Raw genomic sequence first — 112,934 nt, forward strand, 5'->3', positions numbered from 1 at the left:
CCAGGCGGTGAAGGCGGCGGCACGGGCTGGGTCAGCCCAGCTCACAGGCTGGGTCGGAGCGGGGGCGGGGGAGGAAGTCACAGGCTGGGTCATGGATAATCGAATTCTACAAACCCGGCCGCGCGCTGCGCGGGTCGGACTGCCCCCTTGAGCGCCTGCCCACCCCCCAATTGCCTGCGATGGATGTCCCGAACGATGCGTGAACCGAGACCTGTAGCCCGGCGGCCTTTCGTTCGGACCCCCCTGGCCGTGCTGGCCGCCCTGCTGTGCCAGACCACCTGGGCCCAGAGCGCCACAGACGACGAGGCCTCGCCACGCCTCAAAAGCGCCAGCCAGTTGCAAGAAAAAATCTCGCCGCTGTCGCGCCCGGAGCGACCGACCTTTGTCACTGGCGACCAGATCACGGGCCAGAACGAACTGCAGACCGTGGTCGAAGGCAACGGCGAACTGCGCCGCGCTGACACCGTGATCCGCGCCGACCGGCTCGAGTACTTCCAGCCCACCGACACCGCCAAGGCGCGTGGCAATGTGTTCATCAACCGCGCCGGCAACACCTACAGCGGCAACGAGCTGGAGCTGAAGGTCGACGCCTTTGAGGGCTTTTTCACCCAGCCGCACTACGAGTTTCTGTCCACCAAGGCCTACGGCGACGCCGCGCGCATCGATTTCGTGGGTGAGAACAACATGGTGGTGCGCAACGGCACCTACAGCACCTGCCGCCCCACCGGCGGCCCGGACTGGATGCCGGCCTGGCTGCTGCGCGCCGATGCGGTCAAGCTCGACCAGGAAAACAGCATTGGCGTGGCGCAAAACGGGGTGTTGGAGTTTTATGGCAAACCGGTGCTGAGCGCGTCCTCGCTGAGCTTTCCGCTCAGCGACGCGCGCAAGTCCGGCTGGCTGCCGCCGTCGGTGGGCGTGTCCTCGCGGGACGGCTTCGAGTACACCCAGCCTTACTACTGGAACATCGCCCCCAACCGCGACGCCACCTTCTACCCCACGGTGCTGTCCAAACGCGGGCTCGACCTGGCGGGGGACTTCCGCTACCTCGAGAACAACTACCGCGGCCAGATGTGGGGCAACTACATGCTCAGCGACAAGCTGCGCAACAGCTCGCGCTGGGGCTATGCGGTGAACCACAACGGGGCCATCGACACCGGCTTCAGCTCGATCGGGTCGCTGGGGGTGGGGCTCAACCTGAACCGCGTCAGCGACAACAACTATTGGCGCGACTTCAACCGCAGCATCCCCACGCTGACCCAGCGCCTGCTGCCCACCGACGTCAACATCACCTGGGGACGCGACGAGTACTTTGCCCAGCTGCGCCGCCTCAAGTGGCAGACGCTGCAGGACGTGACCTCGCCGATCACCCCGCCCTACGACCGCGCGCCGCAACTGTTGGGGCGCTACACGCGCAACAACCTGTCGGGCTTTGACGTGGTGCTGGAAGCCGATCACACCCAATTCCAGGCCGACCCCGTCCTGACCAAGCAACCCAACGCCCAGCGCCGTTACGCGCAAGCCGTGGTGAGTCGCCCCTGGCTGACGCCAGGCTGGTTCATCACGCCCAAACTGCAGCTCTACCGCAGCGACTACAGCTTCAGTGCGCCCTTGACCAACGGCATGAACCAGGCCTCCTTGTCGGTGCCCACTGTCAGCTTGGACGGCGGGCTGTTCTTCGAGCGCGATGCCAGCTACTTTGGCCGCGCCTACCGGCAGACGCTGGAGCCGCGCGCCATGTACGTCAACACGCCGTACCGCAACCAGAGTGCGATCCCGGTATACGACACGGCGCTCAACGACTTCAACTTCGCCACCATCTACACCGAAAACGCCTTCGGTGGGCGCGACCGGATTTCCGATGCCAACCGGCTAACGCTGGGCGTGACCAGCCGACTGCTGGCCCCTGAGACCGGGGGCGAAATCGCCCGTTTCGGCATCGCCCAGCGCTTGCTGTTCCGCGACCAGTTGGTGACGATGCCTGGTGGCACCCCGGTGACCAACCGCGCCAGCGACCTGCTGCTGGGGGCGGCGGTCAACTGGACCCCCAGCTGGATGATGGACACCACGGTGTCGGTCAACCCCGAGACCAAGGTCACCAACACCTCGTCCATCAGTGCGCGCTTCAGCCCCAGCAACTACCGCGTGATCAACGCGGCCTACCGCTTCCAGCGCGACAACAGCGAGCAGATCGACATCGGCTGGCAGTGGCCCCTGAACGACCTGTGGGGCGACAAGGGCGTGGACAAGGGCCCGGGGCGCGGCCTGGGGCCTGGCCGCTGGTACGGCGTCGGCCGGCTCAACTACGACATGATGAACAAGCGCATGGTCGACGCCATCGTCGGCTTTGAGTACGATGCCGACTGCTGGATTGGCCGCGTCGTGCTGGACCGCCTGAACACCACCCTGGTGACCGCCAACACGCGCATCCTGTTCCAAATTGAATTCGTGGGCTTCTCCCGCATTGGGGCCAGCCCGCTGCAGACCTTGCGGCAAAGCATCCCGCGCTACCAATACCTGCGTGAGCAGGTCACGGCGCCGAGCCGCTTCAGCAACTACGACTAAGGCCACGGCCAGAGCTTCTTTCCATGACGATCAAATGTGTTTCTGCGCTGGCGCTGGCGTGCCTGACCCTGCTGTCCACCCCCAGCCAGGCCCAGGGCATCCGGCTGAAAAATGGCGCCCAGGCGCCCTCCGCTGGCCGGCCGATGGGGTCGCCCAGCGCCGCCACTCAGGCCAGTGGTCCGCAGGCTGCGGATTACATCGTGGCGGTGGTGAACTCCGAACCCATCACCAACAACGAAGTGCGCGTGCGCACGCTGCGTGCCCTGCAGCAATTTGCCCAGCAAGGTGTGACGCCACCGCCCGAAGCCGAACTGGTGAGCCAGGTGCTGGAGCGCATGATCAGCGAGAAGGCCCAGCAACAACTGGCCATCGAGCAGGGCATGAAGGTCGAGGACAGCGCGGTGGACCAGGCGTTCCAGAACATCGCGCGACAGAACCAAATGAGCCCTGCCGAGCTGCAGCGCCGCATGGAAGCCGACAACATCAGCGTCAAACAGATGCGCGATGACCTGCGCAACCAGATCCTGCTGTCGCGCCTGCGCGAGCGCGAGGTGGAACCCCGGGTCAAAGTGACCGAGTTGGAAATCGACCAACTGCTGCTGGAACAAACCGCCCGCCAGTCGCTGGCCCAGCAGGAAATCAACCTGGCCCAGGTGCTGATCGCCGTGCCCGATGAGACCTCGGCCGATACCGTGTCCAACCTCAAGGCCCTGGCTGAACGCGTGGCGGCCCAAGCCCGGGCCGGGATCGACTTTGCCACCCTGGCGCGCGACTACTCCAACGGCACCGACCGCGCACGGGGTGGCGAGATGGGCTTGCGCGCAGCAGAGCTCTACCCCGAGCTGTTTGTCCTGGCCGTGCAAGGTGTGCCGGTCAACGGCATCGCCGGCCCCATCCGTTCGGGGGCGGGCTTCCACGTGCTCAAGGTGATTGACCGCCAAAGTGCCAAGCCGGCAGCCATGATGGTGCCGCAAAGCCGCGCCCGCCACATCCTGCTGCGCACCGGCCCCAAGCTCAGCGAGGCCGCCGCGATCAAGCTGATCCAGGGCTACCGCCAGCGCATCGTGTCGGGTGGCGCCTTGTTCGCCGACCTGGCGCGCGACCACTCGCAGGACGGCAGTGCCAAGCAAGGCGGCGACCTGGGCTGGGTCAACCCGGGCCAGTTCGTGCCCGAGTTCGAAGAAGTCATGAACAGCCTGGAACCGGGGCAGATCAGCGAGCCCGTGGTGTCGCGCTTTGGCGTGCACCTGATCCAGTTGATGGAACGCCGCGAGGTGCCGATGTCGCAGCGCGACCAGCGCGAACTGGCGCGCAACGCCCTGCGCGAAAAGAAGATGGAAGAAGCCTACGTGAACTGGTCCAAGGAAGTGCGCGACCGCGCCTATGTGGAGATGCGGGAAGCCCCCCTGTGATGAAGCACATTCCCCGCAAACGCTTTGGCCAGCATTTCCTGTCCGACCGTCTGATCATTGACGGCATCGTCGACGCCATCGCACCGGCGCCGGGCCAGCCCATGGTCGAGATCGGCCCCGGCCTGGCCGCGCTGACCCAGCCCCTGGTGGAGCGGGTGGGCCAGTTGACGGTGATCGAGCTCGACCGCGACCTGGCGCGCCGCCTGCGCGAGCACCCGCAGCTCAAGGTGATCGAGTCCGACGTGCTGAAGGTGGATTTCACCGCGGTGGCGCGCGATCTGCAGGTGCCCAAGCTGCGGGTGGTCGGCAACCTGCCCTACAACATCTCCACGCCGATCCTGTTCCATCTGTTGACGCATGTGGACGTGGTGCAGGACCAGCACTTCATGCTGCAAAAAGAGGTCATCGACCGCATGGTGGCCTCGCCCTCCACAGGCGACTACGGGCGCCTGAGCGTGATGCTGCAATGGCGTTACGCGATGGAGAACGTGCTGTTCGTCCCGCCAGAGAGCTTTGACCCGCCACCGCGCGTGGACAGCGCCGTGGTGCGCATGGTGCCGCACGAGACCCCGGCCGCCTTGCAGCCCCAGCTGCTCGAAGAGCTGGTGCAAGTGGCCTTCAGCCAGCGCCGCAAGCTGCTGCGCCACACCCTGGGCCGCTGGCTCGAAGCGCGCGCCTTCGGCGGGCAGTTCGACACCCAACGCCGGGCCGAAGAGGTGCCGGTGGCCGAGTACATCGCGCTGGCCCAGGCGCTGGGCTGAGCCCTCAGCCCCTCACCCTCGCCGTCGCACTCACCTTCGCACTCACCGTCCTACTCGCCGTCCTACTCGCCGTCCTACTCGCCGTCGCCGGCCTGAGGCATCGCCCGCGTTCGCTGACGCGGGCCTGGGCACGCCAGCGCCCCTGGACAGGCCGACCGGCCAGCCTGCCTGCGCGGTGATGGCACCGCCGCGGCGGCCGGACCGGCACCGCGCGGGCGCAGCCCCCCAGCAGGCGCCGGCCTCGCCGGCGCTGCGGGTGGCCTGGTCAGTGCTTAAAAAGTCTCCCAGTCGTCCTCGCGCCCCGCGGCGGCGGCCGGGGCGGGCGCTGACCGGGCCGGGGCTTGCAAGGACGCAGCCGGGGCCGGCTTGGGCGCGGCGCTCAGCGCAGAGGGGCGCGCCGCCGAAGTAGCGGCCGCCACACGTTGCGGCGCCGGGACTGGGCGGGCCGACGGTGCGCTGCGGGCCGCGCTGGCCTGCGCCACATCGGCGGCGCTGAGGCGGAAGCGCCGCACCAGCTGTTCCAGCTGCTCGGCCTGGCTTTGCAGCGACTGGGCCGCGGCGGCCGACTCTTCGACCAGCGCGGCGTTCTGCTGCGTCACCTGGTCCAGCTGCGCCACGGCCTGGTTGACCTCGCTGATGCCACTGCTTTGGTCGCTGGCGGCGTCGGTGATGTCGGCCACGATCTGCGCCACGCGCTGCACCGACACCACCACCTCGTTCATGGTGGCACCGGCCTGCTGCACCAGGGTGGCCCCGGACTCGACCTGCGACTCCGAGGCGCCGATCAGGGACTTGATTTCGCGCGCCGCCTGCGCCGCGCGCTGGGCCAGCGAGCGCACCTCACCGGCCACCACGGCAAAGCCCCGGCCCTGTTCACCGGCACGGGCGGCTTCCACCGCCGCGTTCAGCGCCAGGATGTTGGTCTGGAAGGCGATGCCGTCGATGACGCCGGTGATGTCGCCAATCTTGCGCGAGGCCCCACGGATGTCCTCCATCGTGCTGACCACACGCGACACCACCTGACCGCCCTGCTCGGCGACGGCCGAGGCGGAACTGGCCAAGCTGCTGGCCTGGCGCGAGGACTCGGCCGACTGCTGCACGTTGTGGGTCAGCGACTCCATCGAGGACGAGGTCTTTTGCAGGTTGGCCGCGGTCTGCTCGGTGCGGTGGGACAGGTCGTTGTTGCCGCTGGCGATCTCGGTGCTGGCGGTGGCGATGCTCTCGGTGGCCTGCAGCACCTGCTTGACCAGGTCACGCAACGACTGCTGCATCTGGCCCATGGCACTGACCAACTGGCCCAGCTCGTCGGTGGACTGGCTGGACACCTCGTTGGACAAATCGCCTTGGGCAATGCGCTCGGCCAGGTCACGCGCCTGGGTGATGGCGCCCGCCAGGCCGCGCACGCTGAACACGGTCAGCGGGATCAACACCACCAGGGCCACCACCAGCAGCACCACCATCAAGGCGATCTGGCGGGTGATGTCCTGCTGCATCGACGTCTGCGCGCTCTGCATGGCCTCCCGGGCCTGCTGCACCAGGGTCGAGAGCCCTTGGTCGGCGGCTTCGATGTGCTTCTTCTGGCGGTCCGCGTAGGCGCCGGCGGCGGCGCCGTCGATCTGGGCGCGCTCCACCTGCTCCAGGATGGGCGTCAAACCCGCCTGGTATTCCTTGAGAGCGGCCTGCACCTGCTTGAGCGCGTCCACCAGGGCCGGCTCCTCGGGGTGCTGCGAGGCCAGGGTCTGGGCCCCGGCCTGCAAGCCGTTGAGCTGTTTGGTCCAGCTCTCGCGCAGGTTGGCCACCTCGACCGAGTTGTTGAAGCTGATGATGATGTCTTTTTCGCTGCGCCGGACCTCGGCGGCCTGCAAGCGCAGTTCATCGAGGGTGGTGAGGGCATGCACCTTCTGCTCGAGCAGCACTTTGAGCGTGCGGTCGGTGCTGTGCAAGGCCCAGAAACCGGTCAGGCCAATCACCGTGAGCAGCAGGAGGGAGAAACCGGTCCCAAAGTAAAGGCGGTTTCGGATGGATAGTCGATTGAGCAAGTTCATGGCTGGCGCCTCAAAGGTGTCTGCAAGCTAAGGCAAGACTCGAGCCATGCCGCAGACTGAAGCCCCATGTTGAGCCGCAAAAGGGCCCCTCACATCCTTGAGAACCCTGATTTCAACGAAATTCATGGCCCCGCAAGCCGATGAATGGGCGGCAAGCCATGAAAAAGCCCGCGAGAAGCGGGCTGATGGGGGCAGGGCGCGGGGGGCGCCCTGGCGGGTCGGGGCTCAGGCCGCCGACAGCCAGTAGCCCGAATTGAAGGGACTGCTCATGCGCAGGGCCTGCGCGGACACGTCCACCAATTTGTCGGTCGGCATCTTCTCGCCGGCGTCGTTGTTGACGGCAAACCCCTTCAGGGAACTGCCGATGTCAGCCTCTGTCGCCCGTTCTGCTTGGCCAGCTTGTGCAGAACGGGCTACAGAAAAGAATAGAAGCAGCGGAAAGAGATCTTGCGGTCGGCCCAGTAGTCGGCAGCGTCGCGGAAGATGTCGAGCAGTTGCTCGCGGGCTTCCTTGTCGAACTTGGCGTGCGCAGGGATCTGCTCCAGCACCACCACAAAACCAGGCTGCGGGCCCGATTTATGCAAGGGGTCTGTCATGCAGTCGTACAGCGCGTCAAAGTTCTTCCCGAAATGGGAGGGGAAGGTGAACTGGGCCGCGATCATGTCCAACACGTCTTGCTTGGACTGCGCGTTGGCCAGATTGGCATACAAAAAATGCTGACCCAGGTGCCGGGCGGCATCTTGAAGGTCCTGTACCCGAAAGGCCCGAATCGACTGAACGATGTTGGTTCGAACGGTACGAAGTGGCGTATCCATCTCCGCGTCTCTTTCTCTAAGGTCAAAAAAATAGGCCAACCGCCGCCCAGGACACGAGGACCTGCAGCGACCGCTGACTGGAAACCGGTGGCTTCGGGGGTCATTCGACAAGGCGGCGAAAGCTCGCGTAATGGTCACTGGTGTAGTAACAGGCTTCCGGTGCCGTGGGCTGCAAACCGCCGCAGACCAGGCGCCGGGCACCCCGGTCACGCGACCCGGGTGTCCGAACGGTGTACTCACGGTAATACCCCCGCTTGTAGGGCGGCAAAATGCGCTCGCGGTTACCAAAGACCACGCCGTCCTTCTCGTAAGGGAAGGGCCCTCCTTGGAGGATCAGGCGGTAGGTGTCGCGACCCTGGGCAGGCAACTCCGCCAGGGTGACCGTGGGCAAGCCATCGGTTGCGGGCGTCTCTCGGGAATGCACCAAAGCAGTGCCGAAGAGGGCCGCTGCCATCATCAGACAAGCCACTGAAAACCGGCTTGTTCTGGCGGCAACGTTTTGCAGCATGAAATTACACCTTTCAGAAACCTCGGGTAAACCCCAAAATTTCAAGGCGTGAGTTTGACGTATTTACCCTTGAAATGCAAGCGGCTGCTCAAAATTTGAGCAGCCGCGAGGGCGTTTAACGGACCAAAAAGTTAGCGCTCGCTCTGAGCAAAGCGCTTACCGGCCCACGTTGGCGTCGGCCACCGTCAGCGCCGTCATGTTCACGATGCGGCGCACCGTGGTGCTGGCCGTCAGGATGTGCACCGGCTGCGCTGCACCCAGCAGCACCGGGCCAATCGCGATGTTGCCGCCCGCCGCCGTCTTCAGCAGGTTGTACGAGATGTTGGCTGCATCGATGTTGGGCATCACCAGCAGGTTCGCGCTCCCCGACAAGGTGCTGTGCGGCATCAGCGCATCGCGCGCTGCACCATCCAGTGCCACGTCGCCGTGCATCTCGCCATCCACCTCCAGCCACGGCGCCTGTACCCGCAGCAGCTCCAGCGTCTGGCGCATCTTCACCGCGCTGGGCTGGTTGCTGCTGCCGAAGTTGGAGTGCGACAGCAGCGCCGCCTTGGGCTTGATGCCAAAGCGCATCATCTCCTCGGCCGCCATGATGGTGATCTCGGCTAGTTGCTCGGCGGTCGGGTCGTAGTTGACGTGGGTGTCGACCACGAACACCTGGCGGTCGGGCAGCAGCAGGCCGTTCATGCACGCGTAAGTGCTCACGCCCGGGCGCTTGCCGATCACCTGGTCCAGGTAGTTCAGGTGCAGCGCGGTGTGGCCCCAGGTGCCCGCGATCAGGCCGTCCACCTCGCCCTTGTGCAGCAGCATGGCGCCGATCAGCGACAGGCGACGGCGCATCTCGATCTTGGCGATCGGCACGGTCACGCCCTTGCGCTCGGTCATGCGGTGGTAGGTCTGCCAGAAGTCGCGGTAGCGGTGGTCGTTCTCGACGTTGACCACGTCGTAGTCGCGACCTTCCTTCAGGCGCAGGCCGAACTTCTCGACGCGCTCGGCAATCACCAGCGGGCGGCCGATCAGGGTCGGGCGGGCCAGGCCCTCGTCGACCACGATCTGGGCGGCGCGCAGCACGCGCTCTTCTTCACCTTCGGCATACGCCACGCGCTTCTTGGCGGCGATCTTGGCGGCCGTGAAGATGGGCTTCATGGTGGTGCCGGAGGCGTAGACAAAGCTTTGCAGCTTCTCGCGGTAGGCGTCCAGGTCCTTGACGGGGCGCTGGGCCACGCCGCTGTCGGCAGCGGCCTGGGCCACGGCCGGCGCGATCTTCATCATCAGGCGCGGGTCGAAGGGCTTGGGAATCAGGTACTCGGGGCCGAAGGCCAGCGGCTGGCCCACGTAGGCAGCGGCCACCACCTCGCTTTGCTCGGCCTGGGCCAGCTCGGCGATCGCGTGCACCGCGGCGATCTCCATCTCGACCGTGATGGTCGAGGCGCCCGCGTCCAGCGCGCCACGGAAGATGTACGGGAAGCACAGGACGTTGTTGACCTGGTTCGGGTAGTCGGTGCGCCCGGTGGCCATGATGGCGTCGTCGCGCACCGCCTTGACTTCCTCGGGCAGGATTTCGGGGGTGGGGTTGGCCAGCGCAAAGATCAGCGGCTTGGCGGCCATCTTGGCCACCATGTCGGGCTTGAGCACACCACCGGCCGACAGGCCCAGGAACACGTCGGCGCCTTCGATGATCTGGCTCAGCGTGCGGGCCTCGGTCTTCTGGGCGAACTGGATCTTGTCCTCGTCCATCAGCTCGGTGCGGCCTTCGTAGACCACGCCCGCCAAGTCGGTGACGAAGATGTTCTCGCGCGGCAGGCCCAGCTTGAGCAGCAGGCTCAGGCAGGCCAGGGCGGCGGCGCCCGCGCCAGAGGTGACGAGCTTGACGTCCTTGATGTCCTTGCCCACGACCTTCAGGCCGTTGAGCAGGGCCGCCCCCACCACGATGGCGGTGCCGTGCTGGTCGTCGTGGAAGACGGGGATCTTCATGCGCTCGCGCAGCTTGCGCTCAACGTAGAAGCAGTCCGGGGCCTTGATGTCTTCGAGGTTGATGCCGCCGAAGGTGGGCTCGAGCGCGGCAATGATGTCGACCAGCTTGTCGAGGTCTTGCTGCTCGTCGATTTCGATGTCGAACACATCGATGCCGGCGAACTTCTTGAACAGCACGCCCTTGCCCTCCATGACGGGCTTGGCGGCCAGCGGGCCGATGTTGCCCAGGCCGAGCACGGCGGTGCCGTTGGTGATCACGGCGACCAGGTTGCCGCGGCTGGTGTACTTGAAGGCCGCGTTGGGGTCCTTGACGATTTCTTCGCAAGGGGCCGCCACGCCGGGCGAGTAGGCCAGGGCCAGGTCGTGTTGGTTGACCAGCTGCTTGGTGGCCGCGATGGCCACTTTGCCGGGGGTCGGGAACTCGTGGTACTCCAGTGCCGCGCGTCGCAATTCAGCGCGCTTTTCTTCTTTGTTGACCTGGGTGTTGTCGGGCATCAAATGTCTCCTACTGGCTTGCAAGGGCGCGTTCCGCACACCAGCGGCGGTCTGTCCGTACTCGCAAGGGTTGGCGATTGTAGACTCAGCCACGGGAAAACCCTAGTAGGTGAATCTGCGTAATTAGGTGTTTCGGTTTTGACTTTTTCACAAAAGACCCAAGGGGATTCTGCGCCCGTCTGATGTCCCTTCCGAGCAAAAGCCCGCCAAAGCCCCTCCCAACGCGGGCCCTGGCTGGACACCGGGTCGGGCTGTCGAGTGGCGGGCCCGGTGATTTGCCCCTGACAGCACTGGGGCCATTGAAGCGCGGAGCCCGCCCTCAGCGCCCGCAGCGCCCCCCGGTGACCGCCCCCGACCCGCGCACCCGATCCCCCGGATGCCGGCGCTGGTGCGTCACCCGCGGTTGGCCAAACCGGGGGCAACGCCGATAATGGGGGCCCAACTCCCCCACACAGTCCCGAGGCCCTCCCATGTCCAGCATCAGCGCCATCGCCCAGTCGGGCATGCAGGCCGCCTTGCAGCGGCAGAGTTCGTCGGCGAACAACATCGCCAACCAGAACACCGAGGGCTTTCGGCGCGAGCTGGTCAGCCAGCAGGAACAAAGCGGTGGCGGCACCCAGACCAGTGTGACGCGGGCCAGCCAGGCGGGCAGCCAGCTGCCCGAGGACATGGTGGCGCAGATGGCCTCCAGCTACAGCTTCCAGGCCAGCCTCAAGACCCTCAAGACGCAGGACCAGATGATGGGCGCCCTGCTCGACGTGCGCGCCTGAGGCGGCGCGCGCAGCGCCTCCGGCTTCGGCGGCGCCCCCCTCCGACAGCGCCCCGCGGCGAGCCCCTGTGACGGCACAGGGCACGGGTATCATCTGGACCACCTAGATTCCGACACCGCGCAGGAGAACGCCATGGGACTGATGGACTTCATCAAGAAACAGTTCATTGATGTCATTCAATGGACCGAGGACCAGGATGGCACCCTGGCCTGGCGCTACCCCATGGCCGACCAGGAAATCCAGAACGGCGCGGTGCTGGTGGTGCGCGAATCGCAGATCGCGGTGTTCGTCAACGAAGGCCAGCTGGCCGATGTGTTCGGCCCGGGCACGCACCGCCTCAGCACCCAGACCCTGCCGGTGCTGACCAACCTCAAGAACTGGGACAAGCTGTTCGACTCGCCGTTCAAGAGCGACGTCTATTTCTTCAGCACGCGCCAGCAGATCGATCAGAAATGGGGCACGCCCCAGCCGGTGACGGTGCGCGACGCCGACTTTGGCGCCGTTCGCCTGCGCGCCTTTGGCAACTACAGCTTCAGCCTGGTCGACCCGCGGCGCTTTCACACCGCGCTGTCGGGCACGCGCGAGCGCTACGGCGTGGCCGAGCTCGACGGCCAGCTGCGCGGCCTGGTGCTGCAAAGCATCAGCCAGGCGATCGCCGCCAGCGGTGTGCCTTTCCTCGACCTGGCGGCCCAGCAACAGCGCTTTGCCCAGGCCTTGCAGCAGCAACTGGCCCCCGAGTTCCAGCAACTGGGCCTGCAACTCGACGCCCTGACGGTGCAGAGCATCTCGCTGCCCGAGGACCTGCAAAAGGTGCTCGACCAAAAAATCGGCATGGGCATGGTGGGCCAGAACATGGGCCAGTTCATGCAGTACCAGACCGCCCAGGCGATCCCCAAGTTCGCCGAAGGGGCAGGCCAGGGCGGCGGTGTGGCGGGCGATGCGATGGGCCTGGGCGCCGGGGTGGCGCTGGGCCAGGTGCTGGCGCAAAACCTCCAGGCCGGGCTGCAAGCGGCCCCGGCGGGCGCAGCCGCCGCTGCCGTGGGCATGAAGCCCGACGAGGTCATGGCCACGCTGGAGAAGCTGGCCGACCTGAAGACCAAAGGCATCCTGACTCAGGAAGAATTCGACGCCAAGAAGGCCGAACTCCTGAAGAAGCTCGTCTGACCGCGATCTGACCGATCGTGGCAGAGCGTTTTTACCGCGCGCCCTGTCCTGGGTGTGGCGCGCCCGTTGAGTTCCGCAGTGCCCAGTCGACGCACGCGGTGTGTGCCTATTGCCAAAGCACGGTGGTGCGGCAGGGCGAGGTGCTGTCGCGCCTGGGCCGCATGGCCGAACTGTTTGACGACCACAGCCCGCTGCAACTGCACGCCAGCGGCCGCTACCAGGGCCAGGCCTTCATCCTGATCGGGCGGCTGCAATACCAGTCGCCCACCGGCGTGTGGACCGAGTGGGTGGCCTGGTTTGACGACGGCAGCCAGGCTTTTCTGAGCGAGGACAACGGCGCCTATGTCATGGCCCGCCCGCGCGAGCTGCAACGCGACATGCCCGCCGCGTCGGCGTTCCGGGTCGGCGCCACCACCGCGGTGGAGGGCCAGCCCTACACCGTGGCCTTCAACGGCCAGGTGAGCCTGATCTCGGCCCAGGGCGAGCTGCCCAAGATGCCCCCGCTGGGCTTCGGCTTTGGCATGGTCGAGCTGCGCAGCGACCAGGGCGAGGTGCTGAGCCTGGACTACAGCCGCACCCCACCCGCGTTCAGCCAGGGCCGCTCGGTGGCGCTGGAGGACCTGCAGCTCAGCGGCCTGAAAAGCGAATCGGCCAAAGAGGAAAGCGCACGCCAGTTCAACTGCCCGCACTGCGGGGCGGCCGTCGAGATCACCCTGGCCAACACCAAGACGCTGAGCTGCGGCAGCTGCCACAGCCTGATCGATGTGTCGCAAGGCGTGGCGGGCGAGCTGCGCCACGCGCTGCAAGACGAACCCGTCGCGCCACAGATCGCGCTGGGCAGCCAGGGCACGCTGCAAGGCACCGCCTGGCAGGTGGTGGGCTTTCAGCACCGCATGGGCCGCAGCCCCGGCGATGATGAGTCCTTTGGCTGGAGCGAGTACCTGCTCTACAACCGGCAGCGCGGTTTCAGCTTCCTGGTCGACACCGAAGAAGGCTGGAGCCTGGTGCGTCCGATCACGGGCGCGCCCTCGCTGGGGGCGGGCGCACGCAGCGCCACGTACCTGGGCAACCGCTACGATCTGCAGTACCAGTACGACGCCGAAACCACCTACGCGCTGGGCGAGTTTTACTGGCCGGTGGCGCGCGGCCAGCGCAGCAGCCACCGCGACTACAGCAGCGCCAAGGGCCTGTTGTCGCTGGAGCAAACCCCGGGCGAGCAGACCTGGTCCAGCGGCAGCCGCCTGGACGCCGCCCTGGTGGCCAAAGCCTTTGGTCTGGCCAACAAGGCCGCTGATTTTCAACGCGGCGACGCCGGCCCCACGGGCGCCTTGCGCGGCCTGGGCTGTGGCACGCTGATCCTGATCGCGGTGGTGCTGATCGTGCTGGTGTTGCTGCTGAGCCGGTGCTCGCGTTGCGACCCGGCGGTCGAGAACTGCAACAACGGCGGCAGCTACCGCAGCACCGGGGGCGCCTATGGCGGCTACTCGGGCGGTGGGGGCAGCCACAAATGAACCCCCAATCCCCCGCGGACCCCCGTGGGCTCAGCAACTCAGGAGATTTCCATGGAACTTGAATGGCTTCGTCCCGGTGCCCTGATCGGCTCCATCGTGTTCGCCCTGCTGGGCGTGGGCATGTTCTGGCTGAGCTTTGTCATCATCGACAAGCTCACCCCCTACGACCTGTGGCAGGAGATCGTGGAAAAGCAGAACCTCGCCCTCGGCGTGGTGGTGGCCGCGATGGCCCTGGGCATCTGCCTGATTGTGGCGGCCGCCATCCACGGCTGAGCCGTGCCTGGCGCCTGCGTGTTTTAAAGACTGTGGACTGTTTTGAGCCTCCGACCTGAACTCCCCGCCCCCGTGTCCGACGTGGCCTGGCGCCCCCTGGGGCGGCGCCAGCCCAAGCTGAAGCCGCGCGAGCCCGACGGCCAAGACCCCGCGCGGGGCCCGCGGCCCCGACCGGTTGAACTGGCCCTGTTGACCAGCGTGTTCGTGGTGGCCGCCTGCGGCCTGCTGTACGAGCTGGCCGCAGGCACCCTGGCGTCCTACCTGCTGGGCGATTCGGTGCTGCAGTTCTCGACCATCATTGGCACCTACCTGTTCGCCATGGGCCTGGGCTCCTGGGCCTCGCGCTACCTGGAGCGGCAACTGAGCGCGCATTTCCTGCGCATCGAACTGCTGGTGGCCTTGCTGGGCGGCACCTTGCCGGCGGTGCTGTTCCTGACCAGCGCCTACCTGCCGGGGGCCTTCCGGTTTGTGCTCTACGGGCTGGTGGGGGGCGTGGGCACCCTGGTCGGGCTGGAGATCCCGCTGGTGATGCGCCTGCTCAAGCGCGATGTGCAGCTCAAGGAACTCGTGGCCCAGGTGCTGACCTTTGACTACCTGGGGGCGCTGGTGGTGTCACTGGCCTTCCCGCTGGTGCTGGTGCCCTACCTGGGCCTGGTGCGCACCGGCCTGCTGTTTGGGCTGATGAACGCCGCGGTGGCGTGCTGGGCCTTGTGGCTGTTCCGCCATGAGCTGCGGCGCCTGCGCGCCCACGCGCTGGCCTGTGCCGGCGTGCTGATCGTGCTGCTGGGCGGCATGGCGGGCGCCTCGCAGATCACCAGCCTGGCCGAAGACCGCTTCTACCAGGACCGTGTGGTGTACACCGCCTCGTCGCCCTACCAGCGCATCGTGGTCACCAGCGGGGCGCAGGGGCACCGGCTGTTCCTGAACGGCAATCTGCAGTTTGCCGAGCGCGACGAGTACCGCTACCACGAGGCCCTGGTGCACCCCGTGATGGCGGCCCAGGGCCGGCCGCAGCGCGTGGCCATCCTGGGCGGGGGCGACGGCATGGCGCTGCGCGAAGTGCTCAAGTACGCGAGCGTGCAGCAGGTCACCCTGGTCGACCTGGACCCGTCCATCACCGAACTGTTCAGCACCCAGCCGGCCCTGCTCAAGCTCAATGGCCAATCGCTCAAGGACCCGCGTGTGCGCGTGGTCAACGAGGACGCGTTCCAGTGGCTGCAAAAAACCGCCGACAGCTTTGACGTGATCGTGGTGGACTTTCCCGACCCCACCAACTTTGCCCTGGGCAAGCTCTACACCCAGTCGTTCTACGGCTTGCTGGACCAGCGCCTGTCGGCCAGCGGCTACGCCGTGGTGCAGACCACCTCACCGCTGGTGGCGCGCCGCAGCTTCTGGACCGTGGTGCGCACCCTGGAGGCGGCCGGCCTGACCGCCACGCCCTACCACGCCAACGTGCCCAGCTTCGGCGAATGGGGCTTTGTGGTGGCCAGCCGCCGACCCTGGCGCCAGCCCACCGAGTTGCCCCCAGGCCTGCGCTTCTTGAACACCGCCACGCTGCCGCTGCTGTTTGACTTTCCCCAGGACATGGGGCCGGTCCCGGCCAGCGTGAACCGGCTGTCCAACCAGATCCTGGTGCACACCTACGAGCAGGAATGGGGCAAGGTGAACCATTGAACCGCGACTGTGCTGCCCTGATGGGCCTCGGCCCCCGCGCTGGCCGGACGCCGCCTGGTGCGGTCACCCCATGAAGCGCCGCGACTGGTTGAGCGCCTCCACCGCCGGCGCCCTGAGCCTGGGCCTGGCCGGCTGCCTGCGCCCGGCCGCGCCACTGGACGGCGGCTTTGAAGGCGCCAGCTTCGAGCGCGGCCACCTGCTGCGCGAAAAGCCCCAGCGCTGGCCCGCGCCGGCCGTGTCGCGCCGCGTGAGTGCGCTGGTGCTCGGGGGCGGCATTGCCGGCCTGGCCGCGGCGCGGGCCTTGCGCCAGGGCGGCGTGGACGACCTGGCCGTGCTGGAGATGGCCGACCAGCCCGGCGGCAACAGCCGCGGCCGCGAACTCGGTGGCCTGGCCTGCCCGACCGGTGCCCATTACCTGCCCGTGCCCGGCGACGACGCGCGCGAGGTGCAGGACCTGCTCGAAGAACTGGGCCTGCGCCGACGCGAGGCCGGTCGCTGGGTCTACGACGAGCAGGCGCTGTGCCACAGCCCCCAGGAGCGCCTGTACCAACACGGTGAATGGCACGAAGGCCTGCTGCCCAGCCAGGACCTGAGCCCGGCCGCGCTGGCCCAGTACCAACGGTTTGCCAGCCTGGTGGCGCAAGAGCAAAAGCAGCAGCGCTACACCCTGCCGCTGTCACGGCAAACCCTCAGCCCCGGGCAACTGGCGCTGGACACCCAGACCTTTGCCCACTGGCTGAACCAGCAGGGCCTGAACGATGCAGGCCTGCGCTGGTACCTCGACTACTGCTGCCGCGACGACTACGGGGCCGGGGCCGAGCAGGTATCCGCCTGGGCCGGTCTGCACTACTTTGCCAGCCGCCATGGCTTTCAGGCGCCCGGCAGCGACGCGGCCGCGCAAGCCGCCGAGTCCAGCGTGCTGACCTGGCCCGAGGGCAACGGCTGGCTGGTCGACCGCCTGGCCGCGCCGCTGCAAGGCAGCCACCGCGGTGGCCCGCTCTACACCGGTCGGCTGGTGCTGCGCATCGAGGACCAACGCCACGCAGTGGCGGTGGATGTCTGGGACGTGGCGCAACAGCGGGTCGAACGCTGGCTGGCCGCGCACTGCGTGGTGGCCTTGCCGGTGCCGGTGGCGGCGCGCGTGCAAACCGCCGCGCCCGACTGGCTGCAGGCCACCACCCTGCGCTGGCAGCACGCGGCGTGGGTGGTCGGCAACCTGCAACTGGCGGCGCCCCTGGCCGACCGCCCTGGTGCCGCCCCGGCCTGGGACAACGTGGCCTATGGCAGTGCTGGGCTGGGCTATGTGAACGCCGCCCACCAGCGGCTGGACCCCCGCCCCGGCCCCACGGTGCTGACTTTCTACAGCGCGCTGGGCACCGCTGCGGCAGCCCGCCGTGACCTGCTGACCCAGCCCTGGACGCACTGGCGCGACCTGCTGCTCAAGGACTACCTGGTGCCGCACCCGGACCTGTTCGACACCGCCCAGCGCTTTTCGGTCACCCGCCATGGCCACGCCATGGCCGTGCCCGTGCCCGGCACGCTGGCGCACCTGAGCCGCCTGCCGGGCGGCGGGGCCCACCGCGGCCGTGCCCCCAGCGTCCCGGCCGTGCTGGCCGAGGGCCGACTCAGCTGGGCCCACAGCGACTGGTCTGGCTACTCGGTGTTCGAGGAAGCCTTCACCCGCGGCCACGACGCAGGCCGCGCCGTGGCCCAGCAACTGCGTGGACGCCTGCCCGCATGAGCCCCGCCCAGCCCCCAGCCCACCCGACCGCCTGGACCGTGCGCCCGCTGCGCGCCACCGACCTGCCGGCGCTGATGCGCGTGCAGGTGGCCGCCTACGGCGAGGGCTTGGTGGAGCCCGCGGCGGTGCAAGCGCAGCGCCTGCGGGAGGCCCCTGACACGGTGTGGGGCGCGTTCCGGGACAGGCAACTCGGCGCCTACCTGATGGCCTACCGCACCCGGTCCGACGCGATCGGGGCCCTGCACCAGGGCTTTGCCCCCGACCCGCAGGGCAACACCCTGTACCTGCATGACCTCGCGGTACACCCCGAGGCGGCGGGGCAAGGCCTGGGCTCGCAACTGGTGGCGCATGCGCTGGCCCACGCACAGGCCCTGGGGCTGCAGCAACTGAACCTGGTCGCGGTGCAAGGTTCCCAGGGGTTTTGGCAAGCGCACGGCTGGGCCGTGCTGGCCGCGCCGCCCGCCCAGGCCGTGCAAGCATTGGCCAGCTATGGCCCCGGGGCGCAGGTGCTGACGCGGCCCGCCTGAGCGCAGCCGCACCGGACCGCGATCCCGCTCCGCCGAGGCCGCCGCACGGTGCCCCCCACGCGATGGGTCGCGGCCCGCTGGGCTCAGCGCAGCGGGCTGCCCGAGGCCTGCTTGCGGGCCGCCACCAGCTTGGCCTCGTGTGCGCTGCGCCAGTGCTCAAAGGCTTGGCCCATCAGGGGGCGGGCGAACAGGTAGCCCTGGCCGATGTCGCACTCCAGGGCCATCAGGGCCGAGGCTGTGGCGTCGTCCTCCACCCCTTCGGCGACGGTGCGCAGGCCCAGCTTGCGGCCCAGCGCGATGGTCGATTCGGCGACGTGGCGGTCGCGCGGGCTGCGCAGCAGCGCGCTGACAAAACTGCGGTCGATCTTGATGCTGGTGAACGGGAACTGGCTCACATAGGACAGGCTGGAGAAGCCGGTGCCAAAGTCATCCAGTGCCAGCGACAGGCCGGCAGCGCGCAGGTCTTGCAGGCGCCGCAGCACGATCTCGGGGTTGGCGGCCAGGGCCGACTCGGTGACCTCCAGCTCCAGCAACTCGGCGGGCACGTTTTTGCGGTGCAGCAGGTCCTTGACGTGGTCGGTGAAGTCCGGGTCTTGCAGGTTGTTGGCGCTGATGTTGACGGCCACCTTGAGCGGCTGCCCCTGGGCCTGCCACAGCGCCATCTGGTCGAGCGCGGCACTGACCACCCAGCGGGTCAGCGGGTAAATCAACTCGGTCGATTCGGCCAGCGGAATGAACTCCGACGGCGGCACCCAGCCCAGGCGCGGGTGGTGCCAGCGCAGCAGCGCTTCGACGCCTTCGATCTCGCGGCTCTCCAGCCACAGCTTGGGCTGCCAGGCCAGTTGCAACTGGCCGTCGCGGATCGCGGCGGACAGCTCGGAGCGCATCTTCAGATCATGGCCCGGCGCGTTCTCGAAGCTCTTGCTGTAGCGCACCTGCGACCCCACCACGGTGCGCGCGCGGGTGGCCGCCATGTCGGCACAGCGCAGCAACTGACCCGCGTCCAGCGCGTCGCCGGGGTAGTCGGCGCTGCCCAGCTTGAGGTGCAGCTCGACCGAGGTTTCGCCCATCACGATGGGCTCGCGCACCACCCGCACCATCAGCTCGCAAATGGCTTCGGTGGGCAAGGCGGGACCGGTGTAGCCGGGCAGCGGCGGGGCGGCGGCGAAGTCGGTGCCCCCGGCCCGCGCCAGCGTCCAGCCATGGGCACTGAGCTGGCGCTCCAGGCGGCGGGCACTGATTTCCAGCACCATGTCGGCGGCGCGGTGGCCGAAGGCCTCGTTGACCTCCTTGAAACGCGCCAGGTTGACGAACACCAACTCAAACGCCTGACCTGGCGCCTGTTCGATGCGCTCATCGAGGCGGCGCAACAGGCTGTGCCGGTTGGGCAGACCGGTCAGCGGGTCGTGGTTGGCGAGGTACTCCTGCTGGCGGCTGTGGCGGCGCTCTTCGCTGAGGTCGCGCAGCAGGCACAGCACCTGCGGTTCGCCCTCGAGCGTGAAGGTGGACAGGCGCACATCGCAGTCAAAGTGCTGCTGGGTCAGCGGGGCGTCAAAGCTGTATTCAAAGCGCAGGTGCTCGCCCGCCAGGGCACGTTCGATGCGGGTCTGGGGCAGGGTGCTGGGGCGGCCGGTGGCCGGGTCCACCGGGTGCGGAAAAAACTCGGCCATCGAGCGGCCCACCACCTCGTCGGCCTCGTGCAAACCCGTCAGGCGCAGCGCCGCCGCGTTGAGGTTGAGGATGCGCCCGCTCGGGCTGTGCACGATGACCCCATCGGCCACGTCCTCGAACAGGCGCCGGTACACCGACTCGCTGGTGGCCAAAGCGCGCAGCATGCGGGTCAGCGCTCGCACCCCCAGGCCCAGGGCGGTCAGCGACAGCAACAACAGCACCCCCTTGGTCACGCTGCGCTGCAGCCACGGGTCCAGCACCTCGGCATCGGACTGCATGCTGGCCACCAGCAGCGGGTAGCGGTCCGAGCGGCGGAAGGTGCCCGACAGGCCCTGGCCCTGGGCGTCCTGGGCCTCGAACGCACCGGTGGGTGCGCTGCTGGCCAGCTGGGCCAACTGGGCCGACTCGCCCGACATGCGCCCCACCAGGCGCTCGCGCCCCAGGGTGTGCATGAGCACCAGGCCCGAGGGCAGGTAGGCGGCCTGGTCCAGCGGTGCCTGGGCCGAGGTGTTGAGGCTGGGCGGGCGCAGCGATTGCAGGGGAATCAGCGCCCCCAGCAGCCACTCGCCCGGCGACGCGCCGCCGGACAAACGCAACAAGGCGGGCAGCACATAAGTCTGCCCGCCGTCGAGGCTGATCGGGGGGTGGAGCGCCAATTGCCCCGCCACCTCGGGCGGCTTGAGCCGGCTCAATTCGGAACGCACCTCGGACAAGCGCTGGCGGTGGTCCACGGCGACCAGTTGCTCGCCACGCCGCACAAACAGCACCTGGCTGCTGGTGTCGTAGCGCATGGCGGTGGTCAGCAGGGATTCCCAGGCGGCCGGGCCGGCGTGGCTGTGGCTGTCTGCGCTCAGCAGGGCCTCGGCCAGACCTGCGAGGCTGTAGGACGCCTGCTCCAGCACCGAATCCGTGAGCTGGCGCAGGTTCTCGGTGATCTGGTAGCTGGTGTCCTGGGCGATGCGCCGGGTGTTGTGGCGGTCCTGGGCGATCGACAGCGCGGTCAAACCGACAAAGCACAGGGCCATCATGGCAGCCGCCCACACCAGCAGGCGGCCAAAACGGCGGCCCAACAGGTAGCTTTCAGAGGCAGAGAGAATTTGCATGACGGCGTCCTGACCGGCATCGGCAGAAGCGCTACCGGGTGTAACCATCGTAACCAACAATTTCAACCTGTCACGCTCCAGACCGGGCAAGCGCGGGAAATCCCTGTCATGAAGGGGTCACAGCCGGGCGCCAAAGTGCTGGTTTTTCGTTCACGCCTTGAGTGCCTGTTTGATGTCCCGCGCGACCCCCTCGACTTCCGCCGCCGTCCTGGCGCGCACCGCCCAGGCCTGGTGCCTGCCTTTGGTGGCTCCCTGGGCCCGCCCCACCCCCAGCGGCCAACGGCCCCACCCCGGCGTCCGTCCCCAAACCGCCTGAGCCCGGCGTGGGGCTGTCCCACGCGGTGCCCCCTTAGGGTGGGCACGGGCGCTATCATCGCGCCCGCCATGACTTGCCCTGCTGCCGCTGCCGACACCCTGCCTGTGCTGTATTCGTTTCGGCGCTGCCCCTATGCCATGCGGGCCCGCCTGGCGCTGCGGGCCTGCGGCCTGCCGGTGCGTTTGCGCGAGGTGGTGCTGCGCCAAAAGCCGGCGGCGTTGCTGGCGCTGAACCCTGCCGGCACCGTGCCGGTGCTGCACGGGCCCCAGGGGCTGTTGCTGCTGCACAGCCTGGAGATCATGCGCTGGGCCTTTGCCAAGCAGGCCCCCGCCGGCTGGTGGCAGCCCCGCAGCCCCGCCGAGGTCGCCCTTGAAGCCCAATGGCTGCACGCCAACGATGGCGACTTCAAACGGGCCCTGGACGGTTACAAATACCCCGAACGCCACCCCAGCCAAAGCGCTCAGGACTGGCGTGAGCAGGCGGTGGCGGGCCAGCTACGCCCCCTGGAAGCCCAGCTGCAAAGCCATGGGCAGGCGCATGTCTGGGGCGCCGAGCCCGGTCTGCTGGACCTGGCGCTGTGGCCTTTTGTGCGCCAGTTTGCCCAGGTCGATGCGGCCTGGTGGGACCGCGCCAGTGGGCTGGACGCCGTGCGGGCCTGGCTGCGTCGCGGCCTGAGCGGGCCACTGTTTGAGTCGGTGATGGACAAGTACCCGGCCTGGCAACCCGGCGATGCCGACGTCTTGTTCTGAGCGCTGACGCGCCCCGCGCGCCCCTCAACGCCCCAGTTCAAAGCGCGGGCTCCGGCCAGGCGCCGTGGCTCAAAGATCGCCGTATTGCGTGGTACTGAGCGACTGCGGACGCGAATCGTCGGCATCTTCGGGCATTTCGGTGTCTTCAAAGCCCGTCAAACGGCCCGCCAGGCGGGGCCCACTCTGCACACTTTGCGCCAATGCAGGCGCCTGGGCCCCCATCTCGGCCAAGGCGCGGTGGAAGGCCGCCACCTCCTCGGCCTGGATCGGCTCAAAGCGCGGCGCGGCGGCGTGGCCCTGGGCCGCGGGGGCCCGCGGTGCGGCCGGCACGGCCGAAGGAAAGGACGGCGCCGCGGGCTCGGTCGCCGAACCCACCGCCGACAGGGCGCCCGCACCGCGTGGCGGCAACACCCCCGTCGAGACCTGGTTGTTGGCACGCCAATACACCGACGTGACCAGGATCTGGTGCCGGGCCTTGGCCGTCTGGGCCAGCAGCACCTCGATCTCGCTGAGCCGCACGCTGTCGGCGGCCACTTCGGGGGCCACGTCCATCATCACCATGAACTGGCGCCCATGCGAGTCCAGCGACAGCACCTTGAACTTGTAACGCGAGGACAGCACGCCCACACGGACCATGGTGTCGCGCACCACGGTGTAGAGCAGCTCGCGCTGCTGCAGGCGCTCGGCCTTGTGGTCGGCCTTGTGTTTGACGGTGCTCGGGGCCGGGGCCGGGCCCACATCGACCCAGGCTTTCTGACTGCGCTTGCCCGCACCCGGGCGGCTTTTGTCCGTGCTCGGCGCCGCCGACACCGCGGCAGGGCGACGCGGGGTCTTGCGGCCAAACAACCAGGCGAACAGGGACATCTTTGTTGATCCTTTTTTGAACTGACACACCGGGCCGACCGGCCCTCCCTCGCGGCCCAAGCCGCCCCTCAGGTGCTGGCCACGCGGCGCCGACGCTGACTGAAACGGCGCGCCATCAGCGCACCCAAACCCAGGCTGAGGCTCAGTGCAATCGCCGGTTGGCGGTTGCCCAACTCGGTGAAGCGCAGGGCCGTCAGCACCCACAAACGACTGTCGGCCCCCGCCTGCACCGTGGCCGAACGCGGCAGGTGGGAGAAAAACGCCCCCTCGCCCACCACCGACCCCGCGCCCACCAAGGCCAGGCGAATGCGGCCTTGGTCGTCCTCGAGGTGCACGCTCAGGGAGCCCGCCTCGACAAAGTACAGCGATCGGTCCTGCGCACCCCGTGCGAACAGCAGCTGCCCGCTGCCGAGGCTTTGGGGCACCAGGTAACTGTGCAAGACCTCCCACTGGGCAGGACTCAAGGCCAAGTCCAGGCGTTCGTCCTGGGGGGCATGCGCCACCGCTTGCACCAGACCCTGGATACCCGCCGGAGAAGGAGAAAAATGCGCCGTCTGCATGGCACCCGAACTTAACCTCGTTACATATCGCGCACAAGCCAAGCCAGGCCAAAACCCGGGCTTGGACACATTTGTTTCAACTATTTGCCGATGCAGAACTTCGAGAAGATGACCCCAAGCAGGTCATCCGAGCTGAATTCTCCGGTGATTTCATTGAGGGCCTGCTGCGCCAGGCGCAGCTCTTCGGCCAGCAGGTCGAGCGACTGGGCCTGGGCGGCCAGGCAGCGGGCCGCCATGTCGAGGTGACCCGCCACCTGTTGCAGGGCTTGCACATGGCGCTCGCGCGCGATGTAAAGGCCTTCCGGGGCCGACTGCCAGCCTGCCAGTTGCAACAGTTGTTGCCGCACCGCATCCAGGCCCTGGCCGGTGCGGGCCGACAGGTGCACGCCCTGGTAGGCCGCTGCGTGGTCGGGGCTGACCTGGTCGAGCTTGTTCCAGACCTGCAGCACCGGCACCCGGGCTGCCAGGGTTTGGTTCAGGGTGGCCTCGATGGCTTGGTCGGCGGCCTGGTAGTCGGGCTGGGCGGCGCGTGTGAGGTCGTGCAGGAACAGCACCGCGTCGGCGCCAGCGATCTCGCTCCAGGCGCGCTCGATGCCGATGCGCTCCACCTCGTCCTGGCTGTCGCGCAGGCCTGCGGTGTCGATGACGTGGATCGGCACCCCTTCGATCTGGATGGTCTGCTCCACCTTGTCGCGCGTGGTGCCGGCGATGGGGGTCACGATGGCCAGTTCGGCACCGGCCAGCGCGTTGAGCAGGGACGACTTGCCCGCGTTGGGTTGGCCCGCGATCACCACCTTGACGCCTTCACGCAGCAAGGCGCCCTGGCGGGTGCGCTGCTGCACACGGCCCAACTGGGCCTGAAGGCGGTCGAGCTGGCCCTGGGCGTCGGCCTTTTGCAGGAAGTCGATCTCTTCTTCCGGAAAGTCCAGCGTGGCCTCGACCAACATGCGCAGGTGGATCAGCGCCTCGCGCAGCTGAGCGATCTCCTGGGAGAACGCCCCCGACAGCGAGCGCCCGGCGCTGCGGGCGGCGGCTTCGGTGCTGGCGTCGATCAGGTCGGCAATCGCCTCGGCCTGGGCCAGGTCGATCTTGTCGTTGAGGAAGGCGCGCTGGGTGAACTCCCCCGGTTGGGCGACCCGCAAACCGGGCAGGCGAGCGCGCCCCGTGGTGGGGTCGATCTCGCTGGCGGCCTGCAGACAGCGCGCCAGCAGCAGTTGCAACACCACCGTGCCGCCATGGGCCTGCAACTCCAACACGTCCTCGCCGGTGTAGGAGTGGGGGGCCGGAAAGTGCAGGGCCAGCCCTTGGTCAATGGCCTGACCCTGGGCGTCGCGCAGCGGCAGGTAGGTGGCCTCGCGTGGGCGCAGGGCGCGGCCACACAGGGCGGTGACCAGGGACTTCACGTCGGGGCCACTGACGCGCACGATGCCCACCGCACCCCGGCCCGGGGCGGTGGCAATGGCGACGATTGGATCAGAGTTGCGGGCCAGCATGGGCGAAGGCTTTCATCAAAAAAGGCCGCCCAACTTGCGCTGGACGGCCTGGGGGTTCACGGCAACCGAGGGGCTCAGTTGACGCCGAGTCGTCGGTTGATCACCCACTGCTGGGCGATGGACAGGATGTTGTTGGTGATCCAGTACAGCACCAGACCGGCCGGGAACTGGAAGAACATGACGCTGAACACCAGGGGCATGATCCACATCATCTTGGCCTGCATCGGGTCCGGCGGCGTCGGGTTGAGCCAGGTTTGCAGCAGGGTGGTGCCGGTCATGACCAGGGGCAGGATGTAGTAGGGGTCCTTGACCGAGAGGTCGGTGATCCAGCCGATCCAGGGCGCGTTGCTCATCTCAACGCTGGACGACAGCACCGAGTACAGCGCAATGAAAACCGGGATCTGGATCAGGATGGGCAGGCAGCCGCCCATCGGGTTGACCTTCTCTTCGCGGTAGATGCGCATCATCTCCTGCTGCATCTGCTGCGGCTTGTCCTTCAGGCGCTCACGCATTTCGGTGATCTTCGGGTTGATGGCCTTCATGCGGGCCATGCTCGAATACGCCTTGGCATTGAGCCAATAGAAGGCCGCCTTGAGCAGCACCACCAGGGCCACGATCGACCAGCCCCAGTTGCCGATGTAGCTGTGCAGCTGGTCCAGCAGCCAGTACAGCGGCTTGGCCAGGATGGTCAGCCAGCCGTAGTCCTTGACCAGTTCCAGGCCAGGGGTCAGGGCTTCGAGCTTCTTCTCTTCTTCAGGGCCGGCATAGAGGCGGGCGTCGATGGTTTGACGCTCACCCGGGGCCAGGGTGTTGAGCGGGGTGATCATGCCGACCGAGTACAGGTTCTCGGACACCTTGCGCATGAACAGCTCGCGCTGGATGCCGTCGCCCAGCAACCAGGCGCTGGCGAAATAGTGCTGCACCATCGCGACGAAGCCGTTGCTGGCTTGCTTCTCGATGTCGACCTTGCCCTTGTCGATGTCCTTGAACTCGGCCTTCTGGTACTTCTGGGCGTCGGTGTAGACGGCCGGGCCCGTGAAGGTGGACGAGAACGGCACATCGCCGTCTTGCTTGTTGCCGTCACGCACCAGCTGCAGGTACAGCTGCGGCGACACCGGGGCGGTGCCGGTGTTGACCACTTCGTGGCGCACGCCGATGTCGTAGGCGCCGCGGCGCAGGGTGAAGGACTTGATCAGCTTGACGCCACCGAGGTCACCCGATTCGAAACGGACCACCAGTTCGTTGTCGCCGTCCTTGAGCTCGCGCGGGCCGGGCATCAGGGTCATGGCGGTCTTGTGGGTGGGGAAGCTGCCGCCCAGCAGGCCCGTCTGCGCCACATAGACTTGCTCGGGGGTTTCGGCCATCAGCGTGAAGTGACGGCTCTTGTCCTTGAGGTCCACATACTTGAGCAGGTCGACGCCCACCAGCGAGGCCCCTTCGGTGTCGAAGGTCAGCTGGAACACATCCGACAGGATCTTGACGCGCTCACGCGGGGCCGCAGGCGCAGCGGCGCCTGGCACCGCGGCCACACCGCTGGATGCGGCCGGCAGCGCTGCCGTGGCCGCTGCGGCGGGGGTCGCCGGCTTGGTCTCGGCCGGCGCGGTGGCGGCGGGGCCGGGGAAGAACGTGGCCTTGTTGCCGGTGTGGATCTGCCACTTGTCCCACAAGAGGACCATGGAGAACCCGAAGATCACCCACAAGATGGTGCGGCGAATGTCGTTCATGAAGACTTCTTTTGCGAAGAATGTTGGGAAGAGGGGGTGCACAGGGTGCGGAACAGGCGGGGCCGCTCCGTGGGCACCGGATCGGCGCCGCCCGCACACCAGGGGTGGCAGCGTAACAGACGGTGGGCCGTCAGGTAACTCCCGGCCGCCGCGCCGTGCTGGTCCAAAGCCTGCAGGGCATAGGCCGAACAGGTGGGCTCAAAGCGGCAGGCCGAGCCCAGCCAGGGGCTGAGCAGCAAGCGGTAGCCTTTCACCAGGCCGATCAGCAGGGCCTTGATCATGCGTTACCCGTGGAAGTCGTGGGGGCATGGGCCGCCGCAGGCTGTGGCGCGGCAGCGACCGCCGGAGGGGCGGCGGGCTTGACCACCGGCTTGCCCGGCTGGACGCAGGCCTTGCGCAGCAGCTGGGTCAGCTCGGTGCGCACCGCCTGCTTGAGCACCTCGGAGGTGGCACTGATGAACTGCTTGCGGTCAAAACCAGCACGCAGCCGCACCACATGGGCGGCGGGCATCAGGCGGGGCTCGAACTCTCGGGCCAACTGGTAGATCTGGCGCTTGATGGTGTTGCGGGTCACCGCCCGCTTGGCCCAGCGCTTGGGCACCATGGCCCCCAGCCAGACCGTGGGTTGGCCACCGGAAACGACAAAAAGAGCCTGACTCTCTCGCTCAGGCGAGACGTCAGGCCCTTCAGGGGGCAGATCGGCGGCTGCCGGGGCAGCGGCCGTCAAAGCCAGGCGGTGCAAGGCGAAATGCGGCGTGCGAGACACCGTACCGCCCGCCATCGCGGCTTGGAACTGCGGGCGGGTTTTGAGCCTTAGCACGCGAGCAGCCCGGAGTTCACCAGGCCAGGGCTGAACTTAGACAGCCAGACGCTTGCGGCCCTTGGCGCGGCGTGCGTTGATCACAGCACGGCCACCACGGGTCTTCATGCGGACCAGGAAACCGTGGGTACGGGCGCGGCGGATTTTGGAAGGTTGGTAAGTGCGTTTCATGATGAATTCCTTGAGTGTTCAGTTCTGGCCATTCGTTCATGCACTGCCAGCGCGGCCGGTCCGAAATCGCCTTGCGACGCTCTTGAAACCACCTCACCAACGGCGCCCAAACCCGGGGCCTTGATCAAATCGCCCTGAACGCTTTCAGGGAAACCAATGATTATCGCAACATTTGCGGTCATCCACAAGCCCAATCACAAACCAAGGGTTTTGACCAGCCCCGGCCCAGGAGCCCCCAGCGCGCGGGGTCATCGGCCGCTCAGGTTGTGGATAACTCTTTGACAAACTAGAATCACGCCCGCTGTCCGCAATTGACTATCCACAGAAATACAGACCAAGAATGACCGAGGGAAACCTGAACGGCGCCACTGAGAGCGACCTCCCGAACGCAGGACACAGCCTCTGGCAAGCATGCGTAGAACAACTGGCCCAAGAGCTGCCAGAACAACAATTCAACACCTGGATCAAGCCCCTGGTGGCCCAGGCCCCGGACGACCTGTCCAAGATCACCCTCTTCGTCGCCAACCGCTTCAAGCTCGACTGGATCCGGGCGCAGTACGCCAGCAAGATCAGCCAGATGCTGGAACGCCTGTACGGCCAGGCCGTGCCCGTTGAGTTAGCGCTCACTCAGCGCGAACAGCCCGCCAGGTCTTTCACGCCCCCCAGCGCCCCCGAAGCCGGCCAAGCCCCCGAACCCGTGGCGGCCGCCGAGGACGCCGGGGCCGGTGGCTTCAAGAACCGGCTCAACGCGGGCCTGACGTTCGACACCCTGGTGGAGGGCACGGCCAACCGCATGGCGCGCGCTGCCGCCATGCACGTGGCGGGCATGCCCGGCCACCTGTACAACCCCCTGTTCATCTACGGGGGCGTGGGCCTGGGCAAGACCCACTTGATGCACGCAGTGGGCAACCGCCTGCTGGCCGACAAGCCGGACTCCAAAGTTCTCTACATCCATGCCGAACAGTTCGTGTCGGATGTGGTTAAGGCGTACCAGCGCAAGGCCTTTGACGAGTTCAAGGAGCGCTACCACTCGCTGGACCTGCTGCTCATCGACGACGTGCAGTTCTTTGCCAACAAGGACCGCACCCAGGAAGAGTTCTTCAACGCCTTTGAAGCGCTGCTGGCCAAAAAGTCGCACATCGTGATGACCAGCGACACTTACCCCAAGGGCCTGGCCGACATCCATGAGCGGCTGGTGTCGCGCTTCGACTCGGGCCTGACCGTGGCCATCGAGCCGCCCGAGCTCGAGATGCGGGTCGCGATTCTGATCAACAAAGCGCGCGCCGAAGCCACCGAAATGCCCGAAGAAGTGGCGTTTTTCGTGGCCAAGAACGTGCGCTCGAACGTGCGCGAACTCGAAGGGGCGCTGCGCAAGATCCTGGCTTACTCGCGCTTCAACCAGAAGGAAATCTCGATCCAGCTGGCCCGCGAGGCCCTGCGCGACCTGCTGTCCATCCAGAACCGCCAGATCAGCGTCGAGAACATCCAGAAGACGGTGGCCGACTACTACAAGATCAAAGTCGCCGACATGTACAGCAAGAAGCGCCCGGCCAGCATCGCGCGGCCGCGCCAGATTGCCATGTACCTGGCCAAGGAGCTGACGCAGAAGAGCCTGCCTGAGATCGGCGAGCTGTTTGGCGGGCGCGACCACACCACGGTGCTCCACGCGGTGCGCAAGATCGCCGGTGAACGCCAGCAGCTGACCGAGCTGAATCAGCAGCTGCACGTGCTGGAGCAAACCCTCAAGGGCTGAACCCCGCACAGGCCCCCTGGCTGTGACGCCCGACACACAAGTGCAGCGTCTGCATCAAAAGGCCTTGAAAAACAGAGAAAATGGCGTGTTTGCAGGGAGGTTGCAGGTCGGTACCGCCGCACCGGCCCAGCACCCGAACGTCGTCTGATGACACAGCAAAGAACTTGAACAAGAGGTTGACATGATCGTCCTGAAGGCAACACAAGACAAAGTCCTGTCGGTTCTGCAATCGGTGGCCGGCATCGTGGAGCGGCGCCACACCCTGCCCATACTGGCCAACGTGCTGATCCGCAAGACCGGTGGGTCCTTGCAACTGACCACCAGCGATCTGGAAATCCAGATCCGCACCACCGCGGAGCTGGACGGCGATGCCGGCAACTTCACCACCACCGTGGGCGCCCGCAAGCTGATCGACATCCTGCGCACCATGCCGGGCGACCAGACCGTGAGCCTGGAGTCGAGCCAAAGCAAGCTGATCCTGAAGGGCGGCAAGAGCCGCTTCACGCTGCAAACCCTGCCGGCCGAAGACTTTCCGCTGGTGCAAGAGGCCGCCAACTTCGGCCCCGTGTTCAGCGTGCCGCAGAAAACCCTCAAGAGCCTGCTGGGTCAAGTGTCGTTCGCGATGGCTGTGCACGACATTCGCTACTACCTGAACGGCATCCTGTTCGTGGCCGAGGGCAAGACCCTGAGCCTGGTCGCCACCGACGGCCACCGCCTGGCCTTTGCCTCGGCGACGCTGGACGTCGAAGTGCCCAAGCAAGAAGTCATCCTGCCGCGCAAGACCGTGCTGGAACTGCAGCGCCTGCTGTCCGATGCCGAAGGCGGCATCGAGATGCAGTTCGCCAACAACCAGGCCAAGTTCAGCTTTGACGGCATGGAGTTCGTCACCAAGCTGGTCGAAGGCAAGTTCCCCGACTACAACCGCGTGATCCCCAAGGGCCACCGCAACAGCCTGACGCTGGGCCGCACCACCCTGCTGGCCAGCCTGCAGCGCACCGCCATCCTGACCAGCGACAAGTTCAAGGGCGTGCGCCTGAACCTCGAGCCCGGCACGCTGCGCATCGCGTCGAGCAACGCCGAGCAGGAAGAGGCCGTGGACGAACTCGACATCGACTACGGTGGCGACACCATCGAGATCGGCTTCAACGTCACCTACCTGATCGACGCCCTGGGCAACATGGACCAGGACATGGTGAAGGTGGAGCTGTCGGACTCCAACAGCTCGGCCTTGATGACCATCCCCGACAACGAGAGCTTCAAGTACGTGGTCATGCCGATGCGCATCTGAGCCTTTGGAACCCCTGGCCTTGCGCACCACGCCACACCCTTGAACCTGACCCGCGTTGAACCCCGTTGTTCACCGCGGGTTTGGTTCATCAAGAGATTGAGAAAAACCGACCATGACCGAAGAAAACAAGCCGCTGTCCGACGCTGAACCCAGCGCCAACGAAGCCTTCAACGACCTGCCGCAAACCAAGATTGACACCAACCAGGCAGGCGCATCCGAAGGCTATGGCGAAGGTGCGATCCAGATCCTGGAAGGCCTGGAAGCGGTGCGCAAGCGCCCCGGCATGTACATCGGCGACACCAGCGACGGCACCGGTCTGCACCACCTGGTGTTCGAGGTGGTGGACAACTCCATCGACGAGGCCCTGGCCGGCCACTGCGACGACATCGTCGTCACCATCCACACCGACAACTCGATCAGCGTGACCGACAACGGCCGCGGCATCCCGACCGGCGTGAAGATGGACGACAAGCACGAGCCCAAGCGCAGCGCCGCCGAGATCGCCCTGACCGAGCTGCACGCCGGTGGCAAGTTCAACCAGAACAGCTACAAGGTGTCGGGCGGTCTGCACGGCGTGGGCGTGAGCTGCGTGAACGCGCTGTCCAAATGGCTGCGCCTGACCGTGCGCCGCGAAGGCAAGGTGCACCAGATCGAGTTCGCCAAAGGCTTTGTGCAAAACCGCCTGCTCGAAACCGTGGACGGTTTCGAGGTCTCGCCGATGCGGGTCACCGGCGCCACCGAAAAGCGCGGCACCGAGGTGCACTTCCTGCCCGACACCGAGATCTTCCAGCAGAACAACGACTTCCACTACGAGATCCTGTCCAAGCGCCTGCGCGAGCTGAGCTTCCTGAACAACGGTGTGCGCATCCGCCTGAAGGACGAGCGCAGCGGCAAAGAGGACGACTTCTCCGGCGCCGGTGGCGTGCGCGGCTTTGTTGAATTCATCAACAAGGGCAAGCAGGTGCTGCACCCCAATGTGTTCTACGCCCACGGCGAGCGCCCGGCCGAGACCTACGGCGGCATTGCCGGCACCCACATCGGCGTCGAAGTGGCCATGCAGTGGAACAGCGGCTACAACGAAAGCGTGCTGTGCTTTACCAACAACATCCCGCAGCGCGACGGCGGCACCCACCTGACCGGCCTGCGCGCGGCCATGACCCGCGTCATCAACAAGTACATCGAAGAACAGGAACTGGCCAAAAAGGCCAAGGTCGAGGTCAGCGGTGACGACATGCGCGAAGGCCTGTGCTGCGTGCTGTCGGTCAAGGTGCCCGAACCCAAGTTCAGCAGCCAGACCAAGGACAAGCTGGTCTCCAGCGAAGTGCGCGCGCCGGTCGAAGACATCGTCAGCAAGCTGCTGACCGACTACCTGCAAGAGCGCCCCAACGACGCCAAGATCATCTGCGGCAAGATCATCGAAGCCGCCCGGGCCCGCGAAGCCGCGCGCAAGGCGCGCGAAATGACGCGCCGCAAGGGCGTGCTCGACGGCATGGGCCTGCCCGGCAAGCTGGCCGACTGCCAGGAAAAAGACCCCGCGATGTGCGAAATCTACATCGTCGAGGGTGACTCCGCCGGCGGCTCGGCCAAGCAGGGGCGCGACCGCAAATTCCAGGCCATCCTGCCGCTACGCGGCAAGATCCTGAACGTCGAAAAAGCCCGCTACGAAAAGCTGCTGACCAGCAACGAAATCCTGACCCTGATCACCGCGCTGGGCACCGGCATCGGCAAGGCGGGTGGCAACAGCGGTGGCGACGACTTCAACGTCGCCAAGCTGCGCTACCACCGCATCATCATCATGACCGACGCCGACGTTGACGGCGCCCACATCCGCACCCTGCTGCTGACCTTCTTCTACCGCCAGATGCCTGAGCTGGTCGAGCGGGGCCACATCTACATCGCCCAGCCGCCGCTCTACAAGGTCAAGGCCGGCAAGGAAGAGCTGTACCTGAAAGACGGCCCCGCGCTCGACGGCTTCTTGCTGCGCATCGCGCTCAAGGACGCCAGCATCACCACTGGCGGCCCGAGCTCGCAAACCCTGCAAGGCGAGACACTGGCCGAGCTGGCGCGCAAGCACCAGATCGCCGAGAACGTGATCGCCCGCCTGAGCAACTTCATGGACGCCGAGGCCCTGCGTGCCATCGCCGACGGCGTGGCCCTGAACCTGGACAGCGTGGCCGAAGCCGAAGCCAGCGCCGTGCGCCTGCAAGCCAAGCTGCGCGAACTGACCACCACCGGCGTGCCCGCCGAAGTGGCCGGCGAGTTTGACGTGCGCACCGACAAGCCGGTGCTGCGCATCAGCCGCCGCCACCACGGCAACGTCAAGAGCAGCGTGCTGACGCAAGACTTTGTGCACGGCGCCGACTACGCCGCGCTGGCCGAGGCGGCCGAGACCTTCAAGGGCCTGCTCAACGAAGGCGCCAAGGCCGTGCGCGGCGAGGGCGAACGCCAGAAGGAAGAGAAGGTCGGCGACTTCCGCCAGGCCATGAAGTGGCTGATCTCCGAAGCCGAACGCACCACCAGCCGCCAGCGTTACAAGGGCCTGGGCGAGATGAACCCCGAGCAGCTGTGGGAAACCACCATGGACCCCAACGTGCGCCGCCTGCTGCGCGTGCAGATCGACGACGCGATTGAGGCCGACCGCGTGTTCACCATGCTGATGGGCGACGAGGTGGAACCCCGCCGTGACTTCATTGAGACCAACGCGCTGAGGGCGGGGAATATTGATGTGTGATGGGGATGGGCGGCTGACAAGCCGCCCCCGACGTTGATCAAAACGCCCGGTTCCCCGGGCGTTTGACTTGGGGCCGATGACATCGGACACCGTGCCCTGCGAATGCCGCTGCCCTGCTCAGCCAGTCAGTCAACAAGCCTGCTGAATGCCGTGGGCTGAACGCGTCCCTGTGGGCGTGGGCGGTTTCCTATACTCGCACTTCGAGCTGGCCGTGGCTGGCCAAGCCAAACCAAGCCTTGCGGTGCGGTCCGCCGCGTCCGTTGGCTCTGCCTGGCCCGAAAAGTTCAGCGGATCAGGCGGCCGACACCCCGCCATCGCGGCCGCCCAATCGACGACGCCCACACCCATGAAGATTGCACCCTTCACAGAACGATGGAACGACGGTGAGCGTGACTGGCGCTACGTCAAAGACGCCCGGCAAGACATCGAACGGTGGGAAGGCGAAACCGGCCTGCGTCTGCCCGCGGGGTACCGCGACTTCATGCTGCGGTTCAATGGCGGGCGCGTCTACCCCCGCATGTTTCACGGCCCGCAGGCCCCATGGCCGCCCGGTTCAGCCCGGGCGCCCCGCCCAACAGTCGCAAGCTACGTCGATTTGATCTTCGACTGGGCCTGTGTGGAATCCCATTGGCGGGGCGAGACCTATGGCGAAGGCGTGCCGCCGCAGCACCTGGTTTTTGCCGACACCCCTGGCCCGGTTCAATTGCTGATGGCCCTCGATGCACAGCACCACGGCCAGATCGTGACTTGGCATCACAGCGCAAACGCCTGGGGCACGGATGGCAACGACACCGTTCATTTTCAAGCCAGCGACTTTGGTTCTTTTCTGAAATCGCTGGTGGATGAAGACGGCAGCGACCATGACGCGTGGCACTTGCCGATCTATGACCGCCTGGCAAGGGAATTTGAGGTCTGACCGCACAAGTGCGCGTCCGCTCACGCCAAGCCACAGGTCAACCACCGTGCATGTCACGGGCCGGGTGCCGGCTCCGCAGCTGCAGGCCCGCGTACAACGCCCATCAACGTCTACCACCCCCCATCAACGCGAATCAACGCCCCCTTCACCCGCCCCAACAAGCGCCGGCGGATCAGCCCACTCGCCGGCCGGATCAACCACCAGTACAGCTGAAACCGGCGCTGGCTCGCGGCGTCACCACAGCAGACCCGGGTGCGCGTGGTCAGGCGGGTGCCGGTGCCTTCGGGCTCGGCGCTGAAGTTCATCACCAGCTTGGCCCGCCCTTGCAGGTCCAAGGCCGCAAAGGCCTCAGCGTCAGCCAAATCGACCAGACCAAAGTCCGACTGCCAAAAGCGCCCCGCCAGACCAAACGCGATCTCGCGGTCACCGTCGCGGCCCAGGGGCGTGAAATTGGCCAGACCAAAGGCCGGGCGGTGCTGCAGGGACGAAGGCAGCCCCAGGCGCCCGGCCAGCCGGTTGGGCCACTCGCGCAGCGCGATCAGGCCGCGCGCCACCGGGTCGTCCACCACCTCGGGGCGGCTCACCGCGTCCAGCACCTGGGCCGGACGGGCGGGGATGTGCAGGCTGTGTTCCTCCGCAAACTGGTAGCGGGGCAGGTAGTGGTTCATCAAGTTCATCGGTGACCTGGGCTTGGCCTGGCCTTGGCCTGGTGTGGCCGCCACAGCCGCCAACAGCGGCGCCCTGGCGAGCAGGATCCAACAGGACGGGGTCTGTGGCCCGGCCTGCAGGGCCCCATCGTGCCACGTTATCCAGAGGCATCACCACCACACCACGGCAACCCCATGCCAGCCCGGTCAAGGCCCCAAGCCTGGCCCCCTGGACGGCCCCAAGCCCCCCGCATAAGCAAGCCTCAATTCCGCATAAGTCACCCGGCCGTTCGGTGGTTCAATCACAGCGGGCCCAACGCCCCTCGTGGGGGCCCGAGCCGGGGCACCGGCTGGCGTCATCCCCCCCCTGTCAGACCTCGAAGAAGTCGATTCAAAACCAAAGGAGCCCTGTCACCATGTCCGCCGCAGCAAACTGGAAGTTCGAAACCCTGTCCGTCCACGCAGGCTACTCGCCCGACCCGACCACCAAGGCGGTGGCGGTGCCCATCTACCAGACGGCGGCCTACGCTTTTGACAGCGCCCAGCACGGCGCCGACCTGTTTGACCTGAAGGTGGCGGGCAACATCTACACGCGCATCATGAACCCGACCACCGACGTGCTCGAAAAGCGCGTCGCGGCGCTGGAGGGCGGCATTGGCGCGCTGGCCGTGGCCTCGGGCCAGGCGGCGGTGACCTATGCCATCCAGACCATTGCCGAGGCCGGTGACAACATCGTGGCCTCGACCGCGCTGTATGGCGGCACCTACAACCTGTTCGCCCACACGCTGCCGCAGTACGGCATCACCACGCGCTTTGCCGACCACCGTGACCCGAACAGCTTCGACGCCCTGATCGACGCCAACACCAAGGCCGTGTTTGTCGAGTCGCTGGGCAACCCGCAGGGCAATGTGACCGACATCGCCCGCATCGCCGAAATCGCCCACCGCCACGGTGTGCCGCTGATCGTGGACAACACCGTCGCTACGCCCTACCTGCTGCGCCCGTTCGAGCATGGCGCCGACATCGTGGTGCACTCGCTGACCAAGTACCTGGGCGGCCACGGCACCAGCATCGGTGGCGCCATCGTCGACTCGGGCAAGTTCCCCTGGGCCCAGCACAAGGAGCGCTTCAAGCGCCTCAACGAGCCCGACGTCAGCTACCACGGCGTGGTCTACACCGAGGCCCTGGGCGCCGCCGCCTACATTGGCCGTGCCCGCGTGGTGCCGCTGCGCAACATGGGCGCGGCGCTGTCGCCGTTCAATGCCTTCCTGATCCTGCAAGGCATCGAGACCCTGGCCCTGCGCATGGACCGCATCAACGACAACACGCTGAAGGTGGCGCAGTTCCTCGAGAAGCACCCCAAGGTGGGCTGGGTCAACTACGCCGGCCTGCCCGACAATGCCGACCATGCGCTGGCGCAGAAGTACCTGGGCGGCAAGGCCTCGGGTCTGCTGACCTTTGGCGTCAAGGCCAGCAGCGGCAGTGGCCGCGAAGCCGGCGCGCGCTTCCTCGATGCGCTGCAGCTGTTCACCCGCCTGGTCAACATCGGTGATGCCAAGTCGCTGGCCACGCACCCGGCCTCGACCACCCACCGCCAGCTGTCGCCTGAAGAATTGAAGAAGTCGGGCGTGGGTGAAGACACGGTGCGCCTGTGCGTGGGCATCGAACACGCCGACGACCTGTTGGCCGACCTGGCCCAGGCGCTGGACCAGGTGTGATCCAGGTGTGATGGGGAGGGCCTGGCCGCGGCATGTAGGCCTGCTGGCCCCCGCGTCAGGCTCGCATCAACCCCGCGCGCCCCTCGCCTGCGGGGCCGTCAAACCGGCCCCGGGCTGACGGGTCGCGTGGCGCTTTCCAGCACCCACAGCGCAGCGCGGGCGCGCGTCATGGCGACATAGAGGCGGTTGCGTTCCAGGTAGGCTTCCTGGTGCGATGACGGGCCCGGAAAACGCCCGCGCTCCACAAAGGGCACCGCCACAAACGTGAACTCACGCCCCTTGCAGGCGTTGATGCTCAGCAGGCGCAGGCTGACCGCTTCGCGCGCCTGGTGCAGCGCGATGCTTTGCGTCGCGATCAAGGTCAGGCGCCCCAAAAACTCGGCCACCGGGATGTGGCGGGCCAGGCGCGCCAGGCTGTCCAGGCTGTCCTGGGCCACACGGCGTTCCTGCGCGGTGATGGGGGCTTCGTCCACTAGGCGCCGCAGCAGGGGGTGGCGGCACAGCGCACCGGCGTCGTCCAGCACCTGCGGCGGCAAGGCCAGCATCTGGGCCCACACGGCGCTGGGATGGGCCGCGTTGGGGTCCAGGCTGCCTTGCGCCAGGTAGCGGCGCACGCGCTCTACATCGCCATGCAGGCTGCTGGCCAGGGACTGGCTTTCGCGCGCCCCGGGCAGGTCGGTCCAACCGGCCTCATCGAACTGGCCCTGGGCCAGCACATCGGGGTCGGCGGCCTCGGCGCGGGCGCTGCTGCGGCTCAGGTGCAGCCGGCCTTCCACCGCCGCGGCCACCATGCCCGGGGTCAGCAGCGGGGCGGCCTGGGCCTCGGGCGGCAGCAGCACCCACATCCAGACCAACGCCAGCGCCAGCTCCTTGCGCAGGTAAAACGGGCTCAGGTCCTGGCAGCTGTAGTGCACGCCTTCATGGCCAAACACCCACTCCAGCAAGATGCTGTCCTGCGGGTTGCGCAGCACCACGTTGAGCGCGCTGTGCTGACCCTTTTGACCCTGCACGTCGCGCCAGCCTTGCACGATCTGGCGGTGCAGCTCGACCAGCTGCTGGGCACAGTGCTCGTCGCTGTCGTAGGGCAGGCGCACAAAGGCGTCCGAGCGATCGGCCGTGTGGCCAAAGTTCAGGCCGAACAGCGGGTTGAGCGCAGCGCAGATCTCGGCACCAAAGCGGCGTGTGGTGTTGATCTGCAGCACCTCGGTGTCCTCGGGCAGGCAGCTCTTGATGCGTGCCAGCGACTCGCCAAACACCGAAAACGCGCCCGCGTGGATGTGCTGGTTGAAGTCGCCCGCGCCGACAAACACGCCGTTGTCGCTTTGCACCAGCTTGCGCAGCACCAGCAGCGCGGCCTCGTCGAGGTCGTGCAGCTCGTCGAACAGCACCGCGGCATAGCGGCCCTGCAGCCATTCAAAGGGTTGGTCCCAGTCCAGCAGGCTGAGCTGTCGGCACAGCTCGAAGCTGCAGTCGCCGTCGGCATAGAACTGGGGTTCGTGGTTCATGCCGACGCGCATGCGCTCGTAGCGGCGGTACAGGCGGTACAGCTCGGGGTCCAGGTCCTGGTCTTCGCAAAACCCGACCAGGCCCTGGCCCGAGTCTTCGAACTGCTGGTCCAGCAAGCGCTTCTTGGCCAGGGCTTCAAAAGCCAGGAAAGCGTCGATGTCCACCTCGCGGCCCAGCCAGGCGCTGTACTGGCCGTCGGCCCCGGGCTGGCGTTCCTGGCGCAGCGCCTGTTGGGCCTGCAGGATCAAAAAGCGGCGACGCAAGGGGTCGTTGAGGCGGTGCACCGGGTCGCCCTGGTCCTTGAGCACCTGCTCGCTGAGCTGCTCCACCGTCAACACGTCCAGCTGCTGCGGCGACAGCCCCGCTTGCAGCTGGCTCATGCGGTCGCGGATGGCCGTCACGCCAGCGCGCGAATAGGCCAGCATCAGCACGCGCGCGTCCGGCCCCAGGCGCTTGAGCAGGCTGCAGGCCTTCATGCACAGCGTGGTGGTCTTGCCCGTGCCCGCCAGGGCCTGAACCAGCTTGGCCCGGGCCGGCGAGTTGAGCACCTGCCATTGCTCCCCGGTGGGGTGGATGGACGTGGCCGACCAGGGCAGGGCAGGGGAGAAAGAAGCAGTCATGGGGCGCAGGCCAATCGGGGAAGCAAGGCCTCCATTGTCGCCAGCTTGGGCCCGGTGCGCGGGCCGGCACCCGACCAGCGCGCAGCCCCAGGCTGGCGAGGTGAAAATCAAGCCATGCACCCCTCTCCAGATTCCGCCCACCCGACCCCACCGCCCCCACTTCAGCGCCTGGCCTGGAGCACCCTGCTGTGCGCCGCCCTGGCCGCCTGCGGCAGCGCCCCCACCGCGACCGACAACCGCAGCGCCCAAGCGGCCCCCCCGCTGGCGGCCCCCGCCACCACGCCCGCGCCCACCGCCAACACGGCAGTGACGGCAGCCGGCGCGGCGACCAGCGGCACCACCAATGGCGACAGCGAGGCCGCCCAACAGCAGGCCCTGCTGCGCTGGGTGGAGGCCTTCAAGCCCCGCGCCCGGGCCGCCGGCATCAGCGAGGCCACGCTGCAGCAGGCCCTGGACGGCGTGCGCTACCGCCCCGAGGTGGTCGACGCGGACCGCGCCCAGCCCGAGTTCAACCGCACCGTGTGGGACTACCTGGACCGCGCCGTGTCGCCGCTGCGCATCCAGCAGGGCCGTGCCAAACTGCGCCAGTTGCAGACCGAGGCCCAGGCCACCGAGGCCCGCTACGGCGTGCCCGCCACCACCTTGTTCGCGATCTGGGGCATGGAGAGCAATTACGGCAGCCACTACGGCAACCTGCCCACCATCGACGCCCTGGCCACCCTGGGCCTGGAAGGGCGGCGCGAGGCCTGGGCGCGTGAGCAATTGATCGCGGCGCTGAAGATCCTGCAAAACGGCGACATCCCGCGCGACCGCATGATCGGCTCCTGGGCGGGCGCCATGGGGCAGACGCAGTTCCTGCCTTCGGTGTTCCTGGCCCATGCTGTGGACGCCGATGGCGACGGCCACCGCGACATCTGGGGCAGCATGCCCGATGTGCTGGCCTCGACCGCCAACTTTGTGGCGCACTCGGGCTGGAAGCCGGGCCAGGCCTGGGGCGCCGAAGTGCGCCTGCCCGCGGGCTTTGACCCGGGGCAGCGCGAGTCCGACTTCCGCCAGAGCAGCGCCCAGTGGGCAGCTGAGGGCGTGCAAAGCATAGACAGCCAGGGCCTGCCCGACCTGGGCGATGGCGCGGCTTTGTTCCTGCCCGCGGGCCTGCGCGGCCCGGCCTTTCTGGTGGGCCCCAACTTCCGCACCCTCCTGCGCTACAACAACTCCACCCACTACGCCCTGGCGGTCAGCCTGTTGGCGCAGCGCCTGGCGCAAGGCCCGGGGGTGCTGGCACCGTGGCCACGTGACCTGGTGGCCTTGTCGCGCAGCCAGATGCGCGAACTGCAAACCCGGCTCAACGCACTGGGCTTTGCCAGCGGCCAGCCCGATGGCCTGATGGGCCCGGCCACGCGCGAAGGCATCCGCCGCTACCAGCGCAGCCTGGGCCTGCCCGCCGACGGTTACCCCGAACTGGGCTTGCTGGAGCGCCTGCAAGCCCGCTGAGCAACCCTCAGCGCCGCCAGCACGCCACCACAGGCCGGGGGAGGGCCCGGCCGGGCCCCCGAGGGCGCCTGTCGTGGGCTGGACAAGGCCGGGGGCCTCGTCGTATAAACTGTATTTATTTACAGTCCATCATGCTTGCCCCCTCTCCCGTCCCCGCCGGCCTTTTCAGCGACGAGCACGGCGCCTGGCGCTGCCTCTGGTGCCGCGCCACGCCCGAGTACCAGCGCTACCACGACGAAGAGTGGGGCCGCCCGGTGCACGGCGACCAGCGCCTGTTTGAAAAAATCTGCCTCGAGGGCTTCCAGGCCGGCCTGAGCTGGCTCACCATCCTCAACAAGCGCGAAGCCTTCCGCGAAGCCTTTGCACAGTTCGACATCGACGCCGTGGCGCGTTTCGACGAGGCCGATGTGCAGCGCCTGCTGCTCAACGCCGGCATCGTGCGGCACCGCGGCAAGATCGTCTCGACCCTCAACAACGCGCGCCGGGCGCAGGCCCTGCGCGACGAGTTCGGTTCGCTGGCGGCCTACTTCTGGCGCTTTGAGCCCGCCGCCCACCAGCGCCCCCCCGAGATCACCCACGCCAGCCTGCAAGGCCTGACCACCTCGCCCGAATCGGTGGCCCTGTCCAAGGACCTGCGCCGCCGCGGCTGGACCTTCGTCGGCCCCACCACCATGTACGCGTTCATGCAGGCCATGGGCCTGGTCAACGACCACCTCGAGGGCTGCCATGTGCGCGAACCCGCGCTGGCCCAGCGCGCCAGCCAACCAGGTGCGGCATGAGCGCTGCGCTGCACATTGGCATCGTCGGCTGCTCGGCCGAAGGGGCGGCGCTGTGCTACCGCACGGTGTGCGAAGAGGGCGCCCGCTGGCTGGGGCCCCACGGCCACCCCGAGGTGAGCCTGCACACCCCTTCGCTGCGGCACTATGTGGACTGCCTGGACCGCGGCGACCTGCCCGGCGTGGCGGCGCTGATGCTCGAGTCGGCGCGCAAGCTGGCCGCCGCGGGCGCTGACATCCTGATCTGCCCGGACAACACCATCCACCAGGCTTTTGAATGGGTGCGCCCGCACTCGCCACGGCCGTGGCTGCACATCGCCGAGGTGGTGGCCGAGGCCGCGCGCGAACGCGGTTTTCAGTGCCTGGGCCTGACCGGCACACGCTGGCTGCTGGACAGCGAGGTCTACCCCCAAGCCCTGGCCGCGCAAGGCCTGCGCTGGGTGCGCCCCGCGCCCGAGGTGCGGGCGGCCATGGGCCAGCTGATCATGGACGAGCTGGTGCGCGGCGTGCAGCAAGCCAGCACCGTGCAGCGCTTTCAAGGCTGGGTGCAGGACCTGCAACAGCAGGGCTGCGACGCCGTGGTGCTGGGCTGCACCGAGATCCCGCTGATCCTCAACGACAGCAACTCGGCCCTGCCCACGCTGGACTCGACCCGCTTGCTGGCCCGCGCGGCCCTGCGCCGTGCGCTGGGGCCCGAACCCCGCGCTTGAGGCCCGGCCCATGGCGTTCAAACTCAGCCGCGTTCACCGCACCCGCTTGATGGGCGTCTGGCGTTCCGCCGGTTGGCCCTGCAAGGACGGGCTCGAGATCGACCTGCTGGCCGCCGGCTTGATTCAACTGCACACCAGCGCCGAAGGGCATGAGACGCTCAAGCTCACCGACGCCGGCATCCAGGCCCTGGCCGAAGCGCGCCAGCGCAGCCAACGCGCGCTCAGCGCCCACGACCGGCTGGCCCAGCGCTTTGCCGAACACCTGCTGGGCAGTGGTCGCATCGTGTGGCGTGAGCTGGCGCTGCGCGCTGCCCTCGAAGCCCCCAGCCACGCCCCCAGCGCCCCACTGACTAGCCCCACCATTAGCCCCACAGCAAGCCCCGCTGAGGGCACCGCGCCCAGCCCGGCCGACACCGCCGTGGCCGCACCGCCCCAGGCCGCCGAAGGCCCAGCCGAACCCGCATCTTCACCCGCGGCCCGCCTGTGGAGCGACAGCGAGCTGCCCATGGCCCCTGCGCCAGCACCGCACACCTGGCGCATGGCGCGGCCCGACCTGTTTTCGGTGCGCAACACCTCGGTGGCGCGCTACCTGCAGCCCATGGTGCACGAGATCAAGTTCAGCCGCGCCGACCTGCTGTCCGACCTGCGCCACGCCGCCAAACGCGAGGCTTACGAATGGCTGTGCGAGGCCTGCTACTACGTCTTCCCCGCCGGGGTGGCCAAGGCCAACGAGATCCCCGAACACCTGGGCATCTGGCTGCTGCACGGCCCGGTGGAAAGCGGCCAGTTTGAGCTGCTGCGCCCGGCCCGCCACCAACCCTGCACGCTGCCGTTTGCAGTGTGGATGGCCTTGTCCAAGGCCAGCCCGGTGCGCAGCGAAGCCGAGCGCAGCCAGGCCCGCCTCGGCGAGGGCGGCGAGGACGACCCCGAAGCCGACCCCCTCCAAGCCCCCGAGGGCCTTTTGTGAGCGCCCCCGCGCCAGCCCCTGGGGCGGCGCCCGAGCCGGCCCTCTACACCGTGGCGGTGCGTGAACTGTGCGAGTTCACGGCCAAACAGGGCGACCTGGACCTGCGCTTCACCCCGGCCCCCACCGCACAAGAAGGCGTGGCCGGGCACGGCACCGTGGTGGCACGGCGCGGCGCCGGCTACCAGGCCGAGGTCAGCCTCAGCGGGCTCTACCAAGGCCGCTTGCGGGTGCGCGGCCGCGCCGACGGGCTGGACCCCAGCGGCCCGCGGCTGGAAGAAATCAAAACCCACAAGGGCCCACTCGAGCGACAGAACCCCGGCCAACGTGCCCTGCACTGGGCCCAGGCCCTGGTGTACGGCTGGCTCTACTGCCAACAAGAAGGGCTCAGCGAGCTGACCCTGGCCCTGGTGTACTTTGAGGTCGGTTCGCAGCAGGAAACCGTGTTCACGCGGCAGCTCAGCGCCACCGAGTTGCAAGCGCATTTCGAGGCCCAATGCGCGCGCTTCTTGAGCTGGGCCGAACAGCAACTGGCCCACCGCCAGGCGCGCGACGCCGCGCTGCAGGCGCTGCGCTTTCCGTTCGCCGATTTCCGCACCGGTCAGCGGCCCCTGGCCGAGGCGGTGTACCGCGGCGCCAGCGCCGGCCTGTGCGTGCTGGCCCAAGCCCCCACCGGCATTGGCAAGACCCTGGGCACGCTGTTCCCGCTGCTCAAGGCCGCGCCCGCGCAGGGTCTGGACAAGGTGTTTTTCTTGGCCGCCAAGACCTCAGGCCGGCAACTGGCGCTGCACGCGCTGGAACAACTCGCCCCGCAGCAAACCCTGCCGCTGCGCGTGCTGGAACTGGTGGCACGCGACAAGGCCTGTGAACACCCCGACCGCGCCTGCCACGGTGAGTCCTGCCCGTTGGCCCAGGGCTTTTACGACCGCCTGCCTGCGGCGCGCCAAGACGCCTTGAGCGGCCCCGCCCCCCAGGCCCAGGGCCCGTGGCGGCTGGACCAGGCCCAGGTGCGCGCGGTCGCCCTGCGCCACCAGGTGTGCCCCTACTACCTGAGCCAGGAGCTGGCCCGCTGGGTCGACCTGGTGGTGGGCGACTACAACTACTACTTCGACGCCAGCGCCCTGCTGTGGGGCCTGAGCCAGGCCAACAGCTGGCGCGTCGCCTTGCTGGTGGACGAGGCGCACAACCTGGTGGATCGCGCACGCCAGATGTACAGCGCCGAGTTGCGGCCCGAGGCGCTGGCACTGGCGCGCCGGGGCGACACCGCGCAGCGTTTTGCCACGGTCAAGAAAGGGCTCAACCAGCTGCGCCGCCAGTGGCTGGCGCTCGACAAAGCGCAGCCCCAGCCCTATGCCGTTTACCCCCAGCTGCCCGACAAACTGCTGCACGCGCTGCAACAGTGCAGCCAGGTGCTGGGCACCCACCAGGCCGAGCACCCCACCGAGTTCGACCCCGCGCTGCGCCAGTTCTACTTCGACGTGTTGCAGGCCTGCCGCCTGGCCGAATCGCTGGACACGCATTCGCTGTTCGACGTCAGCCAGCCCAGCCCGCCCGAACCCGGGCGATCGCGGCTGTGCCTGCGCAACCTGGTGCCCGCACCGTTCCTGGCCCCCCGCTGGGCCGGGGCGCACAGCAGCACCTTGTTCTCGGCCACGCTGCAGCCACCGAGCTACCACGCGCAGCTGCTGGGCCTGCCGGAGGCACACCGCACGCTGGAGGTCGAGTCACCGTTTGACGCCGCCCAGCTGCAGGTGCACACCGCGCGCCACCTGTCCACCCGCTACGCCGACCGCGCGGCCTCGCTGGCCCCGCTGGTCGACTTGATGGCGGCCCAGTACCGCGCCCAGCCCGGCAACTACCTGGCGTTCTTCAGCAGCTACGACTACCTGCAGCAGGTGGCCGACCAGCTGGCCCAAAGCCACCCCGACCTGCCTTGCTGGCGCCAGTCGCGCCGCATGCTCGAGGCCGAGCAGCAGGCCTTTCTGGCGCGCTTCAGCGAGACCAGCCAGGGCATCGGACTGGCGGTGCTGGGCGGAGCCTTTGCCGAGGGCATTGACCTGCCCGGGCGGCGCTTGATTGGCGCCTTTGTGGCCACCCTGGGACTGCCCCAGGTGAACCCCGTCAACGAGCAGGTGCGCCAGCGACTGCAGGCCTTGTTTGGGGCCGGCTACGACTACACCTACCTCTACCCCGGGCTGCAAAAGGTGGTGCAGGCCGCCGGGCGGGTGATTCGCGGCCCCGGTGACCGCGGCGTGGTGCACCTGATGGACGACCGCTTTGCCCGCCCCGAAGTGCGCCAGTTGTTGCCGCGCTGGTGGGCGTTGGACTGAGCCGCCTCGGGCACCTTCACCTTCACCTTCACCTTCACCTTCACCTTCATCTAAGGCAGAGGCAGAGGCTGGGGCTGAGACCGCGAGCCATGGCCACGGCTGCCGGGCTGCGGCACACTGGCACCCCATGGAACTGTTGCTGGAACTGCTGTTCGAGGTGTTTGGCGAGGTCGCGCTGCAGGTGCTGGCCGAGCTGCTGGCCGAATGGGGCCTGCACCTGAGCCGCGAGCGCCGCGCCCGCCGTGCCACGCCCCTGTGGCTGGGCCTGCTGGGCTACGCGGTGCTGGGTCTGGTGCTGGGCGGCTTGAGCCTGCTGCTGCTGCCGCAGTCGCTGCTGCCCACCCCGGGCTGGCGTGTCGCCAACCTGCTGCTGTCGCCCCTGCTGACGGGCGCCGTGCTGACCCTGATCGCCCACTGGCGCCGCCCCGGCGACCCCGAGGTCATGCTGCGCACCCGTTTCCTGCAAGGCCTGCTGTTTGCCCTGGCCATGGCCAGCGTGCGCTTTGCCGCCACCGCCTGAACAACACGCCCCAGACCCGGACGCCGGACCCGAGGCCACCCGGCGACGACACCCACCCGACCGCAGGCACCGGGCACCGCCACCCACCCCTGTGTGCCAGGTCAAGGTGCGGTCAGGTGGGGCCCGTACACTGTCGGGCTGATTTTTGGAACACGTCCCCATGAGCCTCACGCCCCCCGCCTGCCCGCAATGCGGCCTGGAAAACACCTACGCCGACGGCGACCAGTTCATCTGCCCTGACTGCGCCCACGAGTGGCCCGCCCAGGCCGAGGCCAGCGAGGACGACGCCCCCGCCGGGGACGGCATCATCCGCGACGCCAATGGCCAGCCGCTGGCCGACGGCGACGCCGTGCTGCTGATCAAGGACCTCAAGGTCAAAGGCTCGTCCACCGTGCTCAAGAAGGGCACCAAGGTGAAAAGCATCCGCCTGGTGCACGACAACGGTGACCACGATGTGGACTGCAAGACCGACCAGGGCAACTTCATGCTGAAGTCGGTGTTCCTGAAGAAGGCCTGACCCGCCACGCCCCCACCGCCACGCGCCACGACACGAGTCCCCCATGAGCCCCACCGCCCAAAGCACCCACGACACCACCCGCATTGACGACACCCGCATCCGCGCGGTGCGCCCTCTGATCACGCCCGCCCTGCTGCAAGAATGGCTGCCCGCCCCCGATGCCGCCCAGGCGCTGGTGGAGAGCAGCCGCGCGGCCATCTCGCGCGTGTTGCACGGCACGGACGACCGGCTGGTGGTGGTGGTGGGGCCTTGCTCCATCCACGACCACGCCCAGGCCATGGACTACGCGCGCCAGCTCAAGGCCCAGGCCGACGCGCTGAGCCAGGACCTGCTGGTGGTGATGCGCGTGTACTTTGAAAAGCCACGCACCACCGTGGGCTGGAAGGGCTACATCAACGACCCGCACCTGGACGGCAGCTTCGCCATCAACGAAGGGCTGGAGCTGGCGCGCAAGCTGCTGCTCGACGTGCTGGCGCTGGGCCTGCCGGTGGGCACCGAGTTCCTGGACCTGCTGAGCCCGCAGTTCATCAGTGACCTGGTGAGCTGGGGCGCCATCGGCGCGCGCACCACCGAAAGCCAAAGCCACCGCCAACTGGTCAGCGGCCTGAGCTGCCCGGTGGGCCTGAAGAACGGCACCGACGGCGGCGTCAAGGTGGCGGCCGACGCCATCCAGGCGGCGCAAGCACCGCACGCCTTCATGGGCATGACCAAGATGGGCCAGGCCGCCATCTTCGAAACCCGCGGCAACGACGACTGCCACGTCATCCTGCGCGGTGGCAAGCAGCCCAACTACAGCGCCGCCGACGTGAACACCGCCTGCGCCCTGCTCAAGGCGGCGGGCCTGCGCGAGCAGGTGATGATCGACGTCTCGCACGCCAACAGCAGCAAGCAGCACCGCAAGCAGATCGAGGTGGCCGCCGACGTGGCACAGCAGATCGCGGCCGGCGACACGCGCATCACCGGCCTGATGATCGAAAGCCACCTGCACGAGGGCCGCCAGGACATCGTGCCCGGCCAGGCCTTGCAGCCCGGCGTGTCGGTGACCGATGCCTGCATCAGCTTCGAGCAAACCGTGCCCGTGCTGCAAGGCCTGGCCGCCGCCGTGCGGCAACGCCGGCAAGCGCGCGCGGCCTGATCCATCGGCGTCGGCCGCACCGGGCCCTGGCCCCAGCACGCATGGGGTCAAACCAGTCCACTAAACTGGTTGGCCCTGCCATCCCCCGCGCGCGGCCCCCGGGGCCCGCGTTTGCCTGCGCCATGACGATGACCCCGTCCTTGCCCACCGACTTCGAGCACATCTTTGAACTGGCCCCGGTCTCGCTGTGGCTGGAAGACTTCAGCGCCCTCAAGCGCTTCTTCGATCGCCTGCGCGCCGAGGGCGTGACCGACCTCAAGACCCACCTCACGCAGCAGCCTGAACGGGTCGCCGAGGGCACGGCCTGCATCCGCGTGCTGCGGGTCAACGCCCGCACCCTGCAGCTGTTCGCGGCGCGCGACACCGCGCACCTGCTGGACAACCTGGGCCAGGTGTTCCGCGACGACATGTTCGAGCAGGTGGTCGACGAATGGACCCAGCTCTGGAACGGCGAGCTCGAGTTCAGCAACCAGACCGTCAACTACACGCTGGACGGGCGCCGCCTGGACGTGCTGGTGCGCGCGCGCATCCTGCAAGGCCACGAAGCCAACTGGGACCGTGTCATGGTGTCGCTCGAAGACGTGACCGAAAGCCAGCGCAACCTGAACCGCCTGGCCGACAGCGAGCAGTACGCCCGCGACCTGTTCGAGCACTCGCCTGTGTCGCTGTGGGTGGAGGACTTCAGCGCCGTCAAACGCCTGCTCGACGAGGCACGCCAGCAGGGCATCAGCGACTTCCCCACCTTCATCCGCGTGCACCCTGAGTTTGTCACCCGCTGCATGCAAGAGATCCGCGTCATCGACGTCAACCAGTTGACGCTGGACATGTTCGGGGCCCAGGACAAGCCCCACCTGCTGCGCAACCTCGACAAGCTGTTCCGCGACGAGATGGTGGACTCGTTTTCTGACCAGCTGATCGACCTCTGGCAGGGCAAGCTGGAGCAGCAACGCGAGGTCAGCAACTACTCGCTCAGCGGCGACCAGTTGCACATCCACATGCAGTTCTCGGTGCTGCAGGGGCACGAGGCCCAGTGGGACCTGGTGCTGGTGTCGCTGGTCGACATCACGGCACGCAAAAAGGCCGAGGCCTACCTGGAGTACCTGGGCAAGCACGACGTGCTGACCCGCCTGCGCAACCGCGCCTACTACGCCGACGAACTGAACCGCCTGGCACGGCGCGGCCCCTGGCCGGTGAGCGTGCTGGTGATCGACCTCAACGGCCTCAAGCGCATCAACGACGACGAAGGCCATGCCGCCGGGGATGCCCTGCTGCGCCGCGCCGGCGAGGTGCTGGCCAAGGCGGTGGACAGCCCAGCCTGCGCGGCCCGCATCGGCGGCGATGAGTTCGCTGTGCTGCTGCCAGCCACCGATGGGCGCGCCGCCCTGGCCGTGCGCGACCGCATCCTGTCGCTGCTGGAGCTGAACAACCAGTTCTACACCGGGCGCCCGCTGACGCTGTCGATGGGCCTGGCCACCTGCCAGCACGGTGAGTCACTGGACGCCGCCGTGTCGCGTGCCGACCAGGCCATGTACGCTGAAAAAGCCCGTTACTACCAGAGCCAGGAAGCCGATCGCCGCCACGGGGCGGACTGACGCGCTGGCCCTTTTCTGAACCCACTGAGCACCGCCATGACCCGCCTCGCCGTGATCGACTTTGAAACCACCGGCATCTCGCCTGAGCAGGGCGCACGCGCCACCGAAGTGGCCATCGTGCTGCTGGAGCACGGCCGGGTGGTGGACCGCTTTCAAAGCCTGATGAACGCGGGGGTGCGCATCCCGTCGTTCATCACCCAGCTGACGGGCATCAGCAACGCCATGATCGCCGAGGCCCCGCCCGCCGCTCAGGTGATGGCCGAGGCCAGTCGCTTTGTCGGCTCGCTGCCGATGGTGGCGCACAACGCGGCCTTCGACCGCAAGTTCTGGGTCGCCGAACTGGCGCTGGCCGGGCTGGACGCCCCGCAGGCCTATGCGTGCACCGTGCTGCTGTCGCGGCGCCTGTTCCCGCACGCCCCCAGCCACAAGCTGGGTTTGCTGATCGACCACCTGGGCCTGCCGCGTGCCGGCCGGGCCCACCGGGCCCTGGCCGACGCCGAGATGGCGGCCAGTCTGCTGGCGCGCATGCAGGATGAACTGCGCCGCCAGTGGCAGCTCGAGGCCAGCCCCGCCTTGCTGATGGCGCTGCAGCGGTGCAGCAAGGCCGCGGTGCCGGGCTGGCTGCGACAACAGCAGGCCTGCGCCCCGGTCCAGACCCGACAGGCCGCGGTGCTGGGGGCGGTCTGAGGGGGCATGAAGGGGTTTGAAGGGCGGGCTCAGCCCTTGTTGATGTTGAGCTTGGGCACCAGGTCTTTGTAGAAGGCGCGGTCCTTGTCGATGGCCGCCTGGAAGGTCGCCGCATCGGCATAGGCCCAGCCCAGGTTGGCCTTGGTCAGGGCGTCGCGGAACACCGCGTCTTCGGCGGCCTTGCGCGCCACGTCGGACCACAGTTCGGCGATCTCCTGCGGCAGGTTCTTGGGGGCGGCCAGCCCGCGCCACACCTGCACCGACAGGTCGATGCCGCGCTCCTTGAGCGTGGGCACTTTCTCGAACAGACCCGGCACGCGCTGGTCGGCCATCACCGCCAGGGTGCGCATCTTGCCGGCGGCCACATGCTGGGCCACCTCGCCGGGGCTGACGGTCAGCGCGTCCACATGCCCGCCCAGCAGGGCCACCGCGGCCGGGGCCGCCCCCAGGAAGGGCACATGGTTGAACGGGGCGCCGGTCTTCTCGGCAAAGGCCGCTGCGGCCATGTGCCAGATCGAGCCCACACCGGCGTTGCCAATCGAAATCGGGTCCTTGCGTTTGCGGGCGTCGGCAAGGAACTCGTCCACGCTTTGCCACGGGGCATCGGCGCGCACGGTGATGGCTGAGGGGTCGGCGTTGAGTCGCGCGATGGGGCGCACATCAGAGGCGGTGTACTTGGTGATGCCCAGGTTGGGGATGATGGTCAGCTCGCAAATGATGATGCCGAGCTTGTAGCCATCGGGCTTGGCATTGATCACCTCGGCGGTGCCGATGGCGCCGCTGGCGCCCGGCTTGTTGTTGACCACCACCGGCTGCTGGGGCAGGTACTTCTTGACCGCCTCGGCAAAGGCGCGGCCCACCAGGTCGGTGCCGCCACCCGCGGCCACCGGCACGATCAGCTCGATCGGGCGCGTGGGGTAGTCGGTGGCGGCGCGGGCCAGACCGAACGGCGCAGCCAGCGCCAAGGCGGCGCTGCTGGTCATGAAGTGACGGCGTTGCATGGACATGCTTGTCTCCTTGGTTGTTCAAAACACCAGGCCAGCGGCAGGGGCCACGCCAGCCGGGCCGGGCAGGGGGCCCGGCTTTCTTCTTGTGAGGGAATCCGGTCGTCAGTAGGTGGCGCGACCACCCGAGAGGTCGAACACGGCCCCGGTGGTGAAGGAGTTTTCCGACGACAGCAGCCAGGCCACCATGGCAGCCACTTCATCGACCTCGACAAAGCGCCCGCGCGGGATCTTGGACAGCATGTAGTCGATGTGCTGCTGCGACATCTGCTCAAAGATGCGCGTCTTGGCGGCCGCCGGGGTGATGGCGTTGACGGCCACGTTGTGCTGCGCCGTCTCCTTGCCCAGGCTCTTGGTCAGCGCAATGACACCGGCCTTGGACGCGCTGTACGCGGCGGCGTTGGGGTTGCCTTCCTTGCCCGCGATGGACGCGATGTTGACGATGCGCCCATAGTTGCGCGCCACCATGCCGGCCACCACCGAGCGGTTCACGTTGAAGGCACCGTTGAGGTTGACGTTGACCACCCGCAGCCATTCGGCCGGCGCGTAGTCCACCACCGGGGCGTTGGCGCCCGCGATGCCGGCACTGTGCACCAGCATTGCAATCGGACCGCTGTCGGCCTCGGTGCGGACCACGGCGGCCTGCACCTGGGCCAGGTCGGTGACGTCCACCGTCAAGCCCAACACCGGGGGCTGGCCCGGGCGGCTCAGGCTGGCCTGGGCGGCGGCCAGGGCCTGGGGGTCGGCGTCCCACAGCGCGACGCGCGCGCCGCCCGCCAACAGGCGGCTGGCAATCGCGTAGCCAATGCCCTGGGCCCCGCCGGTCACCACCGCAGTGCGGCCTTCGTAGTGGTACTGAATCATGCTCATGTCTCCTCCTGGCCTCAGGCCGCCACGGTGCGTTGGGTTTGCTCACCCAGGCCCTGGATGCCCAGGCGCATGGTCTGGCCCGGGCGCAGGAACACCGGCGCGGGCTTGCAGCCCATGCCCACGCCGGGCGGCGTGCCGGTGGAGATCACATCGCCGGGGTACAGGGTCATGAAGCGGCTCAGGTAGGCCACGATCTGCGGCACGCGGAAGATCATGGTGCGGGTGTTGCCGTTTTGGTAGCGGTGGCCGTCGACCTCCAGCCACAGGTCCAGCGCATGGGGGTCGGGCACCTCGTCGGCGGTGACCAGCCAGGGGCCGGTGGGACCGAAGGTGTCGCAGCCCTTGCCCTTGTCCCAGGTGCCGCCGCGCTCAAGTTGGTATTCGCGCTCGGACACGTCGTTGACCACACAGTAGCCGGCCACGTAACTCAGCGCATCGGCCTCGTCGACATAGCTCGCGGTGCGGCCGATGACCACCCCCAGCTCCACCTCCCAGTCGGTCTTGGTCGAGCCGCGCGGGATGCGCACATCGTCGTTCGGGCCCACCACGGCCGAGGTCCATTTGTTGAACACCACCGGTTCGCTGGGCACCGGCATGCCGGACTCGGCCGCGTGGTCGGCGTAGTTCAAGCCGATGCAGATGAACTTGCCAATGCGCCCGACGCAGGGGCCCAGGCGCGGTGAGCCGCTCACCAGGGGCAGGCTCTGGGGGTCCAGGGCCCGCAAGCGGGCCAGGGTGTCGGGGGCGAGGGCGCTGCCGTCGATGTCGGCCACCTGGGCCGAGAGGTCGCGCAGTTGGCCCGTGCTGTCGAGCAGGCCCGGTTTTTCTTGGCCCGGCGGGCCATAGCGAAGCAATTTCATGCCAGTGTCTCCTTGTGCTGGCGAATTCTGAAAGCCGGGCTGTTTGCTGCATAGTGAGAGCTTTTGATCTGGCAATAACCGATTGGAATCCCCCCCATGCTGCCCAGCCTGTCCTCGATCGCCTCGCGCCTGCGTTTTCGCCAACTGACCCTGCTGGTGGCGCTGGACGAAGCCGGCTCATTGCACCGCGCGGCCGACCAACTGGGCATGACCCAACCCGGGCTGACCAAGGCGCTGCGTGAGATCGAATCGACCTTTGGCGCCGAGCTGTTCCAGCGCTCACCCAAAGGCGTGCAGGCCAATGAGCTGGGGCGCTGCATCCTGCGCTACGCACGGGTCATCGGCTCTGACCTGGGCCACCTGCGCGAAGAGCTGGACGGTGTGCTGCGCGGCAGTGGCGGGCGGGTCGCCGTGGGCACCATCACCGGGGCCCTGCACTCGGTGCTGATCGGGGCGCTGGCGCAACTGCGGCAAACCCAGCCAGCCTTGTCGATCGAGGTGCGCGAAGGCATCAGCAGCGAGCTGCTGGGCCTGGTCAACGAGGGGCGGCTGGACCTGGCGATCTGCCGCACCACGGTGTCGAGCCAGGCCGACCATTTCGACTACGAAGCCCTCGAAGACGAGCAGGTGGCACTGGCCGTGGGCCTGGCGCATCCGCTGGCCAAGGCACGCCGTGTGACGCTGGCGCAGCTGGTGCGCTACCGCTGGATCCTCTACCCGGGCAGCATGCCGCTGCGCACCCTGGCCGAGCGCGAGTTTCGCGAGGCCGGGCTCGAGTTGCCACCGTACCCGATCGAGACCGCCTCCTCCCTGGCCACCCTGTTGATGCTCAAGCAAGACCCCAAGCTGGTGGCCCTGATGGCCGAGGGCACCATGGCCTTTTGCGAAGAGCACGGTATCGCCAAGCGCCTGCCGCTGAGCCTGCGCGCGCGGCACGAGGGCTATGGCATCGTCACCCGCCGGGGCGCCCGCTTGTCGCCGGCGGCCACGCTGCTGGTGCAATGCCTGCGCGACGCGGCCGGGCGGGGCCGCGATGAGGCGGGGCTATCACCCCGATAGGGAAGGCCCCCCAGCCAAGGCCTGCCCGGCTGTGTTACCATTTTTGCCATGCAACGCCAGCAAGCCCTCACCCTAAAGCTAAGCCTAGTGCTCGGCCGGGGTCTGCTCGCGTTCGTGTCTTGAGCTTCGCGCTCATCGCTCTGACTTCCCCCTGACCCCGGCCCACGAACCAGCCTTTGCCCTGCGCAAAGGGCTGCAGGGGATGTCTTTGTTTTTCCGTTTTTGACCCTCGCGGCACAGCCCGGACACCCCGGCGCCGCCCCTGTTCGTGGAGCCCCCAATGATTGCCAACCCCGCCACCAAGTACGCCCCGTTTGCCCCGATCGCGCTCGCCGATCGCCAATGGCCCTCGCGCACCATCACCCAGGCGCCGATCTGGCTGTCCACCGATTTGCGCGACGGCAACCAGGCCTTGTTCGAGCCCATGAATGCCGAGCGCAAGATGAGCCTGTTCATGGAGTTGGTGCGCATCGGCTTCAAGCAAATCGAGGTGGGTTTCCCCGCGGCCTCGCAAACCGACTTCGACTTTGTGCGCCGCCTGATCGAAGAAAAGCGGATCCCCGACGACGTGACCATCATGGTCATGACCCAGTCGCGTGAAGACCTGATCGCCCGCAGCGTGGAGGCCGTTCAAGGTGCTCCACGCGCCATCGTGCACCTCTACAACGCCACCGCACCGGCCTGGCGCCGCATCGTGTTTGGCATGAGCGTGCCGCAGGTGATGGACTTGATCCGCCACCATGTGGGCTACCTCAAACGCCTCACCGACGCCCAGCCGGCCACCCAGTGGACCTTGCAGTACTCGCCCGAAACCTTCAGCGCCACCGAGCTGGACGTGTCCTTGCAGGCCTGCCACACCGCCATCGAAACCTGGGGGGCGGGCCCGGGCCGCGAGGTCATCATCAACCTGCCGACCACGGTGGAGAACGCCACCGCCAATGTGTTTGCCGACCAGATCGAGTGGATGCACCGCCACCTGGTGCCGCGCCAGCACATTGTCTTGTCGGTGCACCCGCACAACGACCGTGGCACAGGTGTGGCCGCGGCCGAGTTCGCCATGATGGCCGGCGCCGACCGCGTGGAAGGCTGCTTGTTTGGCAATGGCGAGCGCTGCGGCAATGTGGACATCGTGACGTTGGCGCTCAACCTCTACACCCAGGGCGTGCACCCGCAGCTTGATTTTTCCGACATCACCGCCGTGGCGCGCGTGGCCGAAGAATGCACCTCGATCCCGGTGCACCCGCGCCACCCCTACGCGGGCGATCTGGTGTTCACCGCCTTCTCGGGCTCGCACCAGGACGCGATCAAGAAAGGCTTTGCCGCCCAGGACCCGAATGGCCTCTGGGAAGTGCCGTACTTGCCGATCGATCCGGCCGACCTGGGCCGCACCTACGACAGCGTGATCCGCGTCAACAGCCAGTCGGGCAAGGGCGGCATCGCCTTCTTGCTCGAGCGCGAACGCGGCGTGGTGATGCCGCGCCGCATGCAGGTCGAGTTCAGTGCCGTGGTGCAGCGCCAGACCGATGCGAGCGAGACCGAGATCAATGGCAGCGAGATCTGGGCCCTGTTCCAGCAAACCTATTTGCGGGGCACCGCGGGCAGCAGCGACGCGATCCGCTACCACGGTCACAAGCTCGATGAAAGCGGCCAGGGCATCGAACTCGACCTCAGCATCGCGGGCCAGCGCCAGCAGGTGCGCGGTCATGGCAACGGCCCCATCGCCGCCACGGTGGATGCGCTGGGCTTGCCGCTGCGCGTCGACAGCTACGAAGAACGCGCCACCGGCAGCGGGGCCGATGCCCAGGCCTTGGCGATTGTGGAGGCCGCGCTCGACGGCGTGGCGGGTGCGGGCTTTGGCGTGGGCATGAGCCACAACATCGTGACCGCCTCGATCCAGGCCGTGATCAGCGTGGCCAACCGCCTGCAAGCTCGACGCCAGCCCAGCCACAGCGGGGCCGCGACAGCCGCGACGGCCGACACCACGGCCTGAGCCCCGGCACGCGCCAGGGCCAGGCCCTGGTCATCGGTCCCCGGGGCGACGGAAATCCTGTCGCCTCGGACGGGTTGGGTGGGCATGATCCCGTACCGGGGTCATGTGCCCCGGCAAAACGCCTGGTCGAACCCTGACCTGGCGTCGCAAAAGTCGCAAAATGGCTGCAGCGAACTTCCACCGGACCCGAACGATGGCCCCCTCTGCCCCCCCGGACACCCCCAGCGTTGTCACCCCTGCGTTCCTGAACTGGCCGCTGCGCGACCTGCGCGCCTGGGTGCGGCTGCTGGTGCGGGCCGAGGTCCCGATCCTGGCCAGCACCGCGCAGGCCATCGAAGACCTGCGGGCGCGCGAGGACGACATCGGCCCCGCCGACCTGAGCCCCGTGTTGCGCGCCGACCCGCTGATGACGGTGAAGTTCTTCGCCCATGTCGCCACCCTGCGCCGCAACGACGACGCGACCGAAACCGAGAGCATCACCAGCGCCCTGGTGATGACGGGCATCACCCCGTTTTTCAAGCACTTCGGCCCGCAAGCCACGGTCGAAGACCGCCTGCGCGAGTACCCCGCAGCGCTCGAGGCCGTGCAGGAACTGCTGCACCGCAGCGCGCGTGCGGCCCACTTTGCGATGGCCTTTGCGGTGCACCGCAGCGACACCGATGTCGACGTGATCCATGAGGCGGCCTTCTTGCACGACTTTGCCGAGTTGCTGGTCTGGTGCCACGCGCCGACCTTGATGCTCAAGATCCGCCAGGCCCAGGCGCAAGACCCAGCCCTGCGCAGCAGCGTGGCCCAGCGCAGCGTGCTGAACATCGAACTCGATGACCTGCGCCAGACCCTGCTGCGCCTGTGGCGCCTGCCCAAGCTGCTGATCCGCATCAGCGACGGCAAGCACGCCGACCACCCCAGCGTGCAAAACGTGGTGCTGGCCTCGCGCCTGGCGCGGCACACCATGAAAAGCTGGGACAACCCGGCGCTGAGCAGCGATGTGGAAGCACTGTCCAAACTGCTCAACGCCTCGCCGCGGGTGACGCTGGCCTTTTTGCACAAGGTCGATGGCTCAAGCGAGCCCTGAGCAAGCCGCCACCCACCGGCTAACACCCCCAAAGCCCGCACCACTGCACCGCCCACATTCGCCCGACCCGCGGCCAGCCCCCCCGGGCAACCCGCCAGCCCGTCGCCCCGGCGCGGGGCTGACGGGCTGGGCAAGGGGGCCCGCCGGCCGCGCTGACACCTTCGCGTCACACGCCCAAGCGTTCGCGACCATAATAGATGCATATACATCTATTCAAGCCCCCGGTGGGCTGTCCCTGCCCGCTATGACCTCCTCCCACGCCCAAGCCACCCCCCGACCCATGCCGGAGGCCGTTGGAGCGCCCGCTGGGGCCGGCGCCTCCGCGCCCCCCCCAGCGATGGACCCGCGCACCCGCTTGCTGCTCGAAGGCCCCATCGCCAGCACCCTGCTGCGCATGGCAGGCCCCAATGTGGTGGTGATGGTGGCGCAGGCCCTGGCGGGCTTGATCGAAACCTGGTTCATCGGCCGCCTGGGCACCGACGCCCTGGCCGGCATGGCGCTGGTGTTCCCGGTGGTGATGCTGATGCAGATGATGTCGGCCGGCGCCATGGGCGGTGGCATCTCGTCTGCGATCGCCCGCGCGCTGGGCGCGCGGCGCCGCGACGACGCCCACGCCCTGGTGTTCCATGCCCTGCTGCTGTCGATCGTGTTTGGCCTGGTGTTCACGCTGGCGGCCTGGCTGGGAGGTGCGTGGTTGTACACCCACATGGGTGGCCAGGCGGGGTCGCTGCAGGCCGCCATGACCTACTCGAACTGGGTCTTCTCAGGGGCTGTGCTGGTCTGGCTGTTCAACTCGCTGGCCTCGGTGATCCGGGGCACCGGCAACATGGGCCTGCCGGCCAAGGTGATCAGCTGGGGCACCTTGCTGCTGTTGCCGCTGTCGCCGCTGCTGATTTTTGGCTGGGGCCCGATCCCGGCCATGGGCATCGCTGGCGGTGGCCTGGCGCTGCTGCTGTACTACGCCGGGGGATCGGTGGCGCTGGGCGCCTGGTTGCTGTCCTCGCGCAGCCTGCTGCGGCCGCGCTGGGAGGACGCGCGCTGGCGCAAAAGCCTGTTCATGGACATCTTGCGCGTGGGCTTGGCCGGGGCCGTGTCCACGGTGGCCACCAATGTGGCGATTGCGGTGGCCACGGGCTTGGTGGGCCATTTTGGTCCGGCCGCCATCGCGGGCTATGGCACGGCCTCGCGGCTCGAGTACCTGCTGGTGCCGCTGGTGTTTGGCTTTGGCGGCCCCCTGGTGGCCATGGTGGGCACAGCCGTGGGTGCTGGCCGGCGGGACCGCGCCCTGCGGGCCACCTGGATGGGTGCCGCCATGGCGGTGGCCCTGAGCGAGGTGATTGGTCTGGCCGCGGCGGCCTTCCCGGTGGCCTGGTTGTCGCTGTTCGACAGCGACCCGGCCATGCTCGAGGTCGGGTCCCAGTACCTGCGCATCGTGGGCCCGTTTTACGGCCTGTTCGGCCTGGGGCTGATCCTGTACTTCGCCTCACAAGGCGCCGGGCGGCTGCTCTGGCCGGTGCTGGGCAACATCGCCCGCCTCGCGGTGGCGGCCTTGGGCGGCTGGCTGGCCCTGCGCTGGGGCTGGGGCCTGGCAGGGGTGTTTGGGGCTCAGGCCCTGGCTTTGGCGGTGTATGGCGGGCTCAATGCCACGGCCATCGCGCGCGGGGTGTGGTTCCGCGACTGAACAGGCGCCCTGGAGGCCACGGACCAGCCGGTGGGGGCTGGCGGGGTGGACAACACGCCCACCCGCCGCCGAGCGGCTGAAAAACCCCAGCTCAGCGCGGACGGCGCGGGGCCATCGGGCCACGGCCTTCGATGTGACGGAACTTGATGCGGCCCTTGCTCAGATCGTAGGGCGACAGTTCCAGCGACACCTTGTCACCCGCCAGGATGCGGATGTGGTTCTTGCGCATCTTGCCTGCGGAGTAGGCAATCAGCTCGTGACCGTTTTCGAGGGTCACGCGGAAACGGGTGTCAGGCAACACTTCGTTGACGACACCCATCATTTCAATCAGGTCTTCCTTGGCCATGGTGGTCTTCCTTTAGGTCTTGATGGGGTTCAAAGGGTGCGCGTGAGACCGCGAACCCATTGGATGCCCTGCTCGATGGCGTAGCCCGAAGCAGCGGCACGGGTAGAAAATTCGGGAACAAAGCGCATCACCCGGTCGGTGCTGGCGCTGCCGCGGCCACTGGCGATCGACACCAGGGACGCGTATTGCCCGCCCTCGAGTTCACGGGGGCAGGCGGCAATTCGGTACTTGCCCATCAGGATGGGCGCGTTGGGTAGCAAAGTCGAGGTCGAAGTCTGAATCATCAAAGGTTGTAAGACCTGGGGCTGCAACAGCCTCTCGGTCACGGACAAAAATTTTGGCAGCCCCAAATGCCTAGGGAGCCCGTCCTGAACAACCTGAGATTGCGGCCATGAGGACGCGGGACCCGGGAACGTGCCAAAAGCAGTGGCAACTTCTACAGAAGGGGAAAAGCCACTTGCGCGGTGACATGAGCAGGCTGGCACGCCACAAGCAGGGCAGGACTGACGGCCGCTCTGCCAGGGGCGCTTGCGTCTCATGGCGACAGGCGCCAACGCGGTCAGTCGCCAGGGGCGATCCGGCAATGTAACACACTCGCCCCAGAAGCCCAAGCGGCCAAGGCTTCTCAGGCCCCAGCGGACGGGCATCGCGGCGCCAGCGTTGCTAAAAGACCTTACCCGCGAAATGACGTATTGACCCTGGCGGGGCGTTCTGAAACTATTTGAAACATTTGCCCGGCTGTGCTGGTCGGGCCCGCGATGGTTTGATCGATGTCCCAGCCCCATTCTTGCCTCTTTTTCATTGCTTGGGATGTTTTGCACCCCACGGTGGTCCTGCGCTCACCCGGCCCCCTGAACCGCCCCCCTGTCTCGCCCGGCCCCACGCCCCTTTTGGACAACCACCTGGTGGTCACGACCCATGCGCGCTGAGCCGACAGCGGCAGGGCCGGCATCGCCCTTTGGCCTGTTGAACACCGACACCGGCCCCCATGTTGAACGCCTGTTGCGCCTGGCCTGCAGCCTGTGCCAGGTGCCGCTGGCCCAGTTGGCCCTGCTCGAAGCGGACGGCCTGCACAGCCAGGCCCGGCTGGGCTGGCCCGATGCTTCGCCGCTGCTGGCGCCGGAGTTGCTGGGCCACTTGCTCAAGCAGCGGGTCGAACCCGAGCTGCTGACCCACCCGAGCTGGGCCCAACACCCCTGGGTGAACGCGCCTGACGGCCTGCGTTTTCTGGCCAGCGTGCCCCTGCTCAACGCCACTGGCCAGTGCCTGGGCGTGCTGATGGTGGGCGACCGCCAGGCGGGCCGCTTGACGCCCGAAGCGTGGGACGCGCTCGAAGCCCTGGCCGCCCAGGCCCTGTTGTTGTTGGAGTTCGGGCGCCAGCAAAGCCGGCTGCAAGACGCCGAAGCCGAGTCCGAACAAGCGCGCCAGCGCCAGACGTTGCAAGCGGAGGCCCAACGCATCGCGGGCCAGGTGGCCCAGGTGGGGGGCTGGATCCTGCGCCTGCCAGACAAACAGTTCGCATGGACCAGCGAAGTGGCCGAGATCCATGGCCTGCCGGCGCAAGCCCAGGTCAGCCCGGCCCAGGCCTTTGCTGCCTACGCCCTGGAAGACCAACCCCGCCTCAGCGCCGCCTACCAGGACTGTGTGCGCCGCGGCCAACGCTTTGACCTGGAGCTGCAGTTGCAACGCCCGGACCAGGGCCTGCTGTGGGTGCGGGTGATCGGCGAGGCGGTGCGCGACGAGCGCGGCCAGGTGGTCGCCGTGCAGGGTGCGCTGGAAAACATCGACGCGCGCAAGCGCAGCGAAGAAGCCCTGCGTGAAAGCGAAGAGCGTTTTCGGCTCGCCGCCCGGGCCACCGCCGATGCGGTGTGGGACTGGAACATCGAAACCGACGCCATGTGGTGGAGCGACAGCCTGGCGGCGCTGTTCGGCATTGACCTCAGCAGCCTCGAAAGCGACAGCCGTTCCTGGACCACGCGCATCCACCCCGACGACGAGGCCCGCGTGCTCGACAGCCTGCAAGCCCTGCTCGCGGGGGCCGGCAAACAGTGGAGCGAGGAGTACCGCTTCCGCCGGGCCGATGGCAGCTACGCGCCGGTGCTGGACCGGGGCTTTTTGATCCGCGACGCCCGGGGCCTGCCACGGCGCATGGTCGGTGGTCTGAAAGACCTGACCGAACAACGCCGCGCACGCGACGAGGCGCAACGCGACCTGCAAACGCGCATGAGCATCGTGCGCATCCAGCAGGAGATCGCCACCGCCGAACTCGACCTCGACGGCGTGCTGGCCCTGATGGCCGAACGCGCGCGGGAACTGGCCCATGCCGACGGCAGTTCGGTCGAACTGCTCGAAGACCAGGAAACCGTCTGCCTCGCGGCCTCGGGCATCCTGAGTGCCCGGTTGGGCGACCGCCTGGGCCTGCAGGACACGCTGTCCGGGCTGGTGCTGCGGCAAAGCGTGACCGTGCGTTGCCACGACACCGAACAAGACGCCCGCGTCAACCTGTTGGTCAGCCGCGTGCTGGGGGTGCGCTCGGTCATCGTGGCGCCGCTGCTGGCCGGGGGCAAGGCGATTGGTGTGATGCGGGTCGTGTCGTCGCGGCCCAACAGCTTCACGCTGCACGACGAAACCAACCTGCAAATTCTGGTCGCCACCCTGGGTGGTGTGATCCAGCGCCACCGCCTGGGGGCCCAGTTGCAGGCCTCGGAGGCGCAGTACCGGCTGCTGTTCGACCTCAACCCGCAACCGATGTGGGTGCACGACGTGCCGAACCTGCGCATGCTGGCGGCCAACAAGGCCATGCTCGCGCACTACGGCTACGACATCGAGACGCTGCGCCGGATGCGGGCGTCTGATTTCTGGGTGGACGACCAGGACGGCGGCCAGCAGGCGCGGCTGGAATCGATCACCCGCGGGGAGGTGCAGCTCAACGCCCGGCGCCGCCACCGGCGTCAGGACGGGTCGCTGATTGACGTCGAAGTCACGGCCAACACCATCACCTTCAACGGCCAACCAGCGCGGCTGGTGATCGCCAGCGACGTGACCGAACGCCTGCGCACCGAGCGCGACCTGCTGCGGGTGAGCCGCGCACAGCGCCTGCTCAGCGCCTGCAACGAGGCGCTGGTGCGGGCCAACACCGAAATCGGTCTGCTGCAGGACGTGGCGCGCATCACGGTAGAAATCGGTGGTTACCGCATGGCCTGGGTGGGCTATGTCGAAGAGGACGACCCGGGTTGCTGGGTGCGGCCGGTGGCCCGCCATGGCCATGGCACCGCCTTCCTGGATGCAATCAAGGTGTCGTGGTGCGCGGATTCACCGTACGGCCAGGGCCCCGCGGGTCAGGCCTTGCGCGAAAGCCGGATGGTGATCGTCGAGGACCTGCACACCAACCCCAGCTACGCGCCGTGGATCGCCAACGCCCGGCCCCATGGTTTGCGGGCGCTGGTGTGCCTGCCACTGCACATCGGCAGCCGGCGCTTTGGCTTGTTTTCGCTCTACTCGTCCGAGGTGTTTCACATCAGCGAGGACGAGGTGCAACTGCTGCAATCGCTGGCCAAAGACCTGGCGTTCGGCATCAGCAACCTGCGCGCCCGCGAGGAACAAGGCCGACTGCAACACGCGGTGCTCAAGCTGGCCACCGCCGTGTCGGCCAGCACCGGCACCGCTTTCTTTGAACAACTGGTGCGCAACATGACCGACGCGCTGGGCGCCCAGGCCGGTTTTGTCTTGAGCCTGCAACCGGGTCTGGCAACCCAGGCGCGCCTGATCGCCGGCCAGGTCAATGGCCGCCCCGCCGCCGAGGCCGAGGCCGAACTGGACCTGAAAGACACCGCCTGCGAGGTGCTGCTGCGCGAAGGCAACTGGCTGGTGCGCACAGGCCTGCCCAAACTGCCCGGCGTGCTGCAAGTCGACGGGGCCCAGGCCCTGGTGGGACGCCGGCTGGACAACGCGGCCGGCGAACCCGTGGGTCTGGTCTGCGCCTTGTTCACCCGATCGCTGACACAGACCGGCTTCACGGTGTCGGCGCTGCACATTTTTGCCTCGCGGGCCGCGGCCGAACTGGCACGCCAGGCCGCCGACACCCAGATCCGCGACCAGGCTTCGCTGCTCGACAAGGCACAGGACGCCATCCTGGTGCACCGCCTGAGTGGCGGCCTGGTGTACTGGAACCAGGGCGCCGAACGCCTGTATGGCTTCACCGCCCAGGAGGCACTGGACCCGGTGCAAGGCGCGCGCATTGAACGCGAATGCCTGCATTTCCAGCTGGCCCATTCGCCGGTGCTGGTGGATGGCGAATGGACCGGTGAGATTGAACAACACCGCAAAGACGGCAGCGCCCTCACCGTGGAAAGCCGCTGGACCCTGGTGCGCGACGCCTTCGGCCTGGCCGAATCGATCCTGTCGATCAACACCGATGTCACGGCACGCAAACACGCCGAACAGGAAATCCAGCGCCTGGCCTTCTTTGACGCGCTGACCGAACTGCCCAACCGCCAGTTGCTGATGGACCGCCTGCAACACGCGCTGGCCAACAGCACCCGCACCGGTGGAGGGGGGGCCCTGCTGTTCATTGACCTGGACAACTTCAAGACCCTCAACGACACGCTGGGCCATGACCAGGGCGACGAACTGCTGCGCCAGGTCGCACAGCGGCTGCTGGTCTGCGTGCGCGAAACCGACACCGTGGCGCGCCTGGGCGGCGATGAGTTCGTGGTGATGCTGGAAAACCTGGGCCACAGCTCGCCCGAGGTGGTTGAACACGCCAAACGCATTGGCGACAAGGTGCTGGCCACGCTGGGCATGCCCTTTTTGCTCGCGGGCCACCAGCACGAGAGCAGCTGCAGCATTGGCGTGGCACCGTTCATGGACGGCCACAAGGGCATCAGCGATTTGCTCAAACAGGCCGATCTGGCCATGTACCAGGCCAAAACCGCGGGGCGCAACACCCTGCGCTTCTTCGACCCGGTGATGCAAGCCGAGGTCAGCGCACGGGCCGCGCTGGAGGCAGCGCTGCGCCAGGCGCTGGCGCGCGGCGAGTTTTTGCTGCACTACCAACCGCAAACCGAACAGGGCCAGCAGGTCAGCGGCGTCGAAGCCCTGGTGCGCTGGCGCCACCCGGTGCACGGCATGGTGTCACCGGCCGAGTTCATCCCCTTGGCCGAGGACACCGGCCTGATCATCCCGCTGGGGCGCTGGGTGCTGGACACCGCCTGCAACCTGCTGGCCAGCTGGGCCCGTTTCCCCAGCCACGCCCACCTGAGCGTGGCGGTCAACGTCAGCTCGCGGCAGTTCAAGCACCCCGACTTTGTCGAGGACGTGGTCAGCGCCCTCAAGCAAAGCGGGGCTCGCCCCGACCGCCTCAAGCTCGAACTCACCGAGAGCCTGCTGGTGGACGACATGGAAAGCATCATCGAGCGCATGGGCGTGCTCAAGGCACTGGGGGTGGGCTTCTCCCTCGACGACTTTGGCACCGGTTATTCGAGCCTCAGCTACCTCAAGCGCCTGCCGCTGGACCAGCTCAAGATCGACCAGTCCTTTGTGCGCGATGTGCTGACCGACCCGAACGACGCCGCGATTGTGCGCACCATCATCAACCTGGGCCGCAGCCTGGGACTGGCGGTGATCGCCGAGGGGGTGGAATCGTCAGCCCAGCAGGACTTCCTGGCCAGCCACGACTGCCATGCCTTCCAGGGCTATGCCTTCGGCAAGCCCATGGCGGCCGCCGAACTGCAGACGTTTTTGCACCAGCACAGCCTGCACTGAGCCGCCGCAGCGCCAAGCCCACCGCCTCAGGTGGGGGGCTCTGTGGCACCGCCCGCCCATAGCCACCGCAGGGGGGCCCGCCCCCCTGACCCCCGGTGCCGGGCTTGGCAGCGCCAGGCCGCGCGGCGTGGCCGCCGCCACACACCTTCAACGCAGGCCTTCAACGCCGACCTTCAACGCGGGTTGGCAGCGGCCTGGGCCAGCCAGCGGTCCAGGGGCTGGGGACGCGAGAACAAAAAGCCCTGCAAGCCTTCACAGCCGTTGGCAAACAAGAAGTTCACCTGCTGCTGGTCTTCGACCCCTTCGGCAATCACTTTGAGCCGGAACTGCCGGGCCATCAACAGCACCGAACGCACAATGGCCGCATCGCCCTCGTCATCGGGGATGCCGTTGATGAAGCTGCGGTCGATCTTGATTTCATGGATCGGCAAGCGCTTCAAATAGCCCAGGCTGGAGAAGCCTGTCCCAAAGTCATCGATGGAAAACCGGATCCCGAGCTCGATCAGCTCGTTCATCTGCACCAGCACCGAGTCCGAACGCTCGACCAGCAGGCCCTCGGTGATCTCAAAAATCAGCCGGTCAGCGGGCGCGCCAGTGCGTTGCAACAGCGCGCGCACCCGGTCGACAAAGTCGAGCTGGCGAAACTGACGGGGACTGACATTGACCGACAGCGGGATGTCCCAGCCCGCGCGCTGCAGCGCCAACAGCGCCATGGCGGCCTGTTCCAGCACCCATTCCCCCAAGGGCACGATCAGGCCCGAGGTTTCAGCCACGGGAATGAAATCCACCGGCGACACCGGGCCGCGCTCCGGGTGCGTCCAGCGCATCAGCAACTCGGCCCCGATGACCGCCTGCGCCTTGTTGAACTGGGGTTGCACATGCACCGACAGCTGACCGCGCGCCAGCGCGGTCTTGAGGTCTTCCTCGATCAGGAAAAGCTTCTCGATCTCGGTCTGCATGCCGGGCTCAAACGCCGCCACCCGGTTGGCCCCGGTGGATTTGGCGTGGTTCATCGCCGCATCGGCCTCGCGCAACAGGCCTTCGGCGTCCGGCTCGGCGCCGGGTGACGGAAACACCGTCACGCCCAGGCTGGCGGTGATGCTGAAGCTGTGCTCCCCCAAGGGCAGGGGTTGCAGCAGCGACACACGCAACTGGTCGGCCATGGCCAGTGCCTGCTGCAGCGGCACCAGGCTGGCCACGACCTGGGTGCTGGCATGACCCGGTGCGGCCAGCGACGGCAGCAACACGACAAACTCATCGGCGGCCAGGCGGGCCAGAAAGGCCCCCGGAGGCAGGCACTCGGCCAAACGCTGGGCCACGCTGCTGAGCAAGGTGTCGCCCGTGCTGTGGCCGCGCGCATGGTTGAGGCGCTTGAAACCGTCGAGGTCGACATGGAACAAGGCGCCCGACAAGGGCGCGGGCCGGGTTTGCAGCCACTCGGACAGCTTGAGCAGCAACTGGGCGCGGTTCGGCAAACCGGTCAGCGGGTCGAAGTAGGCCCGGCGGTAGTTGTCTTCATCGGCGCGTTTGCGCTCGGTGATGTCGGTGTGGGTGCCGATCATGCGGGTGGGCTGCCCCGCCGCATTGCGGGCCACCACCAGACCCCGGCTCAAAGTCCATTTCCAGGCGCCGTCCTGGCACAGTGACCGGTGCTCACTGCGGTACTGCGGGCTCAGGCCTTGCACATGCTGCTGCAAGGCGAGGGCCACAGCGCTCTGGTCATCGGGGTGAACACGCTCGGGCCCTTCGGGGTCGCGCAGCACATCGGTGTCCGAAAACCCGTACAGGGCGCGGTACTGCGGTGAAAAGTAGCACTGCTGGCGTTCGATGTCCCAGTCCCAGACGCCCACCGCCGAGCCTTCGAGCGCGAACTTCCAGCGCATCTCGGCTTCGCGCAGGTCCTGTTCGGCGCGGCGACGGTCCGACACATTGATGAAAAAGCCGTGCCACAGCACAGCGCCACCGGGTTCCTGCAAGGGCCGCGACTGGCCCAAAAACCATTCACAGCGGCCATCGGGCAACAGGCAGCGGAACTCCAGCGACCAGGGCTGCATCGATTGCCGGGAGGCCGCCACCGAATGGCGCATCAACTCGCGGTCCTCCGGGTGAATCGCGGCCATGAAGGCCGACGAATCCTGCTGCAACACCGAGGGGTCCAAACCAAAGATGTCGGCAAAGGCCTGGCTGGCAAACGGGAACGAGGTCTGCCCTTGGGGCCCGACGCGAAACTGGTAGATGGCGGCAGGCACCAGCGAGGCCATCTGCCGCAGTTGTTGCTGTCGGCGGCGCAGTTCGAGCAGGGTCATGACCTGTTGCGCCAGTTGCTGCAGCAAATCAAGTTCCAGTTCGGTCCAGTCGCGTGGCTGGCGGTCCATCACACACAGGCTGCCCAGCAGGTGCCCGTCGCCGTTGACCAGGGGCACCCCGGCGTAGGCCCTGACCTGAGCCCCACCCTGCACTTGGGGCAAGTGCGCAAAACGCTGGTCCAGCAAAGCGTCGCGAACGCTGAACCTCGTCGAATCGGTCAGCAAATGTCGACAAAAGCTGTCTTCTAACGGGACTTCGCTCAAGTCGGTCCCACGGCGTGCCTTGAACCACTGGCGGTCCTTGGCCAGCAAACCGACCAAGGCAATCGGCGCACTCAGCAGGCTGCCAGCCAAAGCAGCGAGTTCGTCGAATGCCTGCTCAGGGGCCGTGTCCAGCACCTGGTAGCCGTGCAGGCTGTTCAGCCGACGGTCTTCGGGTTGAGCGCCATCGGCGTCTGGCGGGTTCATGGCTGGTCGTCACGGAAGGGTCGGCCACAGCGAGCGCCCCTGTTCGCAAAACGAACACGGCACACAGCAGCGACAGGGGAGCAGGCCAAAGCCAGAACGGGACGAGACAGCACGGAACGGAAACCCAAAACGGACCACAGGTTTTGACGGAACAAGTGCCGTCGACAGGCCGTGATTCTGGCAACAAAAGCAGGTGTGATGGGCCAAAGCAGGCACTTTTTACACGTCGACCTGGTCATCAGCCCTGAAATTCTCATTTCAGTGTCACTTCAATCAATTTTGAGCTCTGAACCTTGTTTCTGACTTCTTCTTTGTATTCAATAAATTGAAATAGTAGTAGTAGTAAGGGGTCCATCGGGCTGTGGATAAGCCCAATTTCTCTTTTCAATTCAAAGACTTGCCACAACGCCAAGTCTGTGTGCAGAGCGCCTTGAACAGGGCGGTGTTCTGACCAACAACTTGGCGTCTGGCGACGCGGCTGTGGACAAGCCCGGACTTGTGCGTGATTTATCCCCAAACTTGTTCCATTTCGCGGGCTTGGCACGGCCGCCGACTTTTTGGTGCTGAAAACAACAGTCATGGCCCCAGACGATTGAGGGGTATTGGTCCAAAGGGGTCAAACAACGGGGGGAGCACCGTTTTGGCCCGGTGTGACGCCGTCTGGAACCCGCACAACGGGCTTTTGGCAGGGCCCACAACGGTTGGGTCGGGGTGTTGGGCCCGGTCCGTGGGGGTTTTGCGGCGCACCAGACCGGCGGCTGGGGCTTGGAAGGGCGGACGGGTCAGCGCCTGTGGCGGCCTCAGGGCGCTCCAAGCGGGTCTCAGGGCAGGGGAGGCCCCGAAAATCGATTTTGAAGGCCCTCGGCAGACCGCGAGGCCGTCCAGGGCGCTCAGAAAGGGCAGGTCAGCCCCGGCATCGGCGATCGAACTCGGTGCCCCAAAACCGATGTTCGCCACCCGCCTTGGGGTCAAGCCCGAAAAAATCGACTTTGAAGCGCCGCATCACGCGGATCAACCGGCATCGCGCCCGTGGCCCACAGGTCCAAAGGGGGGTTGGCGCCACAGGTCGGCGCTTCAAACCGGTTGTTCGACGCTCCTGGCGACTTGAAGACTTGAAAACCGGCTTGGAAAGCCGGTGTTTGGCGCCGTGGACGGCGCCTGAGGTTTCGCAGGCCCGCGACCGGGTGGCGGTGGCGACTTCACGAGGGCCTTCAAAACCGATTTTGCGCACGGGCGGCCAACGGTCATGCCAAACGCCGGTTTTGAAGCCTCACTGCAGCACCTGAAGACCCCGTGCCCCGTCCGCCACCGCTGCCTGCCGGCGACAGCGCCGACCAAACTTGGGGCTTCAAAACCCATGTTCCGGGTGCCCGTGGCCCATCAGCTTGAAACAGCGATTTTGAGGCCTCGGTTCAGTCGGCCCATGAAGGGTTTCAGGCCCTGCTGACGGCTCAGTCTTCCAGGCCGAAGGCCGGGTTGGGCTTCTTTCTGACTTCTTCTTTGTATTCAATATAAAGAGATAGTAGTAATAGTAAGGACGCCAGGGGTCTGTGGATAAGCTTGTTTTCCTGAATCAAATCAGTGACTTGCGTCACTTTCAAGTCTGTGGGGCAGTTTCCCGGAGCTTTTCGCTTGGGCGGGGACAACTTGGGCTTGCACGGCCGCGCTGTGGACAAGTCCCCGCTTGTTCCGATGCTGTCCCCAAGGTTATCCCGGGCTGTTTCAGGCCAATTTTTCGCATGGCGAAATAAAAAAGACCCCGGCGCCGAAGGGCGACGGGGTCTTTTAGAGCGGCTTGAAACCAGGCACAACCCCGCCGAATGAGGGGGCTGGCAGGTCGCGCTCAGGGCTGGCGTGGCGGGCGGTGTTCGGACCGTTGGGTGCCGTGGCCGGGCGGCATCGGTGGGTGCGGCGGGCCCATCAGGGGCAGGGCCTCGGCATCGAACACCTTTTGCTGCTCGGGTTGCAGGGTGGCGTAGAAGGTCTTGATGGCCTGGTGGCGCTGGGCTTGTTGTTGGCTGCGTTCCTGGTGCCGCGCGTCCATCTGGTTGAGGCGCTCGGGGGTGGTCAGTTGGGCCCATTCGGCCGGATCAGGGTGGCGGGGCGGTGTGCTGGGCGGCTGAACCGCGCTGATGAAGGTGTTCCAGGCGGGTTCCTGCTCTGCCGCCAGCTTGAGCTTCGCCTTCAACTCAGCGCTGCGCTTGGCAAAGTGGGCTTGTCGTTCGGCCGGGCTGGGGGGCGCCAGGCGTTTTTCATGGCGTGGCGGCTTGCCGCCGTTCTCGGGCGGGGACGCTGGGGCACTCTGGGCACAGGCCACCCAGCTCAGGCTGGCCAGGAGGGCGGCGGTCAGGCAGCGGGAAGTCGAGGTTTTCATGGGAGTCCTTTCAAACAGGGTGCCGCATGAAGACACCCTCTGGCCATTGAGTTTGGACAGCTGCTGTGTCGACGCCATGAGCTTGGGGTGAGGCTTTGTAAAGTTTCCTGGGGCTTGCGATGACCCTGTCACCGGATGCTCACAGGGGCGGAGCGCCGCCGAGCCCTGCGGCTGGCCTCACAATGGCGGCTGCGGGGTTCACGCCGGTGTGCCCCGACCTGATGTTTGTCTGATTCAAGGGTGTCCTGTGTTCAAGAATTTGATTGTTTACCGCCTCGGTGAGGGTTGGACGGCTTCTCTGGAGCAGCTGGAGGCGGCGCTGGACAAGGCGCGCTATGTGGAATGCGGCGCCAGCCAGGAAAAGGCCACCGGCTGGATCGAACCGCGCGGCGAGGCCCATGGCCCGCTGGTGGAGTCGGTGGGGGGCCAATGGATCCTGAAGTTCATGATCGAAGTGAAGGCGGTGCCGGGTTCGGTGCTCAACCGCAAGGCCAAGGAGCGTGCGGCCCAGATCGAGCAGACCACGGGCCGCAAGCCGGGCAAGAAGGAAGTCAAGGAGATCAAGGAAGAGGTCAAGCAGACGCTCTTGCCGATGGCGTTTTCCAAGCAGGGCTCGGTGCTGGTCTGGATCGACATGAACGCCCGGCTGATGCTGGTGGACGCGTCCAGCCAGGGGCGTGCCGACGAGGTGGTCACGGCCCTGGTCAAAGAACTCGAGGGCTTCGCAGTGGCCTTGGTCGACACCCAGATCAGCCCGGTGGCCGCCATGGCCGACTGGCTGACCACGCAGGAGCCGCCCGCAGGTTTCAACATCGAACAGGAGTGCGAGCTCAAGGCCACCGACGAGTCCAAGGCGGTGGTGCGTTACGCCCGCCATCCGCTGGACAACGACGAGGTCAAACAGCACATCGCGCAAGGCAAGTTGCCGACCAAGCTGGCGCTGACCTGGGATGACCGGGTGAGCTTCATGCTCACCGAGGGCATGCAGATCAAGAAGGTGTCGTTCCAGGACGTGGTGTTTGAGGGCAAGTCGGCCGACGATGGCGGGTTTGACGCCGACGTGGCGATTGCCACGGGCGAACTCTGCCAGCTGCTGCCCGACCTGATCCAGGCCCTGGGCGGCGAAGCGGTGCGACCCAGCCTAGCGCCAGCGCCCGACGCCCCGCCCAGTGCGGCGGCCACCGTGGCCGCTGCGGTGGGCGTGGACGACGACGAAGGCCCGCCGTTCTGATGGGGCCCCGGCTCGGCCGGGGGGGCCCCGGGTGGGCACCGCCTGGGTGGGTGCCGCCCGCCTCGGGTCAGGCCATCAGGCCGGCCTGGAAGTCGCGGATGGCTTGGAACACTTCTTCTTGGGTGTTCATCACAAACGGACCGTACTGGGCGATGCCTTCGCGCAGGGGTTGACCCGCGATCAACAACACCCGCGCCGGCGCCGTGTTGCTGGCCGGGGCACTGAGGGCCACCCCGTCGTGGCCTTCGCTGGTGGCCAGCACGGTGTTGCGCAGGATGGCCATTTGCAGGGGCGGCACGGCCTGGCCCTCGATCGCCACCGATTCGCGGAAGGGGTAGACGAACGCGTTGTGCGTGCTGGGCAAGGGCTGCTCGAAACGGCTGCCCGGCGGCAGGCTCAGGTCCAGGTACAGCGGCTCGGTGGTGTCGCGTTGCATGGCCCCCGCGACCCCGTGGCTGTGGCCGGCAATGACGCGCACGCGCACCCCTTCGGCGGTGTCGAACTCAGGAATCTCTTCGCTTTGGATGTCGCGGTAGCCCGGGTCGCACAGCTTGTTGCGGCCTGGCAGGTTGAGCCAGAGCTGAAAGCCCTCCATCAGGCCCTCTTCCTGCTCGGGCAGTTCGCTGTGGATCAGGCCGCGGCCGGCGGTCATCCACTGCACGCCGCCGTTTTGCAGCAGGCCTTCGTGGCCGGCGCTGTCGCGGTGGCGCATGCGCCCCGCGATCATGTAGGTGACGGTCTCAAAGCCCCGGTGGGGGTGGTTCGGGAACCCGGCGATGTAGTCGTCGGGCTGGTCGCTGGCAAAGTGGTCCAGCATCAGGTAGGGGTCCAAGCGGCGTTGCAGGTCCTGGGTCAGCACGCGGCTGAGTTGGACGCCAGCACCGTCTTGGGTGGCCTGGCCTTTGACCAGGCGTTCAATGGTGCGCGGTCTTTGCAGTGCGGGTGGGGGGGGGGAGGGGGTCATGCGAATCACTTGGGGCAGGTGGGGCTGAAAACAAGATGATTTCACAGCCGGCCCAGCGCCGTGCAGGCGCGAAGGAAAGTCCTTTGGGGGCCAGACACGGCGGGTAAAGTGCCACCATGGCCATGAATATCGTCTGGGTGGGTTTGTTCGTGTCCGCGTTCCTCGCGGCCTTGTGGCGTTGGCTGGGGGGCGAGGCCACGGTGTTTCCGGCGCTGTTGAACGCCTTGTTCGACGCGGCCCGTTCCGGCTTTGAGCTGTCGCTGGGCCTGGCCGGGGTGATGACGCTGTGGCTGGGCCTGCTGCGGGTGGGCGAGCGTGCCGGCCTGATCAACAGCCTGGCGCGGTTGGCCAGCCCGCTGCTGCGCCAGCTGTTCCCGAGCGTGCCGCCAGGGCACCCGGCCCAGGCCGCGGTGACGTTGAACCTGTCGGCCAACCTGCTGGGGCTGGACAATGCCGCCACCCCTTTGGGCCTGCAGGCGATGCGCGAATTGCAGACCCTCAACCCCGAGCCCGACCGCGCCAGCGACGCACAGATCATGTTCGTGGTGCTCAACACCGCGGGATTGACGCTGATTCCCAGTTCGGTGATTGCCATCCGGCAAAGCTTGGCGTTGCGCCAGGGGCTGACCGATTTCAATGCCGCCGATATTTTCTTGCCGACCCTGCTGGTCACCCTGGCCTCCTTGCTGGCGGGCCTGATGGCGGTGGCGGTGGCGCAGCGGCTGCCGGTTTGGCGACCGCGTTTCCTGTTGCCGGTGCTGGGCTTGGCGGGCAGCTTGGTGGCTGCGGTCTGGGGCCTGGCCCAGCTGTCACCGGCCCAGGCCTCGCAGTGGATGGGCAGCGTCGGGGCCTTGGTGATCGTGGGCGTGGTGATGCTGTTCTTGCTGGTTGGTTGCTGGCGCCGGGTGTCGGTGTACGACGCTTTCATCGAAGGCGCGCGCGAGGGCTTTGGTGTGGCGGTGCAGATCGTGCCCTACCTGGTGGCGATGTTGGTCGCGGTGGCGGCGTTTCGCAGCGCGGGTTGCATGGACGCGCTGATGGGCGGGCTGGCCTGGGGCGTGGCGGCCCTGGGTTGGGACACCGCGTTCCTGCCCGCGCTGCCTGTGGGGCTGATGAAGATCCTGTCGGGCGCGGGCGCCCGGGGGCTGATGATCGACGTGTTGCAGGTGCACGGCGTCGACTCGTTTGTGGGCCGATTGGCGGCCATCATCCAGGGCTCCACCGAGACCACGTTCTACGTGCTCGCGGTGTACTTTGGCAGCGTCGGGGTGCGCCAGACCCGGCACGCGCTGAGCTGTGCGCTGGTGGCGGACGTGGTGGGCCTGGTGGCCGCGATTGGCCTGGCCTACGCCTTGTGGCGCTGAGCGGGTGGCCACGCCGCCGCCGCGCTGGGGCCGCTGCTTATTTTTTGAGCGAGCAGGTGTTGAAGCCCAGCAGTTGGTAGGGCGGGCACCAGCCCAGCAGGCCGGTGGCCAGGGGCACCAGGCCCAACCAGCCCCACCAGCCCACGGTGCCGGTGGCCGCCAGGCCCAGCAACACCAAACCAATCAGGATGCGCAGCACGCGGTCCATGCCGCCAACGTTTTGGATCATGAGAAAGTACCTCCAGGGGGATTCAAGGCTTCATTAGATACCCCAAGGGGTATGCCGGCCGTGATCCAGATCAAGGGGGCACGGCCGCTGCTGGCGCCTGGTTGGCGGGGGCGCAGCAAGGGCTGACGCCGGCCAGGTCGTCGAGGATGGGGCAGTCGGGGCGGTCGTCCCCGGCGCAGTGCTGCAACAGGTCTTGCAAGGCCCGTTGCATGGCCTGCATGGCGGCGATGCGCCGGCTCAAGTCGTCCACATGCTGTTGGGCGATGCGTTTGACGCTGGCGCTGGCGCGTTGGTCTTGGCCCCAGAGGCTGAGCAGCTCACCAATCTCGGCCATCGAAAACCCCAGCGCCCGCCCGCGCTGGATGAAGCGCAGGCGGTGCACATCGGCTTCGCTGTACAGGCGGTAGCCGCCTTCGCTGCGGCGCAGTTGACCGAGCAGACCCAGGGACTCGTAGTGGCGCACCATCTTGGCCGACAGCCTGGCCTGGCGCGCGGCCTCGCCGATCTGAAAGCGCGCGCTGGTGTCGGCCTCGGCACTGGGCGTCGTGGTGGGGCGGTGGTTCACGGCGCGACCGTGTAGCCTTCTTCGGTGATCACCGCGGCCAGCGCCGAGCGTGGCTGTTCGCTTTGCACCGTGACCTGGCCTTGGGCGCGGTCGATCTGCACCTGGGCCTGGGGATCGAGTTGCTGAATGGCGCGGCTGATGGCCCGTTCGCAGTGGCCACAGCTCATGCCCTGGACCTGAAATTGTTGTTGCATGGACTGACTCCTGAAGTTGAGAAAGGGGCCCCAGGGGCCCAGGCTTGCCATCATGAACCTTGCCATGATGGCAAGGTCAAGGCTTTTAAGGGCCCTTGATGCGCCACAAAGGCCCAAGCGATTGCGCGCTGATTTTGCTTGACCCTCCCAGGGTGGCAAGGTTTAGGCTCTGGCCATGACCCCTGTTGCTTCCACCCCCCCCAGCTCCGCCACTGCGACCCCCAACGGCACCGTGCCACCGCCCTCCGTCACCCTGGACCTGGGCATCGAGGGCATGACCTGCTCCGCTTGCGTCACCCGCATCGAGCGCGTGTTGCGCAAGGTGCCCGGGGTGGAACAGGCCAGCGTCAACCTGGCCACCGAGTCGGCCCGCGTGGTGTTCCAGGCTGGGCCGCAGACCGAAGCCAGCCTGCGTCGGGCGGTGCGCGACGCGGGTTACACCCCGCGGGCGCCGGGCGCCGAGGTGTTGGCCGATGACGTGTCGCCCTGGGCGGGGGTGGCCCCGGTGGCGCTGGGGCTGGCCTTGTCCCTGCCCTTGGTCGTGCCGATGCTGGCCGACCTGGTGGGGCAGCACTGGATGCTGCCTGCGCTGTGGCAGTGGCTGCTGGCCACACCGGTGCAGTTTGTCCTGGGTGCGCGCTTTTACCAGGCGGGTTGGCATGCGCTGAAGGCCGGTACTGGCAACATGGATCTGCTGGTGGCACTCGGCACCAGCGCCGGGTACGGCCTGTCCCTGTGGTTGTGGTGGAGCACCCCGGCCGGGCAGATGCCGCACCTGTACTTTGAGGCCTCGGCCGTGGTGGTCACCCTGGTGTTGCTGGGCAAATGGCTGGAGGCGCGGGCCAAGCGCCAGACCACCTCGGCCATCCGGGCCCTGCATGGCCTGCGCCCCGAGGTAGCCCACCTGCTGGGGCCCGAGGGGGAGCTGGATGTGCCCCTGGCCGAGGTGCTGCCTGGTGACCGTCTGGTGGTGCGACCCGGTGAGCGCTTTCCGGTTGACGGTGTGGTGTGCGAGGGGCAAACCCAGGTCGACGAGTCCATGCTGACCGGCGAACCGCTGCCGGTGCCCAAGGGGCTGGGCGCTTCTGTGACCGGTGGCGCCATCAATGGCGAGGGCCGGGTGCTGATGCAGGTCACCGCGGTGGGGGCCGAAACCGTGCTGGCCCACATCATCGCCTTGGTGCAGGACGCGCAGGCGGCCAAGCCACCGATCCAGCGCCTGGCCGACCAGGTGTCGGCGGTGTTTGTGCCCGTGGTGCTGGTGTTGGCCTGGCTGACCTGGCTGGGCTGGGTGCTGACCGGGCATGGCTGGGAGCCCGCCTTGATCCATGCGGTGGCCGTGCTGGTGATCGCCTGCCCCTGTGCCCTGGGCCTGGCCACGCCGGCGGCCATCATGGCAGGCACCGGCGTGGCCGCACGCCAGGGCATTTTGATCAAGGACGCGCAAGCACTGGAGCTGGCCCGCCAGGTGGACACCGTGGTGTTTGACAAGACCGGCACCCTGACCGTGGGCCAGCCCCGGCTGGTGAGCTTCGACCCCGCCGCGGGCGGCGACCCCGCGGCCGCTCTGGCCGTGGCTGCCAGCCTGCAGCGTGGCAGCGAACACCCCCTGGCGCGCGCGGTGTTGGCGCGGGCCGAACACGAGGGCCTGAACGTGCCCCCCGCCACCGACTGGCTGGCCGTGGCCGGGCGTGGTGTGCAGGCCACGGTGCAGGGGCGCAGGTGGCGACTGGGCAGTTGGCGTTGGGCCGAAGAACTGGGGGTCGACCGCGCGGCCTGGGCACCCGCACTGGCGCGCCTGCAAGCGCAGGGGGCCACGGTCTCGGTGCTGATGAGCCCCGCCGCTGAAACGCCCGATGCCGACTGGCTGGTTCACGCTTTGCTGGGTTTCGCCGACGAACCCAAGGCCGAAGCCGCCGCCGCCCTGAGCCGACTGCGGGCCCGGGGCTTGCGCCTGCGGATGCTGTCGGGTGACAACCGCGCCGCGGCCGAAGCCATGGGCCTGCGCCTGGGCCTGGCCGCCACCGAGGTCATGGCCGAGGTGCTGCCCGCTGACAAGGCCGCGTGCATCCAGCGCCTGAAGGCCGAGGGTGCCTGTGTGTTGATGGTGGGCGACGGCGTCAACGATGCGCCCGCCTTGGCCGCCGCCGACGTGGGCATGGCCATGGGCACGGGCACCGATGTCGCCATGCACGCGGCGGGCATCACCCTGATGCGCGGCGATGTGGCGCTGGTGGCCGACGCGCTGGACATCTCCCACCGCACCGTGGCCAAGATCCGGCAGAACCTGTTCTGGGCCTTTGCCTACAACGTCGCGGGCCTGCCTTTGGCGGCCCTGGGTTTCCTCAGTCCGGTGGTGGCGGGGGCGGCGATGGCGCTCAGTTCCGTCAGCGTGATGGGCAATGCCTTGCTTCTCAAACGGTGGCGACGACGAGGGTAAAGCACCTTGCTATTCGGGCTTTCGTCCTATAAAAGTCTGGCAAACTGCCCTTTTGTCCCGGTCGCCTGACCGTTGATTTTTGCCAATGGGGCGGTTGGTGTCCCTCGGATGGCTTCTGGAGATCCCTCATGAATCTTTTTGCGACGATGCGCTTGTTCACCATCCGTTTTCGAATGATTGGTGCGATTGCGGTGGTGCTCAGTCTTCTGGGCATGTTGGGTGGGGCAGGGATGCTGGGCATGTTCCGCATCCAGGGCATGAGCGAAGACTTCATGACCCACTCGTATGCGGCCATGGGCAGCCTGACCGAGCTGCGCGCGGAGCTGGCCCAGGTGCGCCGCTTCGAGAAGGACATGATCATCCAGTATGAAAAGCCCGAGGCCGTGAAGCAATTGCGCGGCAAGTGGCTGGAGTCGATTGGGCGCACCGAGCAAGTGCTCAAGCGCATCGCCGCGGCCGAGGCGGTCAGCGATGCCACCTTGCTCGACACCATTGGCCAGAAGCTGGGCACCTACCGCGATCAGTTTTCGTCGGTGGCGAACCAGCTCGAGTCCAGTGGCTACGAATCCGCCACCACCGCCAACCGCATGAGTGGTCGCGCCGTGGCCCAGTTTGAAGAAGCCGAGAAGGCCCTGATGCAGCTCGAGAAAAGCCTGACCGACCAGGTCAATGGCGCGGTTGCTGACCAGGCCCGCGTGTCCAAGCAGACCCAGTTGCTGTTTGTGGCGGCGGTCATCATCACGGTGCTGGTGGTGGTGCCGCTGACCTTGCTGAACATGCACTCGATCTGCCGCCCGCTCGAGGTGGCTCGCCAGGCGGCCCAGGCGATTGCCGGTGGTGACCTGTCGCGCCGCATCGACCACGACGGCAAGGACGAAGTGGCGGACCTGTTGAAGGCATTGGCGGACATGCAAGCAGGCCTGGGCGCCATGGTGGCGCAGGTGCGCGATGCGAGCGAGAACATCGCCACTGCCAGCCACGAGATTGCCACCGGCAACACCGACCTGTCGGGCCGCACCGAGCAAACCGCCTCGAACGTGCAGACCACCGTGTCGTCCATCAACGACCTGACCGGCAATGTGCAACAGACGGCCTCGTCGGCCCAGCTGGCCAACCAGCTGGCGGCCTCGGCCTCGAGCGCTGCGGTGCGCGGCGGCTCGGTGGTGCGCCAAGCGGTGTCGAGCATGCACGAGATCTCGGCCTCCAGCCGCAAGATCAACGACATCATCGGCCTGATCGACAGCATCGCCTTCCAGACCAACATCCTGGCTTTGAACGCGGCCGTCGAAGCCGCGCGGGCCGGTGAACAAGGCCGTGGTTTTGCCGTGGTGGCCAGCGAAGTGCGCGGCCTGGCACAGCGCTCGGCCCAGGCCGCCAGCGAGATCAAGGGCCTGATCAAGAACAGCGTCACCGCCGTGGACGGCGGCGTGAAACTGGTCGAAGACGCGGGCTCGGCCATGGACGAAATCGTCGGTGGCGTGCAGCGCGTGTCCGACATCATTGGCGAGATCACGGCAGCCGCGTCCGAGCAGTCGAGCGGCATTGGCAACGTCAACCAGTCCGTCAACCAGATCGACCAGATGACCCAGCAGAACGCGGCCCTGGTGGAGCAGTCGGCGGCCGCGGCCGAGTCGCTGCGCGAGCAGGCCGACCGCCTGGCCAGCGTGGTGCGTCAGTTCCGCCTCGACGAAGACCGTGCGGCGCGTGCCGCGGCCCCGCGCGCGGCCTACTTGGCCCAGCGTGAGCCGTCGGGTTTGTTGGGCATGTGAGTTCAGCCCGGCGCCGAGGCTCGCCTGCAGGGGCCCGTCAGAGCGAAAAAAACCGCCCTCATGGGGCGGTTTTTTCATGGCTGGTCTGTGGCGTTCTCGGGGGGCCGCCGGGGCCCTGGGACCGGGCCTCAGGGCGCCAGGGCGGACCTGACGGGACCTGGGGGAGGCTGGCTTCGAGCGCTCAAGGCGAGGGCGATCTGACCGGCGCGATCAGATCAGGCCCCCTCATGCGGCGTTGCCCTTGGACTTGCTGCGCGAGAACCATGACACGTACAGCGAGGGCAGCACCACCAGGGTCAGCAAGGTGGCGGTGACCAGGCCGCCGATGACCACGATGGCCAGCGGGCGTTGGGTCTCGGACCCGATCTCGCGCGACAGCGCCATGGGCAGCAGGCCCAGGGCGGCCAGCAGGGCCGTCATCAGCACGGTGCGCAGGCGCTGCATGGAGCCCAGTCGGGCTGCCTCGTAGACCGTGTGGCCGGCCTTGCGCAGCTGCTGGAACACCGACAGCATCACCACCCCGTTGAGCACCGCCTGGCCGCTGAGCGCGATGAAGCCAATCGCCGCCGACACCGACAAGGGGATGTTGAACAGCCACAGCGCCACAAAGCCGCCCACCAGCGCCAAGGGCACGTTGAGCAGGATCAGCGAAGCCATCTTGAAGGACTTGAAGGCGTCGAACAGCAGCACGAAGATCAGCAGCAGCGAGATCGGCACGACCACCGACAGGCGCTGCATGGCGCGCTCCTGGTTCTCGAATTCACCCGACCAGTTCAGCACATAGCCGTCCGGGATTTGTACCTGGCTCTTGACGCGGGCCTTCATGTCGGCGACCACCGAGCCCATGTCACGGTCCTTGATGAAGATGCCGATCGCCGTGGTGCGGCGACCCGCTTCGCGTGCGATGTTCATCGCGCCACTGGTTTCAGTGATGTGGGTCACCGCGCCCAGTTGCACATAGCCCCCGTCAGGGGTGGAGATGGGGGTGCGCTCCAGGTTGGCGATCACGCGCTCCTCGGGCGGCAGGCGCACGGCCACGGCAAACTTGCGTTCGCCTTCCCACAGGCTGGTGGCGGCCTTGCCGGCGAGTGCGGCTTCGATCACGTCCTGGATGTCGCTGACGTTGAGACCGTAGCGCGCGGCGCGGTCGCGGTCGATGTCGATCAGCAGCTGGGGCACCTGGCCGTCGCGGTCGATCTCGGCCCGCGACACGCCTCGCACCTGCTTGACCTCGCGCGCGATGGCCTCGGTGATGCGCTTCATTTCGGCCAGGTCATCGCCGGCCAGCTTGATCACGATCTGGCCCTTGATCTGCGAGATCGATTCGAGCACGTTGTCGCGGATCGGCTGCGAGAACGCCGGGTCGATGCTGGGGATGGCCGACAGCGCGCGGTCCATCTCGTCGATGATCTTGTCGCGTGTCATGCCCGGGCGCCATTCGGACTCGGGTTTCACGTCGACAAAGATCTCCGCCATGCTGATGGTCTTGGGGTCGGTGCCGTCCTCGGGCTGACCGGCCTTGGACACCGTGGTGCGCACCTCGGGCACCGTCAGCAAAGCCTTGCGCGCCATGCGCAGGATGCGGGCGGCCTCGTCGGTGGACACATTGGGCGAGAGCGCGAAGTTGACCCAGGTGGTGCCTTCGTTGAGCTCGGGCAGGAACTCCGAGCCCAGGCGCGACGCCACCACGCCCGACATCACAAAAGCGCCAACGGCGATCGCGGCGACCTTGCGGCGGTGGTTCAGTGCCCAGCCCAGCACGGGTTCATAGACCTGCTTGGCGCTGCGCACCAGGCGGTTGTCGTCGTGCGGCAGTTTGCGGCGCAGCATCCAGTAGGCCAGCAGCGGCACCAGGGTCAGCGAGAAGATCAGCGAACCGATCAGCGCCATGGTCACCGACAGCGCCATGGGCTGGAAGATGCGGCCTTCGTGGCGTTGCAGCGCAAAGATCGGGATGTGCGCGGCAATGATGATCAGCATCGAGAACAGGGTCGGGCGGCCCACCTCGTTGGCCGCGTCGATGATGGTCTGCTTGCGCTCGGCCTCGGGCATGTCCTCGCGGTTCTCGGACAGGCGGTGCAGGATGTTCTCGATCACGATCACCGCGCCGTCGACGATGATGCCGAAGTCCATCGCCCCCAGGCTCAGCAGGTTGGCCGGCACGCCCATGATCTTCAGGCCCATGAAGGTGGCCAGCAGCGACAGCGGGATCACCACCACCACGGCCAGGCTGGCGCGCAGGTTGGACAGGAACAGGTACAGCACCAGCGACACCAGCAGGGCGCCTTCGACCAGGTTGCGGAAGACGGTGGACAGGGTTTTGTCCATCAGCCAGGTGCGGTCGTAGAAGGGTTCGATCTTCACGCCGGCGGGCAGCACATGGTCGTTGAGGTCGGCGATCTTGTCCTTCACGTTTTTCAGCACGACGCTGGGGTTCTCGCCTTTGCGCATGATGACGATGCCGGTGACGATGTCGTCATCGTCGTCCTGGCCCACCACGCCGAGGCGCGGCACCGCCCCGATCTTGACCTGGGCGATGTCGCGGATCAGGATCGGTGTGCCGTTGCGCGAGGCCACCACGATGCGGCCAATGTCCTCGGCCGAGCGCAGCAAGCCGATGCCGCGGATGGTGTACTGCTGGGCCCCCTGGGCCACGTAGCTGCCGCCAGCGTTGGAGTTGCCGCGACCCAGCGCGTCGAGCAGGTTCTGGAAGTTGAGTTTGTAGGCGCGCAACTTGTCGAGGTCGGGCTGCACCTCGTACTGCTTGATGGCGCCCCCCATGGCCACCACGTCGGCCACGCCAGGCACCTGGCGCAGGCCGCGCTCGACCACCCAGTCTTCGAGTGTGCGCAGCTCGGTGGTGCTTTTGCCGTCACCGCGCAGGCGGTAGCGCATGATCTCGCCCACCGGCGTGGCGTTGGGCGCGATGTCGGCTTCCACGCCCGCGGGCAGGTCCACGCCGCGCAGGCGTTCGCCCACTTGCTGGCGCACCAGGTTGACGTCGGCCTTGTCGTCGTAGGTGACGACCATGAAGCTCAGGCCAAACTGGGTGTGCGAAAAGACCCGGATCGAATTCGGCAGGCCCGACAGGGCCACCTCGATCGGCAGCGTGACCTGCTTTTCAACTTCTTCGGCTGCGCGGCCCGGGTAGAGGGCGATCACGGTGACCTGGGTGTCGGTGACGTCAGGGAAGGCCTCGACCGACAGGTTCTTGAAGGCGATCACCCCCGCCATCGCAAACAGCAGGGTGCCCAGGATGATGAACAGCGGCTGGTGCACCGCGTAATGGATCAGGCGTCTCATGGGGTGTCGGCTTTCTGGGGCGCGCTCGGGCGGCTGGTGTTGCCCGCCGGGTCACCGGCACGGCCCAGGGCTTCTTCCTGGGCCACATGGAACTGGCGTGCCAGCAGCAGGGCGTTGTCGGTCACCACCTGTTCGCCGGGCTGCAGGCCCTGGCTGATCACCACTTCTTTGGGGCCCTGGAAGGACAGGGTGATCTCGCGCGGCTCAAACACCCCGGGCTGGGTTTGCACGAACACGGCGTGGCGGTTGCCGCGCAGCGTGATGGCCGTGGCCGGCACCCGCACGCTGTTCTTGAAGCTTTGACGGATGCGCGCGGTGGCCAGCATTTCGGCCTTCAGGCGCCGGTCGGTGTTGTTGACCAGGCCACGCACCTTGATGGTCCGGGTGCCTGGGTCGATGGCGTCCGAGGCCGCCAGCACCTGGCCGGTGAAGACCACACCGGGGTAGGCGGGGACTTCGAGTTCGAACTTGGCGCCCGGGCTCAGCAGGCCGATGTCCACCTCGCGTGCGTCGATCTGCACCCACAGCGAGCGCGGGTCGCTGATCACGAACAAGGGGGGCGCGCCAGCGCCGGCCGCGTCCGGGCGCACCTCCTGGCCGGGGTTGATGTTGCGTTCCACCACCACGCCTTTGATGCCGCTGCTCAGGGTCAGTTGCTGGTTGACCTGGTGGCCGCCGCCATAGAGCGCGGTGCGCGCCTGGGCCCGGGTGGCTTCGGCCTGGGCGCGCGCGGCGTCGGCCTCGCTTTGTTCCAGGTCCTTGCGCGCGATGATGCCGGCGTTGAACAACTCGCGCTGGCGCTGCAGGGTCTGCAGCGCCTGGCGTGCGTCGATCAGGGCGCGGGCGGTGTCGGCCTGTGCCTGGCCCAGTTCGGGCGAGGCCATGCGCGCCAGCGGCGAACCCACGTCCACGGCCTGGCCCACGTCGGCCTGGATGGCGGTCACGCGACCGGCCAGCGCGGGGTAGAGGCGCTGCGTGCGTTCTTCGTTCCAGACCAGGCGCGAGGGCAGGTCGATCGGGATCTCTTGCGCCGGCTGGGCCGGGTGGGTGGCCAGCAGCGCCAGCTGCGGGTGACCCGCCGGGAAGCGCAGTTGCTGGCCTTGCACCGTGGGGCCCGGTGGGGGCGCTGGTGCGGGGGCCTTGGGCTCATTGCAGGCGGTCAACAGCATCGACACGGCCAGGGCGCAGCCCAGCGCCAGGGCTGAGCGGGAACGGGGGATCAGGGAACGCATGGGAATGTCCGGGGTAAGGGAGCGCATCGGCGGTCGAATCAAGGGGTGGCCAGCAAGGTGTCGGGCTGGGTGCGCAGCAGCCAGTTGCCCCGCGCACGGGCATGGTCCGCGCGTGCGTTGATGGCTTCGATCAGGGTGGCGCGCAGGGTGCGGCGCGCGTCCAGCAGGTCGACCAGGGGCACGGCACCCTGGCGGTAGGCGAGCTCGGCGCCGTCGGCCACCTGGCGAGCTCGCGGCAGGATGTCACGCTCGTAGCGCTGCACCCGACCGTCGCTGGTGATCAGGCTTTGTTGCAGGGTCTGCAGCTCCAGCCGAGCGCTCAGGCGGGTGCGCTCCAGCGCATGGCGGGCTTGCTCGAGGTTGGCCAGGGCCCGGGCGATTTCGCCCTGGTAGCTGTAGTTGGCTTGCAGGGGCATCTGCAGGCGCAGCTCCAGCAGCCGTGTCGAGGTGCCGGGGTAGTGGTCCACCGAGGCACCCCAGGTAATGTCGCTGCGGGTCAGGGCCTGGGCGTTGTCCACCGCGGCCTGGGCCGACTGCACCCGCGCCAGCGCGGCACGCACATCGGCGCGGGCTTCGATCAGCGATTCGAGATCGGCCGGCGTGGCCACCGCTTGCAGCGAGGGCCAGTCGGCCGCCACCCGGGGGGCGCCGGCTTGGCCCAGCACCTGGCTCAGCGCGGCGGCGGCGCGCTGGCGGTCCAGTTCGGCCTGTTGCACGTCGCTTTGGGCACGTTGGGCTTCGATCTCGATGCGCGCCGCGTCCTGGGCGGCCAGGTCGCCCGCCTTCACGCGGCGGGCCGCGGTGCTGGCCCATTGCGACAGGTTCTGGCCGATGGCGCTGATCTCGCTGAGCCGCTCTTGGGCGGCCAGCAGGTCATAGAACCCATTCAGGCCCGCCTGCAACTGCTGCAGCTGCATGTCCTCGACGTCGGACTGCGCCGCGTCGGCGGCCCGTTGGGCCGACAGGGTGCGCAGTTCGCGCTTGTTGCCGCGTTCCCAGGTCCAGTCGATGCCCAGGCTTTTGTCGACGCGCTTGCGGTTGACCCAGTTGCCCCCGCCGACCCCGTTTTGCAGGTCCATCTGGCTGGCCTTGGCGGTCAGCACGGGCAGGGGGGCGTGGTCGGCGCTTTTCACGTCGGCGGCGGCCGCGGCGGCCAGGTCGCGCGTGAGTTGCACGTCCAGGTTCAGGCGTGCGCTTTGCAGCACCTGGCCCAGCCGCAAGGGGCTGTCAGTGGGCGCGCTGGTTTGCGCCAAGGTGGGGAGGCTGGTGGCCAACAAGGCCAGCAGACACAGCTGTCGTATGCTCATCGCTCATTTATGCTTGGCGCTCGCTGACCACCACCTGACCTGCGGTCGCCGGTGGCCGCGGTGAGCATCAGGGTTTACCTGTGGGACGAGGGGCATCGGACTGTGCGAATTCTGGTGATTGAGGACGACAACGTGCTGCGCGATGTGATGGTGCGCAGCCTGACCGAGGCAGGGCACCGGGTGGATCCGGCCGCCACGCTGCGTGAGGCAGAGCACTATTGGCGTGTCCAACCCTTTGATGCCGTGCTGCTCGACCTCAACCTGCCCAGTGGCCAGGCCGACGGGGGCATGGGCAGTGGTCTGAGCCTGTTGCGCGCCGCGCGCAGCCGCGGCGACCAGGTGCCGGTGCTGGTGTTGACCGCGCGCGACCGCACCGAGGAGCGCATCGCCGGCCTCGATGCCGGGGCCGACGACTACCTGGGCAAACCGTTTGACCTCGCCGAAGTCGAGGCACGCCTGCGCGCCCTGGTGCGGCGCAGCCTGGGCACCCAGGACGTGTCGGTGGTGGGCGCCCTGATGCTGGACCGCAAGGCACGCCGCCTGAGCCTGCGGGGCGAGCCCTTTGACCTGCCTGCGCGTGAATTCGAGGTGCTGTGGGAGCTGATGACCCCGCCCGGTCGCGTGGTCAGCAAGCGGGCCTTGGCCGACAAGTTGTCGAGTTTTGACGAGGCGCTGGGCGACAACGCGCTGGAGGCTTTCATCTCGCGCTTGCGCAAGAAGCTGGCCGGCAGTGGCGCGGGCATCCGCACCCTGCGTGGCCTGGGTTACTTGCTGGAAGCCGGTGATGTCTGAGCCGGACACCGAGTCCGCGGCCTACCCCTCGCTGCGCTCGCGCCTGTTGCGCCACGTTCTGCTGCCGCTGGGCCTGGTCTGGCTGGCGGGCTCGGTGGTGGTGATCTCCGTGGCCAGCCACTTCACGCAGGCGGCCTACGACCGCTCGCTGCTCGACGACGCCTATTCGGTGGCCAACAACGTGCGCGCCAACGAGGCCGGGCTGGAGTTGATGTTGTCCACCCGCGAGGTGCGCGCCGTGCTGTTCGACCAGGTGGAGAGCGTGTACTTTGCCGTGCGCCGGGCCGACGGCAGCCTGCTCACCGGGCAGGCAGGCCTGTTCATGCCCGATGAGCCCGCCGAACCCGACGCGCCCCCGTTCCGCTTTGCCAACATCAGCTTCCAGGGCAAGCCTTTGCGGGCGGTGCGCCTGCAGCGCAGCGACCCACAGGCTTTTGAAGTGGTGATGGCCCAGACCACCCAAAGCCGCAGTGCGTTGCTGCGCAGCCTGCTGCTGTACTCGGTGATCCCCGAGGTCTTGCTGCTGGTCATCTTGGCGGCCTGGCTGAGCCGTGCCATCCGACGTGACTTGCAGCCCTTGACCAGCCTGCAACAGGCCATGGAACAGCGCGATGCGCAGGACCTGACCCCCCTGCCTGTGGTGGCCAACACGCGCGACGTGCACCGCCTGGCCACGGCCCTGAATGGTTTGCTGATCCGTGTGGCGCGCGGGGTGCAGGCCCAGCGCGAGTTTGCCGGCAATGTGGCGCACGAACTGCGCACCCCGCTGGCCGGCATCCGCGCGCTGGCCGAGTACGGGCTGGCGCAAAAGGAGCCCGAGGCCTGGCGCGACCAACTGCAGCGCATTGTGGGCAGCGAGGCGCGTGCCAGCCACCTGGTGGACCAGTTGCTGGCGCTGGCGCTGGCCGATGAGGCGCGCACCCAGATGCAGGCGGTGCCGGTGGCCCTGGACGCCTTGGTGCGCGACGCCGTGCTGCGCCTGTTGTCACGCGCCGATGCCGCCGGGGTGGACCTGGGGGCGCAAGGGCTGGACGAGCCGGTCACGGTGTTGGCCCAGGCCACCTTGCTCGAGGGCATCCTGAACAACCTGCTGGACAACGCGCTGCGCTATGGCGTGCCCACTGCGGGGCAGCCGCGCAGCATCACGGTGGAGCTGCGGGTTGACGGGGATGGTGTGCAGCTGTGGGTGCTGGACAACGGCCCCGGCATCGCCCCGCTGGAACGCGAGCGCATCCTGCAGCGCTGGGTGCGGGGTGAGGAGCGCGAATGGATGGGCGAAGGGGCGGGCCTGGGCATGGCCATCGTGTCGCGCTACGCCCAGCTGATGGGGGCCCGCTTTGAGCTGGGCAGCGGCCCCCTCGGGGTGGGCCTGCGCGCGGGCATCGTGCTGCCCGCCGACAAGGTGGTGCGCGCGCCGGCTCTGGCGGCGACTTGATCTGGGTCAGGGACGCCCCCAGGCGCCCATGGCACCCTGCGGGCTTCGTTTTCAATCCCCGGAGCACGACATGGCACAGGCTTGCATCAAGGTCATCCAGGAAGAACACACCGCGTTGGCGGCCATGCTGCGTTCCATGCTGATGATGCTGGACCGGGGTCCGGGCGATGAGCCTGCGGGCTTTTTCGACGTCATGCGCGCGATGTTGTTCTACATCGATGAGTTTCCCGAAAAGCTGCACCACCCCAAGGAATCGGACCTGCTGTTTCCGCGCGTGGCACGCCACTCGCCGCACGTCATGACGGTGGTTGAGCAGCTGGAGCGCGACCACATGAAAGGCGAGGCCGCGGTGCGCGAGCTGCAGCACCTGCTGCTGGCCTGGGAGCTGATGGGCGACACCCGGCGGCCGCGCTTTGAAGAAGAGCTGCGCCGCTACGTCAACTTCTACCTCGACCACATGCGGCTGGAGGAGACGGTGATCATTCCCGAGGCGCGCAAGGTGCTCAACGAGCAGGATTGGAAGGCCCTCGACGAGGCGTTCCTGAGCCATGTCGACCCGCTGGCCAACCCGCAGCGGCGCGACCCGGCCTACGACCGCCTGTTCACCCGCATCGTGATGCGCGCGCCCAGCCCGGTGGGCCTGGGCTGAGCCGCACGCACTGGATGGGGCCGGCGCCTCAGGGTTCTTGGTCGTGGCTGGGCGGGGTCCACATCTGGTGGGCGTCGAGCAGCAGGCGGCTTTGGCTTTCCAGCACATCGAGGCGCACGGCATCGGCGTTGAGCTGGGCTTCGAGCGCCAGCCGGCGCGACTGCAGCGCCTCGCCCAGCGGCAGTTCCCCCAGGCTGTAGGCGCGCGTGGCCAGGGCCGCGGCCTGGGCCATCCGCTGCCCGGCCGCGTCGAGTGAGCGCCAGGCGGCTTCGCCTTCGCTGGCCAGCAGGGCCACGCGCCAGGCGTCGTTGCTGACGCGCTGGCGCACCTCGGCCGCCTTGTCGCGTGCCACCTGGGCCAGGGCCAGCGCGGTCTGCTCGTCGGCGCGGCGTGCCGCACCACCCAGGGGCAGCGACAGGTAGACCCCCCACACCCGTTCGGCACCACCCCGTTCACGCGAGGCGCGCACGCCAACCGAGGGGTCGGCCTGCTTGTCCAGCGCGGCGCGGCGGGCCTGCAGCTCGGCTTGTTGCGCCTGGGCTTCGGCCAGTTCCAGCTCGTGGTTGTCGGCCAACACGCGCTCGACCCAGTCGGCGGCGCTGTCGGGCAGCGGGCTGGGGGCGGGCAGGGGGGCGGCGGTCAACGATTGCACCGAGGCCAGCAGTGCCGGGTAGCGCCGCAGCAGCTCGGTCTGCTGGCTGCGTTCGCGCGCCCTGGCCTGTTGCCAGGCCGCCTGGGCGCGGCTGGCTTCGGCCTCGGCCTGCAGCCCCTCGAGCCGGGCCGCCTCGCCGGCCTGGATGCGGCGCTGCACCACCTGGTGCTGCTGCTCGGCGAGCTGGCGCTGCTCGTCCAGGGTGCGGCTGCTGCGCCATTCGCGCAGCCAGTCGAACCAGGCCTTCAGCAGGCTGCGGGCGGACTCGTGCCAGGTGTCCTCGAAGGCCAGCGTGCCGACCTCGACTTCGGCCTGACCCATGGCCTGGTCGGTGCGTTGTTTGCCTGGCAGGCGCAGGCCGCGCTCGAGCGCGATCTCGGTTTCGGTGAAGCGCGGGCCCAGGCTTTCGCGGCGTTGCTGCACGCCGGACCGGACCGTCCATTCGTGCGGCCCGGCGGCCAGCCGCGCCTGCCGGCCCTGGGCCACGCCGACCCCGGCGTGGGCGGCTTGCACCGCGGGCTGTTGCAGCAGCATGGCGCGCACCGGTGCGTCCGGGGGCAGCACCTGGTGCAGGCCGGCCACCCAGGGTTGGTGCTCGGGCTGGAGGCGGGCCTGCGGGTTGGTGTGGGCCGGGTGTTCACCGGCGGCCCAGGCCGGGCCTGCCAGGGTGGCACTCAGCAGGCCACTCAGCAGGCCACTCAGCAGGGCGGTCAGCACGGTGGGCCCCAGGCGGGGCAGGCGGACCGGGGTGTGGACGGCGGCGCGGGGGCGCGGCCACAAGGCGTTGGGGGTCATGTGAGGCTTCCGTGGGCCAGCACCGGCGTGGTCCACCAGTGCACGTCGGGGTGGGGCAGGGCGGCCCGCAGCGCTTGCAGGCGCGCGGGCACGTCGGCTGTCGGCAGCATCAGCTGCACCAGGCTGCGCCGGGCCCGGCCATGCACTTGCTCCAGCGCGCTGGGCAGGGGCACACCGGGGCCCAGCTGCTGGGCTGGCCAGACGTTCAGCGGCGGCAGCCCTGGCTGGGCTTGCAGGGCATCGAGCAAAGCGGTCTCCAGCGCCTGGGGCAAGGACAGGTGCAGCAGGCACAGCGGCGGGCTCGACGCAGCGGGATCGTGGGGCTCGGGGCTCAGGGGCGTCATGCGGTGAGGGGGCGCGAAGGCCGGTGAAAGTGGCGGTACAGCAAGGGCAACAAGAACAGGGTCAGCACGGTGGCGCTGAACAGGCCGCCCATCACCACGGTGGCCAGCGGGCGCTGGATCTCCGAGCCCGGGCCCGTGGCCAGCAGCAGGGGCACCAGGCCCAGCGCGGTGATGCAGGCCGTCATCAGCACCGGGCGCAGGCGGCGCAGGCAACCCTGGCGCACCACCTCGTGGAGCGGCAGGCCTTGTTCGGCCAACTGGTTGAAGCAGGTCACCAGCACCAGACCATTGAGCACCGCGATGCCCATCAGCGCGATGAAGCCCACCGAGGCCGGCACCGACAGGTAGGTGCCCGTGGCCCCGAGCGCAAACACCCCGCCGATCAGGGCGAAGGGGATGTTGACGAACACCAGCAGGGCCTGGCGCAGCTGGCCCAGGGTGGCGAACAGCACCAGCAGGATCAGCGCCAGCGCCACCGGCACGACCACGGCCAGGCGCGCTGCGGCACGTTGCTGGTTCTCGAACTGGCCACCCCAGGCCAGCTGGTAACCCGGCGGCAGGGTCACCTCGCGGGCCACGGCGGCCTGCGCGTCTTCGACAAAGCCAACCAGGTCGCGGTCCCGCACATTGGCGCGCACCACCGACATGCGCATGGATCTCTCGCGCTCGATCTTCACCGGGCCGTCCACCCGGCGCAGCTCGGCCACATGGCTCAGCGGCACCGAGGCCCCGTCGGGCAGAGGCAGGCGCAGCTGGGCAAACTGCTCGGGCGCCAGGCGCAGGCTGTCGCCGCCGCGGATCATCAGTGGCACGCGGCGGATGCCCTGCACCACGGTGCCGCTGCGCTGGCCTTCGAGCAGGGCGCGCAGGTCGTTTTGCACCTGCTCCACCGTCAGCCCCAGGCGGCCGATGGCGACCCGGTTGAGCGACACGCTGAGGTATTGCACGCCCTCGTTCTGGGCCGTGATCACGTCCTCGTTGCCGGGCACGGTTTGCAGCACTTGCACGATCTGCTGGGCCAGTTGCGCCAGGGTTTGCGGGTCGGGGCCAAACACCTTGATGGCCAGGTCGCCGCGCACGCCCGAGAGCATCTCGGAGGTGCGCATCTCGATCGGCTGCGTGAAGCCGATGTTGATGCCCGGCACGTCTTGCACCGCCTCGCGGATCTTGTCGATCAGGGCCTCCTTGTTGGGCACGCTCCAGCGTTCGCGCGGCTGCAGCACCAGGAAGGTGTCGGTGTCGTTGAGGCCCATGGGGTCCAGCCCCAGTTCGTCGGTGCCGACGCGCGCGATGATGCTGGCCACCTCGGGCACCGCTTGCAGGATGCGGCGTTGCAGCGCAAGGTCGGTGGCGCTGGAGGCCTCGAGCGAGATCGAGGGCAGCTTCTCCACCTGCAGCAGCACATCGCCCTCATCGAGCGCGGGCATGAAGGACTTACCCAGCAGCGGGAACAGGGCCAGCGCCGCCACCAGGGCGATCAAGGCGCCCGTGACCACGCTGCGCGTGTGGCCCAGCGCCCAGTCGAGCAGCGGCGTGTACCGTGCTTCCAGCCAGCGCACCAGCCACGGCGAGCGGTGCGCGTGGCCCGCGGCGGGGGCGTGCAGCAGCCACGACGCCAGCGCCGGGATGACGGTCAGCGACAGCAGCAGCGAGGCGCCCAGCGCGAACACGATGGTCAGCGCCACGGGGCTGAACAACTTGCCCTCCAAACCCTGCAGCGTGAGCAGGGGCAGGAACACGATCATGATGATCGCCACCCCCGCGCCGACCGGGGTGGCCACCTCGGCGGTGGCGCGGAACACATGGTGGCGGTTGGGCAGGGCCCGGGCCGAAGGGCTCAGGCTGGCCTGGCGCGCCTCGATGTTTTCGACCACCACCACCGCCGCGTCGACCAGCATGCCGATGGCAATCGCCAGGCCGCCGAGCGACATCAGGTTGGCCGACAAACCCCATTGCTGCATCAGCACGAAGGTGGCCAGTGCCGACAGCGGCAGGATCAGTGCCACCACCAGCGCGGCGCGCAAATTACCCAGGAACAGCAGCAGCAGGACCAGCACCAGCACGGTGGCTTCGGCCAGCGCCTTGGCCACGGTCTGGGTGGCGCGACCGACCAGCTCGCCACGGTCGTAAAAGGTCACGATGCGCATGCCCTGGGGCAGGCCCTTGCCCAGGGTGTCCAGTGTGGCGCGCACCTCGCGCACCAACTGGCGGGCGTTGGCGCCGCGCAGGCCCAGCACCAGGCCTTCGACGGTTTCGCCTTCGCCGTTGCGCGTCACGGCGCCGTAGCGGGCCAGCTCACCCAGCCGCACCTGCGCCACCTCACCGACGCGCACCGACTGCCCCTGTTGCTGGCGGATGCTGATCTGGCGCACGTCCTCGAGGTCGCGGATGCTGCCGTCGCTGCGCACCAGCAGCGATTCTTCGCCACTGACCAGGCGGCCGGCGCCGTCGTTGCGGTTGTTGCCCTCGAGCGCGGCCTGCAACTGGCTCAGTGAAAGCTGGCGGGCGCTGAGCGCGGCCAGGTCGGGCACCACCTCGAAGGTCTGCACCACGCCGCCCAGCGAGTTGACGTCCGCCACCCCGGGCAGGCTGCGCAGGCGGGGCCGGATCAGGGTGTCGAGCACGATGCGGCGCTCGGCCAGGCTGGCCTCGCCTTCGAGCGTGAACATGAACATCTCGCCCAGGGGCGTGGTGATGGGCGCCAAGCCACCGCTGAGGCCGGGGGGCAGGTCGCCCAGGACGCCGTTCAGGCGTTCGCTGACCTGCTGGCGGGCCCAGTAGATGTCGGTGTCGTCGGCAAAGTCGAGCGTGATGTCGGCGATCGCGTACTTGCTGGTGGAGCGCAGCATGACCTGCTTGGGGATGCCCAGCAGCTCTTGTTCGATGGGGGCGACGATGCGCGATTCCACCTCCGCCGGGGTCATGCCCGGGGCCTTGAGGATCAGCTTGACCTGGGTGGTCGAGACATCGGGGAAGGCGTCGATGGGCAGCTCGCGCCCGGCCAGCACGCCGGCACCGATCAGCGCCAGGGTGAGCACCAGGGTGAACAGGCGCTGCGACAGCGCCAGGGCAATCAGGCGGCTCAGCATCACGGGGCTTTCGGGGCGGCGCTGGTGGCGGGGGCGGCCGCGGGTTTGGCCGCTGCGTCTTCTTGGCCCAGGCCTTGCCAGACCCCCTTCAGGGCGGCGGTGCCTTTGACCACCACGGCGTCACCCGCGCGCACGCCGCTGAGCACGGTGACCCGCGCGCCGCCGCCGGGCGCCAGCGTCACGGCCACCGGTTCATAGCCCTTGGCGCGCTGCACAAACACATGCGGCTGGCCGCCGTGCAGCACCACGGCTTCGGCCGGCAGCCCGACCCCTGCGGCGGCCCCCGGCGCGTTGACCGCGGCGGCGCGCAGTTGCACAAACTGGTTCAGGCGCAGGCAGCGCTCGGGGCTGTTGAAGTCGGCCCGCAACAGGGCCGACTGGCTGCCGCTGTTGACCTGGGGCGTGATGGCCACGAGCCGCGCGGGGGCCTTGCAGCCGTCCACCTGCAGGCTCTGGCCCACCTGCAGCCAGGGCAGTTGTTGCTGGCTCGCCTGCACCTCGATGCTGAGGCGCCCGTGGCGGGCCAGGCGCGCCACGGGCATGCCGGCCTCCAGCCGCTGGCCCGGGCTCGCGTCCAGCCCCAGCACGGTGCCGGCCGCGGGGGCCAGCAGCGTCAGGTGCGGGTCGAGCTGGCGTTGCTGCAGCTGCCGCTGCGACAGGCCGGCCAGTTGCAGGGCCTGGGTCTTCTCGTCCAGCGAGACCTGGGCCATGCGCGCCTGGCTGCGGGTTTCGCGCAGACGCTGCTCGGCGATGATGCCTTCGCCAAACAACTGTTCGTCGCGTTGCAGGCGCTCGCGTGCCAGCTGGGCCTGTGCGTCGGCATGCAGCCATTCACGTTGCCATTCGATCAGTTGCGGGCTCAGCAGGCGCGCCACCGGGGTGCCCGCGGCCACGCTCTGGCCGGGGCTGACCAGCAGGCTCTGCACCACGCCCGCCAGCGGCGTGCTGACCATGTCGCTGGCCTGGCTGGGCAGCACCACGGTGCCTTGCAGCAGCAGGTTGCGTTGTGGGTCGTCCTGGGGGGCGACACTGGCGGTCTGGGTGCGCAGGCCGGCGGCCTCGGCCTGGGCCGGGGTCAGGGCCAACAGTTCAGCGGCGTGGGGCGCTTGCAGTGGCAGCAGGGCCAGCAGGCAGGCGCCGAGCCAGGCGACAGGGGTGCGGTGGGAAGGGGTCATGGTGGGGGCAAGGGTGACAGCGTTTCGTGGCGGGCGTTTGAATCGGTCCAGCGCACGGTGGGGTTCAGTGTTCAGGCCGGGGCCCCGTGGGACGGGGCGGAGGGGGGCGGTGCCGGGGGCAGGTCCAGCCGCACCTCAAGCCCGGGGTTGGGGCCCGCCGCACGACCGGGGGCCGGCGAGTGCAGGCTGATCTGTCCCCCCTGGCGCTCGACGATGGTGCTGACGATGGACAGGCCCAGCCCGTAGCCGGGCTGGGGCGGGTGGCGAGCGCCTGCGGTGGGGGCAGGGGTGCCGGGGTCGGCGTGGCCTTGCTGGTGGCGCTGCAGCAGCTCGGCCTGGCGGTCCGGCGCCATGCCTGGGCCTTGGTCGCTGACGCTCAGCCGGGCGGGCAGCGCCACGCGCAGCACGATGGGGCCGTGCGGGGCGTAGCGGACGGCGTTTTCCAGCAGGTTGCGCAGCACGATGGCCAGCGCGTCGGCATCGCCCAGGGCCACCGCATCGCCGTGCTCGGGCACTTGCAGTTGCAGCCGGTCCATCATGGCCGGGTCGAGCCAGAACTCCTGTGCCACGGCGGCGGCCAGCGGGCTCAGGGCCACGGGCTCGCGGGCCAGTGTGGCGCCCGATTCGGCGCGCGACATCTGCAGCAGCTTTTCGGCACGCCGGCTCAGCTGGGCCAGCGCGTCCTGTGCTTTTTGCAGCTCCTGGCGCAGCACGGCATCGGGCTGCTGGCCGATCAGGTCCTGCAGGCCCTGCAGGCGCAGCTGGGTGGTGGCCAGCGGGGTGCGCAGCTCGTGGGCCGCGTTGGCGGCCAGCGCGCGCTCGGTGTCCAGCGCGCCGGCCAGGCGCTGCAGCAGGTGGTTGCTGCGTTCGGTGATCAGCAGCAGCTCGGCCGGCAGGCCCGCACTGGACAAGGGGCTGAGGTTGCGGTCACTGCGCTCGCGGATCTGGTCGGCCAGGGTGGCCACGCTGGCCAGTTCACGGCGGGTGATGTGGCGGATCATCAGCGCCAGCACCGGCAGCAGGCCGAGCAGGGGCAGCATCAGCGACAGCACGATGTCGATCTGCGTGTGGCGCCGGTGGCCGCGCGCGTCGGCCACATGGATGCGCGCCTGGCTGTCCGGGTGCGTCAGGCTGAAGACGCGCCAGTCGCCTTGCTCGGTGAAGCCATAGCGCACGTCGGGCGCCAGCACCTGGTCGGGGGCGTCGTTGGAGCGCAGCAGCAGGGTGCCGTCGGGGCTGGTGATCTGGTAGATCAGGTGGTGCGGTTCGATGTGCAGCGGAAAGTCGCTGCTGCGCTGTGGTGGGGCGTTGCCCAGCACCAGACCGGCGCCGTGTTCGGCCAGTTCGTGGTTGACCAGGTCGAGCAGGCGCCAGGCGCTCTCGGACAGCGCGCTGTCGTAGACGTCGTTGACCTCGGTGCGCACGTACCAGGTGGTGCCCAGGGCGGTCATCAGCCACAGGCCGCTGACCCACAGCACCAGGGCGCGGCTCAGGCGCGTGACGAGGCTGCCAGGGGCCTTGGACGCAGGCGGGCTCATGGGGTCTGGCCGGCCAGGCGGTAGCCGAGGCCGCGCAGGGTCTGGATGCGCTCGCGGCCGATCTTGCGCCGCAGTTTGCTGATGAACACCTCCAGCGTGTTGCTGTCGGTGTCGTCGTCAAAGCCGTACAGCGCGTCGAGCAGGCTGTCGCGGCTGTGGATGCGTTCGGGCCGGCTGGCCATGACGCGCAGCAGGGCCCATTCCTTGGCGGTGAGCTCAACCGGTTGGCCGTCCAGCAGCACGCGGTCGCGTGCCAGGTCGATGGCCAGGTTGCCCAGTTGCAGCACCGCGCCGTGCTGGCCGCCACCGCTGCCGCGGCGGCGCTCGACCGCGCGCAGGCGGGCCAGCAGTTCGTCGGGGTCAAAGGGCTTGACCAGGTAGTCGTCGGCCCCGGCGTCGAGGCCGCGGATGCGGTCGGTGATCTGGTCGCGTGCGGTCAGGATGATGACGCTGCAATCCGGGTAATGGCGCTGCAGCAGCGGCAGCAGGCTGAGCCCGTCGCCGTCGGGCAGGTGCAGGTCGAGCAGCAGGGCCCCCCAATGCGCCGCGGGCAGGGCGGCGCGGGCCTGGGCCAGCGTGGCGGCGGTGTCCACCACAAAGCCCTTGCCGCGCAGGAACGCGGTCAAGGCTTCCGCCAGGGGGGCATCGTCTTCAATCAGCAGCAGTCGCACGCAAGGCCTTTGGTAGTGGGCCTGGATCTGAACATGGACAGCTGAACCAGACCTGAACCCGGTGCGGTGGATTCTGCCTCAGCCCGCGCGGGGCGGGCGGGCCGAGGGGGCGTGTGCTGCGCCTTGAGGTCGTTGGCCCGTGGGGGGCCGAGGCGACCGCCCCGGGGCGGGGGCCCAGGACGGCGCGGGTGCGCGAGTGCCCGGGCTTACAGGGTCGGGTAGTCGGTGTAACCCGCTTCGCCGCCACCGTAGTAGGTGGCGCGGTTGCCTTCGTTGTACGGGCCGTTGCGGCGCAGGCGCTCCACCAGGTCCGGGTTGGCGATGAAGGGGCGGCCAAAGGCCACGATGTCGGCGCCCGCGGCCACGGCGGCGTCGGCCAGTTCGCGGGTGTAGCTGTTGTTGACCATCCAGGCGGCCTGGCCCCCGGCGGCGCGGTAGGCGGCCTTGGCGGCCACGTAGTCAAAGGGGCGGTCGGCCAGTTCGCGCGGGCCGCCCGTGGCGCCTTCGATGATGTGCACATAGGCCAGGCCCAGCGGGGCCAGTTCGCGCAGCACGTACTCGAACAGCGGCTGCGGGTCGGCGTCGATGACGTCGTTGGCTGGGGTCACGGGCGACAGGCGGATGCCGGTCTTGTCACCCCCGATCTCGGCACAGATGGCGCGCGTGACTTCGAGCAACAGGCGGGCGCGGTTCTCGATCGAGCCGCCGTAGGCATCGGTGCGGTGGTTGCTGCCGGTCTTGAGGAACTGGTCGATCAGGTAGCCGTTGGCGGCGTGGATTTCGACGCCGTCAAAGCCCGCGTCGATGGCGGCACGCGCGGCGCGGCGGTAGTCCTCGACGATGCCGGGCAGTTCGCTGAGTTCGAGGGCGCGCGGGGTGGAGGTTTCGACAAAGCCCGGCACGCCGTCCTTGATCAGCACGGTCTTGGTGTTGGCCCGGATGGCCGACGGGGCGACCGGGGCCCCGTGGTTCGGTTGCAGATCGGTGTGCGAGACGCGGCCCACATGCCACAGCTGCACCACGATCTTGCCGCCAGCCGCGTGCACGGCCTCGGTGACGCGCTGCCAGCCCGCCACTTGCTCGGGGGCGTACAGGCCGGGCACATCGGCGTAGCCCTGGCCTTGGTGGCTGATGGCCGTGGCTTCGGTGATCAGCAGGCCGGCGCTGGCGCGCTGGGCGTAGTAGGTGGCCGTGATGGCGGCGGGCACCGCACCCGGGGCGCGGTTGCGCGTCAGCGGGGCCATGGCGATGCGGTTGGCGAGCTTCAGGCTGCCGGCCTGGACGGGGTCAAAAAGGGTGGTCATGGACAAAGGGTTCCTGGAAAACAGTGACTGAACAAATGGGGTTGGAGCGCTCGAACACCAGGCCCACAGCGTAGCCCGCGGCGAAAGGACGTGCTTGTGCAGGATCATGCACAAGGTGCTAGGCACGGCGCTGTCACCTCGGCGGCCGGGGTGGGGCCGACCGACCGGGGTGTCGCCTGCGTTGCGCCTTGGTGGCCGACAGGCCCTAAAGTGGCGGCATGCCAAGACAACACAGCGCGGCGCGCTGATGGAGACACCCCATGGCCTCACCCCCCGCGGCGCCCGGGTCCAGCCCCCACCCGCCCTCGGCCCCCGGGCCCGCCGCGGCGGGTCCCGGTGCATCGGCCGATGCCACCGCAACGCCCCCATCGGCCCACCCGGCCCAGGCGGCCCAGGCGGCCCCCGATGGCGCGGCGCGCTTGCCCGCCACCGCCTTGGCCCTGGCCCTGTCCTTGGGGGCGGCGGTGTCGCTGGGCATCACGCGCTTTTCCTACGGCTTGTTGCTGCCCACCATGCGTGCCGACCTCGACTGGTCCTACGCGCTGGCCGGCGCCATGAACACCGCCAATGCCCTGGGTTACCTGCTGGGCGCGCTGGCCATGCCGGCGCTGTTGCGTCGCCATGGCCCCGAGCGCCTGTTGTTGGGCGGCGCGCTGCTGGCCAGTGGTTTCATGGCCTGGAGCGGTTGGGTCACCGAGGCCGGGCCCCTGTTGCTGCAGCGTTGGCTGGCCGGGGCCGCGAGTGCCCTGGTGTTCGTGGCCGGGGGGCTGTTGGCGGCCCGCCTGGGCACGTTGCAGCCGCGCCGCGCGGGCTGGTTGTTGGGCCTGTACTACGGTGGCACCGGCTTTGGCATTGTGTTGTCGGCCTTCCTGGTGCCCGCGGTGCTGGAGGCGGCGGCGGCCCAGGCCCACGCCTGGCGCTACGCGTGGTGGGCCCTGGCGGCCGCGAGTCTGCTGGCCAGCGTGGTGCTGGCCTGGCCGGCCCAGCGCCTGCAGCAGTGGTTGCCGGCGGCCCCTGCGTCGGCCCAGGCGGCCCCGCGGCTGGCCTGGCGACCGCTGGCGCCGGCGCTGCTGGGCTACACCGCGTTCGGCGTTGGCTACATCGGCTACATGACCTTTGTCATCGCGGTGTTGCGTGAACAGGGGGTGTCCCCGCCGCGCATCACCTTGTTCTATGCGCTGCTGGGCGCCGCGGTGCTGGCATCGTCGCGGCTGTGGGCGGGCTTGCTCGACCGGGCCCGTGGCGGGGGCGCGCTGGCCACGCTCAATGCCTTGCTGGGGGTGGCGGCCATCATCCCCGCCTGGACGGCCTGGTGGCCCGCCTTGCTGGCCTCGGGCCTGTTGTTCGGCGGGGTGTTCTTGTCGGTGGTGGCATCGACCACGGCGCTGGTGCGGCACAACCTGCCCGCACCGCTGTGGGGGGCCGGTATCACGGCGTTCACGGTGGTGTTTGCCTTGGGGCAGATCCTGGGGCCCACCGCGGTGGGCTGGATTGCCGATGGCCCGGGCGGGCTGCTGCGTGGGCTGGTGTTCTCAGCGCTGGCGCTGTGGCTCGGGGCCGGCCTGGCCTGGCGTCAGAAGCCCCTGCCCAAGCCGGTTTGAGCGGCATGGGGCGGACTGGCGGCCGGGGTTCCCCTGGACCAACGATCTGGATCAACGGCGTCAGCGGATGCGCGACGGTATTGGTAAGACCCTGCTTTGCAGAGTTGAGGGTGACCACCATAATGACCCGACAAACCAATCTAGCGGGGAGATTTTCATGAGCGAGCGCGACGAGGTCAGCGGCCGCCCGGTGGTGCTTGTCGTCGACGACATGCCGGACAACCTGACCGTGTTGGGTGAACTGTTGCAAGCCGACTACCGAGTGCGCGCCGCCAACTCGGGTGCCGCGGCCTTGCGACTGGCCGCCAGCGAGCCGCAGCCCGACCTGATCCTGCTCGACGTCATGATGCCCGGCATGGATGGGCTGGAGGTGCTGCGTCAACTGCAGGCCAACCCCGCGCTCAAACATATTCCGGTGCTGTTCGTCACCGCCATGGACGACACCGCCGACGAGGCGCATGGCCTGGCGCTGGGGGCGCTGGACTACATCACCAAACCGCTGCGACCGGCCATCGTCAAGGCCCGGGTGCGCACCCAGCTGGAGCTCAAGCGCGCGCGCGACCTGCTGGCGCGTCAGAACGCCAGCCTCGAGGCCGAGGTGGCGCGGCGCATGGCCGAGAACCAGCGCATCCAGCACATCAGCATCCACGCGCTGGCCCGCCTGGCCGAAACCCGCGACCCCGAAACCGGCAACCACCTGCTGCGCACCCAGTCCTATGTGCGCCTGCTGGGCGAGGCCCTGGCGCAGCACCCCCGCTTCAGTGACGAACTGAACCCGGTGACGATCGAGAAGATTGCCAAGTCGGCCCCGCTGCACGACATCGGCAAGGTGGGCATCCCTGACCAGGTGCTGCTCAAGCCCGGCAAGCTCAACCCCGACGAGTGGACGCTCATGAAGACCCACGCGCTGCTCGGGGCCACCGCCATCGAGCGCGCCGAGCAGGACCTGGCCGACGAGGGGGGCCCGCCGATTGACTTCCTGGCCTACGCCAAGCAGATCGCGCGCCACCACCACGAGCGTTGGGACGGCCAGGGCTACCCCGACGGGCTGGCCGGTGACGCCATCCCGGTGGCGGCCCGCCTGATGGCGCTGGCCGATGTGTTTGATGCGCTGATCTCGCGCCGCGTGTACAAGCCGCCGTTCTCGTTTGAGGTCGCCCGCGACCTGATCCTGGCCGACGCCGGGCGCCAGTTCGACCCCGATGTCTGCGCGGCCTTCGCCCAGCTCTACCCCGAGTTCTGTGCCGTGGCCGAGCGCTACATCGACACCGAGGAGGCGGTGGCCGCCAAGTACAGCAGCCTGGGGGGGGCGGCTTGAGTCGCCCACCGGGCCCGGCACCTGCGGGGCGGCCCGCAGCGGCCACCCCACGCCGTCGCTTGCTTGGCCAGTGCGCTCTGGCACTGGCCGCGGCCACGGTGTTGTTGGGCGCGGCCGGGCTGTGGCAGGACGGTTCGGTGCAGCGCGTTGAGGCCGCCGGCGTCTTGCGCGTGGGCTATGCGGTGGAGGCCCCCTACGCCGACCTGGGCCCCAAGGGCGACGTCACGGGCGAGTCGCCCGAGAGCGCCCGCCGCATCGCGGTGGCCGCGGGCCTGCCCCGCATCGAATGGGTGCAGACCGAGTTCGACAAGCTGATTTCGGGCTTGCTCGCGCGTCGCTTTGATGTGGTGGCCGCGGGCCTGTTCATCACCCCGGAGCGCAGTCGGCAGGTGCTGTTCTCTGACCCTTCCCTGTGCGTGCGTCCCGGCTGGCTGGTGCGCCTGGACAACCCCTTGCGGCTGCAGGGCAGCTACGAAGACATGATCGGCCAGCACGGCTTTCGCATCGCCGTGCTGCAAGGCTCGGTGGAAGCCGAGCGCCTGGCACCGCGGGGCGAGTTGCTGAGCTTGCCGGACGCCCAGTCGGGTCGGCTCGCCGTGCTGCAGGGCCTGGCCCCGGCGCTGGCCTTGTCCTGGCCCACGGTGCGCCAACTGGCGCTGGAGCCGCCCGGTCGCCTGCTGGCCTTGCCGGCCGCGGCGAGTGCGTCGAGCCCATCGGTCGTGGCGCAGGGCAGTCGCCCACCCTGCGCGCCCGATGCCGATCGGGTGGCCTTTGCCTTTCACCCCGAAGACCGTGCCTTGCAGGCGCGCTGGAACCAAGCCCAGGCGGGCTTTCTGGGCCAGCCCGAGCACCTGCAGATCCTGAACCGGTTTGGCTTGAGCGCCGACGACCTGCCGGCCTCCGTCCAAGCCCCCCGCAGCCACTGACCGCCCATGACCTCTGCCCCCCGGATCCCTCTGTTGACGCGTTACCGGGTGCCCCGGCGGCTGGTGGTGCTGGTCCTGACCTCGGTGCTGGTGTGTGCCGCCATGGGGGGCTTGCACGCCTACCAGCAAAAGCGCCTGGGGCAGGCCTACCAGCGGGTGCAGGCGCTGGCCCAAGCCAATGACGACCTGGTGCAGGGCTTTTTGCACCTGACCCTGGCCGACGGCTCGGACACCCCTTGGCAAGCCGCCCGCGGCGAGGTGCTGCTGGCCCAGGCCCTGCGCGAATACGACCTGGTGTTGTTGACCCTGCCCGAGCCGCCCCCGGGCGAGGTCGGTCTGCAAGCCGAGCTGGCCGAGTTGCGCTCGCTGCTGGCGCTGCGCGTGTCGCCCGCCGCGTCGACGGGACGGCAAACCGCCCAGGACCTGCCCCTGCGCCTGGCGCTGCACCGCTTGCAAGACCAGGCCGACAGGCTGTCGCAGTGGCTGCAACAGCGCACCGAAGCCCTGTCCCGGCGCCTGAACCAGGCCTTCTACCTGGCGCTGGCCGCGTCCCTGTTGCTGTGGCTGGCGATCAGCCAGGCCATGCTGCGCTCGGACCGCCTGCGGGCCTCGGTGCTGCAGCGGCTGCGCGACAGCGAGGCCCGGCAGCGCACCATGGTCGAAGCGCTCAGCGAAGGGGTGCTGGTGTTCTCGCTCGAGCGCCAGGTGGTGGCCGGCAACCCGTCGGCCGAGCGCATCCTGGGCCATGCGCTGCAGGACATGCAACAGTGGCCGCTGGAGCGCTGGGATGTGGTCGACGACGCCGGCCAGCCGCTGGGCCCGGACGACCTGCCCCTGAGCCGTGCGCTGCACAGTGGCGCGCCGGTGCACAACACCTTGTTGGGTTGCTCACCGCAGGGCGGCGAGCGCCTGTGGCTGAACGTCAATGCCCAGCCCCTGCGGGATCCCCTCAGCGGGGCGCTGGACGGGGTGTTGCTGTCTTTCACCGACGTCACCGAGGCGCGTCGCACCGCGGCCGAACTGGCCCAGCACCGCGAACACCTCGAGTCGCTGGTCGAGGCCCGCACGCGCGACCTGCACCAGGCGGTCGAGGCGCGGCTGGCCAGCGAGACCCGGGCCCAGATCGTGACCGACAACCAACCCGAATTGGTGGCCTATTGGGACCGGGAGCTGCGCCTGCGCTTTGCCAACCGCGCCTACCTCGATTGGTTTGGTTGCACGGCCGACCAGGTGCTGGGCAAGACCGTCACCGAAGTGCTTGGCGAAGCCTTCTTTTTGCACCAGAAGCCGTTGATTGAACGCATTTTGGCCGGCGAAAAGCTCATCAGCGACTACGAGATGCCGGGCGGCGGGGGCCGTTCGGCGCACTTTTTGGTCACCCGCCTGCCCGACTGGCGCGGCGACGAGGTGCAGGGCTACTATTTCTTTGCCACCAACGTGACCCCGCTCAAAGAGTCCGAGGCCCGCCAGCAGCAGCTCAACCAGAGCCTGCGCGAAACCGAGCAGTTCTTGCGCCTGGTGGCCGACAACATCCCGGGGCGGGTGGCGTACTGGGGGGCCGACACGCGCTGCAAGTTCGTCAACAGCGGCTTTTGCGAGTGGTACGGCGTGGACCGTGATCGCGTCATCGGTCAGACGCTGGAGGAGATTTTTGGCAGTGACCGGCGCCAGCGTCTGGGCCACCATGTGGAGGCGGCGCTGGCCGGCGAGCCGCAGCATTTCGAGCGCGCCGAGACCAGCGTCAGCGGCCGCTTTGCCATCACCCAGCTGCACTACGTGCCCGATTGGCGCGAGGGCGTGGTGCAGGGCTTTTTTGTGCTGGCGACCGACATCACCGCGATCAAGCAGGGCGAGCAGCAGCTGCGCGAACTCAACGAGGAACTGGCCCAGGCGCGCGACCGGGCCGAGGGCGCAGCGCGCGCCAAGGGCGCCTTCCTGGCCAACATGAGCCACGAGATCCGCACCCCGATGAACGCGATCATCGGCCTCACCTACCTGCTGCAGCGTGACCTGGACGACCCGCTGGCGCGCGAGCGCCTGGGCAAGGTCGACGACGCGGCACGCCACCTGCTGGGCATCATCAGCGACATCCTCGACCTGTCCAAGATCGAGGCCGGCAAGCTGACGCTGGAGTCGATGGACTTCGCGCTCGACACCCTGCTGTCGCGCACCTGCTCCCTGGTGCTGGACCGGGCACGGGAGAAAAGCCTGGAGCTGGTGCTCGACACCGAGGGCCTGCCCGCGATGGTGCGTGGCGACCCGACCCGCTTGTCCCAGGCCCTGCTCAACCTGCTGAGCAATGCGGTCAAGTTCACCGAGCGCGGCTCGGTGCTGCTGCGGGCCCGTTGCCGCCCTGTCGACGGGGGCGCCGAGCCCGGCGGCTGGCAATTGCGATTCGATGTGGTGGACACCGGCATCGGCATCGCCCCCGACCGGCTGCCCCACATGTTCAGTGCTTTCGAGCAGGCCGACACGTCGACCACACGGCGCTTTGGCGGTACCGGCCTGGGCCTGGCCATCACGCGGCACCTGGTGCAGCTCATGGGCGGCGAGGTGGGGGTGGTCAGCACGCCCCACCGCGGCAGCAACTTCTGGATCACGGTGCAGCTTCAATCGGCCTCCGTGCAGCCCGAGCCCGTGTCCTTGCAAGGCCTGGCAGGTCTGCGCGCACTGCTGGTGGACGACCTGCGTGAGGCCCGCGAGGCCCTGACCGAGATGCTGCGCCAACTGGGCCTGCGCGCCGATGCGGCGGCGTCAGGGCAGGAGGCGCTGGCGCTGACCGGGCAGGCCGAGGCCGCGGGGGACCCTTACAGCGTGGTGCTGCTGGACTGGCTGATGCCCGGCATGGATGGCCTGCAGACCATCCGCGCGCTGCGGGCCCAGCATGGGCTGAGCGCACCGGCCTGCCTGCTGGTCAGCGCGGCACCCGACCGCCAGGTGCGCGACGAGGCGCGCTCGCTCGGCGTGCCCCTGGTGCTGGAGAAGCCCGTGTCCAGCTCGACCCTGCTCGACAACCTGCTGCTGCTGGTGAGCCCGGTGCGCGACAGCCTGCGCGCCTTGCCCCAGCAGTGGGCCGGGCAGGCGGGGCAACCGCGCTTCCTGGGCGCCAAGGTCTTGCTGGTGGAAGACAACGCCGTCAACCGCGAGGTGGCCTGCGAGTTGCTGAGTTCGGCGGGCTTGCAGGTCAGCACCGCGGACTCGGGCTTGAGCGCGGTTCAGCGACTGGAAGAGGGCTTGCCGGCGCTGCCCGACCTGGTGCTGATGGACTTGCAGATGCCTGGCATGGACGGCTTGCAGGCCACGCGCATCCTGCGCGGCACGCCAGCCTTTGCCCAGTTGCCCATCGTGGCCATGACGGCCAACGCCTTTGCCGAGGTGCGCAGCAACTGCCTTGAGGCCGGCATGAACGACTTTGTGGCCAAACCGGTGGACCCGCCCACGCTGTACCGCACCCTGATGCGCTGGTTGCCAGTGCAGGCCAGCGAGCCCGCCGCACCCGAGCCCGGTCCTGACGTGGCAGATGCCGATGCCGACGCGGTGGCCGGTGCGGGCGCCGCGCCCAGGGTTGAGCTGTCGCCCGACTTGCTGGATCAGTTGGAGCAGGCCCTGCGCGAGGGCGCTTTTGATGCGGCGGCGTTGTTCCGGGAACACGCATCGGCCTTGACCCAGGCCTTTGGCGAGGCCGCGGCCCGGCTGGACCTGATGCTGCGCCGCTACGACCACGAACAGGCGCTGGCCTTGTTGCAGGACCTGCGTGCCTCGGCCCGGGCCCGGGGGCGCGGGGGCGACGCCGACCAGGCAGCCGCGCTCAGCGATCCGGCTGGGTCAGCTGCTCCAGGCGTTGCAGGTAGTGCAGCGCCTGGGCCTGGTTGAGGCCGCACATCTCGGCCGAGGGCTGCAGCTGGGCGCAGACCGCGGGGCGCTCGGGGTGGCCAAAAATGAGGCAACGCTCGTCGGGCCCCAGCTGAATGCAGCGGGTGTTGGCGGGCTTGCCCTGGGGCATGCCCGGGATGGCGCTGCTGATCGAGGGGGCGGTGCAGCAGGCACCGCAGCCGGGGCGGCAGTCCATGTCAGACCCGTCCCAGGGATCGGTGTTTCACGTGAAACATGGTTTGGCGCCCGGTGCCAGGGCGCCGGCAGGCACGCACTGTCACGGCCCGGTGGGACAAGGGGAGGGGGGCGAAAGTCGTCATGGCTGCCATTGTGGGGCCCGCGCTGGCGCAGCCAACCCACCGCGCCGCCGTGAGGGCTTTGCCCCGGATTCGCGCTCGCGGGGCCACCCCGGTAAAATCAGGGGTTTCGGGCCCCCGGCCCTCCGCTGCAAGCCTTTGTGGCGGCCTCGTCTGTCTTGGGCTTCACGAGCCCCGCACCCACCATGTTGTACCCACAAGAATTCGATGTCATCGTCGTCGGCGGAGGCCATGCCGGCACCGAGGCGGCCCTGGCCGCAGCCCGCATGGGCTGCAAAACCCTGCTGCTCTCGCACAACATCGAGACCCTGGGCCAGATGAGCTGCAACCCCTCGATCGGCGGCATCGGCAAGGGCCACCTGGTCAAGGAAGTGGACGCCCTGGGCGGCGCCATGGCCCTGGCCACCGACGAGGGCGGCATCCAGTTCCGCATCTTGAACAGCTCCAAGGGCCCGGCCGTGCGCGCCACGCGGGCCCAGGCCGACCGCATTCTGTACAAGGCCGCGATCCGCCGCATGCTGGAGAACCAGCCCAACCTGTGGCTGTTCCAGCAGGCGGTGGACGACCTGATGGTCGAGGGCGACCGCGTGGTGGGGGCCGTCACCCAGGTGGGCATCCGCTTCCGTTCGCGCACCGTCGTGCTGACCGCGGGCACCTTCCTTGACGGCAAGATCCATGTGGGCTTGAACAACTACGCCGCGGGCCGCGCGGGGGACCCGCCCGCCGTCACGCTGTCGTCGCGCCTCAAGGAGCTCAAGCTGCCGCAAGGCCGCCTCAAGACCGGCACACCGCCGCGCATCGACGGCCGCAGCATCGACTTCAGCAAATGCACCGAGCAGCCTGGCGATGGCGTGCCGGGTGGCCTGCCGGGCGCGGTGCCGGTGTTCAGCTTCATGGGCAAAGCGTCCATGCACCCGCAGCAAATGCCGTGCTGGATCACGCACACCAACGCGCGCACGCACGACATCATCCGCAGTGGTTTTGACCGCAGCCCCATGTTCACCGGCAAGATCGAGGGCATTGGCCCGCGCTACTGCCCCAGCGTCGAAGACAAGATCAACCGCTTTGCCGACAAGGACAGCCACCAGATCTTCCTGGAGCCCGAGGGCCTGACCACGCACGAGTACTACCCCAACGGCATCAGCACCAGCCTGCCGTTCGACATCCAGTACGACCTGGTGCGCAGCATGGTGGGCCTGGAGAACGCCCACATCCTGCGCCCGGGCTATGCGATCGAGTACGACTACTTTGACCCGCGCTCGCTCAAGAGCAGCTTCGAGACGCGCCAGATTGCGGGCCTGTTCTTTGCCGGTCAGATCAATGGCACCACGGGTTACGAAGAGGCCGCGGCCCAGGGTTTGTTCGCCGGCATCAACGCCGCGCTGCAATGCCGGGGCGAAGCCGCCTGGCTGCCGGGCCGCGACGAGGCTTACCTGGGCGTGCTGGTGGACGACCTGATCACCAAGGGGGTGACCGAGCCCTACCGCATGTTCACCAGCCGCGCCGAGTTCCGGCTGCAGCTGCGCGAGGACAACGCCGACATGCGACTGACCGAGATCGGCCGCCGCATGGGCCTGGTGGACGACGCGCGCTGGGCCGCCTTCAGCCGCAAGCAGGAGGCTGTTTCACGTGAAACAGAGCGCCTGCGCAGCACCTGGGTCAACCCGCGCAACCTGCCGGCCGCCGAGTCCGAGCGCGTGCTGGGCAAGTCCATCGAGCACGAATACAACCTGGCCGACCTGCTGCGCCGTCCCGATGTGAGCTACGCCGCCCTGATGTCGCTTGACGGTGGCAAGTACCTGCCCGTGGCCTCCGAGGCCACGCCGGCCGCGGTCCTGCCTGAGGTGCTGGGAGATTTGTACGAGCCCGTGGTCGAACAGATCGAGATCGCGGCCAAGTACTCGGGCTACATCGACCGCCAGCGCGACGAAGTGCAGCGCGCCGCGCACTACGAGAAGCTGCGCCTGCCGCCCGATCTGGACTACAGCCAGGTCACGGCCTTGTCCTTTGAAGTGCGGCAAAAGCTCAGCAAGCACCGGCCCGAGACCTTGGGGCTGGCCTCGCGCATCTCGGGGGTCACGCCAGCCGCCATCTCGCTGTTGATGATTCACCTCAAGAAGGGGGGTTTCAAAGGCTTCAGCACCGACGCCACGGCCGACGCCACCACCCCGGAAACGGCGGTGAACCCATGAGCCGCCCGCACGAAGCCGCGCTGCGCGCCGGCCTGAGCACCCTGGGACTGGAGCTGAGCGATGCCCAGGTGGGGCGCCTGCTGGACTACATGGCCCTGATCCAGAAATGGAACAAGGTCTACAACCTGACCTCGGTGCGCGACCCGGCCGAGATGCTGAGCCTGCACCTGCTCGACAGCCTGGCGGCGGTGCCGCCGTTGCAGCGCCACCTGGCCAGCCTGGGTGGGGCAGGGCGGCGCCTGCTCGATGTGGGCTCGGGGGGCGGTCTGCCAGGCGTGGTGTTTGCGATTTGCTGCCCCGATCTGTCGGTCAGCTGTGTCGACACGGTGGCCAAGAAGGCTGCCTTTGTGCAGCAGGTGGCCGCCGAGTTGAAGCTGTCCAACCTGCGCGGTGTGCATGCCCGGGTCGAAAACCTGACGGGCCCTTTTGATGTGGTCAGCTGCCGGGCTTTTGCCTCGCTGCCCGACTTTGTCACCTGGTCGCGTGCGGCCTTGGGTGAGGGCAGTGTCTGGCTGGCCATGAAGGCCAAGCACCCCGCCGATGAGCTGGCCGCTCTGCCTGCTGATGTGACCGTGTTTCACGTGGAACAACTGCAGGTGCCGACCCTCGATGTGGAGCGCTGCATCATCTGGATGAAGCCCCACTGAGCGCCCCGGCCCGCGGCATGGGCCGCCTGAGGCCCCGTCAGCCGGGCGGGGTCGGCCCGCTTTACAAGCCAGCCAGCGGTGGTTTCCCCCCGCTGTCTGGCTTGCTTGCTTTGGGGCCTCGCGTAAACTCGGCCGCTCAATTCCCGGAGAACCCCCATGTTTGGTATTGCTGATTACGGTGCGTTTGTGGCGACCATCGTCCTGTTTCTGGCCATCCCGGGACCGGGCAACCTGGCGCTGATCACCTCGACCAGCAAGGGGGGCGTGCGCGGCGGGCTGGGCGCCACGCTGGGGGTCATCGCGGGGGACCAGGTGCTGATGTGGCTGGCCGTGGCTGGCGTGGCGACCTTGCTGGCCGCCTGGCCGGTGGCTTTTCAGGCCGTGCAGTGGCTGGGCGCTGGCTACCTGGCCTGGCTTGGTTTTCGCATGTTGCGCGCGCAGCCCGGCGATGCCCCGGTGCTCAACATCCGCCCGAGCCAGTTCTTTCGCCAGGCCGCAGCCATCACCCTGCTGAACCCCAAGGCCATCATTTTCTACATGGCGTTTTTCCCGCTGTTCGTGGACCCGGCCCACCACCAGGGCCTGCTGACCTTCGGGGTCATGGCCGCCACCATCGCGGCGCTGACGTTCGCCTACGGCCTGATCGTGGTGCTGCTGACGCACCACCTGGCCTCCCGCCTGCGCGCCAACCCCGCCATCACCCGCGTGCTGGAGAAGCTGGCCGGGGTGTTCCTGATTGGCTTCGGCGTCAAGCTGGTCCTTTCCAAATAATTCGAAGAAACAAGTAGCTCCTCATGGCCAAGATTTTTTGTGTTGCCAATCAAAAGGGTGGGGTGGGCAAGACCACCACCACGGTGAACCTGTGCGCGGGCCTGGCGAAGATCGGCCAGCGCGTGCTGATGGTTGACCTGGACCCGCAGGGCAACGCCACCATGGGCTCGGGCATCGACAAGCGCCAGCTCACCATGTCGGTGTACGACGTGCTGATCGAGTCGGCCTCGGTGGCCGAAGCCAAGGTGCATTCCGAACCCTGCGGTTATGACGTGCTGGGCGCCAACCGCGAGCTGGCCGGTGCCGAGGTCGAACTGGTGCAGCTGGAGCGCCGCGAAAAGCGCCTCAAGACGGCCCTGGCCGAGGTCGATGCCCAGTACGACTTCGTGCTGATCGACTGCCCGCCCTCGCTGTCCATGCTGACCCTCAACGGCCTGTGCGCCGCCAACGGGGTGATCGTGCCCATGCAGTGCGAGTACTTTGCGCTGGAAGGCCTGACCGACCTGGTCAACACCATCAAGCAGGTGCATGCCAACCTCAACAAGGACCTGCAGATCATCGGTCTGCTGCGCGTCATGTTCGACCCCCGCATCACCTTGCAGCAGCAGGTCAGCGAACAGCTCAAGGCCCACTTTGGCGACAAGGTGTTCCACACCGTCATCCCGCGCAATGTGCGCCTGGCCGAAGCGCCCAGTTACGGCCTGCCCGGCGTGGTGTTCGACGCCCAGGCCAAGGGCAGCCAGGCCTTTGTTGAATTTGCCCAGGAGATGGTGGAACGCATCCGCACCATGTGAGCCCCGCGCCCTGACCGTCCTGTCCGCACCCCTGCCATGAACCCCTCTGACATCCTGATCCTGCCCGGCTGGCAAAACAGCGGCCCGGCCCACTGGCAAAGCCGCTGGGAAGCCCAGTGGGCCTACCACCGCGTGCAGCAGCACGACTGGCAGCGCCCGCTGCGTGGCGACTGGAACATCCAGCTCGAAGAAGCCGTGCTGGCCCGCTCCGGCCCGGTGCTGCTGGTGGCGCACAGCCTGGGCTGCGTGCTGGTGGCGGCCTGGGCCGCCCATTCGCGCAACACCCACCGCGTGGCCGGGGCCCTGCTGGTGGCGCCGCCCGACCTGGAGCGCGACGACCTGCGCCCCCTGCTGCCCAGCTGGACCCCGATCGAGCGCCGCCGCCTGCCGTTCCGCAGCACCCTGGTGGCCAGCAGCAACGACCCCTATGCGGCCGAGGCCCACGCCCAGGCCCTGGCCCAAGCCTGGGGCAGCGAGTACGTGGCCGCAGGCCCTGCCGGCCACCTCAACGCCGATTCCGGCCTGGGCGACTGGCCCGCGGGCCAGGCCCTGCTGCGCGCCTTGATGCCCGCCTGAGTGGCGGGGCCCGCCCCTTGAACCGAGATTGAAAGACGAGCAACCCATGGTGACCAAGAAACCCAAAGGCCTAGGCCGTGGACTGGAGGCCCTGCTGGGCCCCAAGGTGGATGAGCCCAGCAGCGACGGCGCGCCGCCGGCTGCCAACAGCGGCATGCCTGCCACCCTGTTGCTGGACCAGCTGGTGCCCGGCATCTACCAGCCCCGCACCCGCATGGACGAGGGCGCGCTGTACGAGCTGGCTGAAAGCATCAAGGCCCAGGGCATCATGCAGCCCATCCTGGTGCGCCGCCTGCAGTCGGGCCCGAACGACGGCAAGTACGAAATCATCGCCGGTGAGCGCCGTTTCCGCGCCTCGCGCCTGGCAGGCCTGGACAGCGTGCCGGTGCTGATCCGCGACGTGCCCGACGAGTCCGCTGCGGCCATGGCGCTGATCGAGAACATCCAGCGCGAAGACCTCAACCCGCTCGAAGAAGCCCAGGGCCTGCAGCGCCTGGTCAAGGAGTTTGGCCTGACCCACGAGCTGGCCGCCCAGGCGGTGGGCCGCTCGCGCAGCGCCGCCTCCAACCTGCTGCGCCTGCTCAACCTGGCCGAGCCGGTGCAGACCATGCTCATGGCCGGCGACCTGGACATGGGCCATGCCCGCTCGCTGCTGTCGCTGGACCGCGCGACCCAGATCACCGCGGCCAACCAGATCGTGGCCAAGAAGCTGTCGGTGCGTGAGGCCGAAGGCCTGGTCAAGAAGATCGGCGCCGAGTTCAGCCTGACCTCGCCCAAGGTCAGCGCCAAGGACAAGGAGAAATCGCGCGACCTGAAGCGCGTCGAAGAAGAGCTGTCCGACCTGCTGACAGCGGCGGTCGAGGTGCGCGTCAAGAAGCGCGTCAAGCGCCATGGCCAGGTCGAGCAGATGGGTGAGCTGGCGATCCAGTTTGGCTCGCTCGACGAACTCAATGGCCTGATCGAGCGCCTGCGCGCGCTCTGAGTCCGCGATGGCCCGCCAGCGCCCCCGTGCTCCCCGCAGTGCCGCCCGCGAGGCGGTGGAGCGGGCCGCGGCCCGCGCGGCCCCGCGCGCGGCGGCGCCACCGGGGTCGGCCTCAGATTTTGGCCCGCCTGAGGCGTTTTCGGCCCCGGTCGCCACCTCGCCCTTGCCCGCCGCGCCGCGCGCCCGCCTGAGCCTGCCTTGGCCCTTGCCGGCCCTGTTGGTGTGGGCCTCGGCCTGGGCGGTGTTCATCAGCCTGGCGCGCGCGGGGTGGGGGGTCGCGCTGGCCCTGCTGGCCGGCGCGGCGCTGGGGGTGGTGGGCAGTGTGCTGGGCCACAGCTGGTGGCGCCGCTTCATGCTGGCCCTGGGGTTTCCGCTGTCGCTGCTGGCCTCGGGCCTGGTCAGCCTGCCGGCCTGGCTGTGGCTGCTGCCGTTGGGCTTTGTGCTGCTGGTCTACCCCATCAATGCCTGGCGCGACGCGCCGATCTTTCCCACCCCCCTGGCGGCCCTCGACGGCTTGCCTGGTGTGATCGCGCTGGCCCCCGGTGCCCGCGTGCTCGACGCGGGTTGTGGTCTGGGGGCCGGTTTGCGCGCGCTGCGCCGCGCCTGGCCCGAGGCCGAGTTGCAGGGCCTCGAGTGGAGCTGGCCCCTGCGTTGGGCCTGTGCCTTGCGCTGCCCTTGGGCGCGGGTGCGGCGGGCCGACATCTGGCGTGCGTCCTGGGCCGACTACCAGGTGGTCTACCTGTTTCAGCGCCCCGAGAGCATGGCGCGTGCGCTGGCCAAGGCGCAGGCCGAGATGGCGCCCGGCAGCTGGCTGGTCAGCCTGGAGTTCGAGGTCGCCGGCCAGCCCTGCCACAGCCGCCTGCAAGCCCCGGACGGGCGCCCGGTCTGGGTCTACGCCCTCTGAGCCCGGGCCCAGGGGCCGGCCAGGCGCAACAAGCCCCGCGGCCTGGGCCGCGATGCTGGGCCAGGGGCTGGAGCGGCCCCGGCTGAGCGGTCTATGATCCCGCTCAACGGGGGGCTATCGGCCGCCGACGGCAGGCCCCTGTGGGGCGGCTGGGCCGGGGCGGTCGGTCGCCTTGCGCCGCCCCTGTTTGACCTGTGTCCCCGTGTCCGGAGGAATGCCATGAAACCCGTCCTGCTCACCTGGCTGCCGCTGTTGCTGAGCGTCGGTGCCGGGCTGCCCGGGGCGGCCGTGGCGGCGGCCCCGGCGGCCTCGGCAGGGGGCATGGTGGCCGTGCCACCCTCAGCCCCCCTGGGCCCGGCGGCGTTTTGGCCCCCCGAGCGCCAGTGGCAACGCCTGCGCGAGCGCACCGCTCAGGAGCCGGCCTTGGCGGCCTATGTGCAGGCCCAGTACCGCTGGGTGGCCCAGCACTGGGACCGTGCCCCCGGGGTGCCCGCCCGCCTGGCGCCCGAACCCGCGCCGACGCCCGAGGGCTTGGTCGAATTGCAGGCGCTGGGGTTTCTGTTTCAGATGACCGGCGAGGCGGCCTATGCGCAGCGTGCCAGCCAGGTGTTGCAGGCCTGGGCCGCACGGCTGCCACCGTCGGGCGAACCGCTGGAGGCCAGCCGGCTGGAACCCGCGCTGTGGGCCTACCGGCTGTTGCGCCCGGCTTTGCCCGCGCCGGAGCGGGCCCGCATCGACGCCTGGTGGCAGGCCTGGGCCCAGGCCCTGTGGGCCTCGCGCGACCTGAGCGGGCCCAGTGCCCAGGACCGACAGCACAGCCACCGCCTCAAGACCGTGGGCCTGATCGGCCTGGCCCTGGGTGATGCGGGCTGGGTGTCGCGCGTGCGCTTGGGGCTGCAGCAGCAGTTGATGGACAACCTGCTGCCCGACGGCGCCAGCCTCGACTACCAGGCCCGCCAACAACTGGCCGACCAGGTGGATGACCTGCGCGCCTTGCTGACCCTGGCGTTGGCCCTGCGCGGCAGCGGCCCCGACCTGTACCGCTGGGGCACGCCCAGCGGGGCGTCGATGGCGCACAGCGTGGCCTGGACGCTGGCCCGCGAGGCCGAGGCCCGGGGGCCGTCACCGCGGCGCAGCGCCGCCATCACAGGCCGCCCGGCGGCTGGCGCCTGGCAGGCCTTTGTGGTCCTGGTTCAGGCGCTGCAACCCGGCATGGTGCCCCCAGGCGCCGCCGGGGGCCCGGTGTTGACCGGCGTCCCGGGGGACGCCGATGACCTGGGTCTGGGCGACCTGGGCCGCGGCGTGGCCCTGCGCGCTTGGCTCAACAGCGTGGCTGGCGACCGCCTTCCGCCCTGAAAACCGCCTCGCGAAGGCGCTGGAACCCCCGTGGACAACCCTCTGGGCATTTAGTTCCGCCTTTCAAGCCTCCGATTGTTGCTAATTTAGAAATTCCTATTTGCTGCTCAGGTGGTTTTATTGATTGGGGTAAACACCTACAGTTACACCATCGATGAGCCGGAAGACAAATCAGGACGACTCACCGAACCAGGACGGCCCAAGCCACGGAGGCCTGCACCGACTGGATGTGTTT

The 112,934-nt window shown here is 68.1% G+C and carries 88 protein-coding genes (1 of these 88 running past the window's edge); 50 read left to right on the forward strand and 38 right to left on the reverse strand.

From position 1 onward, the window contains the following. Nucleotides 1-93: the beginning of an aminoglycoside phosphotransferase family protein gene (locus PSQ40_RS12980; RefSeq protein WP_273951952.1), read on the reverse strand. 1,023 nt of this gene lie to the left of the window's left edge; only the first 93 of its 1,116 coding nucleotides appear in the window; its start codon is at nt 91-93; its stop codon lies off the left edge, out of view. A gap of 90 nt (nt 94-183) precedes the next feature. On the opposite strand from PSQ40_RS12980, the gene PSQ40_RS12985 reads away from it, so the two are divergent. From PSQ40_RS12985 to rsmA, 3 genes are read left to right on the forward strand one after another with little or no spacing between them, the layout of a single operon-like run. Next, nucleotides 184-2,562: an LPS-assembly protein LptD gene (locus PSQ40_RS12985; RefSeq protein WP_273951953.1), complete on the forward strand. Its 2,379-nt coding sequence runs from the start codon at nt 184-186 to the stop codon at nt 2,560-2,562. Between the two features lie 23 nt (nt 2,563-2,585). Further along, nucleotides 2,586-3,974 carry a peptidylprolyl isomerase gene (locus PSQ40_RS12990; protein WP_273951954.1) on the forward strand — a complete coding sequence of 463 codons (1,389 nt, stop codon included), beginning with the start codon at nt 2,586-2,588 and terminating at the stop codon, nt 3,972-3,974. After that, nucleotides 3,974-4,735, forward strand: coding sequence for a 16S rRNA (adenine(1518)-N(6)/adenine(1519)-N(6))-dimethyltransferase RsmA (rsmA, locus tag PSQ40_RS12995; RefSeq protein ID WP_273951955.1), 762 nt, complete (start codon nt 3,974-3,976; stop codon nt 4,733-4,735). The genes PSQ40_RS12990 and rsmA overlap by 1 nt, the downstream gene beginning before the upstream one ends. A 272-nt stretch (nt 4,736-5,007) precedes the next feature. Here rsmA and PSQ40_RS13000 read toward each other — a convergent pair whose 3' ends face one another. The 4 genes from PSQ40_RS13000 to PSQ40_RS13015 form a co-directional block, all read right to left on the reverse strand. After that, complete coding sequence (locus tag PSQ40_RS13000) at nt 5,008-6,780, reverse strand: methyl-accepting chemotaxis protein (protein ID WP_273951956.1); 1,773 nt, start codon at nt 6,778-6,780, stop codon at nt 5,008-5,010. A gap of 413 nt (nt 6,781-7,193) precedes the next feature. Next, a complete protein-coding gene (locus tag PSQ40_RS13005; protein ID WP_273951957.1) occupies nt 7,194-7,595 on the reverse strand; it encodes a barstar family protein in 402 nt (133 codons plus the stop codon). Nucleotides 7,596-7,695: 100 nt separating this feature from the next. Beyond that, the gene (locus PSQ40_RS13010; RefSeq protein WP_273951958.1) at nt 7,696-8,103 is read right to left on the reverse strand and encodes a ribonuclease; all 408 of its coding nucleotides are present in this window, start codon (nt 8,101-8,103) and stop codon (nt 7,696-7,698) included. A 156-nt stretch (nt 8,104-8,259) separates the two neighbouring features. Further along, complete coding sequence (locus PSQ40_RS13015; protein ID WP_273951959.1) at nt 8,260-10,572, reverse strand: NADP-dependent malic enzyme; 2,313 nt, start codon at nt 10,570-10,572, stop codon at nt 8,260-8,262. A 470-nt stretch (nt 10,573-11,042) separates the two neighbouring features. On the opposite strand from PSQ40_RS13015, the gene PSQ40_RS13020 reads away from it, so the two are divergent. From PSQ40_RS13020 to PSQ40_RS13050, 7 genes are all read left to right on the forward strand, one after another. Continuing rightward, on the forward strand, nt 11,043-11,342 hold the full coding sequence (locus PSQ40_RS13020) for a flagellar basal body protein (RefSeq protein WP_273951960.1): 300 nt from the start codon (nt 11,043-11,045) through the stop codon (nt 11,340-11,342). A 132-nt stretch (nt 11,343-11,474) separates the two neighbouring features. Next, nucleotides 11,475-12,506: an SPFH domain-containing protein gene (locus PSQ40_RS13025; RefSeq protein WP_273951961.1), complete on the forward strand. Its 1,032-nt coding sequence runs from the start codon at nt 11,475-11,477 to the stop codon at nt 12,504-12,506. A gap of 17 nt (nt 12,507-12,523) precedes the next feature. Then, nucleotides 12,524-14,017 carry a DUF4178 domain-containing protein gene (locus PSQ40_RS13030; RefSeq protein ID WP_273951962.1) on the forward strand — a complete coding sequence of 498 codons (1,494 nt, stop codon included), beginning with the start codon at nt 12,524-12,526 and terminating at the stop codon, nt 14,015-14,017. Between the two features lie 51 nt (nt 14,018-14,068). Next, complete coding sequence (locus PSQ40_RS13035) at nt 14,069-14,290, forward strand: DUF350 domain-containing protein (protein WP_273951963.1); 222 nt, start codon at nt 14,069-14,071, stop codon at nt 14,288-14,290. Between the two features lie 117 nt (nt 14,291-14,407). Continuing rightward, nucleotides 14,408-15,964 (forward strand): polyamine aminopropyltransferase, encoded by a 1,557-nt coding sequence (locus PSQ40_RS13040; protein ID WP_273952046.1) that lies wholly within the window; start codon nt 14,408-14,410, stop codon nt 15,962-15,964. Nucleotides 15,965-16,034: 70 nt separating this feature from the next. Then, on the forward strand, nt 16,035-17,705 hold the full coding sequence (locus PSQ40_RS13045) for an FAD-dependent oxidoreductase (protein WP_273951964.1): 1,671 nt from the start codon (nt 16,035-16,037) through the stop codon (nt 17,703-17,705). Then, nucleotides 17,702-18,232 carry a GNAT family N-acetyltransferase gene (locus PSQ40_RS13050; RefSeq protein ID WP_273951965.1) on the forward strand — a complete coding sequence of 177 codons (531 nt, stop codon included), beginning with the start codon at nt 17,702-17,704 and terminating at the stop codon, nt 18,230-18,232. Before PSQ40_RS13045 ends, PSQ40_RS13050 begins: the two co-directional genes overlap by 4 nt. A gap of 83 nt (nt 18,233-18,315) precedes the next feature. Here the strand turns inward: PSQ40_RS13050 and PSQ40_RS13055 are convergent, their stop codons facing one another. Then, on the reverse strand, nt 18,316-21,006 hold the full coding sequence (locus PSQ40_RS13055) for a putative bifunctional diguanylate cyclase/phosphodiesterase (protein ID WP_273951966.1): 2,691 nt from the start codon (nt 21,004-21,006) through the stop codon (nt 18,316-18,318). A 384-nt stretch (nt 21,007-21,390) separates the two neighbouring features. Between PSQ40_RS13055 and PSQ40_RS13060 the strand changes: the two genes are divergently transcribed. Beyond that, nucleotides 21,391-22,071 (forward strand): glutathione S-transferase N-terminal domain-containing protein, encoded by a 681-nt coding sequence (locus PSQ40_RS13060; RefSeq protein ID WP_273951967.1) that lies wholly within the window; start codon nt 21,391-21,393, stop codon nt 22,069-22,071. Nucleotides 22,072-22,140: 69 nt separating this feature from the next. Here PSQ40_RS13060 and PSQ40_RS13065 read toward each other — a convergent pair whose 3' ends face one another. The 7 genes from PSQ40_RS13065 to rpmH form a co-directional block, all read right to left on the reverse strand. Further along, nucleotides 22,141-22,935 carry a hypothetical protein gene (locus PSQ40_RS13065; protein WP_273951969.1) on the reverse strand — a complete coding sequence of 265 codons (795 nt, stop codon included), beginning with the start codon at nt 22,933-22,935 and terminating at the stop codon, nt 22,141-22,143. 68 nt (nt 22,936-23,003) lie between these two features. Further along, complete coding sequence (locus tag PSQ40_RS13070) at nt 23,004-23,495, reverse strand: Crp/Fnr family transcriptional regulator (protein WP_273951971.1); 492 nt, start codon at nt 23,493-23,495, stop codon at nt 23,004-23,006. An 80-nt stretch (nt 23,496-23,575) separates the two neighbouring features. After that, entirely contained in the window at nt 23,576-24,988 is a 1,413-nt protein-coding gene (gene mnmE / locus PSQ40_RS13075) for a tRNA uridine-5-carboxymethylaminomethyl(34) synthesis GTPase MnmE (protein WP_273951972.1), read from the reverse strand. 74 nt (nt 24,989-25,062) lie between these two features. Next, nucleotides 25,063-26,712 carry a membrane protein insertase YidC gene (gene yidC / locus PSQ40_RS13080; protein ID WP_273951974.1) on the reverse strand — a complete coding sequence of 550 codons (1,650 nt, stop codon included), beginning with the start codon at nt 26,710-26,712 and terminating at the stop codon, nt 25,063-25,065. Then, nucleotides 26,709-26,993, reverse strand: coding sequence for a membrane protein insertion efficiency factor YidD (gene yidD, locus PSQ40_RS13085; RefSeq protein WP_273951975.1), 285 nt, complete (start codon nt 26,991-26,993; stop codon nt 26,709-26,711). Before yidD ends, yidC begins: the two co-directional genes overlap by 4 nt. Then, a complete protein-coding gene (locus PSQ40_RS13090) occupies nt 26,990-27,532 on the reverse strand; it encodes a ribonuclease P protein component (RefSeq protein ID WP_273951977.1) in 543 nt (180 codons plus the stop codon). Before PSQ40_RS13090 ends, yidD begins: the two co-directional genes overlap by 4 nt. 36 nt (nt 27,533-27,568) lie before the next feature. After that, nucleotides 27,569-27,703 (reverse strand): 50S ribosomal protein L34, encoded by a 135-nt coding sequence (gene rpmH, locus PSQ40_RS13095; RefSeq protein WP_006299042.1) that lies wholly within the window; start codon nt 27,701-27,703, stop codon nt 27,569-27,571. Nucleotides 27,704-28,043: 340 nt separating this feature from the next. On the opposite strand from rpmH, the gene dnaA reads away from it, so the two are divergent. The 4 genes from dnaA to PSQ40_RS13115 all read left to right on the forward strand — a co-directional run bounded on the left by dnaA (nt 28,044) and on the right by PSQ40_RS13115 (nt 34,391). Further along, on the forward strand, nt 28,044-29,456 hold the full coding sequence (dnaA, locus tag PSQ40_RS13100) for a chromosomal replication initiator protein DnaA (RefSeq protein ID WP_273951978.1): 1,413 nt from the start codon (nt 28,044-28,046) through the stop codon (nt 29,454-29,456). Nucleotides 29,457-29,637: 181 nt separating this feature from the next. Continuing rightward, nucleotides 29,638-30,744, forward strand: a complete 1,107-nt coding sequence (gene dnaN / locus PSQ40_RS13105; protein ID WP_273951979.1) for a DNA polymerase III subunit beta — start codon at nt 29,638-29,640, stop codon at nt 30,742-30,744. Between the two features lie 112 nt (nt 30,745-30,856). Then, a complete protein-coding gene (gene gyrB, locus PSQ40_RS13110; RefSeq protein WP_273951980.1) occupies nt 30,857-33,475 on the forward strand; it encodes a DNA topoisomerase (ATP-hydrolyzing) subunit B in 2,619 nt (872 codons plus the stop codon). Nucleotides 33,476-33,821: 346 nt separating this feature from the next. After that, nucleotides 33,822-34,391 (forward strand): SMI1/KNR4 family protein, encoded by a 570-nt coding sequence (locus tag PSQ40_RS13115; protein ID WP_273951981.1) that lies wholly within the window; start codon nt 33,822-33,824, stop codon nt 34,389-34,391. Nucleotides 34,392-34,501: 110 nt separating this feature from the next. Here PSQ40_RS13115 and PSQ40_RS13120 read toward each other — a convergent pair whose 3' ends face one another. Continuing rightward, nucleotides 34,502-35,068 carry a DUF2867 domain-containing protein gene (locus PSQ40_RS13120; protein WP_273951982.1) on the reverse strand — a complete coding sequence of 189 codons (567 nt, stop codon included), beginning with the start codon at nt 35,066-35,068 and terminating at the stop codon, nt 34,502-34,504. Nucleotides 35,069-35,454: 386 nt separating this feature from the next. Between PSQ40_RS13120 and PSQ40_RS13125 the strand changes: the two genes are divergently transcribed. Continuing rightward, nucleotides 35,455-36,756 (forward strand): O-acetylhomoserine aminocarboxypropyltransferase/cysteine synthase family protein, encoded by a 1,302-nt coding sequence (locus PSQ40_RS13125; RefSeq protein WP_273951983.1) that lies wholly within the window; start codon nt 35,455-35,457, stop codon nt 36,754-36,756. A 98-nt stretch (nt 36,757-36,854) separates the two neighbouring features. On the opposite strand, the gene PSQ40_RS13130 is transcribed toward PSQ40_RS13125, so the two are convergent. After that, the gene (locus tag PSQ40_RS13130; protein WP_273951984.1) at nt 36,855-38,882 is read right to left on the reverse strand and encodes a UvrD-helicase domain-containing protein; all 2,028 of its coding nucleotides are present in this window, start codon (nt 38,880-38,882) and stop codon (nt 36,855-36,857) included. Between the two features lie 114 nt (nt 38,883-38,996). On the opposite strand from PSQ40_RS13130, the gene PSQ40_RS13135 reads away from it, so the two are divergent. The 10 genes from PSQ40_RS13135 to PSQ40_RS13180 all read left to right on the forward strand — a co-directional run bounded on the left by PSQ40_RS13135 (nt 38,997) and on the right by PSQ40_RS13180 (nt 49,604). Beyond that, nucleotides 38,997-40,373: a lytic murein transglycosylase gene (locus PSQ40_RS13135; RefSeq protein WP_273951985.1), complete on the forward strand. Its 1,377-nt coding sequence runs from the start codon at nt 38,997-38,999 to the stop codon at nt 40,371-40,373. Nucleotides 40,374-40,504: 131 nt separating this feature from the next. Beyond that, a complete protein-coding gene (locus PSQ40_RS13140; RefSeq protein ID WP_273951986.1) occupies nt 40,505-41,152 on the forward strand; it encodes a DNA-3-methyladenine glycosylase I in 648 nt (215 codons plus the stop codon). Beyond that, a complete protein-coding gene (locus PSQ40_RS13145) occupies nt 41,149-41,859 on the forward strand; it encodes an aspartate/glutamate racemase family protein (RefSeq protein WP_273951987.1) in 711 nt (236 codons plus the stop codon). The genes PSQ40_RS13140 and PSQ40_RS13145 overlap by 4 nt, the downstream gene beginning before the upstream one ends. 10 nt (nt 41,860-41,869) lie before the next feature. Beyond that, a complete protein-coding gene (locus PSQ40_RS13150) occupies nt 41,870-42,826 on the forward strand; it encodes a hypothetical protein (protein WP_273951988.1) in 957 nt (318 codons plus the stop codon). Further along, the gene (locus PSQ40_RS13155) at nt 42,823-45,153 is read left to right on the forward strand and encodes an ATP-dependent DNA helicase (protein ID WP_273951989.1); all 2,331 of its coding nucleotides are present in this window, start codon (nt 42,823-42,825) and stop codon (nt 45,151-45,153) included. The genes PSQ40_RS13150 and PSQ40_RS13155 overlap by 4 nt, the downstream gene beginning before the upstream one ends. A gap of 127 nt (nt 45,154-45,280) precedes the next feature. Further along, nucleotides 45,281-45,673 carry a hypothetical protein gene (locus tag PSQ40_RS13160; RefSeq protein ID WP_273951990.1) on the forward strand — a complete coding sequence of 131 codons (393 nt, stop codon included), beginning with the start codon at nt 45,281-45,283 and terminating at the stop codon, nt 45,671-45,673. A 160-nt stretch (nt 45,674-45,833) separates the two neighbouring features. Further along, the gene (locus PSQ40_RS13165; RefSeq protein ID WP_273951991.1) at nt 45,834-46,190 is read left to right on the forward strand and encodes a zinc ribbon domain-containing protein YjdM; all 357 of its coding nucleotides are present in this window, start codon (nt 45,834-45,836) and stop codon (nt 46,188-46,190) included. A 43-nt stretch (nt 46,191-46,233) separates the two neighbouring features. Continuing rightward, the gene (locus PSQ40_RS13170) at nt 46,234-47,325 is read left to right on the forward strand and encodes a 3-deoxy-7-phosphoheptulonate synthase (RefSeq protein ID WP_273951992.1); all 1,092 of its coding nucleotides are present in this window, start codon (nt 46,234-46,236) and stop codon (nt 47,323-47,325) included. Nucleotides 47,326-47,447: 122 nt separating this feature from the next. Continuing rightward, nucleotides 47,448-48,917: a sensor domain-containing diguanylate cyclase gene (locus PSQ40_RS13175; protein WP_273951993.1), complete on the forward strand. Its 1,470-nt coding sequence runs from the start codon at nt 47,448-47,450 to the stop codon at nt 48,915-48,917. 36 nt (nt 48,918-48,953) lie between these two features. Then, on the forward strand, nt 48,954-49,604 hold the full coding sequence (locus PSQ40_RS13180) for a 3'-5' exonuclease (protein WP_273951994.1): 651 nt from the start codon (nt 48,954-48,956) through the stop codon (nt 49,602-49,604). A 29-nt stretch (nt 49,605-49,633) separates the two neighbouring features. Here PSQ40_RS13180 and PSQ40_RS13185 read toward each other — a convergent pair whose 3' ends face one another. From PSQ40_RS13185 to PSQ40_RS13195, 3 genes are all read right to left on the reverse strand, one after another. Next, a complete protein-coding gene (locus PSQ40_RS13185; protein ID WP_273951995.1) occupies nt 49,634-50,611 on the reverse strand; it encodes a tripartite tricarboxylate transporter substrate binding protein in 978 nt (325 codons plus the stop codon). 102 nt (nt 50,612-50,713) lie between these two features. After that, nucleotides 50,714-51,472 carry an SDR family NAD(P)-dependent oxidoreductase gene (locus tag PSQ40_RS13190; protein ID WP_273952047.1) on the reverse strand — a complete coding sequence of 253 codons (759 nt, stop codon included), beginning with the start codon at nt 51,470-51,472 and terminating at the stop codon, nt 50,714-50,716. Between the two features lie 20 nt (nt 51,473-51,492). Further along, a complete protein-coding gene (locus PSQ40_RS13195; RefSeq protein ID WP_273951997.1) occupies nt 51,493-52,338 on the reverse strand; it encodes an ureidoglycolate lyase in 846 nt (281 codons plus the stop codon). A gap of 96 nt (nt 52,339-52,434) precedes the next feature. Between PSQ40_RS13195 and PSQ40_RS13200 the strand changes: the two genes are divergently transcribed. The 4 genes from PSQ40_RS13200 (at nt 52,435) to PSQ40_RS13215 (ending at nt 58,143) form a co-directional block, all read left to right on the forward strand. Then, complete coding sequence (locus PSQ40_RS13200; protein WP_273951998.1) at nt 52,435-53,397, forward strand: LysR family transcriptional regulator; 963 nt, start codon at nt 52,435-52,437, stop codon at nt 53,395-53,397. A 280-nt stretch (nt 53,398-53,677) separates the two neighbouring features. Continuing rightward, a complete protein-coding gene (leuA, locus tag PSQ40_RS13205; protein ID WP_273951999.1) occupies nt 53,678-55,387 on the forward strand; it encodes a 2-isopropylmalate synthase in 1,710 nt (569 codons plus the stop codon). A 193-nt stretch (nt 55,388-55,580) separates the two neighbouring features. Further along, nucleotides 55,581-56,462, forward strand: a complete 882-nt coding sequence (locus PSQ40_RS13210; RefSeq protein ID WP_273952000.1) for an HDOD domain-containing protein — start codon at nt 55,581-55,583, stop codon at nt 56,460-56,462. 337 nt (nt 56,463-56,799) lie between these two features. Then, nucleotides 56,800-58,143, forward strand: a complete 1,344-nt coding sequence (locus PSQ40_RS13215; protein WP_273952001.1) for an MATE family efflux transporter — start codon at nt 56,800-56,802, stop codon at nt 58,141-58,143. A 91-nt stretch (nt 58,144-58,234) separates the two neighbouring features. Here PSQ40_RS13215 and infA read toward each other — a convergent pair whose 3' ends face one another. Both infA and PSQ40_RS13225 read right to left on the reverse strand, forming a co-directional pair. Continuing rightward, entirely contained in the window at nt 58,235-58,489 is a 255-nt protein-coding gene (gene infA, locus PSQ40_RS13220) for a translation initiation factor IF-1 (RefSeq protein WP_273925550.1), read from the reverse strand. Between the two features lie 29 nt (nt 58,490-58,518). Next, complete coding sequence (locus tag PSQ40_RS13225) at nt 58,519-58,773, reverse strand: hypothetical protein (protein ID WP_273952002.1); 255 nt, start codon at nt 58,771-58,773, stop codon at nt 58,519-58,521. Nucleotides 58,774-59,455: 682 nt separating this feature from the next. On the opposite strand from PSQ40_RS13225, the gene PSQ40_RS13230 reads away from it, so the two are divergent. Further along, nucleotides 59,456-64,252 carry an EAL domain-containing protein gene (locus PSQ40_RS13230; protein ID WP_273952003.1) on the forward strand — a complete coding sequence of 1,599 codons (4,797 nt, stop codon included), beginning with the start codon at nt 59,456-59,458 and terminating at the stop codon, nt 64,250-64,252. Between the two features lie 173 nt (nt 64,253-64,425). On the opposite strand, the gene PSQ40_RS13235 is transcribed toward PSQ40_RS13230, so the two are convergent. The 3 genes from PSQ40_RS13235 to PSQ40_RS13245 form a co-directional block, all read right to left on the reverse strand. Continuing rightward, complete coding sequence (locus tag PSQ40_RS13235; RefSeq protein ID WP_273952004.1) at nt 64,426-67,026, reverse strand: sensor domain-containing phosphodiesterase; 2,601 nt, start codon at nt 67,024-67,026, stop codon at nt 64,426-64,428. Nucleotides 67,027-67,279: 253 nt separating this feature from the next. Further along, nucleotides 67,280-67,606: a hypothetical protein gene (locus tag PSQ40_RS13240; RefSeq protein ID WP_273952005.1), complete on the reverse strand. Its 327-nt coding sequence runs from the start codon at nt 67,604-67,606 to the stop codon at nt 67,280-67,282. A 1,263-nt stretch (nt 67,607-68,869) separates the two neighbouring features. After that, nucleotides 68,870-69,400 (reverse strand): Spy/CpxP family protein refolding chaperone, encoded by a 531-nt coding sequence (locus PSQ40_RS13245; RefSeq protein ID WP_273952006.1) that lies wholly within the window; start codon nt 69,398-69,400, stop codon nt 68,870-68,872. Between the two features lie 247 nt (nt 69,401-69,647). Here PSQ40_RS13245 and PSQ40_RS13250 point away from each other — a divergent pair, with 247 nt between their 5' ends. Then, on the forward strand, nt 69,648-70,631 hold the full coding sequence (locus tag PSQ40_RS13250; protein ID WP_273952007.1) for a recombination-associated protein RdgC: 984 nt from the start codon (nt 69,648-69,650) through the stop codon (nt 70,629-70,631). A gap of 67 nt (nt 70,632-70,698) precedes the next feature. Here the strand turns inward: PSQ40_RS13250 and PSQ40_RS13255 are convergent, their stop codons facing one another. Beyond that, nucleotides 70,699-71,595: a pirin family protein gene (locus PSQ40_RS13255; protein WP_273952008.1), complete on the reverse strand. Its 897-nt coding sequence runs from the start codon at nt 71,593-71,595 to the stop codon at nt 70,699-70,701. 116 nt (nt 71,596-71,711) lie between these two features. On the opposite strand from PSQ40_RS13255, the gene PSQ40_RS13260 reads away from it, so the two are divergent. Beyond that, nucleotides 71,712-72,959 (forward strand): nucleoside recognition domain-containing protein, encoded by a 1,248-nt coding sequence (locus PSQ40_RS13260; RefSeq protein WP_273952009.1) that lies wholly within the window; start codon nt 71,712-71,714, stop codon nt 72,957-72,959. 37 nt (nt 72,960-72,996) lie between these two features. On the opposite strand, the gene PSQ40_RS13265 is transcribed toward PSQ40_RS13260, so the two are convergent. From PSQ40_RS13265 to PSQ40_RS13275, 3 genes are all read right to left on the reverse strand, one after another. Further along, nucleotides 72,997-73,188 (reverse strand): YgaP family membrane protein, encoded by a 192-nt coding sequence (locus PSQ40_RS13265; RefSeq protein WP_273952010.1) that lies wholly within the window; start codon nt 73,186-73,188, stop codon nt 72,997-72,999. Nucleotides 73,189-73,258: 70 nt separating this feature from the next. Beyond that, nucleotides 73,259-73,753, reverse strand: a complete 495-nt coding sequence (gene cueR / locus PSQ40_RS13270; RefSeq protein WP_273952011.1) for a Cu(I)-responsive transcriptional regulator — start codon at nt 73,751-73,753, stop codon at nt 73,259-73,261. Next, a complete protein-coding gene (locus PSQ40_RS13275; protein ID WP_273952012.1) occupies nt 73,750-73,947 on the reverse strand; it encodes a heavy-metal-associated domain-containing protein in 198 nt (65 codons plus the stop codon). Before PSQ40_RS13275 ends, cueR begins: the two co-directional genes overlap by 4 nt. 175 nt (nt 73,948-74,122) lie before the next feature. Between PSQ40_RS13275 and PSQ40_RS13280 the strand changes: the two genes are divergently transcribed. Further along, complete coding sequence (locus PSQ40_RS13280; protein ID WP_409338590.1) at nt 74,123-76,387, forward strand: heavy metal translocating P-type ATPase; 2,265 nt, start codon at nt 74,123-74,125, stop codon at nt 76,385-76,387. 128 nt (nt 76,388-76,515) lie between these two features. Continuing rightward, nucleotides 76,516-78,156: a methyl-accepting chemotaxis protein gene (locus tag PSQ40_RS13285; RefSeq protein ID WP_273952013.1), complete on the forward strand. Its 1,641-nt coding sequence runs from the start codon at nt 76,516-76,518 to the stop codon at nt 78,154-78,156. A 225-nt stretch (nt 78,157-78,381) separates the two neighbouring features. On the opposite strand, the gene PSQ40_RS13290 is transcribed toward PSQ40_RS13285, so the two are convergent. The 3 genes from PSQ40_RS13290 to PSQ40_RS13300 are packed head-to-tail and all read right to left on the reverse strand — an operon-like array spanning nt 78,382 to nt 83,998. Beyond that, nucleotides 78,382-81,459 (reverse strand): efflux RND transporter permease subunit, encoded by a 3,078-nt coding sequence (locus PSQ40_RS13290; RefSeq protein WP_273952014.1) that lies wholly within the window; start codon nt 81,457-81,459, stop codon nt 78,382-78,384. Next, on the reverse strand, nt 81,456-82,691 hold the full coding sequence (locus tag PSQ40_RS13295) for an efflux RND transporter periplasmic adaptor subunit (RefSeq protein ID WP_273952015.1): 1,236 nt from the start codon (nt 82,689-82,691) through the stop codon (nt 81,456-81,458). Before PSQ40_RS13295 ends, PSQ40_RS13290 begins: the two co-directional genes overlap by 4 nt. 38 nt (nt 82,692-82,729) lie before the next feature. Then, entirely contained in the window at nt 82,730-83,998 is a 1,269-nt protein-coding gene (locus PSQ40_RS13300; RefSeq protein WP_273952016.1) for a TolC family protein, read from the reverse strand. Nucleotides 83,999-84,100: 102 nt separating this feature from the next. Between PSQ40_RS13300 and PSQ40_RS13305 the strand changes: the two genes are divergently transcribed. From PSQ40_RS13305 to PSQ40_RS13315, 3 genes are all read left to right on the forward strand, one after another. Beyond that, the gene (locus PSQ40_RS13305) at nt 84,101-84,790 is read left to right on the forward strand and encodes a response regulator transcription factor (RefSeq protein ID WP_273952049.1); all 690 of its coding nucleotides are present in this window, start codon (nt 84,101-84,103) and stop codon (nt 84,788-84,790) included. Then, the gene (locus PSQ40_RS13310; protein WP_273952017.1) at nt 84,783-86,225 is read left to right on the forward strand and encodes a sensor histidine kinase; all 1,443 of its coding nucleotides are present in this window, start codon (nt 84,783-84,785) and stop codon (nt 86,223-86,225) included. Before PSQ40_RS13305 ends, PSQ40_RS13310 begins: the two co-directional genes overlap by 8 nt. 70 nt (nt 86,226-86,295) lie before the next feature. Beyond that, a complete protein-coding gene (locus tag PSQ40_RS13315; protein ID WP_273952018.1) occupies nt 86,296-86,874 on the forward strand; it encodes a hemerythrin domain-containing protein in 579 nt (192 codons plus the stop codon). A gap of 28 nt (nt 86,875-86,902) precedes the next feature. Here the strand turns inward: PSQ40_RS13315 and PSQ40_RS13320 are convergent, their stop codons facing one another. The 7 genes from PSQ40_RS13320 to PSQ40_RS13350 form a co-directional block, all read right to left on the reverse strand. Next, complete coding sequence (locus PSQ40_RS13320) at nt 86,903-88,321, reverse strand: TolC family protein (RefSeq protein ID WP_273952019.1); 1,419 nt, start codon at nt 88,319-88,321, stop codon at nt 86,903-86,905. After that, nucleotides 88,318-88,665 (reverse strand): DUF3240 family protein, encoded by a 348-nt coding sequence (locus PSQ40_RS13325; RefSeq protein WP_273952020.1) that lies wholly within the window; start codon nt 88,663-88,665, stop codon nt 88,318-88,320. The genes PSQ40_RS13320 and PSQ40_RS13325 overlap by 4 nt, the downstream gene beginning before the upstream one ends. Then, entirely contained in the window at nt 88,662-91,754 is a 3,093-nt protein-coding gene (locus PSQ40_RS13330; protein WP_273952021.1) for an efflux RND transporter permease subunit, read from the reverse strand. Before PSQ40_RS13330 ends, PSQ40_RS13325 begins: the two co-directional genes overlap by 4 nt. Next, nucleotides 91,754-92,929 (reverse strand): efflux RND transporter periplasmic adaptor subunit, encoded by a 1,176-nt coding sequence (locus PSQ40_RS13335; protein WP_273952022.1) that lies wholly within the window; start codon nt 92,927-92,929, stop codon nt 91,754-91,756. Before PSQ40_RS13335 ends, PSQ40_RS13330 begins: the two co-directional genes overlap by 1 nt. Nucleotides 92,930-93,000: 71 nt before the next feature. Next, the gene (locus PSQ40_RS13340) at nt 93,001-94,467 is read right to left on the reverse strand and encodes a sensor histidine kinase (protein ID WP_273952023.1); all 1,467 of its coding nucleotides are present in this window, start codon (nt 94,465-94,467) and stop codon (nt 93,001-93,003) included. Then, on the reverse strand, nt 94,464-95,138 hold the full coding sequence (locus tag PSQ40_RS13345) for a response regulator (protein WP_273952024.1): 675 nt from the start codon (nt 95,136-95,138) through the stop codon (nt 94,464-94,466). The genes PSQ40_RS13340 and PSQ40_RS13345 overlap by 4 nt, the downstream gene beginning before the upstream one ends. A gap of 206 nt (nt 95,139-95,344) precedes the next feature. Beyond that, entirely contained in the window at nt 95,345-96,442 is a 1,098-nt protein-coding gene (locus tag PSQ40_RS13350; RefSeq protein ID WP_273952025.1) for an alkene reductase, read from the reverse strand. A 260-nt stretch (nt 96,443-96,702) separates the two neighbouring features. On the opposite strand from PSQ40_RS13350, the gene PSQ40_RS13355 reads away from it, so the two are divergent. The 4 genes from PSQ40_RS13355 (at nt 96,703) to PSQ40_RS13370 (ending at nt 104,160) form a co-directional block, all read left to right on the forward strand. After that, nucleotides 96,703-98,043: a YbfB/YjiJ family MFS transporter gene (locus tag PSQ40_RS13355; protein ID WP_273952026.1), complete on the forward strand. Its 1,341-nt coding sequence runs from the start codon at nt 96,703-96,705 to the stop codon at nt 98,041-98,043. A 157-nt stretch (nt 98,044-98,200) separates the two neighbouring features. Continuing rightward, nucleotides 98,201-99,361, forward strand: coding sequence for an HD-GYP domain-containing protein (locus tag PSQ40_RS13360; protein ID WP_273952027.1), 1,161 nt, complete (start codon nt 98,201-98,203; stop codon nt 99,359-99,361). A 59-nt stretch (nt 99,362-99,420) separates the two neighbouring features. Beyond that, on the forward strand, nt 99,421-100,287 hold the full coding sequence (locus PSQ40_RS13365; RefSeq protein ID WP_273952028.1) for a transporter substrate-binding domain-containing protein: 867 nt from the start codon (nt 99,421-99,423) through the stop codon (nt 100,285-100,287). A gap of 6 nt (nt 100,288-100,293) precedes the next feature. Next, the gene (locus PSQ40_RS13370) at nt 100,294-104,160 is read left to right on the forward strand and encodes a PAS domain-containing hybrid sensor histidine kinase/response regulator (RefSeq protein ID WP_273952029.1); all 3,867 of its coding nucleotides are present in this window, start codon (nt 100,294-100,296) and stop codon (nt 104,158-104,160) included. Here PSQ40_RS13370 and PSQ40_RS13375 read toward each other — a convergent pair. After that, nucleotides 104,096-104,356 (reverse strand): YkgJ family cysteine cluster protein, encoded by a 261-nt coding sequence (locus PSQ40_RS13375; RefSeq protein WP_273952030.1) that lies wholly within the window; start codon nt 104,354-104,356, stop codon nt 104,096-104,098. The genes PSQ40_RS13370 and PSQ40_RS13375 overlap by 65 nt on opposite strands. A gap of 306 nt (nt 104,357-104,662) precedes the next feature. On the opposite strand from PSQ40_RS13375, the gene mnmG reads away from it, so the two are divergent. The 8 genes from mnmG (at nt 104,663) to PSQ40_RS13415 (ending at nt 112,699) form a co-directional block, all read left to right on the forward strand. Further along, complete coding sequence (gene mnmG, locus PSQ40_RS13380; protein ID WP_273952031.1) at nt 104,663-106,669, forward strand: tRNA uridine-5-carboxymethylaminomethyl(34) synthesis enzyme MnmG; 2,007 nt, start codon at nt 104,663-104,665, stop codon at nt 106,667-106,669. Beyond that, a complete protein-coding gene (gene rsmG / locus PSQ40_RS13385; protein ID WP_273952032.1) occupies nt 106,666-107,316 on the forward strand; it encodes a 16S rRNA (guanine(527)-N(7))-methyltransferase RsmG in 651 nt (216 codons plus the stop codon). The genes mnmG and rsmG overlap by 4 nt, the downstream gene beginning before the upstream one ends. A 156-nt stretch (nt 107,317-107,472) precedes the next feature. Beyond that, nucleotides 107,473-108,087, forward strand: a complete 615-nt coding sequence (locus PSQ40_RS13390; RefSeq protein ID WP_273952033.1) for a LysE family transporter — start codon at nt 107,473-107,475, stop codon at nt 108,085-108,087. Between the two features lie 23 nt (nt 108,088-108,110). Continuing rightward, complete coding sequence (locus PSQ40_RS13395; RefSeq protein WP_273952035.1) at nt 108,111-108,881, forward strand: ParA family protein; 771 nt, start codon at nt 108,111-108,113, stop codon at nt 108,879-108,881. Between the two features lie 36 nt (nt 108,882-108,917). Continuing rightward, a complete protein-coding gene (locus tag PSQ40_RS13400) occupies nt 108,918-109,457 on the forward strand; it encodes an RBBP9/YdeN family alpha/beta hydrolase (protein WP_273952036.1) in 540 nt (179 codons plus the stop codon). Between the two features lie 46 nt (nt 109,458-109,503). After that, nucleotides 109,504-110,439, forward strand: coding sequence for a ParB/RepB/Spo0J family partition protein (locus tag PSQ40_RS13405; protein ID WP_273952037.1), 936 nt, complete (start codon nt 109,504-109,506; stop codon nt 110,437-110,439). Between the two features lie 7 nt (nt 110,440-110,446). Further along, nucleotides 110,447-111,343: a class I SAM-dependent methyltransferase gene (locus PSQ40_RS13410; protein ID WP_273952038.1), complete on the forward strand. Its 897-nt coding sequence runs from the start codon at nt 110,447-110,449 to the stop codon at nt 111,341-111,343. Nucleotides 111,344-111,562: 219 nt separating this feature from the next. Further along, nucleotides 111,563-112,699 (forward strand): alginate lyase family protein, encoded by a 1,137-nt coding sequence (locus PSQ40_RS13415; RefSeq protein WP_273952039.1) that lies wholly within the window; start codon nt 111,563-111,565, stop codon nt 112,697-112,699. Nucleotides 112,700-112,934 lie beyond the last annotated feature (235 nt).

It is taken from the genome of Curvibacter cyanobacteriorum, from assembly GCF_028649475.1.
In the GTDB taxonomy this organism is placed as follows: domain Bacteria; phylum Pseudomonadota; class Gammaproteobacteria; order Burkholderiales; family Burkholderiaceae_C; genus Curvibacter; species Curvibacter cyanobacteriorum.

Bases quoted from the DNA above. Each gene is read 5' to 3' on its own strand.
- PSQ40_RS12985 (WP_273951953.1), top strand. From the start codon at position 184: ATGTCCCGAACGATGCGTGAACCGAGACCTGTAGCCCGGCGGCCTTTC.
- PSQ40_RS12990 (WP_273951954.1), top strand. From the start codon at position 2,586: ATGACGATCAAATGTGTTTCTGCGCTGGCGCTGGCGTGCCTGACCCTG.
- rsmA (WP_273951955.1), top strand. From the start codon at position 3,974: ATGAAGCACATTCCCCGCAAACGCTTTGGCCAGCATTTCCTGTCCGAC.
- PSQ40_RS13000 (WP_273951956.1), bottom strand. From the start codon at position 6,780: ATGAACTTGCTCAATCGACTATCCATCCGAAACCGCCTTTACTTTGGG.
- PSQ40_RS13005 (WP_273951957.1), bottom strand. From the start codon at position 7,595: ATGGATACGCCACTTCGTACCGTTCGAACCAACATCGTTCAGTCGATT.
- PSQ40_RS13010 (WP_273951958.1), bottom strand. From the start codon at position 8,103: ATGCTGCAAAACGTTGCCGCCAGAACAAGCCGGTTTTCAGTGGCTTGT.
- PSQ40_RS13015 (WP_273951959.1), bottom strand. From the start codon at position 10,572: ATGCCCGACAACACCCAGGTCAACAAAGAAGAAAAGCGCGCTGAATTG.
- PSQ40_RS13020 (WP_273951960.1), top strand. From the start codon at position 11,043: ATGTCCAGCATCAGCGCCATCGCCCAGTCGGGCATGCAGGCCGCCTTG.
- PSQ40_RS13025 (WP_273951961.1), top strand. From the start codon at position 11,475: ATGGGACTGATGGACTTCATCAAGAAACAGTTCATTGATGTCATTCAA.
- PSQ40_RS13035 (WP_273951963.1), top strand. From the start codon at position 14,069: ATGGAACTTGAATGGCTTCGTCCCGGTGCCCTGATCGGCTCCATCGTG.
- PSQ40_RS13045 (WP_273951964.1), top strand. From the start codon at position 16,035: ATGAAGCGCCGCGACTGGTTGAGCGCCTCCACCGCCGGCGCCCTGAGC.
- PSQ40_RS13050 (WP_273951965.1), top strand. From the start codon at position 17,702: ATGAGCCCCGCCCAGCCCCCAGCCCACCCGACCGCCTGGACCGTGCGC.
- PSQ40_RS13055 (WP_273951966.1), bottom strand. From the start codon at position 21,006: ATGCAAATTCTCTCTGCCTCTGAAAGCTACCTGTTGGGCCGCCGTTTT.
- PSQ40_RS13060 (WP_273951967.1), top strand. From the start codon at position 21,391: ATGACTTGCCCTGCTGCCGCTGCCGACACCCTGCCTGTGCTGTATTCG.
- PSQ40_RS13065 (WP_273951969.1), bottom strand. From the start codon at position 22,935: ATGTCCCTGTTCGCCTGGTTGTTTGGCCGCAAGACCCCGCGTCGCCCT.
- PSQ40_RS13070 (WP_273951971.1), bottom strand. From the start codon at position 23,495: ATGCAGACGGCGCATTTTTCTCCTTCTCCGGCGGGTATCCAGGGTCTG.
- mnmE (WP_273951972.1), bottom strand. From the start codon at position 24,988: ATGCTGGCCCGCAACTCTGATCCAATCGTCGCCATTGCCACCGCCCCG.
- yidC (WP_273951974.1), bottom strand. From the start codon at position 26,712: ATGAACGACATTCGCCGCACCATCTTGTGGGTGATCTTCGGGTTCTCC.
- yidD (WP_273951975.1), bottom strand. From the start codon at position 26,993: ATGATCAAGGCCCTGCTGATCGGCCTGGTGAAAGGCTACCGCTTGCTG.
- rpmH (WP_006299042.1), bottom strand. From the start codon at position 27,703: ATGAAACGCACTTACCAACCTTCCAAAATCCGCCGCGCCCGTACCCAC.
- dnaA (WP_273951978.1), top strand. From the start codon at position 28,044: ATGACCGAGGGAAACCTGAACGGCGCCACTGAGAGCGACCTCCCGAAC.
- dnaN (WP_273951979.1), top strand. From the start codon at position 29,638: ATGATCGTCCTGAAGGCAACACAAGACAAAGTCCTGTCGGTTCTGCAA.
- gyrB (WP_273951980.1), top strand. From the start codon at position 30,857: ATGACCGAAGAAAACAAGCCGCTGTCCGACGCTGAACCCAGCGCCAAC.
- PSQ40_RS13115 (WP_273951981.1), top strand. From the start codon at position 33,822: ATGAAGATTGCACCCTTCACAGAACGATGGAACGACGGTGAGCGTGAC.
- PSQ40_RS13120 (WP_273951982.1), bottom strand. From the start codon at position 35,068: ATGAACTTGATGAACCACTACCTGCCCCGCTACCAGTTTGCGGAGGAA.
- PSQ40_RS13125 (WP_273951983.1), top strand. From the start codon at position 35,455: ATGTCCGCCGCAGCAAACTGGAAGTTCGAAACCCTGTCCGTCCACGCA.
- PSQ40_RS13130 (WP_273951984.1), bottom strand. From the start codon at position 38,882: ATGACTGCTTCTTTCTCCCCTGCCCTGCCCTGGTCGGCCACGTCCATC.
- PSQ40_RS13135 (WP_273951985.1), top strand. From the start codon at position 38,997: ATGCACCCCTCTCCAGATTCCGCCCACCCGACCCCACCGCCCCCACTT.
- PSQ40_RS13140 (WP_273951986.1), top strand. From the start codon at position 40,505: ATGCTTGCCCCCTCTCCCGTCCCCGCCGGCCTTTTCAGCGACGAGCAC.
- PSQ40_RS13145 (WP_273951987.1), top strand. From the start codon at position 41,149: ATGAGCGCTGCGCTGCACATTGGCATCGTCGGCTGCTCGGCCGAAGGG.
- PSQ40_RS13150 (WP_273951988.1), top strand. From the start codon at position 41,870: ATGGCGTTCAAACTCAGCCGCGTTCACCGCACCCGCTTGATGGGCGTC.
- PSQ40_RS13160 (WP_273951990.1), top strand. From the start codon at position 45,281: ATGGAACTGTTGCTGGAACTGCTGTTCGAGGTGTTTGGCGAGGTCGCG.
- PSQ40_RS13165 (WP_273951991.1), top strand. From the start codon at position 45,834: ATGAGCCTCACGCCCCCCGCCTGCCCGCAATGCGGCCTGGAAAACACC.
- PSQ40_RS13170 (WP_273951992.1), top strand. From the start codon at position 46,234: ATGAGCCCCACCGCCCAAAGCACCCACGACACCACCCGCATTGACGAC.
- PSQ40_RS13175 (WP_273951993.1), top strand. From the start codon at position 47,448: ATGACGATGACCCCGTCCTTGCCCACCGACTTCGAGCACATCTTTGAA.
- PSQ40_RS13180 (WP_273951994.1), top strand. From the start codon at position 48,954: ATGACCCGCCTCGCCGTGATCGACTTTGAAACCACCGGCATCTCGCCT.
- PSQ40_RS13185 (WP_273951995.1), bottom strand. From the start codon at position 50,611: ATGTCCATGCAACGCCGTCACTTCATGACCAGCAGCGCCGCCTTGGCG.
- PSQ40_RS13190 (WP_273952047.1), bottom strand. From the start codon at position 51,472: ATGATTCAGTACCACTACGAAGGCCGCACTGCGGTGGTGACCGGCGGG.
- PSQ40_RS13195 (WP_273951997.1), bottom strand. From the start codon at position 52,338: ATGAAATTGCTTCGCTATGGCCCGCCGGGCCAAGAAAAACCGGGCCTG.
- PSQ40_RS13200 (WP_273951998.1), top strand. From the start codon at position 52,435: ATGCTGCCCAGCCTGTCCTCGATCGCCTCGCGCCTGCGTTTTCGCCAA.
- leuA (WP_273951999.1), top strand. From the start codon at position 53,678: ATGATTGCCAACCCCGCCACCAAGTACGCCCCGTTTGCCCCGATCGCG.
- PSQ40_RS13210 (WP_273952000.1), top strand. From the start codon at position 55,581: ATGGCCCCCTCTGCCCCCCCGGACACCCCCAGCGTTGTCACCCCTGCG.
- PSQ40_RS13215 (WP_273952001.1), top strand. From the start codon at position 56,800: ATGGACCCGCGCACCCGCTTGCTGCTCGAAGGCCCCATCGCCAGCACC.
- infA (WP_273925550.1), bottom strand. From the start codon at position 58,489: ATGGCCAAGGAAGACCTGATTGAAATGATGGGTGTCGTCAACGAAGTG.
- PSQ40_RS13225 (WP_273952002.1), bottom strand. From the start codon at position 58,773: ATGATTCAGACTTCGACCTCGACTTTGCTACCCAACGCGCCCATCCTG.
- PSQ40_RS13235 (WP_273952004.1), bottom strand. From the start codon at position 67,026: ATGAACCCGCCAGACGCCGATGGCGCTCAACCCGAAGACCGTCGGCTG.
- PSQ40_RS13240 (WP_273952005.1), bottom strand. From the start codon at position 67,606: ATGACTGTTGTTTTCAGCACCAAAAAGTCGGCGGCCGTGCCAAGCCCG.
- PSQ40_RS13245 (WP_273952006.1), bottom strand. From the start codon at position 69,400: ATGAAAACCTCGACTTCCCGCTGCCTGACCGCCGCCCTCCTGGCCAGC.
- PSQ40_RS13255 (WP_273952008.1), bottom strand. From the start codon at position 71,595: ATGACCCCCTCCCCCCCCCCACCCGCACTGCAAAGACCGCGCACCATT.
- PSQ40_RS13260 (WP_273952009.1), top strand. From the start codon at position 71,712: ATGGCCATGAATATCGTCTGGGTGGGTTTGTTCGTGTCCGCGTTCCTC.
- PSQ40_RS13265 (WP_273952010.1), bottom strand. From the start codon at position 73,188: ATGATCCAAAACGTTGGCGGCATGGACCGCGTGCTGCGCATCCTGATT.
- PSQ40_RS13275 (WP_273952012.1), bottom strand. From the start codon at position 73,947: ATGCAACAACAATTTCAGGTCCAGGGCATGAGCTGTGGCCACTGCGAA.
- PSQ40_RS13280 (WP_409338590.1), top strand. From the start codon at position 74,123: ATGACCCCTGTTGCTTCCACCCCCCCCAGCTCCGCCACTGCGACCCCC.
- PSQ40_RS13285 (WP_273952013.1), top strand. From the start codon at position 76,516: ATGAATCTTTTTGCGACGATGCGCTTGTTCACCATCCGTTTTCGAATG.
- PSQ40_RS13290 (WP_273952014.1), bottom strand. From the start codon at position 81,459: ATGAGACGCCTGATCCATTACGCGGTGCACCAGCCGCTGTTCATCATC.
- PSQ40_RS13295 (WP_273952015.1), bottom strand. From the start codon at position 82,691: ATGCGTTCCCTGATCCCCCGTTCCCGCTCAGCCCTGGCGCTGGGCTGC.
- PSQ40_RS13300 (WP_273952016.1), bottom strand. From the start codon at position 83,998: ATGAGCATACGACAGCTGTGTCTGCTGGCCTTGTTGGCCACCAGCCTC.
- PSQ40_RS13310 (WP_273952017.1), top strand. From the start codon at position 84,783: ATGTCTGAGCCGGACACCGAGTCCGCGGCCTACCCCTCGCTGCGCTCG.
- PSQ40_RS13315 (WP_273952018.1), top strand. From the start codon at position 86,296: ATGGCACAGGCTTGCATCAAGGTCATCCAGGAAGAACACACCGCGTTG.
- PSQ40_RS13320 (WP_273952019.1), bottom strand. From the start codon at position 88,321: ATGACCCCCAACGCCTTGTGGCCGCGCCCCCGCGCCGCCGTCCACACC.
- PSQ40_RS13325 (WP_273952020.1), bottom strand. From the start codon at position 88,665: ATGACGCCCCTGAGCCCCGAGCCCCACGATCCCGCTGCGTCGAGCCCG.
- PSQ40_RS13330 (WP_273952021.1), bottom strand. From the start codon at position 91,754: ATGCTGAGCCGCCTGATTGCCCTGGCGCTGTCGCAGCGCCTGTTCACC.
- PSQ40_RS13335 (WP_273952022.1), bottom strand. From the start codon at position 92,929: ATGACCCCTTCCCACCGCACCCCTGTCGCCTGGCTCGGCGCCTGCCTG.
- PSQ40_RS13340 (WP_273952023.1), bottom strand. From the start codon at position 94,467: ATGAGCCCGCCTGCGTCCAAGGCCCCTGGCAGCCTCGTCACGCGCCTG.
- PSQ40_RS13350 (WP_273952025.1), bottom strand. From the start codon at position 96,442: ATGACCACCCTTTTTGACCCCGTCCAGGCCGGCAGCCTGAAGCTCGCC.
- PSQ40_RS13355 (WP_273952026.1), top strand. From the start codon at position 96,703: ATGGCCTCACCCCCCGCGGCGCCCGGGTCCAGCCCCCACCCGCCCTCG.
- PSQ40_RS13360 (WP_273952027.1), top strand. From the start codon at position 98,201: ATGAGCGAGCGCGACGAGGTCAGCGGCCGCCCGGTGGTGCTTGTCGTC.
- PSQ40_RS13370 (WP_273952029.1), top strand. From the start codon at position 100,294: ATGACCTCTGCCCCCCGGATCCCTCTGTTGACGCGTTACCGGGTGCCC.
- PSQ40_RS13375 (WP_273952030.1), bottom strand. From the start codon at position 104,356: ATGGACTGCCGCCCCGGCTGCGGTGCCTGCTGCACCGCCCCCTCGATC.
- mnmG (WP_273952031.1), top strand. From the start codon at position 104,663: ATGTTGTACCCACAAGAATTCGATGTCATCGTCGTCGGCGGAGGCCAT.
- rsmG (WP_273952032.1), top strand. From the start codon at position 106,666: ATGAGCCGCCCGCACGAAGCCGCGCTGCGCGCCGGCCTGAGCACCCTG.
- PSQ40_RS13390 (WP_273952033.1), top strand. From the start codon at position 107,473: ATGTTTGGTATTGCTGATTACGGTGCGTTTGTGGCGACCATCGTCCTG.
- PSQ40_RS13395 (WP_273952035.1), top strand. From the start codon at position 108,111: ATGGCCAAGATTTTTTGTGTTGCCAATCAAAAGGGTGGGGTGGGCAAG.
- PSQ40_RS13400 (WP_273952036.1), top strand. From the start codon at position 108,918: ATGAACCCCTCTGACATCCTGATCCTGCCCGGCTGGCAAAACAGCGGC.
- PSQ40_RS13405 (WP_273952037.1), top strand. From the start codon at position 109,504: ATGGTGACCAAGAAACCCAAAGGCCTAGGCCGTGGACTGGAGGCCCTG.
- PSQ40_RS13410 (WP_273952038.1), top strand. From the start codon at position 110,447: ATGGCCCGCCAGCGCCCCCGTGCTCCCCGCAGTGCCGCCCGCGAGGCG.
- PSQ40_RS13415 (WP_273952039.1), top strand. From the start codon at position 111,563: ATGAAACCCGTCCTGCTCACCTGGCTGCCGCTGTTGCTGAGCGTCGGT.